The organism is Rhodococcus sp. IEGM 1351, assembly GCF_030056875.1.
GTDB classification, from domain to species: domain Bacteria; phylum Actinomycetota; class Actinomycetes; order Mycobacteriales; family Mycobacteriaceae; genus Rhodococcus_F; species Rhodococcus_F opacus.
This window is the reverse complement of the sequence record NZ_JASHKU010000008.1, coordinates 229,906-335,188: the sequence shown is the minus strand read 5'-3', so window position 1 is coordinate 335,188 and position 105,283 is coordinate 229,906. Positions and strand designations below refer to the sequence as shown.

Here is a 105,283-nt window from a genome sequence, read left to right as displayed (position 1 = left end):
TGTAGGTGCCGTCGTCGGACCAGCGGCGATGCCGTTCCCAGATCGACTGCCACGGACCGAAGTATTCGGGCAGATCGCGCCACGGTGATCCGGTTCGGAACCGCCAGGCGATTCCTTCCAGGGTCAACCGGTGGTCGTTCCACGGACGCCCCCTTCGGCCCGCCAGTGCGGGTAGGACGGGCTCGATCACAGCCCACAGGTCATCGGAAATCTCATCGGCGCGCAACACATACCCAGCATCACGCATCAAGCATCAAACATTAAGCAGACACGCTCTAGCCTTCACCGACCCGATGTGTGAATAGATCATGACAGAGGGGTCCGACAAGTCCCGGGGGCAACACTTACTGAATACGATGGCGAAACCATCACGTGCACCTACTGATCCACCCACAGTGCAACTCTGCGCCTTGGTCAACAGCCTCACAGGCGTGTCCACCCGCCGTCTACGGCAAGCGTTCCCCGGACGCAAATGCGAAAACCTGTGGAGCAACCACTTCTGGTCGCCCGCAAGCACATCGACGGCCGACCCGCTGCGAGCGACGCACACGGCGCCGGCTTCCCGTCACGGTCTTGCTCGTCGTGCTGGCCGTCACGATGCTCTACGTGGCCCGGGGTTACAGGTACGGTCCGGTGTTCCTCTCGCTGTGTGTCCTCACGGGTATCGCGGCCTGGCTGATGCTCCCTCCCCGCCGCCGCGATCATCCGGCAGATGCGCGGGACACTCGACGCCCGCCGGCAACGTGCCGAGGCGGCGGAATGCAGCGCCCTGGACGAGCAGTGTCGATGCGCCAGCCGGGAGCGCCTCGCGATCGCCCGCAAACTTCACGATGTTCTCGCACACAGCCTCTAACTGATCACGTGCAGGCCTCGGTCTCACTCGAGCTGTGGGACAGCAGACCCGAAAGGTCCCAGGAAGAGCTGTCCACGATGAAGTTCGCGAGCCGCGACGCGATCGGCAACGTCCACGCGCTGTTGTCGTCACTGCGGGTTTCGGCGAGGACACCCCGTCGATCGCGCCCACCGCACGGATCGGGGACCTGGACGGTGTGGTCGAGCGCGCCCGTGCCGCGGGTCTCGCGGTGACGAAGCCCTTCGGCCGATCGGCCGATTCGGCTCACCGAGTCGCCGATCGGCTTCGGCGAACACACCGCCCTGGTACTCGCGGTCGAGTATGGGCGTGACCCAGCTCGTCGGGGCGGTAACGTCGGATTTCTGGCGTGGGACGCCCGCCAGGTCGCGCAGGTGCGGCGAGTACGCCGTTCCCGGCGAACTCTCCGATGCGTTCCTCCCTGCCCTGGAACTGATGCGGGCCCGGACCTCACGGTCCGGGCCCGCCCGCATTCCGGCAGGGTCACGTCGACGCCAGGACCGCCTTCGACCGTCCCGGCATGAGGGCGGCGGCGACGACCGCGACCGCCACGAATCCGGCTCCCACGTACAGGGCGGGCGCGAGGGCGTCGATGTATCCCGTCGGCGTCAGACTGCCGCCCGCACCGAGGAACACCGCAGTCAGGAGCGCGATCCCCAGCGCGACGCCGATCTCACGGAGCGTTGCGTTGGTCGAACTGGCCGTGCCGTGGTCGGCCTCGGGCATGTCGGCGAGGACGGCGGTCGCGTTGGGGGCGAACGTCAAACCCATCCCTGCGCCCGCCATCACGAACGCCGGAATCATGCTGCCGTACGTGGCGCCGGGGACGATGAGCGACGCCATCCAGAGCAGCGACAACCCCTGCAGGACCAGTCCGGTGACGAGGAGGGTCCGGACTCCCAGCCGCGGCGCGAGCAGGCCTGCGATCGGCGCCACCAGCATGGGTGCGGCCGTCCACGGCAAGGTCCGCAGGCCGGCCTCGAACGGTGAGTACCCCATGACGATCTGGAGGTACTGCGACAGGAGGAAGACGGCGCCCATCATTCCCAGCGTGAACGTCAGCCCGATCACGTTGGCCAGGGAGAACTGCCGGGACCGGAACAGCCGCAGCGGCATCACGGGGAAGGGGGTGCGCAATTCGCGCACCACGAACGCCGCGAGCAGTACCGCCGATGCGACGAGAGCACCGAGCACCGTGGCGCTGGTCCAGCCGTCGTCGTTGCCGTGCACGATGCCCCAGACTCCGAGGAACACGGCGGCTCCGGCCAGGACGACGCCGAGCGGATCCAGCGGCTGCCGCTTGCCCTTCGACTCGCCGAGCGCATAGAGCGCCAACGGGATCGCGACCGCTGCGACGGGGACGTTGATCCAGAACACGGCTTGCCAGGACACCCCGTCGACGACGGCGCCGCCGACCACGGGGCCGAGGGCAACCCCCAGTCCGGAGACGCCGCCCCAGATCCCGATGGCGAGCGCGCGTTTGGCGACCGGCACGGCACCGGCGAGGAGGGTGAGGGAGAGCGGCATGATCGCTGCCGCGCCGACGCCCTGGACGGCGCGCGCGGCGATCAGCATCTCGGAGGTGGTCGACAGGGCCGACGCGATCGACGCGAGCGCGAAGAGCACTATGCCCCAGAGAAATACACGGCGACGGCCGAGGCGGTCGCCCAGCGCGGACAGCGTCAACATCAACGTCGCGAAGGCGAGTGTGTAGGCGTTCATGAACCACTGCAACTGCCCCACCGACGCGCCGAGGTCGCGCTGGATCACCGGGAGGGCGCTGGTCATCACCAGATTGTCGAGTGTGGCCATGAACATCGGTATCGAGGCGGCGACGATCGCCAGCCATACCGGCACCCGCCGGCCGCGGCCCCACCCGGGGGGAGGCGCCGCCGATTCGTGTTCCAGGCGTTCGGAGAGTGTCGTCATGACGGGTCCTCGCATCCGGGTCGTGAGCACGGGAAGAAGAAGTTGTAAGCATCAGATGATTACCTATTTCGAAGACTAGTAATCGACTGATAACATGTCAACATGGCATCGCCCGTGAAACAGACCCGCATGAGCGCGACCGAACGTCGCGAACTCGTACTGGCCGCGGCCTCCCGCGCATTCGCCAGGGACGGCTATCACGGCACCAGCACCGACGCCGTCGCACGCGAGGCCGGGGTGTCCCAGCCCTACGTGGTGCGCATGTTCGGTTCGAAGTCACGGCTGTTCGCCGACGTCTTCGACCGCGCGATGCGTCGGATCATGGACACCTTCGAGCCGTACTTCGACGATGTCGCCGCGGACCCCGAGAACGACGAGTCGTGGCTCCCGATGGGCATCGCGTACACCGAACTGCTCGAGGACCGCGACCTCCTGCTCGTGATGATGCACGGCTTCACGTCCGGCGCGAACCCGGAGATCGGCGCGCTGGCCCGCGATTGGATGTCCCGGCTCTACACGCAGATCCGAACGCGCACCGGGTGCAGCCCCGAACAGGCCCGCACCTTCATCGCCAACGGAATGCTGCTCAACACCCTGCTCGCCATGCAGGTACCCGAGCACGCCGGGCAGGATCCGGCGCTCGAGGAGCTCGCCGTGTGCGCGTTCGGCAACGCCCTGGACGCCGCGGGCTCCGAGAACGCATCCGAGATCGGCGATTTCCGCTCTTGATCTTGCTCATCGGACACACGGCAGGGCACGATGGAAGCGTGCGGAAGGGGCGTCGCCGTGGACCGAGCCGTTGAGTCTCGACTGAGCTATTCCGACCGGGAGGGTCACCACCACACCGTGGACCTCTCCCCCGCTTCCGCGCGCGTCACGATCGGACGGTCGCCCGGTTCCGATCTGCTCCTCACCGAGGACGACGAGGTCTCGCGGCTCCATGCCGTCCTCGAATGCGTCGGCTCGCACTGGACCATCCTCGACGACGGGCTCTCCCGCAACGGCACGTTCGTCAACGGCGAACGGCTGGCGGGGCGCCGACGGCTCCGCCAGGGCGACAGCATCCGCATCGGCGGGACGAAGATCCGGTACCTGGAATTCGGCGGTTCTCTCGACGAGGCCACCCGGATGGGAACCGACATGCCCGAGGTCCGGTCCCTCACCGACACCCAGCGCGCGGTCCTCACGGCGCTGTGCCGGCCGTACAAGCACGGCGCCGCATTCGCGAATCCCGCGTCGAATCAGCAGATCGCCCAGGAACTGTTCCTCAGTGTCGACGCGATCAAGACTCACCTCCGGGCGTTGTTCGCGAAATTCGGCGTCGGCGATCTCCCGCAGAATCAGAAGCGGGTCAGCCTGGCCGAGCGGGCCATGCGCAGCGGCATCATCAACGAGCGCGATCTCTGATCAGCCGACGGCCATCAGTTCGCGGTCGAAAGCGGCGGTCTCACCGTGCGCGATGCGCTCGACGAGGCCGATGATCGCGAGGGCGACGTCGGCGGCGCGCTCGAGGATTACCGAGTGCCCGGCTCCGTCGACGCTCACGAGTTCCGAAGCGGGGAGCTTCGAGGCCATGGCGACCGAATGCTGGAACGGGGTGAGCATGTCCACCGAGCCGCACAGAATCAGCGACGGAATGTGAGCGAGTGCGGCCAGGGAGTGCCGCTCGTCGAACCCGAGCAGGGATTCGAGGAAACTCGACATGGTGACGACGGACGTCGTGTTGACCATGGCCGAGACCAGAGCGGCAAGCCTCGGATCGACGGCCCGATTGCGGGCGCTCGCCGCGCGGGCAATCGCCGTGCAGACGGTGCGTCCCACTCGCTTCGATCCGTGCACGACCCGGGGTGCCCGGCGCACCGCGGTGCGGAACAGCGACACCGCGGGGCTACGCAGGTGACGACCGAGACCGGCCTCGGCGAGATCGAACGCCGCAGTGGAGATCAGGGCCATGCCGACGATCCGCGAACCGATCGTGTGCGGGTTCTGCCGCGTGTACGACAGCGCGGTCATCCCGCCCATCGAGTGCCCGATGAGGACGACCGGACCGTGCGGTGCGACGGCGTCGAGCACGGAGCCGAGGTCGCGGCCGAGCTGATCGATCGTGTAGGTGGCGGCCGGCGCCTCCCCCGACTCTCCGTGTCCGCGGTGATCGTAGAAGACCATACGAACATCGTTGCGCCAGAAACGAACCAGCTGTTCACGCAGTGCCCACCAGGATTCGGTGCGCAGGCAGTGACCGTGAACGAACACCACGGTGGTGGCTGCGTCGGGCGAACCGAACTCGCGAACCGCCAGCGCGATCCCGTCGTCGGTCCGAACCGTGAGGCGACGGCCCTCGTGCTCGTGTGCAACCGGGGTGTTCGTCATGATGGCCTCCTCGGTTTCTTCGCTCGCGGCTGGTAAAGCGTTACGTTCTTGCTTGTCCTCTACTGTGCCGCGCACGGTCCGACCCGACCAGGACCCCCAGTGGTGGCCAGTGCACCCGGAGGTGTTGTGCTTTCCACCCCTGGGGTGGGTGGACGCGGGCACGCCGAAGCCCCCTCGGCGAGGGGGCTTCCGCACAGCAGATGTTCCCGCCGCAGCGTCAGGTCGTCTCGCTCGCGGGACCCGCCTCGATCGTGCGATGCTCACCGGTTCCGAGGCTGGAGACCTCGATCCGCCGCGGCTTCGCCCGTTCGGCGAGCGGGATTGTCACGCTCAGGACACCGTTCTCGTAGGACGCCGAAATGCGGTCGGGGTCGACGCCGTCGCCGAGCGACAGCTGGCGCCGGAACGTTCCGCTGAACCGCTCGGAGGCGATCCATTGCACGTTCTCCTCGGACGGCGCGCTGCGATGAGCCGTCAAGGTGAGCGTGCCGTTGTCGACACTGACGTCGACGGAACCGGGATCGACGCCCGGCAGGTCGGCGTGCAGGACGTAGTGGTCGTCGACCTTGTACAGATCCATCGGCATGAATCGTGGTACCCGCGCGGTTCCGGATTCCGTGCCGAGGAGACTCTTGGTCATGGATTCGAGGTCATTGAAAGGATCGAAGCGAAGCACAGCAACACACCTCCTGCATCACTCGAGGCGCCCGCCACCCCGACGGGAGCCAGATTCACTGTGCATCGCTAATTTAGCACTCGACACCCGAGAGTGCCAGTTCGGGAGGACCCTGGAATCTTCGCCTTGTGAGGTCCGGTTCCGGGGTCCTCGCCGCGACGTACCGACCGGTCCGGGCCGCTCGCGACTGGAGGGTATTCTCTACTGCCACTTCAGAATGCGGTGCACGGACCGGCGCGACCAGGCACCCTGGGGTGCGAATCCCGTCACCCCCAGGGTTGCCCCTGGCCGCCGCCGAAGTCGTAGCCGCCGACGCTCGCTCCGTCCGGACCGGCGTTGATGCCGTCGATCGCGATCACGGTGCCGACAGCCGCTCCGCCGATCGTCACGGTGCCGCCCTGAGGGTTCTGTCCGGGCGCGAGGTTGCTCACGGACGGGTCGTCGGCGGGGGCGTCGGGTGCCGCCGACGCGATGCCGGCGCCTGCGGCGAGGACGAAGAATGCGGCGGCGACGGTGGCACCCGTGCGCGTCAGAGCAGTGGTGAAGTCGAAGGACATCGACATGAAAGAACCTTTCACAGTGTGTGGTGCCGGGGAGGCGGCGTGGGCAGTACTGACGCCGAGGGGCCGGCACCCGCGGGTGGCGGCCCCTCGAACTTCAGGAAGATCGCGCAGTCACGACGCGGTCAGATGCAGAAGATGAACGAGCAGTTTTCGGTGCTGTCCCCGGCGCCCGCGCCGCCGGCGCCACCCGCACCACCGGTGGCAGGACCACCGTTTCCACCGTTGCCGCCGTTGGCGTTGCCGCCGTTGGCGTTGCCGCCGTTGCCGACGTTCGTGTTGACCGTTGCACCGTCTCCGACCGCTGCGCCACCGATGATGACGCCGCCGGAGTTGTCGACGTTGCCATTTGCGGAGCCGCCGTTGGCGCTACCGCCTGCGCCGCCGGCGCCGCCCTCCGAACTACCCGGAGCCCCGGCACCGCCGGCTCCACCAGCGGGGTCGGCCGAGGCGATTCCTGCTCCGGCAGTGAGGGCGAAGCCCGCGATGGCGAGAGCGGAAAGGGTGCGCTTGAGGGTGTGTGTCATGTGTGGATCTTTCTGTGGGGGTGGGGTTTTGCTTGCCACATAAGAATGCGCCGATCGGACCCACCCGACCAGGTACCCCAGGGGGCGCAACCGGCACCCCGAGGGATGACGCCACCCCACCCCCGTAGAGCCGTGTCTACGGCCGCATTTCGTAGGCGCCGTCGTAGTTCTCCACCTGCGCCCACACCCGCGAGAACCGCTCCGCGTCGACCACCGGGCGGCGTATCGCGCCGAGCGCCCACTTCTGCTGCGCCTCGGTGGCAGACGATTTGCCGTGCAGCGCAACGGCATAACCGGAGAAATCACGGATCTGGAAATCGAAGATCTGGTCGATCAGATCGCGGTCGACGCCGGCGATCGCGGCCTGCTCGAGAATCAGGTGCCCGTAGACCACGAGCGAGAACAAGTGCCCGAGGTCGAGCAGGAAGTCGAGATCCTTCTGCTGGGCCGCGTCGGGCGGGGCGGTGGTGAGCAGTTCCCTCAGCGCGGTCGCCTGCTCGTGGAAGCGAGCCACGTTGGGGACGTCCGAGTGCGCCTCGTAGGTCTTCGTCCAGTCGTGGAACTGAATCTTGCCGGCACCGCGGGTCGGGCCCTGGGCCCAGAAGAACGCATCGTCGGCGGCGTCGAGCCGGGTGCCGATCTCCGGGTACTCCGCCGGGTTGAGCAGGTAGTTCGGCATGAACTTGAGGATCAGGCCGACGTTGACGTGCACGGTGCCCTCGAGCTTCGGCAGAGTGCCGATCAGCTGGGCGGCCTCGCGGAAGTAGGTGTTCTTCTCGTAGCCCTTCGCCGCGATCACGTCGTGCAGCAGCGCGATCACCTTCTCCCCTTCGGAGGTGACCTTCGCCTTCGTCATCGGGTTGAACAGCAGGTACCGGCGATCGTCGAGACTCGCGCTGCGGAAGTAGTCGACCGAGCGTGCGCTGAACAGCTTCATCGCGATCAGCCGGCTGTAGGCGTCGACGAAGTTTCCGCGCACGTGCGCGAAGTCGGTGACGGGGCTGCCGTACAGAATCCTGTTGTGCGCGTGGGTGATCGACTCGTAGAACGCGTGCTCGGAGATCCCGATGGATCCTGTGCACAGGTTGAACTTGCCGACGTTGACCGTGTTGAGCGCCGCCTCGAACGCGGCCACCCCCGTGTGGAGAATGTCCTCTTCCCACACCGGGTAGTCCTCGAGCCGGAACGTGCTGACGTACATCTGGCCGTGCACCACATTGCCCTGCAGGTGGTAGGCCGGGTGGCGGCTGTCCGCGACGAAGAAGACGTACCCGTCGCTGCCCTCCACATCGGTGCGCCTGCCGAACACCGACACCATGCCCGCGACGTTGCCGTTGCCGATGTAGTACTTGTCGCCGCTCGCGGTGAACGCCAGATCCGGGTCGTTGTCCGCGGGGGTCAGCAGCATGTCCGTCGAGTAGACGTCCGCGCCGTGCTCTTTCTCCGACAGACCGAACGCCAGCACCCCGCCGTCGTCGAGGAGCGTCGCTGCCCGTTCCTTCGCGGCGCGGTTCCCGCTCATCCAGATGGGGCCGAGACCCAGGATGGTCACCTGCCACGCGTACCAGTACGCGAGACCGTAGAAACCGAAGATCTCACTGAGGGCGGCGTTGCGTGCGGCATCCCAGCGCTTGTCCGGATCGCCGCCCGCCAGGTCGGCGGGGGTGAGGAACTTCGCGAACAGCTTCTCCCGTTTCACGAACTCCAGGAAGTCGTCGGGCCACACGGCCTCGAGATCGTCCTCGAGCAGCCGCTTCTTGCCCCGCGACTCGAACCACTCGATCAGCGCTCGCAGCAGTCTGCGCGTCTCCGGATCGAAATGCTCGGGATCGTAGGAGGTCGGATCGAACAGCAGGGAATTCGTCACAGCAGGCCTTTCGTCCGGACGTGTCAGGCCAAGCTAACAGTCCGGACGAAAGGCGTGGGGCGGTTTGATCAGCCCCTGACGGTCTCGACGATCTCGCTCAGCGCGGACTCGGCGGCCACCTCGCGGCTCTCGCCGGTGAAGCGGTCGCGGACCTCCACCTTGCCCTCGCCCCAGCCGCGGCCGACGACCACGACGAGCGGGACACCGAGCAGTTCGGAGTCCTTGAACTTCACGCCGGGCGACGCCTTGCGATCGTCGAGGATCACCTCGAGACCGGCCTTGTCGAGTTCGGCGGCGAGTCCCTCGGCGCCTTCCCGGGCGGTCTCGTCCTTGTTGGCGATCACCACGTGCACGTCGGCGGGCGACACCTCGGCCGGCCAGCGGAGGCCCTTCTCGTCGTGGTGCTGTTCCGCGATCACGGCGACGAGGCGGGAGACGCCCACGCCGTAGGACCCCATGGTCGGGCGGACGGGCTTGCCGTTCTCGCCGAGCACGTCCACGGAGAACACGTCGGTGTACTTGCGGCCGAGCTGGAAGACGTGACCGATCTCGATGCCCCGCGCCGCGACGAGCGCACCGGCGCCGTCGGGGGACGGGTCGCCGTCGCGGACCTCGGCGGCCTCGATGGTGCCGTCCGGGGTGAAGTCGCGGCCCGCGACGAGCCCCACCACGTGCTTGCCCTTCTCGTCGGCTCCGGTGATCCAGCTGGTGCCGTCCACGATTCGGGGGTCGACGAGGTAGCGAACTCCGTTGGCCTGCAGCGCCTTCGGTCCGACGTATCCCTTGATCAGGAAGGGGTTGGCCGCGAAGTCGGCCTCGGTGAGCAGTTCGAACTCCGCGGGCTCGAGAGAGGCGCCGAGACGCTTGTCGTCCACCTCACGGTCGCCGGGAACGCCGATGCCGAGCAGTTCCCACTTGCCACCGGGCTGCCGGGTCTTGACGAGGATGTTCTTCAGCGTGTCCGCGGCGGTGACGGTCCTGCCCAGGTCGGCGCCGTTGGCCCAGTCGACGAGCGTCGCGATCGTGGGGGTGTCCGGGGTGTCGTACACCGTCGCGGCGGGAAGTCCGTCGAACGGCACCGGCTCGGGAGCCAGGGTCTTCACGGCCTCGACGTTGGCGGCGTAACCCGACTCGAGGCAGCGGACGTAGGTGTCCTCACCGATCTCGCTCTCCGCGAGGAACTCCTCCGATGCGCTGCCGCCCATCGCACCGGACGTCGCCGACACGATCACGTACTTGACGCCGAGCCGGGTGAAGATCCGCTCGTAGGCGTCGCGATGCGCCCGGTACGACTCGGTGAGTCCCTCGTCGGTGAGGTCGAAGGAGTACGAGTCCTTCATGACGAACTCGCGGCCGCGGAGAATGCCTGCCCGCGGGCGCTCCTCGTCGCGGTACTTGGTCTGCACCTGGTACAGGGTGACCGGGAAATCCTTGTACGAGTTGTACTCCCCCTTGACGGTGAGCGCGAACAGTTCCTCGTGGGTGGGGCCGAGCAGGTAGTCGCCGCCCTTGCGGTCCTTCAGCCGGAACAGTCCGTCGCCGTACTCGGTCCAGCGGTTGGACGCCTCGTACGGTTCGCGCGGCAGGAGCGCGGGCAGGGAGATCTCCTGGGCACCGATGCCGTTCATCTCTTCCCGCACCACCCGCTCGACCTCACGCAGCACGCGCAGACCCAGTGGCAACCACGAGTAGACGCCGGGCGCGATGCGACGCACATAACCGGCGCGGACCAGCAGCTTGTGGCTGGGGACCTCGGCGTCGGCGGGGTCGTCGCGCAGAGTGCGGAGGAACAGGTGGGACAGGCGGGTAATCACGGGATACCAGAATAGTCGGCTGGGACGGGGACGGGCGCGTCGGTAGGGTTTCGTGCGTGCTGGTGCTACTTCCTCCCTCCGAAACCAAGTCCGACGGCGGCGCCGACGCGCCCCTCGACCTGGCCGAGCTATCGATGCCGCAGCTCACCGAAACCCGCGAAGTGCTGGTCCAGGCGCTGGTCGCGCTGGCGGCAGACGGGGAGGCGTCGCAGCTCGCGCTCGGCCTCGGCCCCACCCAGGCCGACGAGATCGAGCGCAACGCCAAACTATGGGTCTCCCCCACCCGGCCCGCACTCGAGCGCTACACCGGTGTGCTGTTCGACGCGCTCGACGCGAAGTCGTTCACCAAGGCGCAGAAGTCCAAGGCGCTGTCGCGGCTGGCAATGGGGTCCGCGCTGTTCGGTGCGGTGCGCGCGGGTGACCTGATCCCCGCCTACCGATTGTCGGGCGGATCGAAGCTCCCGGGGCTGGGCACTCTCCGCGCGTTGTGGAAACCGGAACTGAGCCGGGCGATCGCCGCGGAAGCGGACGGCCTCGTCGTCGACCTGCGGTCGGGGACGTACCAGCAACTCGGACCGATCCCCGAGGCCGTGATCGCCACCGTCCTCACCGAGAAGCCGGACGGCACCCGCACCGTCGTCAGTCATTTCAACAAACACCACAAGGGTCTGCTGGCGCGTGCGCTCACCGTCTCCCGCGCCGAACCCCAGGACGTGCGCGGGGTGGCGCGGGTGGCGTCGAAGGCGGGCCTGCGCGTCGAGGTGGCGTCGGACCGCGAGCTGATCATCCTCACCGACTGACCTGTGAGTACTTATTAACCGCCGGCGGTTAATAAGTACTCACAGGGGCTTCATTCGGGCTTGACTGCCAGGACCGGTTTGCGGCAGGACAGCAGCAGGCGCTGGGCGGTGCTGCCCATCAGGAGCTTCCCGACCGGGGTGCGGTCGCGGATGCCGATCACGAGCAGTTCCGCGCTTGGCGCCGTCATGGCCTCGAGAATCACGTCGACGGTCTCGTCTCCCACGATCTGCCGGACCTCGTGGTCGACCCCGCTCGCGGCCAGCTTGCCTTCGAGTTCCTCCAGGTGGGCGTTGTCGGCGAACGACTGGTCGGCGAGGGAGTCGCCCTTCGACGTGTTGATCACGAGCAGCGACGTACCGCGCAGCTGCGCCTCTGCGACGCCGTGTTCGAGGGCCGCCGCTCCGAACTGGTCGGGGGTGTATCCGACGACGATCATGCGTGTGCCTTCTCTCTGGTGTCGGTGGAGTCGCCACCGGCCGGTCCGTCGGGGAAATCGGGCGCCGCGACGGGGTAGTGCGCGCGGACGACCTTGGCGACGAGGGGTGCGATGAGGAGCACTGCGATCACGATATAGACGATGATCGCGACGGGCTCGGTGAACAGGCTGCCCCAGTCACCGCCACCGAGCTGCAGGCTCTGCCGCAGTTGGCGTTCGATGCGCGGTCCGAGGATGACGCCGATGATGAGCGGCAGCACCGGCAGCCCGAACCTCCGCATCATCAGACCCATCAGTCCGAACGTCAGCAGCAGCGCGAGGTCGAGCCACTGGAGGTTGACGGCGAACGCGCCCAGCGCGGCGAAGAACAGGATGCCCGCGTAGAGGTAGGGGCGCGGCGTGCGGAGCAGCTTCGCCCACAGCGGTGCGAGCGGAAGGTTGAGCACCAGGAGCAGGAAGTTGCCGATGAACAGGCTCGCGATCAGCGTCCAGATCAGCAGCGGTTCCTTCTCGAACAGTGTCGGTCCCGGCTGGATTCCGTACGACACGAATGCCGTCAGCATGACCGCGGCCGTGGCGTTGGTCGGCAGGCCCAGCGACAGCATCGGCACGAGTGTGCCCGCCGCGGACGCGTTGTTGGCGGCCTCGGGACCGGCGACACCTTCGATGGCGCCCTTGCCGAATTCGTCCTTGTGCTTCGACAGCTTCTTCTCGGTGATGTAGGAGAGGAAGGTGGGCAGTTCGGCACCGCCTGCGGGAAGTGCGCCGAACGGGAACCCGTAGGCGGTGCCCCGCAACCACGGCTTCCACGAACGCTTCCAGTCGCTCTTGCCCATCCACGGCCTGCCGACGGGAATGACCTCGGCCGGCTTGCGGCGGAGGTGAGCGGCCACCCAGAGGGCCTCACCGAGTGCGAACACGGCGACCGCGACGACGACGATGTCGATCCCGTCGGACAGCTGCGGGATGCCGAACGTGGCACGCGGCTGGCCGGTGAGGAAGTCGATGCCGACCAACCCGATCGCGAGACCGAGCAGCAGGGAGATGCATCCGCGGAGCTTCGAGGTTCCGAGGACGGCCGTGACGGCCACGAGGGCGAGCAGCATGATCGCGAGGTAGGACGGGGCTCCGAGGGTGACCGCGAAACTCGACACCATGGGCGCGAACAGCACCAGGAGCATCGTGCCGATCGACCCGGCGACGAACGACCCGATCGCGGCGGTCGCCAGGGCCTGCGCGGCCCTGCCGGCTTTCGCCATCTTGTTGCCCTCGATCGCCGTGATCACCGACGACGACTCCCCCGGCGTGTTCAGCAGGATCGACGTCGTCGACCCGCCGTACATGCCGCCGTAGTAGATGCCGGCGAACATGATGAACGCTGCGCTCGGGCTGACGTTGTAGGTGACGGGAAGCAGGAGTGCCACGGTCATGGCCGGTCCGATGCCCGGGAGGACGCCGACCGCCGTGCCGAGAAGGACGCCGATGCACGCGTAGAGCAGATTCATGGGGGTGGCTGCTTGCTCGAACCCCTGCAGCAGCCAGTTCAGATTGTCCATGTCAGAGAATTCCGTCCAGAATGCCTGCGGGCAGCGGTATTCCGAGCCCGACGTAGAACGCGTAGAAGCTGCCGAATCCGAGCACGGCCCCGATGGCGATGTTCCGCACCCAGTGCCGGCTGCCCAGAATGGTTGCGGCCCCGGCGAACAGGATGGTGCCGATGATCGCCCAGCCCAGGAAGTCGACGAGCGCGATGGTCACCACGAACAACCCGACGAGCAGGCCCACCGTCTTCCAGTCGCCCGGGGATTCCGGATCGACGTCTTCGCCGCTGTCGGCTTCCCCGGTGGAGCCCCTCATGATCGCGACGGCGAGCAGCACGGCGAAGACCAGCAGTCCCCCACCGATGACGAGCGGGAACAGTCGCGGACCCACCGGGTCGACCTTCGCGAAGCCGTCGCTGAGCGACAGTGCGTCGACGATGAGGAACACCCCGATCACGGCCATCACCGCGCAGACGATGAACTGTGCGTAGTCCCTCCGCTTCGGCGCCGGCGCCGTGTCCGCGGAAACGGCGGACGGTTCTGCGGGCGCGGTCATGTCAGCCCCAATTCGGCCAGGGTGGACGAGACCCGCTCGTCCTGGTCCCGGAGGAACTGCTCGAACTCCGGTCCCGTCGTGAAGGCGTCACTCCAACCGTTCTTCACCAGGGCCTCCTTCCATTCCGGTGTGTCGTGCAACTTTCCGAGCGCCTCGACCATGTCGGCCTTGGCACCGTCGGACAGTCCGGGCGGCGCCAGGATTCCCCGCCAGTTGGTGAAGGTGAGGTCCACCCCGGCCTCCGTAAGTGTCGGCGCGTCGATACCTTCGACCCGCTCGTTCCCCGACACCGCGAGGACCCGGACCTGGCCTGCCTCGATCTGGTCGACGTACTCGCCGAGTCCCGACGTGCCCGCGGTGATCTTCTGGCCGAGAAGGGCCGTCAGCAGGTCGCCACCGCCGTCGTAGGACACGTAGTTCACCGCGTTCGGGTCCACTCCGACCGCGCGCGCCGTCTCCATCGGGAACAGGTGGTCCGGCCCGCCGGGCGAGGACCCGCCGCCGATGGTGATCGACGCCGGGTCGGCGCGCCATGCGGCCACGAAGTCGTCGATGGTCTGCAACGGTGAATCCGCGGGCACGAGGATGCCCTCCTGCTCCTCGACCACCTTGGCCAGCGCGGTCGCCTCGGACACGCGCGCGGTGGATCCGTTGGTGTAGCCGGCACCGACGACACCCAGGCCCATCATCATCATGAGGTCGTCGTTGCCGGCCTCGTTCATCAGCCTGGCCATCGCGACCGTTCCACCTGCGCCGATCACGTTGAAGACCTCGACGCGGCCGGTGATGCCCTCGTCTTCCATGATCTTCACCGCGGTGCGCGCCGTGAGGTCGTAGCCGCCGCCCGGACTGTTCGGAACCATCATCCGCACCCTGTGCAGGCCCTCGTCCTCGCCGCGGGTGACCCCGCAGCCGGCCACGAGGAGGCCTACGAGCGCGAGCAGGAGCAGCGCGCGTACCCTGCTCCCGCTACCTGTTCTCGACATCGTTCCTCATTTCGCCATGAATGTGATCTTCCGCAATACTGAACCTCAGGGGTGATGCACGTCACCTATGCGAACGAAACGGAACTTAAGTTCATTGTGGTCACCACTTCATCCCCGCGTGCGTAGCCTCGCGGGCCAGGTCCTGCTCCTCCAGCTCGTCGTCGTCGGCGTCGTGCTGCTCGCGGTAGCCGCCGTGTCGGTGCACCAGTCGACCGTGGAGTTCCGTGACCTCCAGGGGCAGCGCATGATCGCGGTCGCCGAGAACGTGGCGTCGACGCCGGTGGTGCGCGACCAGCTGTCGGACCGCTCGGTCGAGCGCGTGCTGGCGCCCGAGGTCGATCGCGCCGTCAACCTGTCGGGCGCCACACTCGCCGAGATCGTCGCGCCGAACGGGGCGGTGACCGTGTCGTCCGATCCGACGCGGCTCGGGGTGCCCGCGGAACTCGGCGCCAGCGATGTGATGACCGGGCGGGCCTGGTCGGGCGACGTCGACGTCGACGGACGCCGCGCCATCGTCGGACACGTCCCGATCCTGTCCGCCACCGGGGACGTCCTCGCGGTCGTCTCGGTCAGCGACGACTACCCGTCGGTCTGGGATCTGCTCAGCAGCGCCGGGGCGCGCCTGCTCCTGTATCTCGGAATCGGTGCCGGTCTCGGGCTTCTCGGCTCGTGGCTGCTGTCCCGCCGGATCAAGACCCACACCCGTGGACTCGAGATCGCCGAGATCGCAAGCCTTGCCGACCATCGCGAGGCCCTGTTGCACAGCATTCGCGAGGGTGTGGTCGCGGTGAACCCCGACGGGGTGATCACCGTGCTCAACGACAGCGCCCAGGAACTTCTCGACCTCACCGACGACGCCGTCGGCCGTCACGTCGACGACGTCGCGCTCGACCCCGCCGTCCGGCAGTACCTCCTCAACGGGGAGGACGGCCGCGACGTGGTGCTGTCGACGTCGTCGCGCATGCTCGCGCTGAGCCGGCGAGCAGCCACCAGCCAGGGGCACAAGATCGGAACCGTCACCACGATGCGCGACAGCACCGAACTGGCGTCCATGCAGAGCCAGCTGTCGTCGCACAAGAGTGTCACCGACACCCTGCGCGCGCAGACGCACGAGTTCGCCAACCAGCTGCACACGATCTCGGGTCTGACGCAGCTCGGCGACTACGACGCCGTCACCGAATTCGTCGGCACCCTCACCCGCCGTCGAGCGGAGATCAGTAACGCTGTCACGCAACGCATCTCGGATCCGGCCGTCGCCGCGCTGCTGATCGCGAAGACGTCGCTCGCCGCCGAGACCGGGGTGTCGCTGACATTGGAACCCGACTCGCACCTGCACGCCCTCGACCCCGAGCTCGCCACCGACGTGATCACCGTCCTCGGCAACCTCATCGACAACGCCGTCGACGTGTCCGAGGGCGGCCGGGACGCGCGGATCTCGATCCGGATCACCGACGACGACGGCATTCTCATCGAGGTCGCCGATTCCGGCCCCGGCGTTCCCGAGACGATGCGGGAGGAGATCTTCTCGCGCGGTGTCACGTCGAAGCCGGGCACACCCGGTGGCCGCGGAATCGGGCTCGCCCTGGTCCGTCTCGTCAGCTCCCAGCACGGCGGCTCCGCGGCCGTCTCGGACGCACCCGGCACCGGTGGTGCCTTGTTCACCGTCCACGTGCCGCGAAGCTAGACTCTCCGATCATGACGGGACGGCGTGGCGATGTATGAGGTCCTGGTCGTCGACGACGACTTCATGGTCGCGGAGATTCACCGCCGATTCGTCGACAAGACACCGGGGTTCACCACCGTCGGGGTGGCGCGTACCGCCGCCGAGGCCCTCGAATCGGTGTGCACCGCACACCCCGACCTCGTGCTCCTCGACGTGTACCTGCCGGACATGTCCGGCCTCGACGTCCTGCAACAACTGCGCGCGGAGGGCAACGCGGTCGGCGTCATCATGATCACCGCCGCCCGGGAGATCGACACCGTCAGCCGCGCGCTACACGGCGGCGCCTCCGATTATCTGGTCAAACCGTTCGACTACACGCAGCTGCAGGAAAAACTCGAGAACTTCCGCCGCCGCGCCCGCGCCCTCGAATCACAGTCCGGCGCAGACCAATCCCTGATCGACTCCCTGTTCGGGGGCAAGGGCAGGAATCCGGAACCGAGCCGGCTCCCCAAGGGGCTCAGCGCCGAAACCGGGCGCCTGGTGCTCGACATCCTGCGGTCGAAGGGCGAGCTGTCGTCGACCGAATGCGCCGAACTCGCCGGACTGTCCCGGGTCAGCGTGCGCCGTTACCTCGAGCACTACCTGTCCGAGGGTCTGCTGGAGGTCCGGCTCGAATACGGGGGCGCGGGCAGGCCCGTCCGCCGGTACCGGCCTGCCCCACGCTGACACGGTCGGTCAGGATCGGGTGCAGGCGCCGGCGAGGGCGAACGGTGTCGAGTCGCCGGCACCGCGACGCTCCGCGCGGTCCAGCAGGGCGATCGTTCCGGAACCGAACGTCGGCGAGTAGGACACCGAGTCGGTGCACCCGCCGTGGTCGAGGCCGCCGACGAGGGCGACGACCCGCGAACCCGTGATCCACGGGCCGCCGCTCGTTCCCTCGCCCAGCCCGTCGCAGACCACCGTGGGGTAGCTGTCCGTCGACGTGGTCGCGGCGGTGCACGACACCGGACCGTCACCGAGGGTCGGATAGCCGGTCACGGCCACGGTTGTCGCGGGTTCGGGCGCGGACGCCAACTCGAATCCCCCACCGACCACCGATTCGACGGACGCCGGCACAGTGGTTCCGCTCGGGGCCACCCGGAGAACGGCGTAGTCGTGCTGCGGGTCCTGCGACTCCAGCCAGGCGGGGTCGACGTAGATCTGAGACACCGTCCACAGTCCGAACGGGGACACGCCACGATCGAATCCGGGTGCGAACGACAGCGCACCGCCGGACCCTGCGATGCAGTGAGCGGCAGTGAGCACGAGGTCGCCGTCCGCGCTGTCCAGAACCGATCCGGTGCAGACGTGGAGCGGTGTGCCGGCCAGGAACAGCGGGCCGACGCGAGGATCCGGTGCGTCGGGCGCAGGCGCGGCGGCGGCCGAACCCCCGGCTACGCAGGAAGCCAGGAGCAGGACCGCCGCGGCTGCCCCCGTGACGGACGAGCGGGAGGGCGTGACCACAGGATCATCATGCTCCGCTCGTCGCGCTCGGGTAGGCCGATTTCTGCTACCGGCCGCCGGTCAGCTGCGTGGCGGAAGCTGCTGCAGCGCCCACTCGTTGCCGTCGGGATCGGCGAAGTACACGAAGCGCCCCCACGCCAGGTCCTGCACCTCGCTGACGGGAACGCCGCGGGTCGACAGCTCGGCGTGGGCGGCATCGGCGTCGTCGATGACGATCTGCAACCCGTGCACCGAGCCGGGCGGGGTGTCGACCAGGCCCTCACCGACGGCGATTGAGCACGCCGACCCGGGCGGTGTGAGCTGGACGAAACGCATGTTCTCGTTCACGCGGTGGTCGTGATCGACGACGAAGCCGACCTGGTCGGCGTAAAACGTCTTGGCCCGGTCCACGTCGGACACCGGCAGGATGATCAGCTCGATTTTGTAATCCATGACCGGATGCTATAGACGGCGTCCGACAACCGGGCCGAAACCGGGCCGGACCGCGTTCACGCCTGTTGCGCGGCCTTCTCGGCGGCCTGCGCCTGCGCGACCTGTTGCGGGGTGAAGCGGATGAACATCGCGGCCAGTCCCGCGATGAGGGCGCAGCCTGCGCTGCCGACGAGGGCGAAGGTGTACCCGTTGCCGAGCGCCTCGAGTTGCGTCGGATTCATGTCGGCGACCTTGCCGGAGATGCCGCCGAGGGACAGCGTGCGTGAGGTGGCCATCGCCCCGATGACGGCCAGGGCGAGGGGTCCGCCGAGGGTTTGCGCCACCTGGGCGATGGCGGCGAGCGGACCGATCTCCGTCTCCGACACTCCGGCGATGGCGCACAGCGGGAGCGGGACGACGGCAAGTCCGACACCGAATCCGATCCCGATGACCGGCACGAACAGGTTGCCGAGGTAGGTGGCGGAACTGTCGAGGGTCGAGCCGTAGAGCAGCCCGACCACCATGATCGCCGCGCCGGCGACCACGAGCCACCGGGGCTGGATCCGCACGGCGAGCTTGGACGCCACCGCGGCCGCGCCGCCGAGGCCGAACGCGAACGGGATGAACGCGAGGCCCGCCTCGAGGGGGCTGTAACCGAGAATGTCCTGGACGAACAACGCGACGAAGGCGGCGACGGTGAACATGACGGCACCGGCGAAGAAGATCGCGACGAGCGTCGCCACCCGATTCTTGTCGCGGAACAGGGAGAACGGCAGCAGCGGGTTGTCGGCGGTCCGTTCGACGTACAGGAACGCGCAGAACAGCAGCAGTCCGGCGACGAGCGCCCCGATCACGTAGGGACTCCCCCAGCCGAGTTCCGGACCCTCGGTCAGCGCGAATACGACGCCCGTCGCCGCGACCGTGGCGAGAACCGCCCCGGGAACGTCGAGGGCCAGGCGCTCGCCCGCGGTCTCCTTCAATGCCACGAACGCGCACCCCACGATGACGACACCGATGGGCACGTTGATGAGGAAGATCAGTCGCCACGACACCTCGGTGAGCGCGCCGCCGATGATCAAGCCCGCGATCGATCCGATGCCCGTCATGGCCGCGAAGATCGCGATGGCCTGGTTACGCGCAGGTCCGGCCGCGAACGTGGTCGCGACCAGGGCCAGCGCCGTCGGGGACGCCACCGCGGCGCCGACACCCTGCAGGAACCGGGCGGCGATCAGCATGAACTCGCCCACCGCGAGACCGCACAGCAGCGAGGCGACGGTGAACAGGGCGACACCGCCGACGAACATCTTCTTCCGGCCGAACGCGTCGCCGAGCCGTCCGCCGAGGAGCATGAGGCCACCGAACGCCAGCGCGTAGGACGTCAGCACCCAGTTGCGGCCGCTGTCGCTGAGACCGAGATCGGCTTGCAGCGGCGCGAGCGCCAGGTTGGCGACGGTGCCGTCGAGGACCACCATCATCTGCAGCCCGCTCAGCACGATGATCGCAAGCCCCATCACACGGGTGGCGGCGGGCGGATTCACCGTGGCTCTCGCCGCAGACTTGTTCGACGCGGATGCGCCTTCGGGCACTCGGGATTCAGACACGAGGGTTCACGTTACCCAGCGTCCACAGAAAACCCGGCCACGGGCCCGATGACCACGATGGCGGGCGGCCGGATCTGTTCTTCCTTCACCCGGGCGGCGACGGTCTGGAGATCGGCGCGCACGGTGCGTTGCGTGCGCAGCGTGCCCTCCTGGATGACCGTGACCGGGGTGTCCACCGGACGTCCGCCCTCCATCAGGACCGTCGCGAACGCCTCGATGCGCTCGACGGCCATCAGCAGCACGATCGTGCCCTTCAACCGGGCCAGCGCCGACCAGTCGACGAGGGAATCCGGGTGGTCGGGGGCGACGTGACCGCTGACGACGACGAACTCGTGGGTGACGCCCCGGTGAGTGACCGGGATGCCGGCGGCCGACGGCACCGAGATGGCACTGGTGATTCCGGGGACGACCGTGACGGGCACGCCCGCCGCGGTGCACGCCTCGAGTTCCTCGTAGCCGCGCCCGAACACGTACGGGTCGCCGCCCTTGAGCCGCACCACGAACTTGCCGGCCTTCGCGCCCTCGATGAGGGCGGCGTTGATCGCCTCCTGCGCCATCGCACGGCCGTAGGGAATCTTCGCGGCGTCGATGACCTCGACGTCGGAGCCCAGTTCGGCGAGCAGTTCCGGCGGGGCGAGGCGGTCGGCGACCACCACGTCGGCCCGGGCCAGCAGTCGGCGGCCGCGCACGGTGATGAGATCGGGGTCGCCCGGACCGCCGCCCACCAGTGCGACACCGGCCGCCGGTGACTCGGCGGTGTCTGCGACCACACCGGATTGCAGGCCCTCGACGAGGGCGGTGCGCACTGCGGCGGACCGCCGGTGGTCGCCGCCGGCCAGCACGCCGATGCTCATCCCGTCGTAGCTCGCGCTCGCCGGAGTGACGGCGGTGCCGAAGCGGGCGTTGTCGGCGCGGACGCAGAACACACGATTCCGCTCCGCCTCGGCGACGATCGCCGCGTTGGTGTCCGGTTCGTCCGTGCACGCAATGGCGTACCAGGCGTCGGCGAGGTCGCCGTTCCGGTATCCGCGAAGTTCCACTGTGATCTGTCCCGCGGTGGCCATCCCCTCGACCGCCGGCGTGACCGCGCGGCTGATCAGGTGCACCCGCGCCCCCGATGCGATCAGGAGCCCGAGCCTGCGCTGTGCCACTGTTCCGCCACCGACCACGACCACACGACGATCGGCCAAATTGAGTCCGACCAGGTAGTTGGTCTCGTCTCCGGTGGCAGCAGTCACGCGCTCTCCCCGTTTCTCCAGAAAATCCTGCACGTCTCGTCTCGAACCTACGAAACTTTACGGGCTGCCGCGACGACGACGCCATTCGCGGACCACTTGGTCATGATCAGGGGCCCGCCGCCCGCGCCGAGCACCGCCGCCGCTTCCGCGACGCTCGGCGATCCCGTCGCCGAGTGCACCCGGTCCGACGGGTTCGCCACCTCGACGGCGGCCAGTTCCCCCACGGCGAATCCGCGGACGGGGACACCCAACGCCGCTGCCGCATCGCGGACAGCCGGATCCGCGGCCTTGCGGTCGAGGGTGCACAGGCAGTCCAGTGTCGCGTCCGGACCCAGGTTCGTGGACGTCAGCACGTGCCGGACGGCGGCCAGGACGTCCGCGCTGCCCGCTGCCGCACGGAACCCGACGCCGACGCTGACGTCACCCATGCGCGGCGAAGGTCCGGGCCGCGGCCACGAAACGGGTGATCGCCTCCGGGTGACCCGCGGGGTGCGTGTGCAGGTACGAGGCGTGCACGCCGCCGCGCACGAAACCCTCGCGCGCAGGGTCGCCGTCCCAGGGTCGCCAGCCCCAGGCCGGTGCGAAGCCGTCCGCCTCGGCCGCGGCGAGCGACGTGCGATGGAACTCGTGGCCGACCACCCGCTCACCTGCCGCGAAGAGTGTGGAGTCCGTGACCGCCACCGCCTCGCGGTACCCGAGCGTGAGACGGGACCCGAACGAGGCGTCGACCCCGACCACGGAGGCCATCGCGTGCCCGTCGAGGCTTCGGGCGAGGTAGAGCAGACCGGCGCACTCCGCATGGATCGGCGCCCCCGCTGTCGCGAGTGCGCGTATCTGTGTCAGGAGCGCGGAGTTCTCCGCGAGGGCGACGGCGTGCTCCTCGGGGAAACCACCGGGCAGCACCACGCCGCTCGTGCCGGACGGCAACGCGTCGTGCAGGGGGTCGAACGTGATCACGTCGGCACCGGCGGCACCCAGGAGTTCGCGGTGTTCGGCGTACCCGAACGTGAACGCCCGGCCCCCGGCGATCGCCACGGTCGGGCGCGGGCCGGACGGAATCGGCCCGACCTCGGCGGCGGGGTCCCACACCGGCCCGTCGACCGCCGAGGCCGCGAGTGCGCGGATGGCGGGCAGGTCGAGGTGGCGGGCGGCCAATCGGGTCATCGCGTCGACGGCGTCGACCGCGTCGGCTCCGTGCTCCGCCGCCGGGATCAGCCCGAGGTGCCGGGACGGGACCTCCAGTTCGGCCATCCGCGGCACGGCGCCGAGCACGGGAAGTCCGACGCGCTCGCATGCCTGCCGCAGTACCTGTTCGTGCCGCGGACTTCCCACCCGGTTGAGGATCACCCCGCCGATGCGGACCCCGGTGTCGTAGGTGGAGAAGCCGTGCAGGACCGCGGCCAGGCTCTGACTGTGCCCGCGGGCGTCGACCACGAGCACGACCGGGGCGCCGAGCAGAGCCGCCACCTGGGCCGTCGATCCCTCGGCCGACGGCTCCTGCGACGCGGCGTCGATCTTGCCGTCGAACAGGCCCATGACGCCCTCGACGACCGCGAGGTCGCATCCCGAACTGCCGTGCCGGTACAGCGGGGCGATCCGCTGCGCGCCCACCATGACCGGGTCGAGATTGCGTCCCGGCCGTCCGGCCGCGAGCCCGTGGTATCCGGGGTCGATGTAGTCGGGGCCGACCTTGAACGGTGCCACCGCGCAGCCCGACTCACGCAGCGCTCCCACCAGACCGGTTGCGACGGTGGTCTTTCCGCTACCCGATGCGGGGGCTGCGATGACCACCGCGGGCGCCGCGGAGAGCGTGGTCACCACTCGATGCCCCGCTGGCCCTTCCGGCCGGCGTCCATCGGATGCTTGATCTTGGTCATCTCCGTCACCAGATCCGCGGCGTCGATCAGTGCCTGCGGGGCGTCGCGGCCCGTGATCACCACGTGCTGGTTGCCGGGGCGGTTCTGCAGGACCTCGACCACCTCGTCGACATCCACCCACCCCCACTTCAGGGGATACGTGAACTCGTCCAGCACGTAGAACCGGTGTTCCTCGGCTCCCAGCCGGCGGGCGATCTCGCGCCATCCCTCGGCGGCCGCGGCGGCGTGGTCTTCCTCGCTGCCGTGCTTGCGCGTCCACGACCAGCCTTCGCCCATCTTGTGCCACTGCACCGCCCCACCGACGCCGGTGTCCTCGTGCAGCTTGCCGAGGGCGCGGAAGGCTGCTTCCTCCCCCACCTTCCACTTGGCGCTCTTCACGAACTGGAACACGCCGACATCGAATCCCTGATTCCAGGCACGCAGCGCCATACCGAACGCGGCCGTCGACTTCCCCTTGCCCGGTCCGGTGTGGACCGCGAGCACGGGAGCGTTGCGTCGTTGACGTGTGGTGAGGCCGTCGTTCGGAACGTTCTCGGGAACACCCTTGGGCATGTGTCTTCTCTCTCCCCTACCGAATCCGCGTCCGGATCACGCTGCGGCGCGGACGACGCCCGCGACCTGCTGCGCGGACAATTCACCGAGGCGGACGTAGCCGCCCCGCAGCCGGCGGGCCAGCTCCGCGGCCAGCCCGAGCCGGACCATGCCTGTCTCGCAGTCGACGACCACCGACGCGACCGAGCTGTCGGCGAGCAGCCCCGCGGCCACCTTGGCCCGGTGCAGTGCGTCCTTGCCGCCCGTCGCCCGCCCGTCCGTCAGTGCGACGACGAGCGCGCGACGCTGCGGATCGCGGAGACGTTCCCGCAACACGACCTCACGCGCACGCAGAAATCCTTCTGCCAGTGGGGATTTGCCGCCAGTCTTCATTCCGCGGAGGCGGCGGACGGCGATGTCCACCGACGACGTGGGCGGCAGGACCAGTTCCGCGGCGCGTCCGCGAACCGTGATCACCGCCACCTTGTCGCGGCGCTGGTAGGCGTCGCGCAGCAGTGAGACGACGGCACCGGTGACAGCCGACAATCGGTCACGGGCCGCCATCGACCCGGAAGCGTCCACGACGAACACCACGAGGTTGCCCTCGCGGCCCTCGCGAATCGCCCCGCGCAGATCGGCGGAGTCGAGGATCATCCGACCAGCGCTCCGGCCGCGGGCCACCTGCCGCTCGGCGGCGGCGAAGAGCGTGCCCACCAGGTGGAGTCCGTGCCCCTGTTCGGCGGTCGAGCGCACCGCGCGACCGCGGGAGGAGCGCGAACGGGAACGCCGGCCCGGCGCGCCCTCGCCGACTCCGGGTACCTCGAGGAGTTTGGTGGTGAACTGGGTGCCGGTCGGCCCGGCCGGGCGTTCGGGGGGTGCCGGAGCCCCGCCTCCGGGCCCGTCGGGATCGTCGGGCCCCTCGGGGTCGGTGTCCCCGCCGTCCGGTCCGGGCGGGGTCCCGGGCGGAGGCCCCGGCTCCTGCTCCGGCGGTTCCTCGGCACCGGACCTGGCGTCGTCGTCGGCCTGACGGAGAGCGTCGTCGAGCTGCTGTTCATCGAGGCCGGGTTCGTCGAACGGATCCCGGCGGCGGCGGTGTGGCAAGGTCAACTCGGCCGCGACCCGCACGTCCTCCGCCGTGACGGCGCCGGCGCCCCGCCATGCTGCGTGCGCGGTCGCGGTCCGGGCGAGGACGAGATCGGCGCGCATGCCGTCCACGTCGAACGACGCACAGAGAGAAGAGATTCGGCGCAACTCGACGTCGTCGAGCTCGACGGAGTCGAGCCGGTCGCGGGCCTCGAGAATGGCGGCGGCCAAGGCGGCGTCCTGCTCGGCGTAGCGCTCGGCGAACCGTGCGGGGTCACGCTCGAAGTCCAGTCGACGCCGGACCACCTCCATGCGCACGTCCACCTCCCGCGACGCAGCGACGTCGACGGCCAGCCCGAACCGGTCGAGGAGCTGCGGCCGGAGCTCGCCCTCCTCAGGATTCATCGTGCCGACCAGCACGAACCGCGCGGCGTGCGAGTGCGAGATGCCGTCACGCTCGATGTGGACGCGGCCCATCGCCGCCGCGTCGAGGAGCACGTCGACCAGATGGTCGTGCAGAAGATTGACCTCGTCGACATAGAGAACACCCTGATGGGCGGCCGACAGCAGTCCGGGTTGGAACGCGCGCTCACCGTCGCGCAGGACCTTCTCGAGGTCGAGGGAACCGACGACGCGGTCTTCCGTGGCTCCGACCGGCAGTTCGATCAGTCGCGCCGGGCGGGTCCCGTGCTCGTCGTGCACCGCCGGCAGCAGCGCGGTGAGAGCGCGGACCACCGTCGATTTGGCCGTCCCCTTCTCACCGCGGACGAGGACGCCGCCGATACCGGGATGGACCGCGCAGAGGATGAGGGCCAGCCGCAACCGGTCCTGACCGACCACCGCGCTGAACGGGAATCCCCACGAAAAGTCGGGTCGAACCTGGTCCACTTCACGATCCGTACGCACGCTGCAATCCCTTCACGTCCCGGTTTCCTCGCCGAGAGCTTTGGCCGGTACGAACGCCGCGGCAATCTGGCTGGGAGACCGGATCGGCAACCAGGGTGGTGGCAGCCGGTCAGAGATCCGTCACAGTGGCGGGACCGCGCCTGATTCGAACAGGACTTCCCCGCGGACATTCACCTGACGACCCTAGTCGGGGCCTACTGCCCGGCGTTCGACGGGGCCGCCTCCGCCACCTCGTACGCGACACCGCCGCCGACACCATGGGCGGCACCGCCGCCGACACCATGGGCGGCACCGCCGCCGCGCCGCATGGGGACGTGCGGGATGCCGTCCTCGACGAACTCCTCGCCGTCCGGCTTGAAACCGTGCTTGGCGTACATGTCCACCAGATACGTCTGCGCGTTGATGCGGCACGGCGCGTCGCCGACCTCGGCGAGCGCGGCGCGCAGCAGACGCGTCGTGTGTCCCTGACCGCGCGCCGGCCGCGACGTGCACAGCCGACCGATGCGGAACGACGTGGTGCCGTCGGCGTGCTCCTCGAGGAGCCGGAGGGTGCAGACCACCTGACCGTCCTGTTCCAGCCAGAAGTGGCGGGTCTCGACCAGCAGATCACGGCCGTCGAGTTCCGGGTACGGGCACGCCTGCTCGACGACGAAGACCTCTACGCGGAGCTTGAGCAACTCGTAGAGCGTCTTGTTGTCGAGATCGAGTGCCCACGAACGCTTGAGTGCTGCAGTTGCCGTCATGACAGGCAACTATCGCACAGCACCGGCAAGTGTGCGCGCCCGTGGACCCGGGCCGGGCGGTGCATCAGACCGCGACCGACGCGTCCTCCACCTTGCTGGTGTCGAGCTGGAGCACCTTCGACGTCCAGTCCCACACCTGCGAGAACAGTGCCGTGTCGTCGGAGAGCTTGATGCCCAGCGACGGAACCATTTCCTGGAGCTTCGGCTTCCACGACTCGTACTGGGTCGGGAAGCAGCGCTGCAGCACGTCGAGCATGGCGGGCACCGCGGTGGACGCACCCGGCGACGCGCCGAGCAGTCCGGCGATGCTGCCGTCGGCGGCGTTGACGACCGCGGTGCCGAACTCGAGGACACCGCCCTTGCCCTTGGCTCGACGGATGACCTGGACGCGCTGGCCCGCGGTGATCAGCTCCCAGTCCTTGCCGAGCGCCTTCGGGACGAACTCCCGCAGGGTCTCGATCCGGCCGGCCTCGGACATCGCGAGCTCACTGATCAGGTACTTGACGAGACCGAGTTCGCTGACGCCGACCCCGAGCATCGACAGCAGGTTGTTCGGCTTGACCGAACTGGGCAGATCGGTGACGCGGCCCTGCTTGAGGAACTTGGGCGACCAGCCGGCGTAGGGGCCGAACAGCAGTCCGGGCTTGTTGCCGATCACGCGAGTGTCGAGGTGCGGAACAGACATCGGCGGCGCGCCGACGGCGGCCTTGCCGTAGACCTTGGCGCGGTGCTGGTCGATGAGCTCCGGGTTGGTGCAGCGCAGGAACGCGCCGCTCACGGGGAACCCGCCGAAGCCCTTGGCCTCCTCGATGCCGGACTTCTGCAGCAGGTGCAGCGCACCGCCACCGGCGCCGACGAACACGAACTTGGCGCGCACGACCTTCTTCACACCGTTGCGGCGGTTGGTGACCTTGACCACCCAGGTGCCGTCGGACTGCTTGGTGAGGTCGGTGACCTCTTGCCCGAAGTGGACGACGCCGCCGGACGCGCCGACGTAACCGAGAAGCTGCTTTGTCAGGGCGCCGAAGTCGACGTCGGTGCCGTCCTGGGTCCAGTTGAGAGCGACGGGATCGCTGAAGTCGCGGCCCTTCGCCATCAACGGCAGGCGACGGGTGAACTCGTCGGGGGCGTCGATGTACTCCATACCCGCGAACAGGGGGTGACCGGCGAGGGCGTCGTAGCGGGCCCGCAGGTACTTCGCGTTGGCTTCGCCGTGCACGAAGCTCACGTGCGGGATGGGGTTGATGAACTCCTTGGGCTGCGTCAGCACACCGCTCTCGACGCCGTGCGCCCAGAACTGCCGCGACACCTGGAACTGCTCGTTCACGTTGACGGCCTTCGTGATGTCCACCGTGCCGTCGGCGTTCTGCGGGGTGTAATTGAGCTCACACAGCGCGGAGTGGCCGGTGCCCGCGTTGTTCCACGGGTCGCTGCTCTCGGCGGCTACTGCGTCGAGCCGCTCGAATGTGGTGATCGACCAATCGGGCTGCACCTGACGCAGGATCGCCCCCAGCGTCGCGCTCATGATGCCCGCGCCCACCAGCACTACATCCGTTTTCGTCTCTACCGCATTCTGATCTGACACTGGAGTATCGACTTCCTTGTCCATAGCCGTACGCGCATACGCCTGCCGTGTTCGCCGGATAGGTTACCCGCGCGTATGAGCGAGAATCACCTGCCCCAATTGTGCGCCTCCCCGCGCCCCCGAATCGCACATTAGATTGTGATCTGTGACTACATGGGCTCCCGACGTTCTCGGCGACGGTTATCAACAGCTGACCATCCCTCTCGGCACCGACCCCGACGGCGAGGGCGAGGTGAAGGCGACGCTGATCCGCTACCAGCCCGCGCAGGAGACGAGGAAGACCGGCCGCGCCGTGCTCTACGTCCACGGATTCACCGACTACTTCTTCCAGAAGCACCTGGCCGAGCACTTCGCCGAACAGGGTTACGCGTTCTTCGCACTCGATCTGCGCAAGTGCGGGCGCTCGCTCGAACCGGGCCAGACGCCGCACTTCGTCTCCGATCTGACACTCTACGACGCCGAACTGAACGAGGCGTTGCGCCAGGTCCGGGAACAGACCGGTGACGGCGAGGTCCTGCTGGTCGCGCATTCGACGGGCGGTCTGGTTCTGCCGCTGTGGCTGCACCGCCTGCAGCGCAAGCCGGGCGGCACCGCCGCACTCGGCATCAGCGGGGTCATCCTCAATAGCCCGTGGTTCGACCTGCAGGGTCCGTCGTACCTGCGGAACGTGGGGACGGTGGCCGTCGATGCGCTCGGGCGCGTCAAACGTAAGTCGATCATCCCGAAGACCGGGCTCGACACATACGGCGTGAGCCTGCACGTGGAGGGCAACGGCATCTGGAACTACAACCTCGACTGGAAGCCGCTGAGCGGTTTCCCGGTCACGTTCGGGTGGCTGCGCGCGGTACGCCGCGGCCATGCCCAACTGCACCGGGGTCTCGACATCGGGGTTCCCGCCCTGGTCCTCCGATCCAAGGCGTCGTATTTCGCGCCGCGGTACGACCCCAGGGTCGACACGGCCGACGCCGTCCTCGACGTCCGGCAGATCGCCCGCTGGGCGGGGTGCCTCGGCGACCGCACCACGATCGTGCCCATCGCGGGCGCCCGGCACGACGTGTTCCTGTCCGCCGACCAGCCCCGGGCGGAGGCGTTCGCCGAAGTGGACCTCTGGCTCGACTGGTTGCACGGCCACAACGCCGCGGAGGCCAACCGATGACACATTTCGATCTGGCGATCATCGGTTCGGGGTCCGGCAACTCGCTGCCCGACGATCGGTTCGCGGACAAGACGGTCGCGATCCTGGAGGAGGGCACGTTCGGCGGGACGTGCCTGAACGTGGGTTGCATCCCGACGAAGATGTTCGTCTACGCCGCGGAGGTGGCCCGCACGGTCGGCAATTCCGCGAAGTACGGCGTCGACGCGGAGCTCGAGGGGGTGCGCTGGCCGGACATCGTCAAACGGGTCTTCGGCCGCATCGACCCGATCTCGGCCGGCGGGGAGCGCTACCGCGCCGAGGACAGCCCGAACACCACGCTGTTCCGCGGGCACGCGACGTTCGTGGGCCCACGAACCCTCGACACCGGAACCGGGGAGGTCGTCACCGCCGATCAGGTGGTGATCGCGGCCGGATCCCGCCCGATCATCCCCGACGTGGTCCGGGAATCCGGCGTGCGGTACTACACGAACGACGACATCATGCGGTTGCCGGAGCTGCCCGAGCGCATGGTGATCATCGGTGCGGGATACATCGCCGCCGAGTTCGCACACGTGTTCTCCGCGCTGGGCACCCGGGTGTCGCTGATCGCGCGTAGCTCTCACCTGCTGCGGCACCTCGACGAGGACGTCTCCCGCCGGTTCACGGATCTCGCCCAGAAGAAATGGGACGTGCACCGCGGCAGCGCCGTCGCAGCCGTGCGCAGCGACGGTGACGGCGTCGCGGTCGAACTCGAGGACGGCACCGTCGTCTCGGGTGACGTTCTCCTGGTGGCGACCGGGCGGCAGTCGAACGGGGACGCCATCGGGGCCGCCGCCGGTGGCATCGACCTCGACGACGAGGGACGCGTCGTGGTCGACGATTACCAACGGACCAGTGCCGAAGGCGTGTTCGCGCTCGGTGACGTCTCCTCGCCGTACCAGCTCAAGCACGTCGCCAATCACGAGGCGCGAGTCGTTCAGCACAATCTCCTGCAGGACGCGTGGAAGGACACGTCGGGTCTGCGCGCCGCGGACCACCGGTTCGTTCCCGCCGCCGTGTTCACCGACCCGCAGATCGCGCACGTCGGGCTGACCGAGGCCGAGGCCAGGGAGGCGGGCCGGGACATCACGGTGAAGGTGCAGGCGTACGGCGACGTCGCCTACGGGTGGGCGATGGAGGACGACGAGGGCCTGTGCAAGGTGATCGCCGAACGCGGCACCGGGCGGCTGCTCGGTGCGCACGTGATCGGCGCCCAGGCGTCCACGGTGATCCAGCCGCTGATCCAGGCAATGAGCTTCGGGCTGACGGCGCAGCAGATGGCGCGGGGGCAGTACTGGATCCACCCGGCGCTGCCCGAGGTCGTCGAGAACGCTCTCCTCGGCCTCGACCTACCGGCCGAGTGACGGTCGCCAAGTCCGTCGCGCTGTTCGCAGTCGCGGCGCTGTTCGAGATCGGCGGCGCCTGGCTGGTGTGGCAGGGCGTCCGCGAGCACCGGGGCCGGATCTGGATCGGCGCCGGTGTCGCGGCGCTCGGGGCATACGGGTTCGTCGCGACGATGCAGCCGGACGCCCACTTCGGCCGCATCCTCGCCGCGTACGGCGGGGTGTTCGTCGCGGGCTCGCTGATCTGGGGCATGGTGGCCGACGGTTTCCGCCCGGACCGCTGGGACGTCTCGGGCGCCCTGATCTGCCTGCTGGGCATGGCCGTCATCATGTACGCCCCACGCTGAGCACGGTCGTGCTCGGCGTGGGGCCGGGATCTACCAGGGGCTGGTGCGGAGAACGATCTCGGTGGCCAGCTCGGCCGCCGCGGCCGCCGGGACGTTGGTGACGTCGTCGAGTTGAACGACGCGGAAGTCGGAGTAGACGAAGCGTCCGCTCGCGTCCGCCTCGGCACGCCGGTCGGGGCTGCCGATCATCACTGTCGTGGGGAGTTCGACGGGCGGGCAGTCGGATCCGCGAACCGCACCGGCGCCGTCGGGTGCGGCCGGATGCCCCCGGTCGGCGACCACGAGGCTGGCGAAGCGTCCGAACTGGCGAGCCGCCAGCGACCACGCCAGTTCGGCTCCTTCCCGGCTGCCGACGAGGTTGACCCACCCGACCTTCAGTTCCTCGAGCAGCGCCATGATCGTCGTCTCGTCGAGACCGGTGATGTCCTCGGGCACGATCGTGCGCAGATCGGAATTGTGCAGGCGCTCGCAGACGCCGTCGTAGACATCCGGTCCGTCGCCGGCCCCCGGTAGCAGGAGAACGGTGTGTTTGCTCTCCGGTCCGTCGATGCGGACCGTGCAGGTTCCATTTCCCACCGCCACGTGCGTCAGTTCCATGGGCTAAAAACTACGCGATCGGCGACGTCTTGCGCTCGGACCTCCCTGGTTCTATGGTTCATTACATGAGTAATGAACCGATCAACCGGCGGGTCGGGCGTCGATGATCGACAACGGCAGACCGCTGTTCCAGCAGATCGCAGAGCTCATCGAGAACTCGATCATCGACGGAACCCTTCCCGAGGAAGGCCAGGTGCCGTCGACCAACGAGCTCGCCGCCTTTCACCGGATCAACCCGGCGACCGCAGCCAAGGGACTGAATCAGCTCGTCGCCGACGGGATCCTCTACAAGAAGAGGGGAATCGGAATGTTCGTCACCTCCGGCGCCCGGAACGCGCTGCGCTTCCGGCGACGCGAGCGGTTCGCGCGCCAGTTCATCGATCCGCTCGTCACCGAGGCGGACAAACTCGGCGTCAGCATCGCCGAACTCAAGACCATGCTCGACCAACGGGAGGGAGCACGATGATCGGCACAGCGTTCGACACGAAGACGGTCGCCTCGGCGCGGGGCCTCGGCAAGAGATTCGGCGACTTCGTCGCACTCGACGGGATCGACTTCTCCCTGCAGGAGAACAAGATCTACGGCCTCCTCGGCCGAAACGGGGCCGGCAAGACCACGCTCATGCAGATCCTCACCGGGCAGGAGTTCCAGACTTCGGGTGTGGTCGAGATCTTCGGTCAGGCCCCGCACGAGAATTCCCGGGTACTCACCGACGTCTGCTTCGTCAAGGAGAGCCAGAAGTACCCGGACGACTTCAGGGTCGGGCACGTCCTCGCGACCGCACGGCACCTACTCCCCCACTGGAACGAGGAACTCGCACAGACACTGCTGGAGGATTTCGATCTTCCGTTGTGCCGCAAGGTGAAGAAGTTGTCGCGGGGCATGACGTCCGCGCTCGGTGTGACGGTCGGTCTGGCCTCCCGCGCACCGCTCACCCTGTTCGACGAGCCGTATCTCGGCCTCGACGCGGTGGCACGGCACCTCTTCTACGACCGGCTTCTCGCCGACTACGCCGAACACCCGCGCACGGTCGTGCTCTCCACACACCTCATCGACGAGGTCAGCGACCTGATCGAACACGTGATCCTGATCGACAAGGGACGGATCGTCCTCGACGAGGACACCGACGCGCTTCGGGAAGGCGCCGTCGTCGTCTCCGGCCTGGCCTCGCTCGTCGCCGACTTCACCTCGAACAAGACTGTCCTGCACCGTGAATCGCTGGGGAATCACGAACGGGCGACCGTGCAGGCCAGCCTGTCGGACTCCGAACGGGACCGGGCGGTGGACGACGGCCTGCATTTCGAGCCGCTCAGCCTTCAACAACTCGTGGTCCGCAGCACCACGGCCACCAAGGAGGAGGCACGATGACAACCCGGGTCCTGACCGTCTCCCGCATCCACACCGTCGCCTGGCCCCTGCTCGTCGCGTGGCCACTGGGCGTGCTGGTCGCGTCGTTCACGATCGCGGCGGCCATCTTCGCGATGGTCGGCGACACCGGCAGCGATACCAACTTCACCGGCGGCGTCTTCTCCCTGTTCGGGATCGCCCTCGCGTTCTACCTGCAGGCCATGACACAGACGTTCCCGTTCGCACTGGGGATGAGCGTCACCCGGCGCGACTATTTCGCGGCCACCCTGATCGTCGCCGCCGTCCAGGTTCTCGTGTTCGGGGTGATGCTCTACGGACTGTCGCTGATCGAGGAGGCCACCGGCGGCTGGGGTGTGGGGATGCGGATGTTCGCGATACCCAACTATTTCACGTCCGACCCGGCGATTCAGCTGGGCGCCGACTTCGCCTTCCTGTCGCTGACCGCGGCGGCGGGGATGTTCCTGGGCGCACTGCATCACCGGTGGCGGGTGGTGGGGCTCTTCACGCTCGGCGTCGGCACTCTCCTCGCCGCGGGCGCCGCCGCGTTCGTGATCACGTGGCAGCAGTGGTGGCCGGACATCGGCCACTGGTTTGCGGACGTGCCCCGGTCGGTGCCGCTGGTGTGGCTTCCGGCACTGGCCGCGGCGGCAGGGATAGTCGCGGCGTGGGCGCTCGTCCGCCGCGCGACGGCCTAGCGCACCAGGGTCGACGCGACGGCCGGGAGACCTTCCGGGGCGCCCGCGCCGAGGAGGTCCGCGAGGGCGCGGAGATCGAGATTCTGCTCCACCAGGTCCGCCAGCAGATCGAGTTGAGCCGCCCGGATCGCGGCGACATCCGTGTCCGGCGCGGTGACGAAACCGGTTCTCCCCGCGTGTTCGGCCACGTCGTCCAGCAGAAGCCGGCGGAAGCGGTCGGTCTCGAGCAGTCCGTGCCAGTGCGTGCCGTAGACGGCGCCGCGGATACTGCCTTCCGCGGCGCCGCTGCCCGCGTGGAGCAGCGGCTGGTCGCCGTTGCGCCGCACCTGGCCGTGATGAATCTCATACCCGGACACCGGAACTCCGTGGGCGTCGCCGCGCACCTGCGCGAGCACCTTGTCCGGGGCGAACTCGACCTCGAGGTCGAGCAGTCCGAGGCCCGGCACCGCGCCCCGGCCGGATTCGACGTCGTCGACGATCACGGAACCGAGCATCTGGTAACCGCCACACACGCCGAGCACCGGACCGCCGCGTTTCGCGTGCACGGCGATCGCATCCGCGATGCCGTTGCGGCGCAACCACTCCAGATCCGACACGGTCGACTTGCTTCCGGGCAGGACGATCAGGTCGGCGTCCTCGAGCCGCGACGGGTCGGTGACCCAGCGCACCGACACCCCGGGTTCGCACGCGAGCGCCTCGACGTCCGTCGAATTGGAGATGCGGGGCAGGCGGATCGCGGCCACCCGCAGCCAGTCGTCGCCGATCGGTGGTGCCGGACGTCCGACCGGGGCATCCCCCACCACACCGAGCGAATCCTCCGCGTCGAGCCACAGGTCCTCGGCGAAGGGAATCACCCCGAGCGTCGGACGTCCCGTCATGGCCGTCAACTGCTCGAGGCCCGGCCCCAGCAACGACACGTCGCCGCGGAACTTGTTGATCACGAATCCCGCGATCAACGCCTGGTCTTCCGGTGCGAGTACGGCCACGGTGCCGAACAGGTGGGCGAGCACTCCACCGCGGTCGATGTCGCCGACGACGACCACCGGCAGGTCGGCGGCCCGGGCTAGCCCCATGTTCGCGAGGTCGGTCGCTCGCAGGTTGATCTCGGCGGGTGAGCCCGCTCCCTCGCAGATCACCACGTCGTACTCGGCGCGCAGCGACGCCAGTTCCTCGGCCACCACCGCGCGCAGGTGCTGCCGGTGCTCGATGTAGTCGCGGGCTCCGACGGACGTCACCGCGCGGCCGCGCACCACCAGTTGCGACGTGCGGTCGCTACCCGGTTTCAGCAGCACGGGGTTGAAGCGGACGCTCGGCTCCAGTCCGCAGGCCGCGGCCTGCAGGGCCTGCGCCCGGCCGATCTCGCCGCCGTCCAGCGTGACGACGGAGTTATTCGACATGTTCTGCGCCTTGAACGGCGCCACTCGGACACCTCGCCGCGCGAGCATCCGGCACAGTCCCGCGACGAGCACACTCTTGCCCGCGTCGGACGTGGTGCCGGCGACGAGCAGGGCGCCCTTCCACCGGCCCTCGCTCAAGGCAGGGTGAGGATCTCGTTGCCGGTCTCGGTGACCACGATGGTGTGCTCGAACTGAGCCGTCCACTTGCGATCCTTGGTGACGACGGTCCAGTCGTCGTCCCAGATCTCCCAGCCGATGTCGCCGAGGTTGATCATCGGTTCGATCGTGAACACCATGCCGGGTTCGATGACCGTGTCCACGGAGGGCTCGTCGTAGTGGAGGATGACGAGTCCGTTGTGGAAGGTGGTGCCGATGCCGTGCCCGGTGAAGTCGCGGACCACGCCGTAGCCGAAGCGGTGCGCGTACGACTCGATGACGCGGCCGATGACGTTGAGCGCGCGGCCCGGCTTGACGGCCTTGATGGCGCGCATCGTCGCCTCGTGGGTCCGCTCCACCAGCAACCGGTTCTCCTCGGCAACGTCCCCGGCGAGGAACGTGGCGTTGGTGTCTCCGTGCACGCCGCCGATGTAGGCGGTGACGTCGATGTTGACGATGTCGCCGTCCTGGATCACCGTCGAGTCGGGGATGCCGTGGCAGATCACCTCGTTCAGCGACGTGCAGCACGACTTGGGGAAACTCTTGTAGCCGAGCGTCGACGGATAGGCGCCGTGATCGATCATGTACTCGTGCGCGATGCGGTCGAGCTCGTCGGTGGTGACACCCGGCGCCACCGCCTTACCGGCCTCCTGCAGGGCCTGGGCGGCGATCTTGCTCGCCACCCGCATGGCCTCGATGGTCTCCGGGGTCTGAACCCACGGCTCGTTGCCTTCCTTCGCCGTGGGCTTCCACGCGTACTCGGGACGCTCGATCCCCGCCGGTACGGCGAGGACGGGAGACACGGTTCCGGGGCTCAGTGCTGTGCGGACAGACATGGGTACCAGGTTAGCCCCGTGCACGGCCCGGGCGCCTCCGGACCCGTCGGGCGCGTCGACGTCACTCCCGCAGTGTGGTGAGGAAGGCGATCCGGTCGCCGCGGTAGAGGGAACGCACCCGTTCGATCGGCACGCCGTCGGTGTCGAGCGAGACGCGATGGAGCCGCAGCATCGGCATCGCGGTGGTCGAGTCGAGCAGCGCGGCCTCCCGCGGGGAGGCCAGCACGGTCTCGATCCGCTCGGTCGCCGACGCGAACACCACGCCGGTCTCGCGGATCGCCGCGTACAGCGAGGTACCCGGATCGAATCGGCGCGCCATCGCCCCGAACCGGTCGGCGGGCAGATGGGTGCTTTCGAGCCCGATCTTCTCGTCGTCCGCGAGCAGGACGCGTTCGAGGTGGATCACCGGCGCTCCGAACGCGAGACCGAGCCCCTCGGCGAGATCCGCGTCGGCGCCGAGTTCCTCGAACGTCACCAGTTCGCGTCCGGGCACCCGGCCCTGGCTGACCGCACCCTCGGTGTAGGACCGCAACGACAGCGGTTGCACGAGCTTCGGGCTGGCGACGACGGTGCCGCGGCCGCGACGCTCGACGCGACCCTCGACCAGCAGTTCGTGGATGGCCTGCCGCACCGTCTCGCGGGACACCGTGAACCGGACGGCCAGTTCCCGCTCCGCAGGGATCGCGTCCCCCACCTCGAGTTCGGCGAGGATCGACTCGAGTTCGGTGCGGACCCGGTAGTACTTGGGGACGTTCGGCGTTTCCGTCATGGCGTGGGCAACACCGCGAGCCGCACCCTGCGCGCGACGGCGATCACGTCGTGGACGCTCGGGGCCTGCGCCCCGGGAATTTTCGCGGCGTCGTCGTAACGCCGGAGCCGGACGGCGTCGGGCCAGTAGGAATGCTTGGTGAACTCGGCGTCGACGGCGGCACCGCCCTGCTTTTCCAGCGTGGCCACCGATTGGTCGGACAGCGTTGCCGCGTAACCAGATTCGGTGGACACCAGATAGCGCTTGGCCGCGACGTGCGCCCCGGCGAGCCACCCGACACGTTCCCCGAATCGCGGCGTGAGCCAGTCACGTGCCTCGCGATCGTGCGCGCAGTCGTCGGGAAACCCGAGCGCGGGACTGCGGGCGATGTCGTGCAGTGCGGCGGCGAGGATCAACTCGTCGTCGGCGCCGTCGTCCATTGCCCGCCCCGCGGACTGGAGGGCGTGGTCGAGTTCGTCGATCGCCTCGCCGTCGTAGACGCCGCGCAGCGACCACAGCGCCCCGACAGTATCGATCAGCACGGACTCTCCGGACGCGCTGCCGTCGTCGTTCATGCGGCCGAGCGTACCCGAAAAATGGTCTATACCAATTGTTCACCTGCCGTTCTCCACGCGGTGGCCCAATGGTCTAGACCAAACGGCAAGCTCCTTTTCACAGTCCCCTCATCGTTAGGAACACCCCATGCGTCTTCGTCCCCGGATCGTCGCGGCCGCGCTGGCCGCGGCCCTCCTCACCCTCGGAACCGCCTGCGGCGGAACCGGCACCGCCGCCGATTCGGGCACCGACACGGTCACCGTGTACAGCGCCGACGGGTTATCCGGTTGGTACCAGTCGCGTTTCGACGCCTTCACCGCACAGACCGGAATCGCGGTGAACCTCGTCGAGGCCGGATCCGGCGAAGTCGTCTCCCGTCTCGAGAAGGAACAGTCGAACCCACAGGCCGACGTCGTCGTCACGCTGCCGCCGTTCATCCAGAAGGCCGACTCCCAGGGACTCCTCGTTCCGAGCGGTGTCGACACCTCCGCGGTTCCCGCGGCGGAGAAGGACGCCGCCGGTCACTACGTTCCCGTCGTCGAGAACTACCTGTCCTTCATCGCCAACCCGGCGGCCTCACCTGCTCCCCGGACCTGGGACGACCTGCTGTCCGACCAGTTCGAGGGCAAGATCCAATACTCCAGCCCCGGCCAGGCCGGTGACGGCACCGCGGTGCTACTGCTCCTCCAGCATCTGAGGGGCAAGGAGGGCGCGCTCGACTATCTCGCGAAGCTGCAGGCCAACAACGTGGGACCGTCGTCCTCGACCGGCAAGCTGCAGCCGAAGGTCAGCAACGGCGAACTGCTCGTGGCCAACGGTGACGTGCAGATGAACCTCACGTCGATCGCCGACGACGGCTCGAAATTCGCGCTCTTCTTCCCCGCTGCCGCCGACGGCACCCGCACCACCGTCGCCCTGCCGTACGTGATGGGTCTGGCGAAGGGGGCGCCCCGCAGCGAGCAAGGCAGGCAGCTGATGGAGTTCCTGCTCTCCGAGGAGTCGCAGAAGACGGTCGCCGACGAGGCGCTCGGCATGCCGGTCCGCGAGGACGTGCGCGCCGCGGCGGGCGAGAGCGCCCCGGCACGGGCACTGCAGGGGGTCCAGGTGTGGTCGCCGAACTGGAACGACGTACTCACCGAACTCGATTCGGACGTCGCCGCGTACCAGAAGGCCACCGGGAGCTGATCGTGTCGGGACTTCCAGCCAGGCGGGCACACCCGTCGCACACCACCGCGGTCCGCGGAGCCACCGACTTCTCCGCGCCGGCCATCACGTTCGACCGCGTCACCGTGGGCTACGGCCGCGGCAAGGGCGTCACCCACGCCCTGATCGACTTCAACCTGCGCGTCGGCCGCGGTGAGACGGTGGCCCTGCTCGGCCCGAGCGGTTCCGGGAAGTCGACCGCGCTCGCGGCGCTCGCGGGATTCGTTCGCCCCACTTCGGGTTCCGTGCGGCTCGGATCCCGCGACGTCACCGACCTACCGCCCGCGAAACGGGGAATCGGCGTCGTCGTGCAGTCCTATGCGCTGTTCCCGCACATGCGGGTGGCCGACAACGTCGCGTTCGGCCTCCGCTGCCAACGGGTGCCACGCGCGGAGATCGGCGCGCGGGTGGCCGAGGCCCTCGACATGGTCGGCATGGCCGCCTACGGCAAACGCCTGCCCCGCGAATTGTCGGGCGGACAGCAGCAGCGGATCGCGATCGCGCGGGCCCTCGCGATCCGGCCCGCAGTCCTGCTGCTCGACGAACCACTCGCCGCGCTGGACGCACAACTACGCGAGAGCATGCTCGGTGAGCTCTCGCGACTGCGTGCGGCCCTGCCCGACACCGCGATGCTCTACGTCACGCACGATCAGAGCGAGGCGCTGGCGCTGGCCGACCGGATCGCCGTCATGCGGAACTCCCGGCTCGCCGACATCGACACCGCCGAGAACCTCTGGAAGCGGCCACCGAGCAGTTTCACCGCGGAATTCCTCGGCGGTGCCAACCTGCTGCCGTGCACCGTCACCCGGGTGATCGGGACGTCGGCGCTCGTGTCGATCGGAGGGGTGCCCGTCACTGCCACCGCCCCTCAACCCGACATCGGGCACGTGGAATGGGAGTCGGACCTGCCCGCGTTCCTGTGTGTCCGCCCGCATGCGGTGACGCTGACGGCGCCCGGCGCGCGGGGTTCGTTCTCGGCACGGATCGTCTCGACGGTGTGGCGGGGATCGACCACGCGGATCACGCTCGCCGTCGACGACTTCGAGGGAGTGCAGGTGGACGCGGACGTGCCCGGGCACGACCAGCGCCCTCCGGGCACCGTCGTCGGCGTGCAGTTCCCGTCCGACGGCAGCGTCCTGGTGCCGGCGACATGACCGCGACACTCGAGCGTCCGCCCGCCGCGGCCCCACCCCGCCCCGAGCCGGTCCGGTGGCGGGGCATCGCGTGGACGCTCCCACCCCTGCTACTCGTGCTCGGATTCGCCGCCTACCCGATGGCCCGGGTACTCACCGAATCCCTCGACTCCGAAACCGGGTCGGGTCTGGACAACTGGTCCGGCGTCCTCGGGTCGGAACTGTTCCGCACCGCGCTGTGGCGGACGGTGCAGATCGCCGCCCTCTCCACCGTCGGCTGCCTGATCCTCGGCACGTTCCTGGCGCTCGTGCTGGCGTTCGTCCCGTTCACGGGATCGAAGGTCGTGGGACGGCTGATCGACGCGGTGCTGTCGCTGCCCTCGTTCCTGATCACGCTGGCGTTCACGTTCCTCTACGGCACGGCCGGGGCAGTGAACGCGCTGATCGCGCGGATCACCGGCGACACCGACGGACCGCTGAACTTCCTCGGCACCCCACTCGGGGTGATCGCCGCGGAGATCACGTTCTTCACGCCGTTCGTCGTCCGCCCCCTGCTCGCCGCGTTCACCCAGATCCCCCGCGAACAACTCGACGTCGCCGCCAGTCTCGGGGCGTCGCCGCTGCGGGTACTCCGGACCGTGGTGATGCCCGAGGCATGGCCCGCACTGCTGGCGGGTGGATCGCTGGTGCTGCTGCTCACCCTCAACGAGTTCGGCATCGTCCTGTTCACGGGCGCCAAGGACGTGGTGACGCTGCCCGTCCTGATCTACACGCGCGGCATCGTCACGTTCGACCTGCCGGGCGCCGCCGTGATCGCCACCATCCAGGTGGCGCTGTCGCTGACCCTGTACTGCACGTACCGATTCGTGTTCGCCAAGCTGACGGGAGGCAGCCGTGCTGCTGTGGACGACAAGATCTAGGGCGCTGACCCTGAGCCTGTTCGCCCTGGTGGTGACCGTCGTGTTCGCGGCACCGATCGTCACCGTGATCGCTGCCGCGCTGGCCGGATCCTGGACGGGCCCACTGCCCTCGAACCTCGGCGGCCGGAACTTCGCGGCGGCGCTGTCCGACGAGAATCTCGCCAGCCTCACCGTCAGCCTACAGACGGCGTTCGTCGCGGGCGCGCTGGCGCTGGCGGTCGGGACGTGGGCGGCACTCGCTGCGCGGGAGGCGCCGACGTGGTTGCGCCGCACCACCGACGCCGTCTTTCACCTGCCGATCGCGATCCCGTCCGTGGCGATCGGTCTGGGCCTGCTGATCACGTTCAACTCGCGACCGCTCCTGCTCGGCGGAACCAAGTGGATCGTGATCCTGGCACACACGATCCTCGTGCTGGCCTTCACGTTCAGTGCCGTGTCGGCGGCACTGGACCGGCTCGACCCGGCCTACCGGCAGGCGGCCGAATCCCTCGGCGCCGGTCCCACCCGCGTCCTGCTGCGGATCACACTGCCACTCCTGCTTCCAGCGCTCGGCGCCGCCGCGGGCCTGTCGATCGCGCTGTCGATGGGCGAACTGGGCGCCACCGTGATGGTGTACCCGGCAACATGGAAGACGTTGCCGGTGAGCATCTTCGGGCTCACCGACCGCGGTCAGGTGTTCCTCGCCGCCGCCGACACCACCCTGCTGCTGGCGGTCACCCTCCTCGCCCTGCTGGTCGTCGGCCGCCTCCGCAGGCGCTGACGCACCCGTGCGCCTTTCTGGTAGCTGGAGCTACCGGAAAGGCGCACAGGCCCGGAGGGCCTACTTCTGGCGGAGCAGGTAGCGCTGCACCTTGCCGCTGGGGGTCTTCGGCAGGTTGGGGACGAAGTGCACGGTGCGCGGGTAGGCGTGCGCCGCGAACTTCTTCTTCACCAGCGTCTGCAGCTCGACCTCCAGTTCGTCGGTCCCGTCGACGCCGTCGCGCAGGACCACGAACGCCTCGAGCACCTCACCCCGCAACTCGTCGGGCATCCCGACGACCGCAGCCTCGACGACCTCGTCGTGCATCACGAGCACACTCTCGACGTCGAAGGGCCCGATCCGGTAGCCGGCCATGATGATCACGTCGTCGTCGCGGGCGGAGAAGAAGTAGAAGCCGTCCTCGTCGGTCTGCCCGGCATCGCCCGTGAGGTACCAGCGACCGTCGGCGGTGAACCGCTGCGCGGTCTTCTCCGGGGCGTCGACGTAGCCGGTGAACCACATCAGCGGGCTGCCCAGGGTGTCGATCGCCACCCGGCCGGGGGTCCGCGGCGGGGCGATCGCGTCGGAGTCGTCCTCGAGCACGGCGCACGCCCACCCCGGCAGCGGTTTGCCCATGGACCCGTCGCGCACCTCTTCCCGCAGTCCGTCGGCCCAGGAGTTGGCGATGAACATGCCGTGCTCGGTCTGGCCGTAGTGGTCGCGCACGAACACGTTCAGGTTGGCCTCGGCCCACGAGATCACATCGGGAGTGAGCGGTTCACCCGCCGACGACGCGCGTCGCAGTGTCACCGTCTCGGGGATCGGCGTGGGGTCGGCCCGCAGGCTGCGGTAGACCGTCGGCGCGGCGGCGAAGTTGGTGACGCCGAAGCGTTCCATCACCTGCCAGGTGAGGGGCGCGGAGAATCCGGCGTGCAGCAGGATGCTGCGGGTGCCCGCGGCGAGGGGTCCGAGCAGGGCGTAGTAGAGGCCGTAGGCCCAGCCGGGGTCGGCGGCGTTCCAGAACACGTCGTCCTTGCGGACGTCGAGGCCGAACTCCAGGTAGGCGTGGAAGGACGCGAGGGCCCGCAGCCGGACGGGCACCCCCTTCGGTGTGCCGGTCGTGCCGCTGGTGAACAACTGGACGAGGGGTCCGTCACCGCCGACCGTGACGGCCGCCCCCTTCGCATCCGCGGCGTCGTGCGACTCCACGAGCGTCGCGAAGTCGAGCGCGTCGGCGCCGGCCCCGCCCACGACGACGACCTGCCAGGACGCGTCCGCGGGGATGTCCTCCCCGGGATTCAGCTTGTCCAGCTGGTTGGCGTCGGAGACCACGACCTTCGCCCCGCTCGCACCCAGCCGGAACGCGATCGCGGGCGGCGCGAACGCGGTGAACAGGGGAACGTGGACGGCACCCCGCCGCCAGATGCCGAGCAGCGCGACGACCAGTTCGGCCGACTTGCCCATCAGCGTCGCGACGTGGTCACCCGGCTCGACGCCGAGGTCCGCGAGTGCGGCGGCGAATCGCGTCGACTGCTCGCGCAGGTAGCCGTAGGTGAGGTCCGTCGACGACAGATCCGATTCGACGACGGTGAATGCCACGTCGTCGGCGGGGTGTCGATCACACAGCAGCTCCGCGGCGGACGCCGTCGGCGTGTCGTACTGGTCCAGCAGCTCACGCACGCGTGCGGTGGGATCGGTGGTCATGCGGTACTCCTTGTGCTCTCATGGCCCGTGACAGATGGTCGGGCCGTCGCCCGAACTCACTACGGTTATGATCTAGCTCACAGACCGCTGTGACTACCCCCGGAAAGGGGTGACCGACTTGGTTGCTCGTGCACCGTCGCTGCTGCGCCCTCGGGACGGGGACGCACTTCGGGGTGAGCTGCGCTCCATCGCAGCTCACGGCGTCGCGCCGGTCCTGTTCGGCGGCGAGGTCCAGGACGGCACACTGCACCTCAGCGAGTTCGTCGGCACTCGCACCAACAACCTCAAGGGCCTCGCGATCCCCTCGCGTTCCGGTCTCGGTGGCCGCGTGGTCGCCCAGCGCACACCGGTGGCGGTCAACGACTACGGCCGCTCCTCGACCATTACCCACCACTACGACCGGCCCGTCCTCAGTGAGGGACTCCGGTCCATCCTCGCGGTGCCGGTCATGGTGCGGGGCAGCTCGCGCGCCGTGCTCTACGCCGCCATCCGCGACTGCGCACCGATCGGCGACCGCACCGCCGACATCGTCGTCGCGGCATCCCGGCGCCTCGGCACCGAGATCGCCATCCGGGACGAGGTGGATCGCCGCCTCGAGATGATGAAGACGCTCGACGTGGGCGGTGCCGGCGGCGCCACCACCGAGGAGCTCCGCGACATCCACGCGGAGCTGCGGAGTGTGGCACAGACCGTCGCCGACACCTCGTTGCAGGCCCGTCTCCGCGGGCTGTCGCAGCGACTGGCGGGCATTCTGCGTCCGGACGCCGACGGCGGCGACGAGGACCCCGGCGTCCACCTCACCCCACGTGAGATCGACGTCCTGTCCCACGTGGCCCTGGGATGCACCAACAGCGAAGCAGCACAGCGCCTCTCGGTGGGACCCGAGACGGTCAAGAGTTACCTGCGCAGTGCCATGAGCAAGCTCGACGCACGGTCGCGGCACGAGGCGGTGGTCACCGCGCGCAGGCTCGGGCTGCTCCCCTAGCGAACACAGTCTTCTCGAACGAGGGACGCAGGCGGTAGCGAAAGGCGGTGGATCATGGGATCGACAGCGGACGCCACGAGTTCGAATGCACCAGATTCGAATTCGCCCGAACAGCCGAGCCTCAAGCGGGTGATGGGCCCAGGGCTGCTCCTGCTGTTCATCGTCGGAGACATCCTCGGCACCGGTATCTACGCGCTCACCGGAAAGGTGGCCAATCAGGTCGGGGGCGCGGTGTGGCTGCCGTTCCTGGTGGCGTTCGTCGTCGCGATCATCACCGCATTCAGCTATCTGGAGCTGGTCACCAAGTTCCCGAAGGCCGCGGGCGCCGCGCTGTACACGCACAAGGCGTTCGGGGTGCACTTCCTCACGTACATGGTGGCGTTCGCGGTGATGTGCTCGGGAATCACGTCCGCATCGACGGCGTCGCGGGCGTTCGCCGCCAATTTCGTGGAGGCATTCGACCTCGACTTCTCCACCGGGATCGGCATCACCCTGCTCGGTCTCGGCTTCATGACGCTGGTGGGTCTCGTCAACTTCCGCGGGGTCAGCGAGAGCGTCAAGACCAACGTCGTACTCACCTGCGTCGAGCTGTCCGGTCTCCTGATCATCATCATGATCGGGCTGTGGGCCCTCGGCGTCGGCGACGGCGACTTCTCCCGGGTGGCAACGTTCGACACCGGCGACCGATCCGCACTCGGCGCGGTCGTCGCGGGAACCGCCCTGGCGTTCTTCGCGATGGTCGGGTTCGAGGACTCGGTCAACATGGCCGAGGAATGCAAGGAACCGAGCCGCATCTTCCCCAAGGTCCTACTGACCGGCCTGATCATCACCGGCTGCATCTACGTGTTCGTGTCGATCACCGCGATCGCCCTCGTACCCGTGAGCGAGCTCGGCGAGGGTGACACTCCGCTGCTGAAGGTCGTTCAGGCCGGAGCGCCCGGGTTCCCGATCGGAATCTTCGCGTTCATCACCATGTTCGCCGTCGCCAACACGGCACTGATCAACATGCTGATGGCGAGCCGGTTGCTGTACGGCATGAGCCGCGAGGGCGTCCTGCCTCCCCCGCTCGGCAAGGTTCACGCCACGCGGCGCACACCGTACGTTGCCATCGTCTTCACCACGATCCTCGCGTTCGGCCTCATCACGTTCGTCGGTGAGGTCCCCGAACTCGGCGGCACCACCGCGCTGCTGCTGCTGGGCGTGTTCACCATCGTCAACATCACCGTGCTCGTCTTGCGCAAACAGCCGGTGGAGCACAAGCATTTCCGGGTGCCGACCATCTTTCCGATCATCGGCGCCCTCACGTGTGGCTTCCTCGTCACTCCTTTCGCCGACCGTCCCGCGGTGCAGTACCAGATCGCGGGCGTTCTCCTCGGAATCGGTGTCGTGCTGTGGGCCGGGACCGTCCTCGTGAACAAGAGGCTCGGCAAGGGCGGGCCCCGGATCGACCCCGAGAAACTCGCCGAGCACGAGTGACCCGCCCGGTCGCCGCTCAGTGCAGTGAGAGGAACAGATCGACCGACCCGTCCGGATGATGCACCTCGAGGTCCTCGGTGAAAGCACGTTCGATCCGGCCGCGCGCCGCCGCGTAGTCGGCGACGCTCCACGTCTCGGCGAGCGCATCCGGTTCCGATTCGTCCTCGCAACAGAATCGGGCGAAATAGCCAGCACGTACGCCGACCAGGACGTCGCCGGGCTCCATCTTGTCGGGCGAATCGCACGGATATCCGACGACCACCGTGAACGTGCGCGGCGGCGGGGACGCCGCGTAGATGACGAAGATCTCGGAGATCCCCCGATCCCTGATCCGTTCCACCGTGTAGTCGACGAGTTCCCGGCCCGGCCCGGGACGCCCGGGTTTGCCTTCGGGAATGGTCAGGCCCACAAACGATTCGGCCTGCCGCTTGACGATCTCGATCATCGCTTCTCACCCATCGCACTCGACGGCGCCCCGGACTCGTCCACGCGGATCGGAATGTACAGGTCCACGGCGTAGGCGTGGGGATACGCTTCGAGGTCACCGGTGTACGTCCGCTCGATGTCGCCGTTCGTCTCCGCCTCGCTGACCTGCGCCCACAGCCGCAGCATCACGTCGGGAAACATTCCCCGCGAGGAGAACTTGGCGTACGTGCCGGGCGGGATCCGCGAAATGACGTGACCCCGCGTGGCGTCGTCCACCGTCGCACACTCGTACCCGACGATCTGGGTGTAATACGACTCGACGTCGGGAGCGAAGTCGATGTAGGTGGAGGCGAGCGGCCCCCCGACCTCGTGGTGGAGCACTCTCGTCCATGCGCGGTCCAGGCGAGGGTCGCTCAGCTTCCCCAACGCGCGCTGGGGGCTTCGCACGGGCAGACCGGCCACCAGGGTCTCGCCGCGCTCGATGATCTCGAAGCCCATGTCAGACCGCATCCTCGAGAACATGTGCGTCGCGAACGCCGACGCAGGGCACCCCTCGAGCCCGCGCCAGCTGCATCGCCATCGCATCGGACGGCGAGCAGAGTCCGTCCAGGACGTCCTCGGTCACGATCGCGCAGACGACGTCACCCTCACAATCGCTGATCGATTCGATTCCGCGGTCGGAAGCCCACTGCCGCAACGCAACCCACCGCGTCAGCTCGGTGCCGGCGCCCGGGCGCCCGACGAACAACACCCTCCGGGTACCGTTCGCTGTCTCCAGGCCGTTCACTTCTGCACTGATGGTCATGGTCCGACTTCCTGTCCACGTTGGCTTTTCGATCCCGACTGTGCGGGTTCTTCCGTCTGCAACCAACTATGGACCGCACCGGCGGCAGCGTCTGTCCACCGATCAGCCCCTGACCAGGATGAATTCCGCGTCCCCCGATCGGTGGACAGCGGCCCGCGTCAGTACCCCTCGGGCAGCGCGGCGAACATGTCGCGGGTGACGGCGACGGCGTTGTCGGAACTGCCGCCGCGCACCACCAGCGTCGCGAACGCGAGATCGCCGCGGTAGCCGACGAACCAGGCGTGCGAACCGCCCTCGACCTCGGCCTCACCCGTCTTGCCGTACACCTCGCCCTGGTCTTCGATCCGCTCCGCGGTACCGCTCGTCACCACGAGACGCATCATTCCGCGCAGCCCGTCGACCATCTCCGGGCTGATCTGCGGATGCTCGCCGTCGATCGTGGTTTCCCGTCCGGCGATCAACCGCGGCACGGGCGTCGAACCGTGTGCGATGGTCGCGGCGGCCAACGCCATCCCGAACGGGCTCACCACCACCTTGCCCTGACCGAATCCGTCCTCGGTTCGCTGCACCAGATCCTCGGCAGGCGGCACCGACCCCGAGTCGGTCGGCAGGCCCACCACTTCGTAGTCGGGGCCGATTCCGTACTGCGACGCAGCGACCGACAGTGCGTCGGGACGCATCTCGCTGGCAAGTTTCGCGAACGACGTATTGCAGGAGCGGGCGAACGCCGTGGCCATCGGCACGGTGCCGAGCGCGAATTCGTTGTAGTTCGGAACGCTGCGCTCACCGATCTCGATGCGTCCCGGACACGGCACCATCGTGTCGGGTGTCGCGATCCCCGACGAGATCGCGGCGCCCGCGGTGATGATCTTGAACGTCGAACCGGGCGGATACAGGCCGGTGAGCGCGACCGGACCGTCCCTGTCCGCGGCCTTGTTCTGCGCGACGGCCAGGACGTCGCCGGTCGACGGCTGGATGACGACCATCATCGTCTGGTCGGTGCGAGCATTGACGGCGTTCTGCGCGGCGATCTGGATGGGACGGTCGAGGCTGATCGAGAACGACGGGGAAGTCTGCGGCGCCGTCTCGGTGAGCACGTCCGTGTCCACACCGTTCTGGTTCACCGTCACCACACTCCAGCCGGCCTTGCCGTCGACCTCGTCGATCACGGTCTTCTTCACCTGACCGACCAGATCGGGTGCGAAGTTCCGGTCGGTGGCCACGAGATCCGCCTCGTCGGACACACTCACACCGGGAATGGCGCCGAGCACGCCGGCGACCTGTTCGTAGTCGTCCGACCGCAGCCTCGTGACGAGGTAGTCGCCCTTGACCGCCGTCGCCGATTCGGCGATCGACTGCGCAGTGAGCGTGTTGTCGAACGTGGCGAGCGCCGACGCGAGGGACTGGGCACTGCCGATCACGTTGCCCGACTGCGCCGCATCGAACTTCACGCGGTACACCACGCCGGGGACGAGGACGTCCGACCCCGAATGCTCGTTGACCCGCGCCCGCGGGGCGGCCGTGGAACGCAGCGACATAGTCTGCCGGTCCCCCAGCCGGGGGTGGACGTTGGTGGAACTCCAGCGCACGGCCCAGTCGCCGCCGCGCCGCCCCATCTGAAGTTCACCCGAATACGTCCACACCCGGTCCTTCGGCAGATGCCACTCGTACGTGTACCCGACGGTGGCCGTGTCACCGCTGACGTGAACGTCCGTCGTCCGGGCGTCGAGAGACTCGGCCTGCAGCGACGTCCACGCGGACTCGAGGGCCTGGCGGGCGACGTCGGGACGATCCGACAGATCGGCGGCCTCCTCCGAATCCTGCTCGGCGAAGGCCGTCAGAAACGCCTGCGCGGCCGGTTCCGGACCGTCCGGTCTCGGCGTGCACGCCGTGAGACCCACCGTCAGCACAGCGGCGCCGCACAGGGCGATCGACTGGACGACGCGTAAGCGAGAATATGGCCGCAGGTTCATCGCCGCCCATGCTATGTCGGCGGACACCGCCGACCCGGTAAGCGGACAGCGAGTCAGTCCAGAAGAATTGTGGCGAACGTCGCGACCTGGCTGAAGCCGACGCGCGCGTACGCGCTGCGGGCCACCGTGTTGAAACTGTTGACGTAGAGGCTGGCGATGCGGCCCTCCGCGATGACGGCCTCCGCGACCGTCGCGGTACCCGCCGCCCCGAACCCGTGCCCGCGATACATCGGATGCACCCACACACCCTGGATCTGCCCCACCCGCGAGGACACCGAGCCGACCTCGGCCTTGAACACCACCTGACCGTCGTCGAATCTGGCCCACGCCCGGCCGGCGGCGATCAGGTTGGCGACGCGGCGCCGGTACCCTCGTCCGCCGTCGTTGGCGCGCGGATCGATGCCGACCTCTTCGATGAACATCGCGACCGCGGCAGGCAGGTACTGCTCGAGTTCGTGCATCCGCACCTGCCGGACCAGGGGGTCCGGGCGGCACTGCGGGGTACTCGCCAGCGCCAGCAGCGGCTGGTCGGGCCGGACCTCGCGGGCAGGCCCCCAATCCATCTCGAGCATCTCCCACAGCGGCAGCGTCAGTTCGGCCCGGCCGACCAGCGACGAACACATGCGCGGGGTGCGACAGGCGCGGTCGGCGAACGCCCGCATGTCGTCGATGCTGCCGCGCAGCGGCACGAAATTCGCGCCCGAGAAGCACAACGACTCAAGCGGCCCGCCCCGACTCCACAACTCTCCGTGGATCATCCGGGGATCGATGCCGCCCTCTTCTACGCGAGCGGCAACCATGCAGGCGGCGACAGGATCGGCGTCGAGAACGCGAAGCACGTGTGCTGCGTCCCGACTGCTCAACTGTTTGGCACCGAGGAGCTTGAGCATCTACCCAACCTTGTCAGCTAGTGGACCTGCCCACCAGATTGCCATGAACTCGCCGGAAACGGGAGACGTTTCGTCGCCCGCTGCCTGCGCCGACTCAGCTGACCGTCACGACGGGTGATCCGGACGTCGCATCACCCTCCATCTCCTCGGCGATCCGCATGGCTTCCTCGATGAGGGTTTCGACGATCTGCGCCTCCGGCACGGTCTTGATGACCTTGCCCTTGACGAAGATCTGCCCCTTGCCGTTGCCGGACGCGACACCCAGGTCGGCCTCGCGGGCCTCACCGGGACCGTTGACGACGCACCCCATGACGGCCACGCGCAGCGGGATCTCCATGCCCTCGAGACCGGCGGTGACCTCGTCGGCGAGCGTGTACACGTCTACCTGGGCGCGCCCGCACGACGGGCAGGACACGATCTCGAGCTTCCGGGGTCGCAGGTTCAGCGACTGCAGGATCTGCGTGCCGACCTTGATCTCCTCGGCGGGCGGGGCGGACAGCGACACCCGGATGGTGTCGCCGATGCCGTCCGCCAGCAGCGCACCGAACGCCACCGCCGACTTGATCGTGCCCTGAAACGCCGGACCGGCCTCGGTCACCCCGAGGTGCAGCGGGTAGTTGCACTGCGCCGCCAGCTGCCGGTAGGCCTCGACCATGATCACCGGGTCGTTGTGCTTCACCGAGATCTTGATGTCGCCGAACCCGTGTTCCTCGAACAGTCCCGCCTCCCACAGCGCGGACTCGACGAGCGCCTCCGGCGTGGCCTTGCCGTACTTCTGCATCAGCCGCGGGTCGAGGGAACCGGCGTTGACGCCGATGCGGATCGGGATGCCTGCGTCGCCCGCGGCCTTCGCGACCTCCTTGACGCGTCCGTCGAACTCCTTGATGTTGCCGGGGTTCACACGGACGGCCGCGCAGCCGGCCTCGATGGCAGCGAAGATGTACCGGGGCTGGAAATGGATGTCGGCGATGACCGGGATCTGACTCTTCTTCGCGATGGTCGCGAGCGCGTCGGCGTCCTCCTGCCGCGGGCAGGCGACACGGACGATGTCGCAGCCCGACGCCGTGAGTTCGGCGATCTGCTGCAGGGTGGCGTTGACGTCGTGGGTCTTGGTGGTGCACATCGACTGCACGGATACCGGGAAGTCGCTGCCGACTCCGACAGTTCCGACCTGGAGCTGGCGAGTCTTGCGGCGGGGTGCGAGAACGGCGGCCGGGCCTTCGGGCATACCCAATCCGACAGGGCTGGTCACGTGGGTGCCTTCTTTCGTAGCTTCAAGTCCGAGTTTAGCGATCACTGGAAGAGCTTGATCGGGTTGACGATGTCGGCGGTCAGGGTGAGGAGCATGTATGCGCCGCCTATGACGATCACCACATAGGTGACGGGCAGAAGTTTCATGTAGTCGACGGGCCCCCCGCTGGGAAGGCCGCGCCTGCTGCGGAACCAGTCCCGGACCCGCTCGTACACGGTGACCGCCATGTGCCCGCCGTCGAGCGGCAGCAGCGGCAGGAGGTTGAACATCCCGAGGAAGAAATTCAGGCTCGCGAGCAGCAGCACGAACGCTTCCCAGATGCCCTGTTCGGCGATCTGACCGCCGATGACGCTGGCGCCGTACACGGAGATCGGAGTCTCCGGGTCGCGTTCGCCGCCCGTCACCGCGTGCCACAGGTCGACGGCCTTGCTCGGCATCTGCACCAGCCGCTCGGCGGTCATCACGAACATGTCGCCGGTGAACTCGAACGAGGCGGGCACCGCCGAAAGGGCCGAGTGCTCGACGACGCTCGGGGTCGCGCCGATGCCGATCGCGCCGACCGTCGCCTCGTGAGGTTCGCTCTCCCCCTCCTCCTGCACCCAGCGCTGCACCTGCTGGACCGGGACGACGATCGTCTGCTCTTCGCCGTCCCGCTCGATGGTGAAGTCCACCGGACCGGACAGCGAACGCGTGGCGGCGGCCACGTCGGCGAACGAGGGCGTGTCCTTGCCGTCGACCGCGGTGATGACGTCGCCGGTCCTGATGCCCGCCTGCTCGGCGGGGCCCGGTCCGGTGCACTCGGACAGGGCGTAGTCGGGGCCGGGACCCTGGGTCGGCGCCGCGCACCCGACCGAGCCGACGACCGCGTCGGTGGACCGGTTGAGGTCGGGCAGCCCCCACCCGACGGCGAGGACGTAGACCAGCACGAGCCCGAGGACGAAGTTCATGCCGATGCCGCCGGACATCACCGCGAGGCGCTTCCAGGTCGGCTTCTTGTACATGGCCCGGTCTTCTTCGTCCGGTTCGAGTTCGTCCAGCGCCGTCATCCCGGCGATGTCGCAGAACCCGCCGAGCGGAAGCGCCTTGAGCCCGTACTCGGTCTCACCGCGGCGGAAGGAGAAGATCTTGGGTCCGAAACCGATGAAATACCGGCGGACCTTCATGCCGGTGGCCTGCGCCACCCACATGTGCCCCGCTTCGTGAAGTGCGATCGACAGCGCGATCCCGAGGGCGAAGAGAACAACGCCCACTGCGAACACCATGCAGTTCTAGCCTTCCTGCTTCACGAGCTGACGTGCTCGCTCACGTGCCCAGCCGTCGGCGGCCAGTACGTCTTCCACGGTAGCCGGTGGCGCCGACCACTCGTCCGCCTCGGACAGCACGGAGGCGACGGTGCGGACGATGCGCGGGAACCGGATGATCCCGTCCAAGAATGCCTGAGCCGCGACCTCGTTCGCAGCGTTGTAGACCGCGGTGAGGCATCCCCCACCCTTGCCCGCCTCGCGGGCGAGGTCGACGGCAGGGAAAACCTGCGAGTCGAGTGGCTCGAATTCCCAGGTGGACGCCGTGCTGAAGTCGCAGGCTGCGGCGGCGCCGGCCACCCGGTGCGGCCAGCCGAGCGCCAGGGCGATCGGGAGTTTCATGTCGGGTGGGCTGGCCTGCGCCAGCGTCGACCCGTCGGTGAACGTGACCATCGAGTGCACGATGGACTGCGGGTGAACGGTGACGTCGATCCGGTCGTAGTCGACGCCGAACAACAGGTGGGTCTCGATCAGTTCGAGGCCCTTGTTGACGAGTGTCGCGGAGTTCAGCGTGTTCATCGGCCCCATCGACCACGTGGGGTGGGCACCGGCCTGCTCGGGTGTGACCGATTCGAGCCGATCGGCCGTCCAGCCGCGGAACGGTCCGCCCGAGGCGGTGAGAACCAGCCGATCCACTTCGTCCGCGCTGCCGCCCCGCAGGCACTGGGCCAGCGCGGAGTGCTCGGAGTCGACCGGCACGATCTGTCCCGGGGCCGCCGCTGCGGTGACGAGGGGGCCGCCGGCGACGAGCGACTCCTTGTTGGCCAGGGCGAGCCGCGCACCGGACTCGAGCGCGGCCAGGGTCGGCTCCAGTCCCAGCGAACCGACGAGCGCGTTGAGCACGACGTCCGCTTCCGTGGTCCGCACGAGTTCGGTGACGGCGTCCGGTCCACTCAGCACGCCGGGCCGATCCAGCGATGCGGCCGCCCGCGGATCCGCGACTGCGACGGAGGACACACCCGTCTCACGAATCTGCCGGTTCAGCAGTTCGACGTTTCCGCCGCCGGCCGCGAGTCCCACCACCGTGAACTTGTCCGGATTGGCGGCCACCACCTCCAACGCCTGGGTACCGATCGAACCTGTGCTGCCGAGCAGCAGGACGCGAGTGGGCCTGTTTTCATCCACCCACCCATTGTTCCTGATGAAATGCGGACGGTCCGCCACGGATGGCCCCGCTACATACGACGGGCAGTCGTATGTCACGATATGTCGAGTAGCGCAACCGAATCTGCAGGAGGATCGATCGTGGCCGGTACCCAGTTGGAGCCCTCGTCCAGCGACCCCATCGTGGCCGCACACATCGACACCGCGGAGGTCCCGTCGGCGGCATGGGGCTGGAGCGGTGAGGCGCCGAAGACGTTCCGGTTCTTCGGATGGTTCTTCGCCGTGTTCCTGCTGCTCATGATCATCGGCAACCACACCGGCTTGGTCGAGGACCTGTGGCTGATCGGCTGCGCGGCCCTGATGGTCCTGATCCTCGTTCGCGACATCGTCCTGCGGCGCAAGCCCCGGTAACACGAACCACGAGCGAACCCCTCGCCCCGATCACTCGGGCGAGGGGTTCGTCGTTTCTGCCTGTTCGGCAGACGCTCAGTTCTCGGCGGCGAGCTGCCCGCAGGCGGCCGCGATCTCCTGGCCGCGGGTGTCCCGCACGGTGCAGGACACACCCTGCGCCAGCACGCGCCGGACGAATTCCTTCTCCACCGGCTTCGGGCTCGCGTCCCACTCACTGCCCGGTGTGGGGTTCAGCGGAATGAGATTCACGTGCACCAACGGTCCGAGCGCCTTGCGCAGCTTCTTGCCCAGCAGGTCGGCGCGCCACGGCTGATCGTTCACGTCCCGGATCAACGCGTACTCGATCGAGACGCGCCGGCCGGACTTGTCCGCGTAGTAGCGGGCGGCGTCGAGGACCTCCGCCACCGACCAGCGGTTGTTCACGGGCACGAGGGTGTCGCGCAGTTCGTCGTCCGGGGTGTGCAGAGACACGGCCAACGTCACGCTGAGGTCCTCGTCGGCGAGCTTGCGGATCGCGGGCGCCAGACCCACCGTCGACACCGTCACGGAGCGTTGCGACAACCCGAGACCGTCGGGGGCGGGTGACGTGATGCGACGGACGGCGGCGACCACTCGCTTGTAGTTGGCGAGCGGCTCCCCCATCCCCATGAAGACGACGTTCGACAACCGGCCCGGACCGCCGTGGACGTCACCGTCGCGGAGTGCGGCCGCGGCCGCACGCACCTGGTCGACGATCTCGGCGGTCGACAGGTTGCGTTGCAGCCCGCCCTGACCGGTCGCGCAGAACGGGCACGCCATTCCGCATCCCGCCTGACTGGAGATGCACAGCGTCGCGCGGTCGGGGTAGCGCATGAGGACGCTTTCGAGCAGCGTCCCGTCGTTCGCCTTCCAGAGCGTCTTGCGGGTGTCTCCGCCGTCGCAGGCCAGGTGCTTGACGGGGGTGAGCAGCGTCGGGAACAGGGCCGCGCCCACCTGCTCACGCACGGCGGCGGGGAGATCGGTCATCTTCTCCGGATCCGCCTCGAGCCGCGCGTAGTACTGCCGGGCCAGCTGGTCGGCCCGGAACCCGGGCAGACCCAGCTCCTTGACGGCCTCCCGCCGCTCGGCGGAGTCGAGGTCCGCGAGATGCTTGGGCGGCATCCCACGCCGGGGCGCGGTGAAAACGAGGGGAAGCGAGACAGCCATAGTTTCTCCATTGTCCCATTGATTCGGGGGTCGTTGTCGTGCGGATGCCTGATCGACGTCGTTTCGCCGCCCGATGCGCATGCGGAACCCGCCGAGGTGGGTGAAGATCAACTTATGTCGACAACACCGGACGACCCCTCGAACTTCCCTCCGGACGTTCCGGCACACCATGGTCCGAGCACCGGTCCGGTGCCCACCGACCCGCCGCACTCCGACACGACACCGGCCGGCGCCGAGCATCCCGACGTCGCACGCCGCAAGGGCATCAAGCACACCCGGGTGGGCGCCACGTGGACCGGTCTGGTGATCGGAATCGTCGTTCTGGTACTGCTTCTCGTGTTCATCCTGCAGAACCTCGACAGCGTGACCCTCGAAATGTTCGCCTGGGAATTCACCCTCCCGCTGGGCGTCACACTGTTGTTCGCGGCGATCGCAGGCGCGGTGATCATGGCCCTCGCGGGCGGGGTCCGCATCATCCAGATCCGTCGGGCAGCGAACCGGCAGCGGCGCCTGAACAGTAATTTCTAACTGAACATTAGTTACGCAAGTGGATTGCGCAGACACTGAGCGAGCAGAATTACTGTCGTGGATATCACCGGAACGGCACGACTGTGAAGGCCGACATGGAGACGACTGTGGCACCGCGTATCGCGGCTGAACAAGCACGATCCTGGCTGCTGGTTCCCGCCGGCAAACCCGAGGGTTTCGAGGCGGCCCATGCCAGCGCCGCCGACGCCGTGATCCTCGACCTCGAGGACGCCGTCACCCCCGACCGCAAACCCCGGGCGCGCGCCGACGTCGTCGCCTGGCTCGGCGAGAACCGCCGCGCGTGGGTGCGGATCAACGACGCCACCACCCCCTACTGGGCGGACGATCTGGCAGCCCTGAACGGTGTTCCCGGGCTCGAGGGCGTCATGCTCGCCAAGACCGAGAGTGGAATGCAGGTCGACGCCACCGCCGAGCGGCTCCCCGAGGGCACGAAGGTGCTCGCCCTCGTCGAATCCGCGATGGGACTCGAGGCGGCACCCGAGATCGCCCGGACGGAGGCCACGTTCCGGCTCGCGTTCGGCAGCGGCGACTTCCGTCGCGACACCGGGATGGACGATTCGCCGCTGGCGATGGCCTATCCCCGCTCCCGGCTGACGGTCGCCAGCCGGGCCGCCCGGATCGCACCGCCGATCGACGGCCCCACCCTCGGCACGGACGTCGACGCCCTGGTCCGCGCGTCGGCGCTGACCCTCTCGATGGGCATGACCGGGAAGCTGTGCATGACCATCGCGCAGACGGCCCCGGTCAACGACGCACTGAGCCCGTCCCCGGCCGAAGCCGAATGGGCGCGCGACGTGATCGCGGACCTCGGCGAGGACGGCTCCCGGGTGCGGGACGGCAGTGACCTACCCAAGCTGGCGAAGGCCAAGAAGATCAACGCACTCGCACAGCTCTTCCACATCGCACCGCGGTAACGACACCGGTCAGAGCATCTCCAGCCCGGCGGGCTTTCGGCGGACGTGCACGCGGTAGCGCACGTCGAGAGCCACGCCGGGTGTCTGCGCGAACGCCTTCGATGCCGTCTTCTTGGTGAACTCGATACCGAGGACTCCGCGCAGCGCTTCCCGGTCCGGGAATCGCCATCGCGTCTCCACGCGCATGAGGCCGAACCCCTGCGCCGCGAAGAAGGCCTCGACGGTCGCCGGGTTGTACTGCGGCAGGTCGGCCCGCATCCACTCGCCGTAGGGATGGGCCGTGGCATCGAGATCGACCACCACGAGCGCGCCGCCCGGACGCAGCACCCGCATCGCCTCGCAGATTCCGCGGCCACAGCCGGGACCGAAGAAATAGGCGGTCCGCGCATGCACGACGTCCACGCTCGCGTCGCCGAGGGGTATGCCCTCGGCCGAGCCGTCGATCACGCGGACGTTCGGCAGGTGCCCCACGCGGGTGCGGGCACGTTCCAGCAGCGGCGAGTGCGGTTCGATTCCGTAGACCCTGGCCGCTGACTCGGCGAAGACCGGGAGGTGGAAGCCGGAGCCGCAGCCCACGTCGGCGACGATGCCGCCCGTCCAGTCCACGGCCCCGCGCAGGTGCCGGAAGATCGCCCCGTCCACGTCCTGGGCGCGATTCTCGACCTCGTACCACTCCGGCCAGTGCCAGATGTTCGGGCTGGGAATGGTCACGGCAGGGCGGTCAGACGAGGACCGTGAGCACCAGCCACGTCACGAACGCCGACGGCAGCAGGGAATCGAGACGGTCCATGATGCCGCCGTGCCCGGGAAGCAGGGTGCCCATGTCCTTGATGCGAAGCTCTCGCTTGACCTGGGATTCGATGAGATCGCCGAGCGTGGCGGTGACCACCAGGACGACACCGAGGAGCACGCCGATCATCGAGTTCTCGTCGAGGATCAGGGTGACCGTGAGCAGGCTGCCGATGACACAGAACAGCAGCGAACCGAAGAACCCTTCCCACGACTTCTTGGGGCTGATCGCCGGCACCATCGGATGCTTGCCGAACAGCACACCCGCCGCGTAGCCGCCCACGTCGGAGCAGACCACGCCGATCATCAGGCACAGCACCCGCCCGGCGCCGTCGGCCTGCAACACCATCAGCACGGCGAACGACGCCAGCAGCGGGATCCAGGAGGCGACGAACACGGTGATCGCGGTGTCCCGGAGGAAATTCTGCGGTGTCGCCTTCAGCCCGTGGTCGAACAGCCGCCAGACCATGCAGACCAGCACGGTCCCCGCAAAGGCGCTGAGCACCCCGACCGGGCCGAACGGCCACCCGAGCCACAGAATCGCCTGACCGCCCGCGAGCAGTGGGATCCGGGGGGCGCTGATCCCGGTCTCCCGCAGGCGCTTGGTGACCTCCCAGGTGGCGACCGCCATCGCGACGGCCACCACGCCGATCCACACCAGCGGCACGTAGACGAGGATCAGGATCAGCGCGACGCCGAGACCGACGCCCACGCCGATCGCGGCGGGGAGGTTACGCCCGGCCTTCGACTTCGCGGCCGGGGCCGCCTCCGGCGCAGGCGCACCCTCGGAGACCGGTTCCGAGGGGTCGCCCTCGGAGATGGGTCCCCCTGGGGTCCCGTGTTCTGCTGGCACGGTCACTGTCCCCGATCCACTCCTCGTCTCGTGACTAAACTTCCAGTAACTCGGCTTCCTTGTGCTTCACCAGTTCGTCGACCTGCGCGACGTACCGGGCGGTCGTCTTGTCGAGTTCCTTCTCGGCCCGACCGACCTCGTCCTCGCCCGCCTCGCCGTCCTTCTGGATCCGGGACAGCTCGTCCATCGCCTTGCGGCGCACGTTCCGCACGGACACCTTCGCGTCCTCGCCCTTGGACTTGGCCTGCTTGACCAGTTCGCGGCGGCGTTCCTCGGTGAGCTGGGGGACGGAGATGCGGATCAGGTTTCCGTCGTTGGACGGGTTCACGCCCAGGTCGGAGTTCCGGATCGCCGTCTCGATGGCGCCGAGCTGCGAGGCCTCGTACGGCTTGACGACGACCAGTCGCGCTTCCGGCACGTTGATGCTGGCGAGCTGCGTGATCGGGGTGAACGCGCCGTAGTAGTCGATTCCGATGCGATTGAACATGCCAGGATTCGCGCGGCCCGTGCGGATCGATCCGAGATCGTCCTTGGCCACCGTGACAGCCTTCTCCATCTTCTCCTCGGCTTCGAAGAGAGCTTCATCAATCACGGCTGTTCCTCCATGTCGTTCTGCATCGATTCGTCACTGCCTCTGTTTCGAGAAAACCCTGTGTCGAGCGTGTCACTCGCGTCATGACTTGACGAGCGTTCCGATCTTCTCACCGGATACTGCCCGAGCGATATTCCCCTCGGTCAGCAGATTGAACACCATGATCGGCATCTCGTTGTCCATACAGAGGCTGAAGGCCGTCGCGTCGGCCACCTTGAGTCCCTGTTCGATGACCTCACGGTGCGTGATCTGCGTGTACATCGTCGCGGTCGGGTCGAGGTTCGGGTCCGCGGTGAACACGCCGTCGACGGCCTTGGCCATCAGGACGACCTCGGCGCCGATCTCGAGTGCGCGCTGCGCCGCGGTCGTGTCGGTCGAGAAGTAGGGCATGCCCATGCCGGCGCCGAAGATCACGACGCGGCCCTTCTCGAGGTGACGCTGAGCGCGCAGCGGAATGTAGGGCTCCGCCACCTGTCCCATGGTGATCGCCGTCTGCACGCGGCTGTCGATGCCCTCTTTCTCCAGGAAGTCCTGCAGAGCAAGGCAATTCATCACGGTGCCGAGCATGCCCATGTAGTCGGAACGCGCGCGGTCCAAACCTCGCTGCTGCAGTTCCGCACCACGGAAGAAGTTGCCGCCGCCGATGACCACCGCCACCTGCACCCCGGACCGCACGACCTCGGCGATCTGTTCCGCGACCTTGGTCACCACGTCGGGGTCGAGGCCGACCTTGCCACCACCGAACATTTCTCCGCCGAGTTTGAGAAGGACTCGATGGAATCCCGTACGTTCGTTGGCTGGTTCGGACATTGCTCTCCTCAGTTCCACAGCACTCGTCGATTTCGACAGCGGCCGAGCGCACCCACGCGCCAACTCGACCCATTCAGACGGCCATCTTCATCCTGCCTCATCAGGACGGTGGCGGTATACGTAGGCCCCGCCGGGCGAGCGCACTCGTCCGACGGGGCCATACGACTCACACGACTAGCTCGAAGCACCGACCTCGAAGCGAACGAAGCGCTTGATGGTGACGCCGGCCTCGTCGAGGATCGCCTTCACGGACTTCTTGGAGTCCTGCACCGAGGACTGCTCGGTCAGCACGACGTCCTTGAAGTAACCGTTGACGCGGCCTTCGATGATCTTCGGCAGAGCCTGCTCCGGCTTGCCCTCGGCGCGAGCGGTTTCCTCGGCGATGTGCCGCTCGTTGGCGACGATGTCCTCGGGGACCTCGTCACGCGTGACGTACTTGGCCTTGAGCGCCGCGACCTGCATGGCGGCACCGCGAGCGGCCTCCGCAGCAGCGTCGCCCTCACCGGTGTACTCGACGAGGACGCCGACGGCGGGCGGCAGGTCGGCGCTGCGCTTGTGCAGGTAGACCGCGACCGGTGCGTCGAACGAGGCGATCTTGCTCAGGACGAGCTTCTCGCCGATCTTCGCGGACTGCTCCTGGATGACGGTGTCGACCGTCTTGCCGTCGAGTTCGAGCGCCTTGAGCGCGTCGACGTCGGCGGGCTTCGCTGCCGCGGCGACCGTGACGATCGACTCGGCGAGCTTCAGGAAGTCCTCATTCTTCGCGACGAAGTCCGTCTCGCAGTCGAGCTCGAGCAGGACGCCGTCCTTGGAAACGACCAGGCCCTCGGCCGTGGTGCGCTCGGCACGCTTGCCCACGTCCTTGGCGCCCTTGATGCGCAGCTGCTCCACAGCCTTGTCGAAGTCACCCTCGGCCTCAGCGAGAGCGTTCTTGCAGGCCATCATTCCGGAGCCGGTGAGCTCGCGGAGCCGCTTGACGTCAGCGGCGGTGTAGTTCGCCATGGTGAGCGAGCCTCCTCATATGTCTGTCGGGACGTAAGTCAGGGTAGTACTCGGACCAGACCGTGAAACGGCCCTGACCAAAAGATCTCTGGTCAGGGCCGTGTGCATCGGATCAGGCCTCGGTGGAGGGTGCCTCTGCTGCGGGGGCCTCGGCAGCCGGAGCCGCCTGTGCCTCAGCTGCGGGAGCGGCCTCTGCGGCGGGCGCAGCCTCAGCGGCGGGCGCTGCCTGCGAGAGCAGTTCCTGCTCCCACTCGGCGAGGGGTTCGCCGGCGCCGGCCTCGGGCTTCGCGTCCTTGTCGGCGCTCAGTCCGGCACGGGCCTGCACGCCCTCGGCCACTGCGGAAGCAACAACCTTGGTCAGCAGGGCGGCGCTGCGGATGGCGTCGTCGTTGCCCGGGATCGGGTAGTCGACGAGGTCGGGGTCGCAGTTGGTGTCCAGGATCGCGATGACCGGGATGTTCAGCTTGCGGGCCTCGGCGACGGCCAGGTGCTCCTTGTTGGTGTCGACGACCCACACCGCGGAGGGGACCTTGGCCATGTCGCGGATACCACCGAGAGTGCGGTCCAGCTTGGTCATCTCACGCGTGAGCATGAGGATTTCCTTCTTGGTGCGACCCTCGAAGCCACCGGTCTGCTCCATGGCCTCGAGCTCCTTGAGGCGGAGAAGACGCTTGTGGACGGTGGTGAAGTTGGTGAGCATGCCGCCGAGCCAACGCTGGTTGACGTAGGGCATCCCGACGCGAGTGGCCTCGGCCGCGATGGACTCCTGGGCCTGCTTCTTGGTGCCGACGAAGAGGACGGTGCCGCCGTGGGCAACGGTCTCCTTGACGAACTCGTACGCCTTGTCGATGTACGTCAGCGTCTGCTGCAAGTCGATGATGTAGATGCCGTTGCGGTCGGTGAAGATGAAACGCTTCATCTTCGGGTTCCAACGACGGGTCTGGTGACCGAAGTGCGTGCCGCTGTCGAGCAGCTGCTTCATTGTTACGACAGCCATGGCTGTGTATCTCTCTTTCATTGCCGGTTGATGCAGAGCGTCTCGAGACGCTCCACCCTGGCGCCCGCAGACCATCGGACTCACACCGAGATGCGAGACCAGCCGATGGCCGATAACCTGCGCGGGCGCGCGAAGTCGGACTGTGGGAGCACAGACCGCTCGATCAGTGTACGGCCTCCACGCCGAACGCCCTAACCGCCCCTGCCACAACGCGGCCGCGCGTGCAAGGGTTTTGCGGGATCTGTGGACAAAGCGCATTCGATCCACATCCTCGTCCACTGCCCGTTCATCGACCCGGACGTGCGGGATCGTTCATCCATGACGAAGTTCGGGGCGATTCTGCGGGCGCTCACGGCGACGGCCACGGCGTCCACGCTGCTGACCGCCGCGGCGCTCGTCGCCCCGCCCGCCGATGCCGCGCCGAGCGGCGACTTCGACTGGCCGCCGCACCCACGACCGCGGGTGGTCCGGGCGTTCGACAACCCCGAGCACGACTGGCTTCCCGGCCATCGCGGCGTGGATCTGGGTGGCGTGCCCGACGAGGCCGTCCTGTCCGCAGATGCGGGTGTGGTGGTATTCGCCGGCACGGTGGCCGGCAAGCCCGTCGTCTCCGTCGACCACCCGGGTGGGCTCCGCACCACGTACGAACCGGTGACCGCCCGGGTCACCCCCGGACAGCGCGTGGGCCGCGGGACCGTCGTCGGCACGCTCGAACCCGGACACCCGGGCTGCATCGCACCCGTCGCCGCGTGCCTGCACTGGGGTCTTCGACGCGACCGCGAATACCTCGACCCGCTCGGACTCGTCCGCGTGACTCCGGTACGGCTCGAACCCGTCGGCGGCTAGCGCCACTCCGCGACGGCGTGCCTGCCTGCCGACTCCGGGAAGTCGTCCGCGACCATCGCCGCGAGTTCGACGAACGCCTTCCGCGTCGCGGGACGCAGCAGATCCAGATCCACCACCGAACCCTCGGCGAGGTGCTCGTCGAACGGCACCACCTTCACGGCCCGGCACCGGAGCAGGAAGTGATTGGTCAGTTCCGTCATGTCGATCGTGCTCGAGCCGGGCCGGGCGGCGCTGATCACGACGACCGTCCGCGAGACCAGGTGCCCGTAACCGTGGTGCTGCAACCAGTCCAGCGTGGCGGCGGCACTGCGGGCGCCGTCTATTGCCGGCAAACTCACCAGCACCAGGGAATTGGCGAGTTGCAGAACACCGTTCATCGCCGAATGCATGATGCCGGTGCCGCAGTCGGTGAGGATGATGTTGTAGTACACCTGCAGGATGTCGATCGCCCACCGGTAGTCGTCCTCACTGAACGCCTCGGAGATCGCCGGGTCCTGTTCGCTCGCGAGCACCTCGAGACGGCTCGGCGCCTGCGACGTGTGGGCCCGCACATCCGAGTACCGCCGGATCGTCGACTCCGCCCCGATGAGATCACCGACGGTCGAATGCGTCTGCAGCGGCACGCGCTGCGCGAGTGTCCCGAAGTCGGGGTTGGCGTCGACGGCGATCACGCAGTCGCCGCGCAGTGACGCGAACATCGATCCCAGCCCGATCGTGGTCGTCGTCTTGCCGGCACCGCCCTTCAAGGACAGGAATGCAATTCGATAGTCCCCCTGGATCGGCTGCCGGATGCGGTCGAGCAGTGCCGCTTCGCGCGCCTCACCTGCCGACTCCCCCGGATTCACCGATCCCCCGGTGAGCCGGTGCAGTCCGCGCCGCCACCCTCGGCTCGGCGCCCTGCGTGCCCGTTCGAGGAGAGCATCCGCCACCAGATCCTGACTGGTCACCTGATGCCGGCTCGGCTCCAGGGCGGGACCGTCCCAGGATTGCCGCCCCCACGGATCTGCCGCAGTGTCGCCCACCGGGGCGCCGCCACCATCGTTCAGCCAGGACGGCTGCGGTCGAGCCAAATCTTCGCGGTCAACTACTTACCCCGGGATAGTGCAGAAACAACTGCAGATTCGTGGCGCGACGCTACCAAACCGGGTCAGGCCCGGGGATGCGCCTGATCGTGCACCGCACGGAGCCTCGCCACGGACACGTGCGTGTACAGCTGGGTGGTCGCGAGGCTCGCGTGCCCGAGGAGTTCCTGCACGACGCGCAGGTCCGCGCCGCCTTCGAGGAGGTGCGTGGCCGCCGTGTGGCGCAGGCCGTGTGGGCTCAGGTTCGGTGCGCCGGGGACCGCGGACAGGACCTCGTGGACGACGCTGCGCGCCTGCCGCTGGTCCAGACGCTTCCCTCGTTTGCCAAGGAGAAGCGCCAGCCCGGAACTGTCCGTCGCGACCGCGCGCCTGCCGACGTGCAACCAGAGGTCCACGGCGTCGGCGGCCGGTTTTCCGTACGGCACCGAGCGCTTCCTTGTCTCCCTTGCCGATTACGCGAAGCAGCCGCCGTTCGCGATCGACCGAACCGAGGTCGAGGCCGCACAGCTCCCCCGCCCGTATTCCCGTTGCATAGAGCAGTTCCACGATGAGACGGTCGCGCAGGGCGATCGGATCGTTCCGCTGAGCGCCCGATTCGGCGGCGTCCGTCACATCGGCCGCCTGCGACTGCCGCAGCACCGGGGGCAGCGTCCGGTGGGCCTTCGCGGCCCCAGCCGGGCGCCGAGATCGGCGGCGATGCGCCGGGTCCGCAGCAGCCAGCCTTAAACTGTTGCCGATATATCCAACACTAATTATTCGGTTCTGACACTGTCTGCCGGTGTGAATTGGCGAGGCCGCGGAATACTTGGATGGCGGTGGTTGGGGTGTGCAGGGCGGCGTGGGAGGGCCGGTGGCCTTTTCGGCGCACCGGTTTCGGGTCACCGAATCTTTGACCGCGCGGACCTCGACTCCTATCCGGGCAGGCCCGGATGGGAGTGTGCGGGAGCGACGCCGGGGAGGGCGGAGGCAGTGTATTGCCCGGTGTCGGGCTCGACAGGACAAAGGGGCGTCGATGGCCGATCGGGATAAGGATGTTGCGGGAGAGCGCTACTGGTGAGGTGAATCGGGGGTGCACAAGGTGGTTCGCGGTTCGGGTCGCGAGGGGGCAGTGGGCGGGGCGCGGCCGGATGCTCGACGACGCGACCGAGGGTCGGTTCGCGGTGGTGCGGGTGGTGTGGGCGAGATCGTTTGGCCCGGTTCGCCGGTGGTGTGGAGGGGCGGTGCTTGAGTTCCTAACGGAGGTCAAGCCACATGGCGGCTCGCAGGCTTGGTCTTGGCGGGCTGGGCTGTTGGAGCGCATCGCGACTCCTGGGACTCCTGGCCCGCCGCCTGCTTGCGGCGCTCACGCATCCGCTGGTATCGGACGTTGTCGCGCTGCCGCGGGTCGATCTTGTAGCGCGCCTTGACGATCGCCCGGCCCTCGGCCTCGGTGATCGGCGTGCCGTCGACGTGCCGCAAGGCGTACGGCTGGCCGGTACGCATGCAGGCGGCGATCCGGGTGACCAGATCGGTGGCCAGATGACAGATCGCGGACTCGTGGTGCCGGTCGCCGACCATCAACCGCTGGTACTTCGCCGCGAACTGGGGATCGACCCTGCGGGCCTGGTCGGCAGCGGTGCACAGCATCTCACGCAACAGCGGATCCCCGGCCTTGGTGATCGAGGACTCGACCTTGCTGACGCAGGACTGGCTGACCTTGGGAACCCGGTGTGCGCGCGGATCGCGGCCAGGAACGTGAACCGTTGCCCCGCCCGGACAGCCACGTCGATCCCTAACGTCAATGCCATCGTCATTGCTCCTGTCGGTCCACATCCCTGTTCACCAGGTGACTGACCATCGCGGCCACGGCCCAGACATTCTCTAAGCAGGAGTCCACGCCTACCGGCCGGCTCCAAGTTCCCGAACAAGGACACCGCTCGACCAGACACCGAGCCCGCAGACGACCACTCAAAAGCCAGGGATCACCAGGTATCCCGGTCGGACGTTCGGCCCGCCTGCGGACTCTCCACAGAGGCTAAATGTCGGAGGTCGGCGTTACAGTACGAGGCCGTACGAGAGGGGGGTGCCACATGTGCTGGTGGGAGGGTTGATGGATGACGTCACGGCGGTGCCGGCATCGTTGTTCGGCCCGTTCTCTGGGCGCTGTGGTCGAAACAGAATCAACGACGGGGTCTCCACGACGCCGCGGCAGTTCGCGTTTACCACCCGCGCCCATGTGGCGGTCGACGACGCGACCGGCGAGCCGATCGGCCTCGACGACGTCGATATCCGGGTGGGGTGGCTGCTCGACCTGATCGCCGCAGCCGGCGGCGAGTTGATGTCGCGACTGTGGCAACCGGCGACGTTCGACGTGCTCGCCGCCGGTCGTGACCGCCAGGACCGCACGCTGCCCGCACAGGGGCATGTTGCCGCGGCCCGTCTCGGCTGGGCTCCCATCTATCCGGCCGGGGTCTATGTGCCGTCGCGGGTGACGCGGGTGGTGACCGCTCAGGCGATGGCGACCCTGCGAACCCTGGCCTACCGTGACGCCGCGATCGCGGCGCTGTCGACCCGATTCGATCCGGCCACCGGGGTTGTGGCGCCCCCGACTGGGTCGGGCGATCACGTGTCGGCGGGTTTCGCTCGGGGCGTACTGCGCCAGCTCGCCGCCCGCGCCCGCCGCGACGGCGGGGCACCGGCCGGCCGGGTGCGGATCACCGACCTGCAGGGACCACCGCAGACGAGCGCGATGGCCCGACTCTCCGCCGCCGACCGGCAGCTCGCGCAGATCACCGTCACTGGTGACGAGCTGGTGTTGACGGTGAAGCTGCCCACCAGCCCGGCCCCGGCGGGGCGGGCGCAGTGGCGCAGTGTCCGACTGACCGCCGCCATCCCCGCGCACCTGCACGACAGAGCTGTCACCGACTGGCATCTGCCGACCCTGATCCTCGACCGCCGGGGTCTGCTGTGGCGGTGTGCCGCGACCGAACTCGTCCCCGCGGACGACCCGGAATCGGCCGCGGTCGCGGTCGGGGTCGACTGGTCCCCTTCCACGCTCGGTGCCGCCGCCATCACCGCCGAGAACCCGGACGGGCTGGTGTCGGATTACCGAGGTTGGACCTACGACGACCGCGGCCTCGGGATCAAACTGGCGCGCCTCCAAGCCGAGGGGCAGCTGCTACACCGGAAGGCGGCCCGGTTGACACAGCTCGCCGCCACCGCCGAACCCGAGGTCCGCGCCCTGCTGGAGGAGAAGATCGCCGTCCTGAACGAGCATCGCGAGGCGGTGGGCATCAAGCGGGGGAAGATCAACCGGGAACTGGCGTTCCACTTCGGCCGTCAGGTCACCGACTACGCCGCCGCCGCCCAGGCGCAGCTGATTGCGGTGGAAGATCTCACCACCCTCGAGACCCGCGGACACGGACGCGTCAACAACAACCGGGCCGCGCAGTCCGCCCGCCGCCAAGCCGTCGCCGCCCTCGCCCACACCGCCGCGGAGGTCGGTATCACGGTGGTCTCAGTACCCGCCCGAGGCTCCTCCGCATGGTGTCCGGGCTGCGACCAAGCCCTCTGCCGTCCTGGTGGGTATCACACCGCGTGGTGCCCTGGCTGCCGGGTCGGCGGCAACCGCGACCACATCGCCGGGGTGAACCTGGCCAAACGCGTACTGCTCGGCAAACGCAACGTCACCCGCCCGCGTGGGCAGCTGCCCGCGATCCGGGTCGCCGAACACGCACCGGTGCGCAAGTGCCGCGACAAGAAGAGTCCCACCCCGAGCACACCACGGCACCGCCGGGTCCGCCGCAGCCTGCCCACCGTGACACCGCGGTTGGGGGTGACTCCGAAACAGCATGTTCCTGCACCACAAGCGTCGGTGTGGGACACGGTCAAACCCGCACCGCCGCACGGTGATGCGGGTAGCCGTGACACACGTCTATCTCAGGCGCCTGCCACACCAGCGGCAGACAGTATGAGATCTACGTAGACGCTGTGAAGTTGCGCACCGCCGGTCGTCCGGGCGATGCTGGCCGCAGACTGACCCGCGAGCCGCGACCGCAGCACCTGGATGTCGAGCTCGCCGAGGTGTGCCTCCGGTGACGTCGACAACCAGTGCCGCAGCAGCGACTGCGCGTCCGCGACGTACGCCTTCACGGTGTGCTGCGATCGGCCGCGTTCGAGCCCGAGATGACGCGCGTACTCCTCGAGTATCAGCGCCAACGGTGCCGGAAAGTCTCTGCTCATTGAGGCAACCGTCGACCCGGGCCGGAGATAAATCAAGCAGCCGCGCCGCTAGAGTTCTTTTGTGCAGCGAACGATCTCCATTCCCATGTTGTGTGTCCTGGCGTTACTGTCCGCGATCGCGCCGCTGGCTACCGACATGTATCTCCCCGGCCTCCCCCTGATGACGGAGAGCCTGAACACGTCGGCGCCGAGCGTGCAGCTGACGTTGACCACGTTCATGGCCGGGCTCGGCATCGGTCAGCTCGTCGTCGGACCGCTGTCGGACGGCCTCGGACGCCGGCGCCTGCTGATCGGCGCCACCGTCGTCACGACCCTCGCCGCGATGGCGTGCGCTCTCGCGCCGACCGTCGAAACGCTCATCGCTGCACGACTTTTCCAGGGGCTGAGCGGTGGCGCGGCGATCGTGGTCGCACGCGCCTGTATTGCCGACCGGGCCCGCGGAGACAACGCCGCCCGACTCTTCAGCATCATGATGATCATCGGCGGGGTCGCGCCGGTCGTCGCGCCGCTGATGGGCGGCGCCCTGCTCGGGCCGGTCGGCTGGCGAGGGATCTTCTGGGTTCTCACCGCCGCCGGTGTGGCGATGTTCGCGGGAGTGCTGATCCTGGTCCCGGAGACGCTTCCCATGGAGAACCGGCACGGCGGCGGGCTCACTGCACTGGTCCGGAATCTGCGCTACGTCGTCGGGAACCGTGTCTATCTGGGTTACGCGTTCACGTTCATGTTCGGGTTCGTCGCGCTCTTCTCGTACATCTCCGCGTCCCCGTTTGTCGTGCAGAACGTCCTCGGGCTCAGCCCGGGGCAGTTCTCCATGGTGTTCGCGGTGAACGCGGCGGGCATGGTGGGCGCCGCGATCGTAAACACGCGGCTCGTGGGCACATTCCATGCGCGGCAGCTGCTGGGTTTCGGGGTCACGCTGCTCCTGGCAGGGGGCGTCGCGCTGTTGCTCGCCGCGACGCTGATCGATTCGCCGCCCTGGTGGGCGATCCTCATTCCGCTGTTCGTCTCGGTGTCGAGCATCGGTTTCGTGATGGGCAATGCGACGGCGCTGGCTCAGGGCGAGGTGACCAAGGCGTCCGGCACCGGGTCCGCGCTCCTCGGTGCCGGCCAGTTCGGCCTCGCCGCGGTGGTCTCGCCGCTCGTCGGCATCGCCGGCCCCGACACCGCGGTTCCGATGGCCGTCGCGATCCCGTCGGCGGGCGCCGTGGCGATGCTGTCTCTGCTGGTGCTGACGCGGCGGACGCCCATCTCGTAGCGCGTCCGCCGCAGTGGGTCAGCGGAAGGCACCCTCGCTCGCGGCGAGCTCGGACTTCCACACCCGGAAGCCCTCCTCGGTGCGACCGCGACGCCAGTAACCGGAGATCGACGCGGCCGACGCGGGGACGCCCCGTTCCTTGCGTACGTAGGAGCGCAGGTTGTGCATGACGGCCTGCGCCTCACCGTGAATGAACACCTGCGCCGTTCCGGGCAGCCACGCGGTGTCGCGCACCGCCGCGACGAGGGGTGCGTTGTCCCCCGACGCGTCTTCGCCGATCCGGTCCGACGTGTCGCCGCGGTGGATCCACGTGACGTCGACGCCCGCGGGCGAGCCGAAGGCGATTTCGTCCTCGGGGCCGGCGACCTCGATGATCACCCGTCCGACCGCCGACGCGTCCAGCTTCTCGACGGACGCCGAGATAGCGGGGATTGCGGTCTCGTCGCCCGCGAGCAGGTACCAGTCGGCTGCCGGGTCCGGCGCGAACGCGCCTCCGGGGCCACGTAGCCGGAGCACGTCGCCGGCCGCCGCGGACGCCGCCCACGGTCCGGCGACACCGGCGTCGCCGTGCACCACGAAGTCGATGGCGATCTCTCGCTTCACCGGATCCACCGACCGGATCGTGTACGTGCGCAGGACGGGCTCTTCGGGACTCCCGAATTCGAGTTTCGCGTACGCATCGGTGAAGGCATTGGGAACGAAGCTGTCGAATCCCGGGTCGCCGAGGAATACCCGCACCATGTGCGGGGTCAGCCATTCGGCCCGGAGCACGGTCAGTGTCGCAGTCGGCTTTGCCACAGGCATCTCTCCAATGAACTCAAGTTGGTTAGTGTTACCTAACTACGGTACATGAGTGACTGCCGACGGCGGTCAGAGCGGAATCAAGTGGTGCTTCTCCTCGCCGCGGGCGGAGTGCTTGTCGCGGAGCAACGTCAGCGCCCGCCGGATCTCAAGCCGGGTGGCGGACGGTTCGATCACCGCGTCGATGTAGCCGCGCTCGGCGGCCGAATACGGAGTCGCGACGTTCTCGTTGTAGGCGTCGACGAGTTGCTGCCGCATCGCGTCCTGTTCGTCGCCGGCGGCTTCGAGTTCGCGGTGGTAGAGGAGACTGATCGCGGCCTCGGCGCCCATGACCGCGATGCGTGCGGTCGGCCAGGCGAAGTTCACGTCGGCACCGAGTTGCTTGCACCCCATCACCGCATATCCACCGCCGTAGGACTTGCGGACCACCACAGTCACTTTCGGCACCGTGGCCGCCGCGAACGCCTGCAGGAAGCGGCCGCCGCTGCAGAGCACACCGTTCCGCTCCTGTTCCAGCCCGGGCAGGAAGCCCGGTGTGTCCACGACGAACACGAGGGGAATCTCGTACGCGTCGCAGATCCGCACGAAGCGGGCCGCCTTGTCCGCGCTGACCTGATCCAGTGCCCCACTGAGAAATTGCGGCTGGTTGGCCACGACTCCGACGGATCGCCCGTCCACCCGGGAGAATCCGGTGATCACGTTCGGTGCCGTCTGCGCGGCGAGTTCGTGAAAGTCACCGTCGTCGAAGATGTTCAACAGCAGGTCGTGCATGTCGTAGGCGTCGTTGTCGGCGTCCGGCATGAACTCGTTCAATGCCAGATCGTTGTCGGTGATCTCGGGTTCGAGGCCGGGGTTCACGATCGGCGCCTCTTCGTGCCTGCTGGACGGGAGGAAGCCGAGATACTCACGCACCCAGGCGAACGCCGCCTCTTCGCTCGGCGCGACGTGGTGGACGTTCCCGTTCTCGGCCTGGGCGCGGGCGCCGCCGAGTTCGTCGAGGGTGACGTCCTCGCCGGTGACGGATTTGATGACTCCGGGACCGGTGACGAACATGTACGCCTGCTCGTCCACGGCGACAACGAGATCGGTGTTGATCGGGGCGTACGCCGCACCGCCCGCACATTTGCCGAGGAGGATCGAGACCTGCGGGCACACTCCGGACAGCGGGATCTGGCGGCGGCCCATCTCGGCGTACCAGGCGAGCGACGTGACAGCGTCCCGTACGCGTGCGCCGCCAGAGCCGTTGATGCCCACGCAGGGGCAGCCGATCCGCGCCGCGAACTCCATGATCGACGCGACCTTGCGACCGAACATCTCCCCCCACGCTGCCACCGAACACGGTGTGGTCGTGCGAGAACACCGCCACCGGACGTCCGTCGACAGTTCCGTGGCCGGTGACGACGCCGTCACCGTACGGGTTGTCGGGGGCTCCCGGGTTCCTCGCCATCTGTCCGACCTCGATGAAACTACCGCGGTCGAGCAGCATCCGGATCCGTTCGCGGGGTCCGGGCAGGCTTCTCCTTGCGGCGCGCGATGGCCCTCGGGCTCCCTGGATTCAGCGATTGCTCGAGCCGAACCTCCAGGTCAGCGAGCAGTTCCGCCGTGGTCCTGGTCATGTGAGATTCCTCCTCGAGACGCCCCCTCGAGCGGATTGCACTCGCGGCGCGCCGGTAGTTACCTCATCAGAGACCGTACGTGCACCGACCGGGCGCTGCACCGGTGAACGGACTGGAATCCAGGCAGCCACGACGCGCGTAACTACCCCTCCGACACAACGCTGGGTGGAGTGGTACGTGTCGACCGGAGGCGCCGTGAGGAGGCAAATACCTCCGCTACGAGCCGGAAGCGATCAACAGGCTCAACACCTGCGCGACAAAGTTCCGCCACAAGTCCTCGGCTGATCCCATATCTCACTCCTTCGTGCGGTTGTGAGGTGCGTTATAGGAAAGTTTCTACCCCAACCTGTCGTCGAGCGGTCGCTTCGACTCGCACTTCGGACAACCGAGCACGATGAAGTACGCGCCGAGCGGACTCTCGACCGGCTCGGCCTCAGGTGTCACCTCTGCCGCGACCATCCGGTGTCGTCGGAGCCGACGAAGCCCTCCATCTCCAGCAACGGCAGCACGGCCCGAACCTGCTCCAGCGCGACGCCGGACAGTTCGGACAACTCCCGGACCCCACGCGGCCCGACCGCAGGCAACGCCTCGTACACCCGCAAGGCATCACCGGACAGCGCATCGAGATCGCGGACCACGTCGAGGCCTTCCCGCAGCCCGATCGGCCCGGCCTCCTCCACCACGTCACCGGCATTCGCGACCAACCGCGCCTCCCCTTCCCGAATCATCCGATTGCACCCCGTCGACGACGCCGACGTCACCGGCCCCGGTACCGCCATCACCGGACGCCCCAGTTTGCGGGCCCAACTCGCCGTGTTCCGCGCACCGCTGCGCCACCCCGCCTCCACCACGACCAACCCGTCGGACAGGCTCGCCACCAAACGATTCCTCGTCAGAAACCGATGCTTCGCCGGTGTCGTGCCCGGCGCGTACTCACTGATCACCGCACCGTTCTGCGCGATCTGCCGCAGCATGCGCGCATGCCCCGCCGGGTACGCACGATCCACACCACACGCCAGCACCGCGACCGTCAGCCCCCCGACACCCAACGCCGCACGATGCGCGGCACCATCGACCCCGAACGCCGCACCCGACACGATCGTCCACCCGTCGACGGCGAGATCACCGGAAATCTCGCCAGTCACGTGCTCGCCGTATCCACTCGCCGGCCGCGTCCCCACGATCGAGATCGCCCGATCGGTCAGTTCGGCCACCGGCCGCGAACCGAGCACCCACAACGCCAACGGCGGGCCCTCGTCCCGCGACCGGGACAGATTCCCGAAACCGAGAAGCCGCCACTGCGGCCACTCGTCGTCGTCCGGCGTCACGAGCCGGCCACCCATCCCCGCCACCAGTTCGAGATCGTGTGCGGCGGTATCCACATGCGCCCGGGCAATCGTGCGCTCCCCCAGCATCTCCGACAGGTCCCGCTCCCGCACGGCACGCGCAGCTTCCTCCGGACCCACCTCCTCGACGAGCCGCGACAGCGCCGGGCACGGCCCCTGAACCACCTTCGACAGATACGCCCACGCCAACCGCCGCGGATCCTGAACCCCACTCGGATCGCCTGCACCACTCCGACTTTCCACCGTCACTGAAAGCTCCGATCACGAAATCCCAACGCGGTGACCACCTGCTCCGGGCCCGGCATGTCGAGCCCCGCCAGATCGCCCACCGTCCAGGCCACACGCAACGCCCGATCGGCGCCTCGGGCCGTGATCAGTCCCTTCCGCAGCGCTCGCTCCACCGGCGCCAGCGCGGGCCGCGCCAACCGGAACTTCTGCCGCAGGGCCGGTCCGGGCACCTCCGCGTTGGTGCGCCACCCGTAGTCGCTCCACCGCTCGCCGGCGGCGGCCCGCGCCTCGGCCACCCGCTGCCGGACGTCCTCGGTGCTCTCACCGACCTCGTCGATGAACGCCCCGGTCGCGACGGCCTGCATCCGCACCCGCAGATCCACCCGATCCATCAACGGTCCCGACAGCTTCCCGAGGTAGCGTCGCCGGGCGGTCGGCGCGCACACGCAGTCGGCCTCCCGCGCGGGCGCGCACGGGCAGGGATTGGCCGCGAGGATCAGCTGGAAGCGCGCCGGATAGCGGGCGACCCCGTCCCGGCGCGCGATACGCACCTCCCCGTCCTCGAGCGGGGTCCGCAGGGCTTCGAGGACCTTGGTTCCGATCTCGGCGCACTCGTCGAGAAACAGCACCCCACGGTGGGCGCGACTGACGGCGCCGGGCTTCGCGACACCGCTTCCGCCGCCGACGAGCGCGCTCACGGACGCGGTGTGGTGCGGTGCGATGAACGGCGGCACGTCGATGAGGGGACGCTCGGGCGGCAGGAGCCCGGCCACGGAGTGGATGGCAGTCACCTCGAGCGATTCACTCTCGGTCAGCGGGGGCAGAACGCCGGGAAGTCGTTGCGCCAGCATCGTCTTCCCCACGCCGGGTGGGCCGGTGAGCATCAGGTGGTGCGCTCCCGCCGCCGCCACCTCGATGGCCCAGCGCGCCTCGGCCTGACCCACCACCTCACTCAGATCGGCGCGCACCGGTTGCGCGACCCACTGGGCCGGCTCCGGGTACTCGAGATCGCGCTCCTCCCGCAGCCACGCGATCGCCGCCCTCAGATCGTGCGCGCCGAGCACCTCGACACCACCGACGAGTCCCGCCTCGGGCAGCGACTGCACCGGGACCACCACCGTCGCCCACCCCGCATTCTTCGCCGCGAGCACCGCGGGCAGGATCCCGCGCACCGACCGGAGCCGCCCGTCCAGCGCCAGTTCTCCGAGCAGAACGGTCTCGCGCAGCCGCTGCCGCTTCACCTGCTTGGCCGCGTCCAGCACGGCAGCGACGAGCGCGAGATCGTAGACCGACCCGACCTTCGGCAGCGTCGCCGGCGACAACGCGAGGATCACCTTCGAATCCGGCCACTCCTCGCCCGAATTCGCCACGGCAGCCCTGATCCGGTCCCGAGCCTCCTGCAGCGCAGTGTCCGGCAGCCCGACCAGATGCACCGCGGGTAGCCCGCGGCCGATATCGGCCTCGATCTCGACCAGTTGACCGTCGACCCCGGTCACCGCCACCGAATGTGCTCGCCCCAGTGCCATCAGAACGCATCCCGGACGTGTTCGATCTGGGGCTGCGGACCGTGCCCGATCATGATCGCGACCACGTCGAACCGCACCCGCGACCAGTGCCGGCCCGAGTCCCGCAGCCACTCCACGGCCAACAGGCGGATCCTGCGCTGTTTCGAGAACGTCACCGCTTCGGCCGGGCTGCCGTATCCCAGGCCGCGCCGTGTCTTCACCTCCACGAACACGAGCCAGTCTCCCTCTGCTGCAATGAGATCGACTTCCCCGTATCGGGATCGCCAGTTTCGGTCGACGATCTCCATGCCCGCCTCGGTGAGATACCGGGCGGCCAGATCCTCCCCATGTGCTCCAAGCGCGAGATTGTGCGCCACAGCAGCCTCCACCCCGTCCCCCGGCGGCCCACCGATGCGAACCGCGCCTCTCGCACCACCGTGCCCGACCCGATTCCGGGAAGAGGCACTCGAACTGGGCGAACGAACTGGGCTGTGCATGAAGTGCACGTTGTGGACAACTCGGCACTCCGCGGCCCGCGATCACCCCATAGGCCCAGGCCAGGGCTGTCAAGCCTGAAATCGGACAGTCAGCCGAGCGCAGGCATCCATCGGCGCGCGAGAGCCGCCACCCAGTCGGCGGCCTCACCGGGATCCCCGGGTGGCGACTCGACGAGGACGAGTTCATCGACTCCCGCATCGACCAGCGACTCGACGTCGGAGGGGTCCACCTCCCGGAGGGCGACGGCGAGGCGCAACTCCTCGGCGTCGCGCCCCGCGTCCCGGCACAGTGCGTGGATCGTCCGGATCCGTTCGGTGACGGCGTCGACGCCGTCCAGGTTGAACCCGTACCAGCCGTCGCCCCACGCCGCGACCCGGCGGAGCGCGGCGTCGCTGTTGCCCCCGAGCACGACCGGAATCCGGCGATCGCGCACGGGTTTCGGATTGACCCGCACCGAGTCGACACGGACGAACTCACCCTCGAACGTCGCGACATCGTCACGCCACAGCGAGCGCATCGCCGCGACGTACTCGGCCGCCCGCGCGCCACGGCCTTCGAACGGAATGCCGAGCGCAGCGAATTCTTCCCTGGACCAGCCGATCCCCACGCCGAGCGTCAGCCGGCCACCACTCATCAGATCCAACGTGGCCGCCTGCTTGGCCATGAGGACGGGATTGTGTTCGGGCAGCAGCAGCACACCGGTGGCGACGCCGATCGTGTGGGTGGCAGCGGCGGCGAAGCTCAGCCCGATCATCGGGTCGAGCCAATCCGCGACGGCGGGGACCGCGATCCGGCCGTCGTCCGCGTACGGATACCGCGACTCCGACCGGTCCACCATCACGACGTGCTCGCCGGCCCACAGCGTGGCGAATCCGCTGTTCTCGGCGGCAACCGCGACCGAGTCGATCACCGCGCGACGAGCGCCGGTGCCGATCCCGAGTGCGTGCAACCCGAGGCGCATCGGCTGATCGTCTCACAGTTGCCCGGCCCACGTGACTCGCTTCCGGCACGCTCCTATCCGCGGACGTCGAGGCTGCGGGCGTAGTGCTCCTTGAACACCTCGAGATGCGTCCAGGTCTCCAGGGCCCTCACTCCGTCGATCGTCCGGATGTGCTCGGCGAGAGAGTAGAGGTCACCCGACGAATCGGCGGCGACCGTTCCGATCAGGTCGAATCGGCCGAGTGTGCGCGCCAGGAACTCGATACCCGGCAGAGCCTCGATCTGCGCGCACGCCTCCCGGTCCCGCGATCCGAGGCTGACGCCGATGCCCATGGCGAGTGTTCTGCCGCCGCCGCGGCGCTTCACGACGGCTCCGACGCGCAACGCGGTGCTGTCGATCAGATGGTTCACTCGATTCCGCGCCGCACTGGGCGAGAGCCCGGTGCGTTCGGCCAGTTCCAGAAACGGCATCCGCCCGTTCCTTTCCAGCAACTCGATGAGCGCGACGTCTTTCGCGTCCAGTCGAACATCGGCGCGCAATGCGCTCTTGGGCATGAAGATTCCCTTGATGACATCGGCGTAGAACAGCGTGTTGACGGTGCGGACACCGGGTTCCGCACGGATCGCGGCGATGGCGTCGTAGAGGTCCTGCTGGCTGGGGACGCGCAGCTCGGCGATGATGTTGTACTGCCCGCTCACCGCGGAAATGTAGACGGCCGCCTCCGACGCGCAGAGCGCCTCGGCCACGGGACCCACCGGACCCGACACGGCGACGGACACGTGAGCCATCGCCTTGAGGCCCAGCAACTCGGGATGGGCGACGGCAACGACGCTCACCGTGCCGGTGTCGAGCAGCGTCTGCACGCGCGTGGACACCGCGGCACGGGGTGCGCCCACGGTCGCGGCGAGCTCCCGATAAGTCGCGCGACCATTCGACTGCAACGCCGCGATGAGCTTGGAATCCAGTTCGACACTCATGATGCCCCGAGATTGCTCGATTTCTTTCTGCACTCCCGACAGAGAAGAAGAATCGCACACATTGCCAGATTCTGCGAATCGGTGCGAATCTGCTCGAAAAGCTGAACACACTTGTCGTGTACCGCTTGCTCCGGAATTTTGATGTATTGCGCAGCCGCTGGTCAGGGCGTAATTTTCCCTCCCAGCCGAACGTGACCCACACCACCATCGTGAAGGATCCCCATGCGCACGCTGTTTCACCACGAGGCGTCCCCCCTCGACGCCACCGCCACCGTCTTCACCGGTGGCACGCTCCGCACCGTGGACGCAGACACCGAGGGCGCCGAGGCCTTCCTCGTCTTCGGTAACCGGTTCGCCGCCGTCGGCACCGTTGCGGAATGCCGTGAGGAAGCGCGGAGGATCGGCAACCGGACCACGGACGTCATCGATCTCGCCGGGGCGACCGTCGTGCCCGGGTTCGTCGATCCGCACGCTCACCCCCTGATGTACGGCCAGATGCTCAGCTGGGTGGACTGCGGCCCCGGGAAGGCGCGCACCATCCCCGAGATCGTCGCTCTGCTGCAGGAAGCGGCCCGGAACCAGCCTTCCGGGATCCCGGTGCGCGGGTACGGCTACGAGCACCGCAACCTCGTCGAGGGCCGTCATCCCACGAAGGAAGAACTCGATCAGGTCGGTACCGACCGCGAGGTGTACCTGATGAACGCGAGCGGCCACGGCGGCGTCGTCAACACATTCACCCTCGAATTCCACGGCGTCACCCGCGACACCCCGAATCCGCGCGGCGGCGAGTTCTTCCGCGACGCGGACGGTGAACTGACCGGCGAACTGTCCGACGCCGCCTGCAACATCCTCACCGGTGTGAACGGCGTCAAGGTCGGTCACCACGGCCCGAACTTCCACCTCGAGGACGAACCGGAGGAACATCTGCGGCAGCTCTCCGTGGCGCAGGAGAAGTTCCTCGAGGGCGGCGTCACCACGATCGGCGACTGCCAGGTGACGCGGCGCGAGTTCGACATGTACCTGCGCCTGGCGGAGCAGGGCCGGCTCGAGACCCGGGTAAGCATGTACCTGCTCAGCCACTTGCTCGATCACGCGCTCGACACTGGATTGCACGGCGCGTTCGGCAACTCACGTCTCGCGTTCGGCGGGATCAAGTTCTACGCCGACGGCACTCTCGGCGGCTGGACCGCGTATTTCCCGGACGGGTACGTGGGCGACCCGTGCCGGACCGGACAGCTCTATCACGAGCCCACCGACTATGCGGCGCTGATCGCGAAGGCGCACGCCGTCGGCCTGCAGACTGCGACACACGCGCAGTCGCCGACCGCGATCGACATGGTCCTCGACGCGATCGACGCCGCGCAGAAGGCGCATCCCGACGCCGACGCCCGTCACCGCATCGAGCACTGCGGGTTGCCGACCCCCGAGCAGATCACTCGGATGCACTCACTCGGGGTGTACCCCGTCAACCAGCCGCAGCACTACTACAACTGGGGCGAGGGCGTCACCGCGGCCATCGGCACCCCGGGTGAGCGGTTCAATCCCCTGGGCGAATTCGTCGAAGCCGACGTGCCGGTCACGATCAGTTCCGACGCGCCGGTCGCCGAGCCGAAGCCTCTCGAGGCCATCCAGGCCGCGGTCACCCGCATCACCCGGCAGGGACATCAACTCGGCTCGAACGCGTTGCGACTGACAGCAGCCCAGGCCCTCACCGCGCACACGCTGAACGGGGCCCGCGCGCTCGGGCGCGAATCCGAACTCGGCAGCATCTCCCCCGGCAAGCGCGCCGATTTCGTGGTCCTCGGCGCCGACCCTCTCACCGTCGACCCGAACACCATCGCCGAAATCGAGGTCCGTGAAACCTGGATCGACGGCGAATTGGCGCATTCCACTCGCAGCGACCTATTCTCGACCACCGCAACCACCGAGGATCAGTCATGAGCCACGACACTCAGATCGCGAAGGCCCGCAAGGCGGGTTTCGCGGCCTTCGTCGGCACCACCATCGAGTGGTACGACTTCTACGTGTACGCCACGGCGGCGGCCCTGGTGTTCGGGGAGATCTTCTTCCCGTCCGACACCGACCGCCTGACGGGCATCGCCGCCGCGTTCGCCACCTACGCGGTGGGCTTCTTCGCCCGCCCACTCGGTGGCATCGTCTTCGGACACGTCGGCGACCGGATCGGCAGGCGGACGGCACTCGTCGTGACGCTCACCCTGATGGGCGCGGGCACGTTCCTGATCGGTGCGCTGCCGACGTACGCGCAGATCGGATTCTGGGCGCCGCTGCTGCTGGTCATTCTGCGGTTCGTGCAGGGCTTCGCGGTGGGCGGCGAGTGGGGCGGGGCCGTGCTGATGGCCGTCGAACACGCGCCCGAGGACAAGAAGACCTTCTACGGCGGATTCGCACAGTTGGGTAACCCCGCGGGCGCGCTGCTCGCCACCGGGTTCTTCAGCGTCCTCTCGACCTTCAGCGACGACGCCCTGCGGGACTGGGCGTGGCGCCTGCCGTTCCTGTGCTCGGCGCTGCTGATCGGCGTGGGGCTGCTGGTGCGTCTGAAGGTGGAGGAATCCCCCGTCTTCGAATCCGAGGTGCAGACGGCAACCGTCCCCGAGGCGCTGCCACTGAAGTACGCCATCGTCACGAACTGGCGCCCGATTCTGCTCGGCATGGGCATCCTGCCCGTCGCGGTGGGTGGCTACTACCTGGTGACGACGTTCATCACGGCCTACGCCACCGACCCGGACGTCGGACTGTCCGAGACACTCGTCCTCAACGCGCTCAGCGTCGCCGCCGTGGTGGAGTTGATCGCCACCCTCGCAGTGGCGTGGCTCGGTGACAAGGTCGGCCGGATCCGCGTGGTGATATACGGACTGCTGGCCGTCGCGGTGCTCGCGGCACCGCAGTTCCTGGTCCTGACATCCGGCTCGGTGGTCCTGATCTTCCTGACCTTCGCCGTCATGCGACTCGTCCTGGCCGCGACATACGGTCCGATCGCCGCAGTGTTGTCGCAGATGTTCCGGCCGCAGGCCCGGTACACCAGCATCTCCCTCGCCTACCAGGGGGCGGGTGCACTCTTCGGTGGGCTGTCGCCGTTGGTCTCGACCCTCATGTACCAGGCCACCGGCAGCGTGTGGCCGGTGATCGGGCTCCTGATCGGAATGTGCGCGGTCAGCATCCTCTGCCTGCTCGCGGCACCACAGCACGTCGATCACGTGGACGGCGAGTCCGTGAGCGACCTCGGCGCCGCCCGGACGCCGGCCTCGAACTGAACACCCCGTGACTCGGAGGGGCCGGTGCAGCATGGGCAGCACCGGCCCCTTCTCCTGTCAGGTGGGCTCGCCGTCCGAATCTGCCGGAGAGACGGCGACGGTCGTCGAGGTGAGTCCGGCGTCGTCGAGGGCGCGCTCGGTGAGCGCACGACCCAGTTCGATCATCTCGGCGGCGCGATGGAAATCGAGACTGCGGCAGGCGTTCCGAGGCACGCGAACCTGCACGTCCGGCGGGTACGCGGCGAGCTGGTATCGAGCCAGCGTCGCCTGCATCACGTCGAGCGAGCGGTTCATCACCGCGAACCGGCTGAACTTCGGGACAGCCACCGCATCGTCCTCGACCACCGTCTGACCGTCGATCGCCTGGCCGTCCGGCTCGTCCGACGGATCCGGATCGGTCTGCGCGGCGCCGAACCGTCCGACGACCGACCGCACGATGTCCAGGTCGCGCAGCTGCGCAGCGCTCCGGCGGAAACGTGTCATCCACTCGTCCACGGGCCGCGAGTCCGCGCTGACGTTCTCCGGTGCCAGAGAGCGACCGTCCCGATCCTCGGCGCCCAGGCTGATCCCGACGGTCAGGTCGGCGCTCACCGAGACGAGCGGGGCCATCGGCAGCGGGTCGAGCACCCCGCCGTCGGCGAGGACGCGGCCGTTGAGTACATACGGCGTGATGACGCCGGGAATCGCGATCGACGCACGGATGGCCGCGTCGACGGGTCCTCGCTGGAACCACACCGACCGGCCTGCAGCGAGATCCGTGGCCACCGCCGTATACGGAATGGGAAGGTCTTCGATGCGGATCTCGCCGAGAATCTCCCTGACCCGTTGCAGGATCTTCTCGGCATGGATGGCACCGGGCGCGGACACGGACAGATCGAGAAGCCGCACGACGTCGAGCTGGGTCAGGCTGATCGCCCACCGGGTGAAATCGTCGAGCTTTCCCGCGGCGTGGAGGCCACCCACGAGGGCACCCATCGACGAGCCCGCGACACCGACGATCTCGAATCCGCGCTCCTCGAGTACCTGGATCGCCCCGATGTGGGCGTACCCTCGTGCGCCGCCGCTACCCAGAGCCAGCGCGACGCGCCTCCGTCCGGTCATCGAACGATCCTACGCGGACGAGGACGTCGCCCGTCAGGACAGACCGTTGTCCGGGAGCCGCAGGTCCGGCTTGTCGAGCTCCTCGATGTTCACGTCCTTGAACGTGATGACGCGGACATACTTCACGAAGCGCGCGGGACGGTACATGTCCCACACCCATGCATCGGACATACGCAGTTCGAAGTAGATCTCCCCGTCCGCGTTGTGCGGCAGCAACTCCACCGAGTTGGCCAGATAGAACCGGCGCTCGGTCTCCACGACATAGGAGAACTGACCGACGATGTCCCGATACTCGCGGTAGAGCGACAGCTCCATCTCGGTTTCGTACTTCTCGAGATCCTCGGCACTCATCGGTCTCGGAGTCCTCCTGCTCTGGTGTGAATTGTCATCATCTCGCACTTCCGGAACTGTTATCCACCCGGTGTATCAACGCCGCGACGTTCGACCACGAGCGGCGGTGCTCCGGGCACGGGCCCAGCTCCTCGAGTGCCGCAAGGTGCGCGGGCGTGTTGTAGCCCTTGTGGATCGCGAAACCGTAACCGGGATGTGCCTCGTCCATCGCGACCATCACCCGGTCACGAGACACCTTGGCCAGCACACTCGCCGCCGCGATGCATGCCGCCGCGGCGTCGCCGCCGATCACCGGCAGCGACGGGGCCGGGAGCCCCGGGACGCGGAAGCCGTCTGTGAGAACGTAACCCGGGGTGGTCGAGAGGCCGGCGACGGCACGTCGCATGCCCTCGATGTTGGCCACGTGGACACCCATGCGGTCGACTTCCTCGGCCGGGAAAGACACGACGCTCCACGCCACTGCCAGCCGGGTGATGGCCGGGAACAGCTCTTCACGCGTGCGTTCGGTGAGTTTCTTCGAATCGTCGAGGCGCGCCAGTGCCGGATACGGCTTCGGTGCGAGCACGCAGGCCGCCACGACGAGCGGGCCTGCACACGCACCCCGGCCCGCCTCGTCGACACCGGCCACCGGCCCGAGGCCGCTCCGGACCAGGGCCGACTCCATCGTCCGCAGACCGGACGACCTGCGAATGACGATGCGTGGAGGCCAGGAAGTCACTTGCCCTGGATATCGGGTGAGCTGATCGTGCCCATCCGCGCCGGCGGCAACGCGATGAAGACCGCCTTACCGATCACGTTGTCGAGCGGGATGGTGCCTTGCATGTCGTCGCCCACGTGGTACCGCGAGTCCGCGGAGTTGCTGCGGTTGTCGCCCATCACCCACAGGTGGCCGTCCGGGACGGTGACCGGACCGAAGCAGCGTGCCGACTTCAACGCGGTGTCGCAGGCCTGCGAGCCGGGGACGAACGGGAAGTCCATGACGACGTAGGGCTCGTCGAGCGGTGTGCCGTCGACCAGGATGCGGCCCTGGTCGTCGCAGCATTCGACGGTCTGACCGCCGGTGGCGATCACCCGCTTGACGAGGTCGTTCTCGTCCGGGGGGACGAGTCCGACGAGGGAACCGAGTTCCTGCGCACCGCGGATCACCACGTTGGAGGACCGGGTGGAGACGAAATCCTGCGACCACGAATCGGGGCCTCGGAACACGATGACGTCACCCGGTTGCGGTTCACCGAAGCGGTAACCGATCTTCTCGACCACGATGCGGTCGCCGGTGCAGCCCGCGCACCCGTGCAGCGTCGGTTCCATCGATTCGGACGGAATGAGATACACCCGGGCGACGAACGTCTGCAACAGGAAACTCAGAACGAGCGCGACCAGAATCAGGATCGGCAACTCGCGGAAGAAGGAGCGGGGCTTCTTCTCGGGCTCCGCCGTACCGCCGTTCACGGCGGAGGTGGCGGCCGAATCGCCGGTGGTCTCGGATTCCGACGACAATGCCCGCTCCTTCGAAGAATCTGTCACGAAGTCAGATTAGCCCGGCACTGCGAGTACGCAGTGCCGGGCTCATCGGAAAGGTCAGCGCTTTTCCTTGATCTTGGCGGCCTTGCCACGCAGATCGCGGAGGTAGTACAGCTTGGCGCGCCGGACGTCACCGCGGGTGACGACCTCGATCTGCGCCAGGTTCGGGCTGTGGACCGGGAAGGTGCGCTCGACGCCGACACCGAAGGAGACCTTGCGGACGGTGAAGGTCTCGCGGACGCCGCCGCCCTGACGGCGGATCACGACGCCCTTGAAGACCTGCACGCGCTCCTTCGAGCCTTCGATGACCTTGACGTGCACGTTGAGGGTGTCGCCGGGACGGAACTCGGGAATGTCGTCGCGGAGGGACTTCTTGTCCAGGAAATCGAGAGTGTTCATCGGTGTTCCATCCTTGCGTTTTCGCAGGAGCAGAGGAACCGAGCGGCACCCGGACGTTCGGAGAACACCGGTGCTCGTCTGGTTCGTGCCCAGATCAAGTATTGCTGCCTGGTCCAGGCAACCCGTCCATTGTGCCAGACGCCACCGGGTGAAGAGAAATCGGCGGTGGCGCCGCATGCACCACATGGTCGAGTTCCACCTCCGCCGCCACCCTGGCATGCTCCGCGGCTTCCTTCACGTGCTCCGCGCTGGGCGTCCCCGCGATGAAGTCCTGCACGAAGATCTTGGCCCGGATGACCGGCCGACGCCATTTTCGCTCCCGTTCGAGTGCGCGGAGCATCCGCTTCGGCTTGGAGGTGTACCGCCACCGCGCCCACGGCGCGCTCGGCCGGCTCAATCGGAGCGCCCCGATCAGCAGGATCGGGAAGATGAACAGGCCGAGCAGACCGGTCCAGATCTTCCCCTTCAGCAGCACCACCGCCGCGATGAGCAGGTTGATGACGGACGACACCCCGATCGCGACCCGCACCCACGGATCGGGCGAATCCCGGAAGTCGGTGACGTTGATCAGTTCGAGCGGCCGGAGTCCGAGGAGCAGCAGACCCGTCACCGCGATCGCCACGAACACGGCATCGACCGACGTCCGGCCCTCATCCGCCCAGTACACGTCCTGCAGGTAGAAGATCAGCGCGAATTCGTCCAGCACCAGCGCGGCGCCGATCCCGAAGAACGTGGCGAGGACGGCGCCGGTGGTCTGGGTGCCGTCCTCGTACACGGCGATGAGGGAAACTCCCGACACGAGCATCGTGACGACGCCGAACACCACGTGGTGGACGTGGTGCCCGCCGGGTTTCACATTGCCCGGCCACCACGACACCTCGGCGCGGATCATCCGCACGCTCAACCGGATGAACAGGAAAGCCGCGAGAAACCCGAGCAGGAAAAAGAGCAGAGGCAGCCGCCCGTGCCCGACGATTTCCCGATCCAGCCATTCGTACATCGGCATCCACTATCCCAGTAAAGAACTGGTCACTCCATCGAAAAGTGGTGGCTCGTGTCGGGATGGTGACCTGTTTACTTTCCGAATCCCGCCTTCCGCAGCGCGTCGGCCATCGAACCGCCGGGCGCCGTGCGGGAGTCACGCCCGCGATCGCGTCCACCCTGCTGCTGCGGCTTGCCGCCGCGCCGATCCTGCGGCTGCCCGCCACCGCGTCGGTCCGGCCGCTGCCCGCCGCCGCGGGGACCGTCGTTCTTGCGGCCGGCCCCGACCTCGTCGTCGAGCCGCAGCGTCAGCCCGATGCGCTGACGGGCCTCGTCCACCTCGAGGACCTTCACCTTCACGACGTCGCCCGACTTCACCACGTCCCGCGGGTCCTTGACGAAGTTGTGGGACATCGCGGACACGTGAACGAGGCCGTCCTGGTGGACGCCGACGTCGACGAACGCGCCGAACGCCGCCACGTTGGTGACGACACCCTCCAACGTCATCCCCGGCTTCAGGTGTGACACCTTCTCGATGCCGGCCGCGAACGTGGCCGTCTTGAACTCCGGGCGGGGGTCGCGGCCGGGCTTCTCGAGCTCACCGATGATGTCGGTGACCGTGGGCAGGCCGAACCGGTCGTCGACGAAGTCTGCCGGGTTCAGGCTGCGGAGCGCGGACGTGTTGCCGATGATCTCGCGCACGTCGGTGCCGCTGGCGCCGACGATCTTGCGCACCACCGGGTAGGCCTCGGGGTGAACGCTGGACGCGTCGAGCGGGTCGTCCCCGTTGGGGATGCGCAGGAAGCCGGCGCACTGCTCGAACGCCTTCGGACCGAGTCTCGCGACATCCTTGAGCCCCTTGCGGCTGCGGAACGGGCCGTTCTGGTCCCGGTGCGCGACGATGCTCTCGGCCAGCGAACCTGCGATACCGGACACGCGGGACAGCAGCGGCACCGACGCGGTGTTCACGTCGACGCCGACCGCGTTCACCGCGTCCTCGACGACCGCGCCGAGCGACCGTGCGAGCAGCGTCTCCGACACGTCGTGCTGGTACTGCCCGACGCCGATCGACTTCGGGTCGATCTTCACCAGTTCGGCGAGAGGATCCTGCAGTCGGCGCGCGATGGAGACCGCTCCACGGATCGACACGTCGAGGTCGGGCAACTCCGCCGAGGCGTACGCGGACGCCGAGTACACGGACGCGCCGGCCTCGGACACCACGATCTTCGTCAGGTTGGTGGTGCCCGACTTGGCGATCAGCTCGGTCGCGAGTGCATCCGTCTCGCGGGAGGCGGTGCCGTTCCCGATGGCGATGAGCTCCACGCCGTGCTTGGCGACGAGACCGGCGAGGGTGGCCAGGGAGGCGTCCCATTTGTTCTGCGGCTGATGCGGGTAGATCGTGTCGTGGGCCACCACCTTGCCGGTGGCGTCCACGACCGCGACCTTCGTACCGGTCCGGAAACCGGGGTCGAGGCCCATCGTGGCGCGGGTACCGGCAGGCGCTGCCAGCAACAGGTCGCGCAGGTTGTTGGCGAACACGTCGACGGCGTCCTTCTCCGCCGACTGCCGCAGGCGCATCCGGGTGTCGATGCCCAGCGTGACGATCATCTTGGTGCGCCACGCCCACCGCACGGTGTCGAGCAGCCACCGGTCGGCGGGCCTGCCGCGGTCGGCGATGCCGAACCGGCCGGCGATCCGGCCCTCGTAGACGGTGGGCTCGCCGGGGACGGGCTCCTCCGTGTCGGGTGCCAGGGTGAGCGTGAGCACCTCTTCCTTCTCGCCGCGCAGCACCGCCAGGATGCGGTGGGACGGGAGCTTGCCGAACGGCTCGGAGAACTCGAAGTAGTCGGCGAACTTCGCGCCCTCGGTCTCCTTGCCCTTGCGGACCGCGGACACCAGCTGCCCACGGGTCCACATCAGCTCGCGGAGCTCACCCACCAGGTCCGCGTCTTCGGCGAAACGCTCGACGAGGATCGCGCGCGCACCCTCGAGCTGTTCGGCCGTGTAGGACGCCGGATCGGTGGAGGGATCGGTGATCAGCGCGTCGGCGACGGGCTCGTGCCCGGCTTCGCGGGCGATCTGCGCCTTCGTGCGGCGCTTCGGCTTGAACGGCAGGTAGATGTCCTCGAGGCGCGCCTTCGTGTCGGCGGTCATGATCTGCCCACGCAACTGGTCGTCGAGCTTGCCCTGCGAGTCGATCGACTCGAGCACGGCAACCCGGCGCTCGTCCAGTTCCCGCAGGTAACGCAGGCGTTCCTCGAGCTGGCGGAGCTGAGCGTCGTCGAGCGTTCCGGTGACTTCCTTGCGGTACCGGGCGATGAAGGGCACGGTGGCTCCACCGTCGAGGAGGTCCACGGCGGCCGCGACCTGTCCCTCCCGGACGTCGAGCTCCTCGGCAATGCGCTGGTTCACGGTCTTGAGAGTCACGGAAATGGACCCTACCGCTACCCTGAGACAATATCGTCGGCGGTGAGGCCGTCACGGAAATCTCGGGAGAATTTCATGTCCAGGCTGATCCGTTGCCTGACGGTCCTGGTCTTCCTGCTGGCTGCGCCGCCGGCCTGCACCATCCCGACCGAGACGAACTCCGTGGTCGACATCCCGGCGACGTCACCCGCCGTCGCGACCCCCGACCTCCTCCCTGCCGACGAACCGCCGGCGGGTGACGGCGTGACCGTGAGCCCCGAGCCGTTCCCGTCCGCGCGAGTCCCCGTCACCGCACCCCTCGCCGAACGCATCTCGGCGGCGGTCGCGACGGCGGCCACCGAGCGCGGCGCCGACGTGTCTATCGCCGTTCTGGACCGCGCCGCCGGCAGCTATCTGGAGGGCGCCGCCGCCGAACCGGTCGAAACGGCGTCGTTGGCCAAGCTGTTCATCGCCGCCCAGATGTACCACCTCGACGCGCTCGGTGAGCGGACACTGTCCGACTACGACCATGTCCTCCTGAAGCGGATGCTCGAGGCGTCCGACGACGACGCGGCCAACACTCTCTGGGACGATCTGGGCGGCTCGGACGTCGTCGTCGACGTCGCCGGGCGGTACGGACTCGCCGCGACCACACCGCCCTGGGACGGGTTGTGGTGGAACACTGAGACGACCGCCGCCGACCTCGTGACGTTCTATGCCGGGCTTCTCGACGACCGTGACGGCCTGGGCCCGGGTCGCATCGCCGAGTTCGTCGACTACCTGCGCTCGTCGACACCCGAGGGCATCGACGGTTACGACCAGCGCTTCGGCATCCCCGACGGGTTGCCCGGCGAGAACGTCGTCGGGGTGAAACAGGGTTGGATGTGCTGTGTGGGCGATCGGTGGATCCACGTGTCGACGGGCCTGATCGGTGACGACAACCGCTACATCGTGGCCGTCGCGTCCCGCGAGGACATCCGGTACGAGGACGACGAGGAGTCGTACCCGGACACCGCGACCACAGATGTCACCGAGGATTCCAGCGCCCGGCATGCACGGGACACGATGACCGGATTCGTGAAGTCCCTGTTCCCCACCGGTGTCGTCGACGACTGGGCACATCCCCAGGGCTAGCGCCCGGGCAGGACCGGAAATCGGTTCAGGGCAACAGGTCCGGACGGCGTTCGGCCGTGCGTTGCAGCGACTGCTCGTGTCGCCACGCAGCCACCTTCGCGTGATCACCCGACAGCAGGACGGGCGGGACGTCGAGTCCGCGCCACGTCGCCGGCCGCGTGTAGCTGGGTCCTTCGAGGAGGCCGTCGGAAAACGAATCCTCTTGGTGCGACTGCTGATTGCCGAGCACTCCGGGGATCAGGCGCACGAACGCCTCGGTCATCACCAGCACGGCCGCCTCGCCCCCGATGAGGACGTAGTCGCCGATGCTCACCTCTTCGACGCGCACCCGGCGGGCGGCGTCGTCGAACACGCGCTGATCGATGCCTTCGTAACGTCCGCAGGCGAAGACGATGTGCTTCTCCCCCGCCCAGCGCTCGGCGGTGGCCTGCGTGAAAGGAACACCGGCCGGTGTGGGGACGACCAGCAGCGTGTCCGAGTCGCCGTCGCCCGCGGCGAGGACATCGTCCAGCGCGGGCCCCCACACCGTGGGTTTCATCACCATCCCCGGCCCGCCGCCGTACGGAGAATCGTCGACGGCCTTGTGGACGTCGTGCGTCCAGTCCCGCAGATCGTGCACGTCGACGGAGATGAGGCCCTTGTCGATGGCCTTGCCGAGCAACGCCGCTCGAAGCGGTTCGAGGTACTCGGGGAAGATGGTGACCACGTCGAGACGCATGGCTACCGACTCACTTCCCGTCGGCGGATTCACCGAAGTCGGGATCGAGCAACCCTTCCGGCGGATCGATCTCGACGACGCCGTCGGCGACGGACACCGACGTGACGATCGCGGCCACGAACGGGACGAGAAGTTCGCCGGACTGTTCGCCGGCCCGGCGGATCGAGAGCAATTCGCCTGCCGCGGAATGCAATACCTCGATGACGGTTCCCACCTCGGTGCCGTCCGCGAGGCGCACCGACAGTCCCTCGAGTTCGTGATCGTAGAATTCGTCAGGGTCGTCGGACGGCTCGAGTTCGGCGCTGTCGATGACGAACAGCGTGCCCCGCAGGGCATCCGCCGCGGTGCGGTCCGACACCCCTTCGAGGCGCAGCAGAAGCCGCCCGGAATGGTCCCGGGCGGCTTCCACCGTGTATGTGCTCACAGTCTGCTCGCGCGGCTTGTGCCCCCGCAGCACGGCACCGACGGCGAATCGATCCTCGGGTTCGTCGGTGCGAACCTCGACCACGACCTCACCCTTGATGCCGTGCGACTTGGCGACACGGCCGACGACGAGCTCCACTGCTGTAAGGCCTCTACTGATCGGTGTCGACGACGTCGACACGGATCCCGCGGCCACCGATACCGGAGACCAGCGTCCGCAGAGCGGTCGCGGTGCGGCCACCGCGACCGATGACCTTGCCGAGATCGTCAGGGTTGACGTGCACCTCGACAGTGCGCCCCCGACGCCCGGTGATCAGCTCGACACGAACGTCGTCGGGGTTGGCGACGATGCCACGAACGAGGTGCTCCACGGCATCGGCGACGACGGCACTCACTTGTCAGCAGCCTCGGACTCTGCAGCAGCCTCGGCGGGAGCGTCGGCAGCAGCCTCGGCGTCCTCGGCCTTCGCCTTCTTCTTCTTGGGTGTGATGGCCTCGCCGACGGGCTCGTTCTCGGCCTGCGCGAGCGCAGCCTGGAACAGCTCCAGCTTGGAGGGCTTGGCTTCCTTGACGCGGAGGGTGCCCTCGGCGCCCGGCAGGCCCTTGAACTTCTGCCAGTCACCGGTGATCTTGAGGATGGCCTCGACGGGCTCGGTGGGCTGGGCGCCGACGCCGAGCCAGTACTGAGCGCGCTCGGAATCGACCTCGATCAGCGAGGGCTCTTCCTTGGGGTGGTACTTCCCGATGGTCTCGATCGCACGGCCGTTGCGGCGGGTGCGGGAGTCGGCGACGACGATGCGGTACTGCGGGTTCCGGATCTTGCCGAGCCGGGTGAGCTTGATCTTGACAGCCACTGCTGTACTTCTCCTTCAGTGCGCACACGAGTGCCCACGTGTCACGTGCAATTCGGCGACGCGCAGGAATAGCGCGCCCGGTTTTGCCTCCAACCTGTGACCGCCGCGCGGTGCGTGACCGGATGCGACGAACAGCGGTTCATTCTGCCAGACGAACACCGTCAGGGGGAAACCAGGTCATCGGGTCTTGACGACGGTGCCCCGCAGCACCACGACATCGGGCGCGGCGAGGGCGTCGCTGCTCGCGCGCGGGTCGTTCCGGAATACCAGCAGATCCGCGGGCGCACCCGCTTCCACTCCCGGATGTCCGAGCCACGCGCGCGCGTCCCAGCATGCGGCGCCGAGCGCCTCGGACGGGGTCAGTCCGACCGCCTTCAGTTCCTCGACCTCGTCGGCGATGCGTCCGTGGACGATCGATCCGCCGGCGTCGGTGCCGGCGTAGATCGGGATCCCCGCGTCGTGCGCGGCACCGATGGTGTCCTTCACCCGCGAGTGCAGGTCACGCATGTGCGCGGCGTAGATCGGGAACCGCGAGGCGGACTCGGCGATGTCCGGGAACGTCGCGATGTTGATCAACGTCGGGACGAGGGCGGTTCCGTGCGAGACCATCAGCTCGATCGTCTCGTCGGTGAGCCCGGTGCCGTGCTCGATGCAGTCGATTCCGGCGTTGATCAGGCCCGGAAGCGCATCCTCGGCGAAGACGTGCGCGGTGACACGAGCCCCTTCGCGGTGCGCGGCCGCGATCGCCTCGACGAGGATGTCGTCGCTCCACAAGGGCGCCAGGTCGCCCGAGGAGCGGTCGATCCAGTCGCCGACGAGCTTGACCCATCCGTCGCCGGCCCGGGCCTGGCGCACCACCTCGTCCGGCAGTTGCGACTCGTCTTCCAGATCGACCGGGAGTCCGCGGATGTACCGCTTGGGCGCGGCGATGTGCTGCCCGGCGCGGATGATCCTCGGCAGGTCGGGGCGGTTGTCGACGAACCGGGTGTCGACCGGCGAACCCGCGTCACGGATCAGCAGGACCCCACAGTCGCGCTCGGTCTCCGCCTGCGCGATCAACCCTTCGACGCTCTCGCCGCCCCCACCGCCGAACCGGATGCCGACGTGGCAGTGAGCGTCGACGAGACCGGGCACGATCCATCCCGATTCACAGACGGTCTCGGCGCCGGGAACCGGTTCCGTCGAGATCACACCGCCGTCGACCCAGAACTCGACCGGCTGTTCGTCGGGCAGACCGGTCCCCCGGAAGTGCAGTGCAGCCATCGGCTACTTCTTCGGCAGCTTCAGCTGGGACAGGTCGATGCCCTCGAGTCCGGGCGGCAATTCGTCCAGGCCCTTCGGCATGTTCGACAAATCCGGCATCCCCGCGGGAAGACCGCCGGGCGGCATTCCCGGGAACCCACCGGGCAGACCGCCGGGGAATCCCCCGCGCACCTTCGGCGGCGTCGGTCCCTTGCCCCCCTTCTTGCCCTTCTTGCCCTTCTTGCTGCGCTGCTGCTTCCGTGAACCGGGCATGCCCATCCGCCCGGCCATCGCGGCCATCATCTTGCGGGCCTCGAAGAAACGGTCGACGAGCTGGTTGACGTCGGAGACCTTGACGCCCGAACCGTTGGCGATCCGCAGCCTGCGGGAGGCGTTGATGATCTTGGGATCGTCGCGCTCGGCGGGGGTCATGCCGCGGATGATGGCCTGCACCCGGTCGAGCTGCTTCTCGTCGACGTTCGCGAGAGCGTCCTTCATCTGTCCGGCACCCGGGAGCATGCCCAGGAGGTTGCCGATGGGGCCCATCTTGCGGACGGCCATCATCTGCTCGAGGAAGTCCTCCAGTGTGAGCTGGCCCGAGCCGATCTTCTGTGCGGTGGCCTCGGCCTGCTCGGCGTCGAAGTGCTGCTCGGCCGCCTCGATCAGGCTGAGGACGTCACCCATGCCGAGGATGCGGCTGGCCATGCGATCGGGGTGGAAGACGTCGAAGTCCTCGAGCTTCTCACCCGTGGACGCGAACAGGATGGGCTGCCCGGTGACCTCGCGGACGCTGAGCGCCGCACCACCGCGGGCGTCGCCGTCGAGCTTCGTGAGCACGACACCGGTGAATCCGACACCCTCACGGAACGCCTCGGCCGTGCTGACCGCGTCCTGACCGATCATCGCGTCGAGAACGAAGATCGTCTCGTCCGGGTTCACGGCGTCGCGGATACCCGCCGCCTGCGCCATCAGGTCGGCGTCGATACCCAGGCGGCCCGCGGTGTCGACGATGACCACGTCGAACTGCTTGTTGCGGGCTTCCTCGACACCTGCCCGGGCCACCTCGATCGGGTCGGCCGCGGTGATGCCCAGCTCGTTGTCGCCGCCGCCGATGGACGTGCCGGGGTGCGGAGCGAACACCGTGGCGCCCGCCCTCTCGCCGACGATCTGCAGCTGGGTGACGGCGCCGGGACGCTGCAGGTCGCAGGCGACGAGCAGCGGGGTGTGCCCCTGGTCGCGCAGCCACTTCGCGAGCTTGCCTGCGAGCGTCGTCTTACCGGAACCCTGCAGACCGGCGAGCATGATGACCGTCGGCGGCGTCTTGGCGAACACCAGACGGCGGGTCTCGCCACCGAGGATCCCGACAAGTTCCTCGTTGACGATCTTGACGACCTGCTGCGCCGGGTTCAGCGCCGCCGACACCTCGACGCCCTTGGCGCGTTCCTTGATCTTGGCGATGAACGCGCGGACGACGGGCAGCGCGACGTCTGCCTCGAGCAGGGCCAACCGGATCTCACGGCAGGTGGCATCGATGTCGGCTCCGGAAAGGCGACCCTTGCCACGCAGATCCTTGAGGGTTCCGGTCAACCTGTCGGAAAGGGATTCGAACACCGAGTGCGCTCCTGAAGTCATACGAGTGTGCGGTGGATATTCTCGGGCACCAGCCTAGCCGCTCACGTCCTGCCGTTCATTCTCCCCCGCTGCCCTCCTGCTTCTTCGGCTTCGTCAGCGGAACGACGCCGAGGATCGCGCTCTCGACCTGTTCCCGGCTCGCCCGGGTGTCCCCGCCGCCGAGATCGAGGCAGAACGAGTCGATCACCGACGAACCCAGGGTGGTCACCCGCGCCCAGCGGACGTCGGCCCCGCACGTGTCGAACGCGTCGGCCAGCCTGGACAGCAGCCCCAGCCGATCCTCGGCCCTGAGCTCGAGGATGACCTCGCCGGGCGACGCGGTGTCGAACCAGATGACCCGCGGCGGCGCCTGCGCGTACTGCACCGGAACCGCGGCTTCGCCCCGTTCCTCCACGGCGGCCACGCGCTGGCTCTCGCGAGCCTCCTCTTCCTTGGCCGTCAGCATCTCCAGCAGATTCAGCTCTCCCGCCAGCGCGCGGATCAGCTCCTGCCGCAGCAGACCCGCCTGCGGCGGCGCCCCGAATCTCGGAGACACGACGAACGAATTGACAGCCGACCCCTCGGCACTGCCCAGCGACGCGGAGTGGACCCGCAGCGAATGAAGCGCGAGCACACCTGCCGCTTTCGACAGCAGACCACGCTGGTCGGGGGCGATGACCGTCACCACGTACGTGTGGGGACTGTCGGCGGGGACCAGCGCGACGTGCACGCCACCCGACGCCGCAAGCGCGACGTGTTCCGGATCGAGCGGATCGGGTGCGGGAAGAACCTCGCCCGCCATGACCATGCGGCAGCGCCGCACGAGTTCCCCGATCAGCGAGGACTTCCAGTCGCCCCACACACCGGGACCCGTCGCCAGTGAATCCGCCTCCGCCAGCGCGTGCAGCAACTCCAGCAGAACGCCGTCACCGCCGAGTGCCTCCACGACCTTCTCGACCGTCTCGGGATCGTCGAGGTCACGCCGCGTCGCGGTGTGCGGCAGCAGCAGATGGTGGCGCACGATCGCCGTCAGCAGCGCGACGTCCGAAGGCCACAATCCGAGACGCTTACCGATCTGGGTGGCCAGTTCCGCGCCGACCACACTGTGGTCGCCGCCGCGGCCCTTGCCGATGTCGTGCAGCAACGCACCGAGCATCAGCAGGTCCGGGCGCGCGACGCGGGTGGTGAACCCACTGGCGTAGGCGGCGGTCTCGACGAGGTGACGATCCACGGTCCACGTGTGCACCGCGTCCCGCGGCGGCAGATCCCGGACGGCACCCCACTCGGGAAGAAGCCTGCCCCACAGCCCGGTCCGATCGAGAGCCTCGATCGCCGCGACGGCACGGCTACCCGAGCCGAGCATCACCAGCAGATCGTTCAGCGCCTCCTTCGGCCACGGCTCGCGCAGCTCGGGGGCGTTGTCGGCCAAGCGATTCAGAGTGGACGCCGACATCGGCATCCCCGTCGTCGCCGACGCCGACGCGACCCGCAGCACGAGGCCGGGGTCCTTCGCCGGCCGGGCATCGCGCGCCAGCACCACTTCCCCGGCGTGCTCGACGACACCCTCGTCGAGGGGCCGTCGCACCGGTGGTCGGCGCAACCGCGCCAGACCGCGCCGCGGCAGGGCGTGTCCGGCCGTCCGCACACCGACCTCGACGGAATAGCTGATGGTGCGCGCGGCGTCGCTGAGCATGCGCGCGAGGTCGAATCGATCGCCGATCCGCAATGCGGCGCCGATCTCGTCGGCGTCCTGCGCTCGCAACTGATCCCGGGAGCGGCCTGCGACCCGGTGCAGTTCGGTGCGGACGTCGAGGAGCCGGCGATGTGCGAGTGCCAGTCCCCCGCCGGGCGACTCGGGACCGAGCCCGGGCATGCCGTCGGTGAGCTGCGCGATGGACAGCGCGTTGAGCAACTGTACGTCCCGCAGTCCACCGCGACCGCTCTTCAGGTCGGGCTCTGCGCGGTGGGCGATCTCGCCGCTGCGTTCCCAGCGCGACCGGGTCTGCTCGATGAGGCCGTCGAAACGGTTGCGGATGTCGGTGCGCCACTGCCGGCGCACCCCGCTGATGAGCAGATTGGTCAGCTCGACGTCGCCGACGATGTGACGGGCCTCGAGCATTCCCAGCGCCGCGGTGATGTCCGTGTCCGCCACCTGCAGGGCCTGAGGGATGGTGCGGACGCTGTGGTCGAGCTTGATGTGCGCGTCCCACAACGGATACCAGAGCTGGTCGGCCACCTGCGAGACGACCGTCGGATCCATGTCGTCGTGAAGCAGAAGGAGGTCGAGATCCGAATACGGCAGGAGTTCCCGGCGACCGAGCCCACCGACCGCGACGAGCGCGAAGCCGCTGTCGGGTTTGATGCCCAGCTCGGCACCCTTTGTGGTCAACCAGAACTCGTGCAGGTCGACGAGCGCGTGACGGAGCGCGGCAGCGTCGAGTCGACGCCCGTGACCTGCGGAATTCCTTGCGCCGGGGCTGGTCTCGGAGCCACCGGTGAGCAGTTGCCTGCGTGCGCGGGCCAGGTCCGCTGCTTGGTCCGATCCGCCTGACGCAACCGGCCCTGGTTCCGTCGCCTTGGCGACGGGACCAGGGCCGGTCTTACCGGACCCGTTGGGGTCAGAGCGCATCCGCGCCGCGTTCCCCGGTACGCACCCGGATCACCGACTCGACCGGTGAGACCCAGACCTTGCCGTCACCGATCTTGCCGGTGCGTGCCGCCTCGACGATCACCTCGACGACCTTGTCCACAGCAGCGTCGTCCACGACGACCTCGACCCGGACCTTCGGAACGAAATCGACCGAGTACTCGGCACCTCGGTAGACCTCGGTGTGGCCCTTCTGCCGGCCGTACCCCTGAACCTCGCTGACGGTCATCCCGAGGACGCCCGCCTGCTCGAGGCCCGTCTTCACGTCCTCCAGAGTGAACGGCTTGACAATTGCTGTGATCAGCTTCATTTCCTCATCCCTCCTTGCCGGATACACGAGCAGTTGCCGAGTTTCCGCCGAGAGCGGCGAAATCGTAGCCAGTTTCTGCGTGTTCCGACTCGTCCACTCCAAGTGATTCACCCTCGTCGCTGAGCCGCAGACCGATCGTGAACTTCACGATCAACGCGACGACGGCTGTACCGACGAGCGAGTAAAGCAGTACTGCTCCGGCGCCCACTGCCTGACGCCAGAGTTGGTCGAGGCCTCCACCATAGAACAGTCCGACAACACCCGCGGGCGCCTCAGCCGTTGCGACCAGGCCCACCATCAGCGTTCCGACGATGCCGCCGACGAGGTGGACACCGACGACATCGAGCGAGTCGTCGAATCCGAAGCGGAACTTGAGTCCGACCGCGAGCGCGCAGAGTGCGCCTGCCACGACGCCGATGGCGAGTGCGCCGAGGACGTTCACCGAGGAGCAGGAAGGCGTGATGGCAACCAGGCCGGCCACGATTCCGGACGCCGCGCCGAGTGTGGTGGCGTGGCCGTCGCGAATCCGCTCGACCAGGAGCCAGGCGAGCATGGCCGCGCACGTTCCGATGACGGTGGTGATGAAGGTTGCTCCGGCGATGCCGTTGGACCCGACGGCCGAACCGGCGTTGAAACCGAACCAGCCGAACCAGAGGAGGCCGGCGCCGAGCATCACGAAGGGCAGGTTGTGCGGGCGGAACGGGGTTCCCGGCCATCCCTTGCGCTTGCCGAGAATGATCGCGAGGACGAGGCCGGCGGCGCCGGCGTTGATGTGGACGGCGGTACCACCCGCGAAGTCGACCGCGGCGAGCTTGTTGGCGATCCAGCCACCGGTCTCGGCGGTGACACCGTCGAAGGCGAACACCCAGTGCGCCACGGGGAAGTACACGACCGTCGCCCAGAGGCCGGCGAACAGCAGCCAGGGCCCGAAGCGCAGGCGATCCGCCACGGCACCCGAAATGAGGGCGACGGTGATGATCGCGAACATGGCCTGGAACGCGACGAACACCGTCGCGGGGATGGTGCCGACGAGCGGGATCGCGGAATCGGCGATGACCGAACCTGCGTCGTCGGTCTCGGCGAGGTAGGACCCGCCGAACAGTCCCTTGAGTCCGAAGTACTGGAACGGATCACCGACAAGGTTTCCCTTGTCCTCACCGAAGGCCATGGAGTAGCCGTAGAGAACCCACAGGATGCCGACGACACCCATCGCGCTGATGCTCATCATGAGCATGTTCAGCACGCTCTTGGCCCGCACCATGCCGCCGTAGAAGAACGCAAGACCCGGAGTCATGAGCAACACGAGCGCGGCGCTGGTCAGCATCCACGCTGTGTCCCCGGTGTCCGGTGCACCGATAGTGGGGAAATCCACCTTGAGCCTCCTCCTTCTCTGCCCAGCCGGTAGCGGCTGACGACCTGAGAAGAAGGGTGCTCAGTTGGTGTTTCGGCTATGCCACTGCACTGTTTCGCGCTCGTGAACGCATCGGCCTATTTTGTTGCGTCCAGGTTTCGCCAGGCGATTTGCGGTCGGTTTCATCGCCCCGGAGCGGTCCGGGACCCCGCGACGACCCCGAATCGCTGCGTCAGCCGAGCAACGCGTCGACGAAGGCGCCCGGCTCGAACGGCGCCAGATCGTCGGCGCCCTCACCGAGCCCGACGAGCTTCACGGGAACCCCCAGTTCGTGCTGAACCTGGAACACGATGCCGCCCTTGGCGGTGCCGTCGAGCTTGGTGAGGACCACACCGGTGATGTCGACGACCTCGGCGAACACCCGCGCCTGCGCGAGGCCGTTCTGGCCGATGGTCGCGTCGAGGACGAGGAGCACGTCGTCGACCGAGGCCTTCTTCTCGATGACCCGCTTCACCTTGCCGAGCTCGTCCATCAGTCCCGTCTTCGTGTGGAGCCGGCCGGCGGTATCGATCAGCACGACGTCGACGCCGGTATCGATTCCCTTGGACACGGCGTCGAACGCGACGGCCGCCGGATCTGCGGCTTCCTTCCCGCGCACCACCTCGGCGCCCACTCGCTCGGCCCACGTCTGCAATTGGTCCGCGGCGGCGGCACGGAACGTGTCGGCGGCACCGAGCAGGACGCGCCTGCCGTCGGCCACGAGCACCCGTGCGAGCTTGCCGGTCGTGGTGGTCTTGCCGGTGCCGTTCACACCGACGACCAGCAGGACCGCCGGGTGGTCGTCGTGCGGCAGGGCACGGATCGAGCGATCGAGTTCCGGCCGGAGTTCGGCGACCAGGACTTCACGCAGCAGCGCGCGGGCATCGGCCTCGGTGCGGACGCTGCGCGATGCCATCTGCTCACGCAGCGACGTGACGATCTTCGTGGTGGTCGCCGAGCCGAGGTCGGCGATGAGGAGCGTGTCCTCCACCTCTTCCCAGGAGTCCTCGTCGAGATCACCACCACCGAGCAGTCCGAGCAGGCTCTTGCCCACCGCGGACTGGGAACGGGACAGCCGCCCCCGCAGGCGGTCGAGCCGTCCTTCGGTGGGGGCGATGACGTCGAGCACCGGCACGGCGGCAGCCGGTTCGGGTTCGGGTGCGGGCGCGACCTCGGGTTCCGCTTCGACCTCCGGCGCGACGACCGGCTCGTAGGTGACCGGCTCCGCCGGGGCCGTCGGCTTCTCCGGGGCCTTCTCCGGGGCCTTCTCAGGGGCCTTCTCCGGCGCCGGGGGCGCGACGACCTCGGGTTCGGGCGCGGCCACCTCGGGTTCGGGCGCCGGTTTCGGCAGAACCGGCTCGGGCGCAGGCGGACGCGGCGGTGCCGTCGCCGTCGACCCCTGGCTGAAGTTGAACCCGCCGTCCGCCCGGTAACTGCCCGAACGGTCCTTCTCCGCCGTGGTGACCTGCGGGGTGTCCGGCGCCTTCAGGGAAATCCGGCGACGCCGATACAGCAGGGACCCGACGACGAGAACGACGAGAAGTACGGCCAGTGCGGCCGCGATGGCAATCCAAGCTCCGGTAGTCACGCCGCCCATTGTTTCAGGCTCCGGATTTCGTCGCGCACTGCCTTCCCGCCCGCGCCGTCCCGGAGCGGGTCGAAATCAGGCGTCCGCGGCCGCCATGTCCTGGCCACGGAGCCGCTGGGAGATGACGGTGGTGATGCCGTCGCCGCGCATGCTGACGCCGTAGAGCGCGTCGGCCACCTCCATCGTCGGCTTCTGGTGGGTGATGACGATCAGCTGCGACTTCTCCCGCAACTGCTCGAACAACCCGATGAGACGACGCAGGTTCGTGTCGTCCAGCGCGGCCTCCACCTCGTCCATCACATAGAAAGGGGACGGCCTGGCCCGGAAGATCGCCACGAGCATCGCCACCGCCGTCAAAGACTTCTCGCCACCGGACAGCAGCGACAGCCGCTTGACCTTCTTGCCGGGCGGGCGGGCCTCCACCTCGATTCCGGTGGTCAGCATGTTCGACGGGTCGGTGAGCACCAGCCTGCCCTCACCACCGGGGAACAGCTTCGCGAACACTTGCACGAATTCGCGTTCGACGTCCGAATAGGCCTCGGTGAACACCTGCAGGATGCGGGCATCGACGTCGGCCACCACACCGAGGAGATCCTTGCGGGCGGTCTTCACGTCCTCGAGTTGAGTCGAGAGGAAGTTGTAGCGCTCCTCGAGTGCGGCGAACTCCTCGAGTGCCAGGGGGTTGACCTTGCCGAGCGTCGCCAGGTCCTTCTCGGCACGTTTCGCGCGACGTTCCTGCGTGGCGCGGTCGTACGGAATCGGTGCGGGCATCGTGACCTGCTCGCCGCGCTCTTTCGCCTGCTCGTACTCCTCCATCTCGAGTGCGGACGGCGGCAGCGCGACATCGGGGCCGTATTCGGCGATCAGATCGTCCAGGCCGATCCCGTGCTGTTCGAGGATCGCCTCCTCGAGCTGCTCGATGCGCAGCGCGGCCTGGGCGCGAGCCACCTCGTCGCGGTGCACGGCATCGGTGAGCGACGCCAGCTGTCCGGTCAGCTGACGCACCCTTTCCTTCACCTGTTCGAGTTGGGTCGTCCGCTCGGTGCGCGCCCGGGCGAGTTCGTCACGGTGCGCCATCGCGGCGTCGACGACGTCACCGAGGTGCTCGGCGACCCGCTGTCCCGACTCGGCGACCGCCGCCGCGACGGCGGCCGCGTTCTGGCGGGCCTTCATCACGCGTTCGGCGCGGGCGCGCGCGTCGCGTTCCACCTGTGCGGCGCGGCGCAGGGAGTCGGCCTTGCCGCGCACCGACTCGGCGCGCTCCTCGGCCGTGCGCACGGACAGCCGGGCTTCCACTTCCACGGCCCGCACTTCGGCCAGTGCGGCGGCCGCCATTTCACGATCGATGCTCGTCGTGTCGGAACCGCCCGTGTCGGCGCCGGCGGGCGACCCGTCCTGTTCCGCCAGGCGCAGCCGTTCCTCGAGTTCGGCGAGCGCGGTCAGTGTGTCCTCGCGGCCGCTCTCGGCCTTGTCGCGCTGCGCCATGAGCCGATCGGATTCTGCGTGCGCGGCCCGCGCGGCCTGGCCGAGGCGGCCGAGGCGCTCGTAGATGGCGGACATCGCGGCGTCGGACTCGTTCAGCGCGGCCAGTGCCTGCTCGGCGTTCTCCTGGCGGTCGGCCTGTTCCGCGACCGCGCCGGACAGTGCCGCGGACAGTTCCTCGGCGCGACGTTCGGCGCGGGCGAGATCCTGCACCGAGTTGTCGATGGCGGCCTGGACCTCGAGGGTGCTCGGCTGACGGTCCGATCCGCCGCTCATCCAGCCCGCTCCGAGGAGATCTCCGTCGCGGGTGACGGCGCGCACGTCGGGCCTGCGCCGGACGGTTTCGACGGCGTCGTCGAGGGAATCGACCACGACCACTCCAGCCAGGAGCGCCGCGAGTCCGGTCCGCAGTTCGGCAGGGCAGTCGATGACGTCGACGGCCCACCGGGCGCCGGAGTCCAGGTGTCCGCCGTTCGGCGCCGCCAGATCGGTTCCGATGACCAGGGACGCCCGACCGCTGTCCGTCTCCTTCAGCGCACCGACTGCGCTACGGGCGGCGTCGAGGGATTCGGCGACGACGGCGTCGGCGGCGGGGCCCATGGCGGCCGCGACGGCGCCCTCGTACCCCTTCTCGACGGTGATGAGGCCACCGATCGGTCCGCGGATGCCGTGTTCGCCGCGATTCTCGACGAGCCAGCCGGCGCCGTCCGTGCGTTCGAGGCCCATCGACAGTGCGTCGATCCGGGCACGCAGGGATGCCACTTCCTGCCCGGCTGCGCGCTCCTCGGCCTGGAGTTCGGTGACGCGTTCGGTGATCAGGCGCAGTGCCTCGACGGCACGCTCGTGGTGGGAATCCAGTCCGAGCTCGCCGGCGTCGAGGTCACCGATCTCGTCCTGGACGACCTCGAACTCTGACTGTGCCGCGTCGCCGCGCTGGCGGGCCTCCTCGATCGCGACGGTCAGCCGGGACACTTCGGCGTCGACGGAGTCGGCGCGGGTGCGCAGCGTGTCGACCTGGCCGGACAGCCGGGCCAGGCCTTCACGGCGGTCGGCGATCGCCCGGACCGCTGCCATGTGGGCTCGTTCCGCCTCGGCGGCGGTCTCCTCCCCCAGTGCCAGCTGCTCCTTGGCCGCGTCCAGCGCCGCGCGCGCCATCTCGACGGCTTCGACGAGCTCCATTTCCTCCGCGGCGATCCGGTCGGCGCGGGCCTCCATCTCGTCGGGATCCTGACCGCGGTTCGCGGAGGGCTCGGCGTCGAGGTGACGCGCCCGCTCGCGGGCGATGCGGATGGTCGCGTTGACGCGCTCGGCGAGTGCCGACAGCTGGAACCAGGTCTGCGCGGCCGCTTCCGCACCCGGTGTGAGCCTCGACAATTCCTGTTCGTGCCGTCCCAGCTCGAGATTGGCTTCGTCGAGTGCCTCGGTGACCTGGTCGTGCTGCTCTCGCGCGATCTTCTCGTCCTGAGCCTGGCTGGCCAGGTCCTCGCGTCGCGTGACCAGGTCGTCCGCGGCGAGCCGCAGCTTCGCGTCGCGGAGGTCGGCCTGCACGGTCTGGGCGCGGCGTGCCACCTCGGCCTGCCGTCCGAGTGGTTTGAGCTGGCGCCGCAGTTCCGCCGTGAGGTCGTTCAGGCGCGCCAGGTTGGCCTGCATCGCGTCGAGTTTGCGGACCGCCTTTTCCTTGCGTTTGCGGTGCTTGAGGACACCGGCTGCTTCCTCGATGAACGCGCGCCGGTCCTCCGGACGGGATTCGAGGATGGCGGCGAGGCGACCCTGACCGACGATCACGTGCATCTCCCGGCCGATGCCGGAGTCGCTGAGCAGTTCCTGCACGTCCATCAGCCGGCACGAGCTGCCGTTGATCTCGTATTCGCCGGCTCCGTCGCGGAACATGCGCCGGGTGATCGACACCTCGGAGTAGTCGATCGGCAGGGCGCCGTCGGAGTTGTCGATGGTCAGCGTGACCTCGGCGCGTCCGAGGGGCGCCCGCCCGGCGGTGCCGGCGAAGATGACGTCTTCCATCTTGCCGCCGCGCAGCGCCTTCGCCCCCTGCTCGCCCATCACCCAGGTGAGCGCGTCGACGACGTTGGACTTACCCGACCCGTTGGGCCCCACGACACAGGTGATTCCCGGCTCGAATCGCAGAGTCGTTGCGGACGCAAAGGATTTGAATCCCTTCAGCGTCAGACTCTTCAGATGCATGACGGAGAACTTTACCTGCGGTTCACCGTTCCACGAACCCGGTGAGGTCGCCGCGGGCGGAATCCCATTGCTCCACGACGAGATCCACCGCGCCCGGCGTGTCTCCCGACCGCAGCAGCGTCAGGAGGGTCTCCAGCTTGTCGCGAGGCCCCTCGGCGATGACGAGCACGCGGCCGTCCTTCTGGTTGGCCGCGTATCCGACGAGGCCGAGTTCCAGCGCGCGGGCGCGGGTCCACCACCGGAATCCCACACCCTGCACGAATCCGTGCACCCACGCGGTCATTCTCTCCATGTCCGTCACGACCGTTCGAGTTTGTAGATCTTCCCGGTGAAGCTGGTGGCGTAGAGCGCGTCCGGATCCCAGCCCGGCCCGGCGCCGAACCGCACCGACGACACCAGCGGCAGCCCGGACGCGAGGGCGCAGCTCTCCCCCGTCGTGGGATCGACCCGCACCACTTTGCCGCCGCCGTTGTAGGCGACGTAGACGATGCCGTCCGGTCCGACGGTGAGATCGTCGGCCGCGTTGAGGGGCCCGGAGCCGGGCAGTTCGACCGACACGACGGGACCGCTCAGGTCGTCTTCGCGGAGGATGCGCAGCGTGGTGGTCGTGTCGAACGTCGTCACCGTGTAGACGTTGCCGTCGTGCGCGGCGAGACCGTCGACCGTTCCCAGATCGGTGCGCACGACCTCCGGTGTATGGGGATCCGCGGCGGGGACGCGGGTCAGCCCCGCCCCGGAGCCCAGATTCCGGGCGGTGAGAATGTCTCCGTTACTCAGCCGGACCAGCCCGTTCGGCATGACCAGCCCCTCGGCCACGGTTCGTCTGTCACTCGTGGCGAGGTTCACGACGTCGACCGTGCCGTTCGCCGAGCCCGTGACCCCGGCGGCGAAGGAGTTCCCCGTGGCGAAGTACGCGTCGGCACCGTCCACGGCGATTCCGCCGGGCGACTCGACCTCGGGCACGATCGGGGTGACGGTGCCGTCGGGGGCGACCCCGTCGAGGGCTCCGCCGCCGACCAGGCCTGTTCGCGACACCAGCATGGTGCCCGCCCCGTCGAAGGCCAGGTTCTCGAGAACCCCCGCCCCGGACGCCACCTCCGACACCGACCACGGGGTGCACGCGCCGCCGGGCGGCGAGAACGCGGGCCCAGCGGCCGCGGGCGCGACCACGAGCAGACCCGCGCAGAGCGCCGCCCCGCCCGCGAGCGCGGCCAGCTCACGCCGCATCATGCTTCTCTCTCGACGGTCAGCGTCACTTTCGTCCCGGCCTTCAGCGTCCGCCCGACCGTGCAGACCTTGTCCACCGACCGTTCCACGAGCGCCACCAGACGCTCCTGCGCATCGGCGTCGAGTTCGCTGAGGTCCAGCTCCATGACCTCGTCCAGCTGCGGGTACACCTCGTTCTCCCGGTCCGCGGCACCGGACACCCGGATGGTGGCGTCGTAGTTGTCGCCCAGCCGCCGCGACAGCGGGAAGTCCGAGCTCATTCCGCTGCACGCGGCGAGTGCGATCTTCAGGAGTTCCCCGGGGGTGAACACGCCCTCCACGCCCTCGGAGCCGATCAGGACCTCGGCGCCGCGCGAGCTGCGGCCGGTGTACCGCCGGGTGCCCGTTCGCTCGACCCACAGTGAGGTGGGCGCCGTCGTGTCGGAAGTCTGTTCTGCCATGCGCTCAATCCTGCCACCGATCCACGCACCACCAGGTAGGTGGGTGGGCGGCAGTGGTTTCCGCGCAATTGTGAACGAGGATTCTCAGCAGAGGGAACCGGTGGGCCGTAGGGTGAACCGACCAATGACGCCGAGACGTAGCGGGGAATGCAGATGGGCCAGATCGGTAGTGCGGGAGAGCGCCAACTTCAGTCCGAGTACGGGACCGAGGATCGTGCCGCCAAGTTCTACGCGGATCAGATGCTGGACCATCTCAATCCGACGATGATCGAGTTCATCGGACGCCAGGAGATCGCCTTCATCGCCACCGCCGACGCGTCCGGCGAATGCGACAACAGTCTGCGCGCCGGGACACCGGGATTCATGCACGTCATCGACTCGAAGACCCTCGCGTACCCGGAGTACCGCGGCAACGGCGTGATGGCGAGCCTCGGCAACATCCGGGAAAACCCGCACGTCGGAATCATTCTCGTGGACTTCGTGCAGGACCTCATCGGACTGCACGTGAACGGTTCGGCCCGGATCGTCGAAGACCCGGTCCTCCGCTCCGACATCGCGGATCTGCCTGCGGACCACACGAACGGCCGGATCCCGGAACGCTGGGTGGTGGTGGAGGTGGAGGAGGCATACATCCACTGCCGAAAGCACATTCCGAGAATGGCACCGGACCCCCGCCACCGCGAATGGGGCACCGACGACGTGAAACGCAAGGGCGGCGACTACTTCGACGCCAAGGCGACACCGCGCCACGACACCGACGGACAGTTCGCCGACGAGCCCGTGACCGCCGAACTCACACAGACGATTTCGCCGGGCTTCTCCGTGGGGCCGGCTGGCACTTCGGGCAACTGAACGACGAGCGGTTCATGAATTTCTCCCGCCGGATCGCGGTGCCGCACCGCGGGCACGGGCGATCCTCCTGACCGTAGGCGGACAGCGAACGGTCGAAATAGCCCGACTCGCCGTTGACGTTCACGTAGAGCGCGTCGAAGGACGTGCCGCCCTGCGTGAGTGCCTCACGCATGACCTCCCGGGCGGCCGTGAGCAGTTCACGGACCTTGGGACCACTCACCCTGTCAGTGAGCCGATTTCCGTGGATCTGTGCGCGCCACAGCGCCTCGTCCGCGTAGATGTTGCCGATGCCGGAGACGACGGTCTGGTCGAGAAGCGCACGCTTGATCTCGGTGTGCTTGCCGCGCACGACCTTCACGGTCGCCGCGAGGTCGAACCGCGGATCCAGTGGGTCACGGGCGATGTGCGCCACCGAGTCCGGCACGAGCGAGCCGTCGACGTCGACGAGCGGTGCCAGCGCCCAGCCCCCGAACGTCCGCTGGTCAACGAACCGGAGGTCGAGACCGGAATCGAGCCG

The 105,283-nt window shown here is 68.2% G+C and carries 103 protein-coding genes and 2 pseudogenes (1 of these 105 cut by a window edge); 28 read left to right on the top strand and 77 right to left on the bottom strand.

The features are described from left to right. Nucleotides 1-229: transposase (locus tag QM806_RS17090; RefSeq protein WP_502943865.1), on the bottom strand; the 229-nt coding region annotated here is incomplete at its 3' end. A gap of 79 nt (nucleotides 230-308) precedes the next feature. Between QM806_RS17090 and QM806_RS41700 the strand changes: the two genes are divergently transcribed. Continuing rightward, nucleotides 309-857, top strand: a complete 549-nt coding sequence (locus tag QM806_RS41700; protein ID WP_502943864.1) for a transposase — start codon at nucleotides 309-311, stop codon at nucleotides 855-857. On the opposite strand, the gene QM806_RS17085 is transcribed toward QM806_RS41700, so the two are convergent. Next, the gene (locus QM806_RS17085; RefSeq protein ID WP_169695595.1) at nucleotides 858-1,151 is read right to left on the bottom strand and encodes a hypothetical protein; all 294 of its coding nucleotides are present in this window, start codon (nucleotides 1,149-1,151) and stop codon (nucleotides 858-860) included. Between the two features lie 203 nt (nucleotides 1,152-1,354). Then, nucleotides 1,355-2,800: a DHA2 family efflux MFS transporter permease subunit gene (locus QM806_RS17080; protein WP_005565347.1), complete on the bottom strand. Its 1,446-nt coding sequence runs from the start codon at nucleotides 2,798-2,800 to the stop codon at nucleotides 1,355-1,357. A 102-nt stretch (nucleotides 2,801-2,902) separates the two neighbouring features. Here QM806_RS17080 and QM806_RS17075 point away from each other — a divergent pair, with 102 nt between their 5' ends. Then, nucleotides 2,903-3,529: a TetR/AcrR family transcriptional regulator gene (locus QM806_RS17075; protein WP_005565346.1), complete on the top strand. Its 627-nt coding sequence runs from the start codon at nucleotides 2,903-2,905 to the stop codon at nucleotides 3,527-3,529. 30 nt (nucleotides 3,530-3,559) lie between these two features. After that, the gene (locus QM806_RS17070; RefSeq protein WP_043943784.1) at nucleotides 3,560-4,207 is read left to right on the top strand and encodes an FHA domain-containing protein; all 648 of its coding nucleotides are present in this window, start codon (nucleotides 3,560-3,562) and stop codon (nucleotides 4,205-4,207) included. On the opposite strand, the gene QM806_RS17065 is transcribed toward QM806_RS17070, so the two are convergent. The 6 genes from QM806_RS17065 to QM806_RS17040 form a co-directional block, all read right to left on the bottom strand. Beyond that, nucleotides 4,208-5,170 (bottom strand): alpha/beta fold hydrolase, encoded by a 963-nt coding sequence (locus QM806_RS17065; RefSeq protein WP_005261400.1) that lies wholly within the window; start codon nucleotides 5,168-5,170, stop codon nucleotides 4,208-4,210. A gap of 217 nt (nucleotides 5,171-5,387) precedes the next feature. Beyond that, the gene (locus QM806_RS17060; RefSeq protein WP_005261399.1) at nucleotides 5,388-5,846 is read right to left on the bottom strand and encodes an Hsp20/alpha crystallin family protein; all 459 of its coding nucleotides are present in this window, start codon (nucleotides 5,844-5,846) and stop codon (nucleotides 5,388-5,390) included. 266 nt (nucleotides 5,847-6,112) lie between these two features. After that, the gene (locus QM806_RS17055) at nucleotides 6,113-6,409 is read right to left on the bottom strand and encodes a hypothetical protein (protein WP_005261398.1); all 297 of its coding nucleotides are present in this window, start codon (nucleotides 6,407-6,409) and stop codon (nucleotides 6,113-6,115) included. A gap of 122 nt (nucleotides 6,410-6,531) precedes the next feature. Beyond that, the gene (locus tag QM806_RS17050) at nucleotides 6,532-6,933 is read right to left on the bottom strand and encodes a hypothetical protein (RefSeq protein ID WP_005565344.1); all 402 of its coding nucleotides are present in this window, start codon (nucleotides 6,931-6,933) and stop codon (nucleotides 6,532-6,534) included. A gap of 136 nt (nucleotides 6,934-7,069) precedes the next feature. Then, nucleotides 7,070-8,800, bottom strand: a complete 1,731-nt coding sequence (locus tag QM806_RS17045) for an acyl-CoA dehydrogenase family protein (RefSeq protein ID WP_054248027.1) — start codon at nucleotides 8,798-8,800, stop codon at nucleotides 7,070-7,072. 68 nt (nucleotides 8,801-8,868) lie between these two features. Continuing rightward, entirely contained in the window at nucleotides 8,869-10,614 is a 1,746-nt protein-coding gene (locus QM806_RS17040; RefSeq protein WP_065490557.1) for a proline--tRNA ligase, read from the bottom strand. A 56-nt stretch (nucleotides 10,615-10,670) separates the two neighbouring features. Here QM806_RS17040 and yaaA point away from each other — a divergent pair, with 56 nt between their 5' ends. After that, entirely contained in the window at nucleotides 10,671-11,414 is a 744-nt protein-coding gene (gene yaaA / locus QM806_RS17035) for a peroxide stress protein YaaA (protein ID WP_005565339.1), read from the top strand. A gap of 50 nt (nucleotides 11,415-11,464) precedes the next feature. On the opposite strand, the gene QM806_RS17030 is transcribed toward yaaA, so the two are convergent. The 4 genes from QM806_RS17030 to QM806_RS17015 are packed head-to-tail and all read right to left on the bottom strand — an operon-like array spanning nucleotide 11,465 to nucleotide 14,934. Next, entirely contained in the window at nucleotides 11,465-11,851 is a 387-nt protein-coding gene (locus QM806_RS17030) for a universal stress protein (protein WP_005259244.1), read from the bottom strand. After that, nucleotides 11,848-13,407 (bottom strand): tripartite tricarboxylate transporter permease, encoded by a 1,560-nt coding sequence (locus QM806_RS17025; protein ID WP_005240632.1) that lies wholly within the window; start codon nucleotides 13,405-13,407, stop codon nucleotides 11,848-11,850. The genes QM806_RS17030 and QM806_RS17025 overlap by 4 nt, the downstream gene beginning before the upstream one ends. A 1-nt stretch (nucleotide 13,408) precedes the next feature. Then, nucleotides 13,409-13,948 (bottom strand): tripartite tricarboxylate transporter TctB family protein, encoded by a 540-nt coding sequence (locus QM806_RS17020; RefSeq protein WP_054248025.1) that lies wholly within the window; start codon nucleotides 13,946-13,948, stop codon nucleotides 13,409-13,411. After that, a complete protein-coding gene (locus QM806_RS17015; RefSeq protein ID WP_169695596.1) occupies nucleotides 13,945-14,934 on the bottom strand; it encodes a Bug family tripartite tricarboxylate transporter substrate binding protein in 990 nt (329 codons plus the stop codon). Before QM806_RS17015 ends, QM806_RS17020 begins: the two co-directional genes overlap by 4 nt. 67 nt (nucleotides 14,935-15,001) lie before the next feature. Between QM806_RS17015 and QM806_RS17010 the strand changes: the two genes are divergently transcribed. Continuing rightward, a complete protein-coding gene (locus tag QM806_RS17010; RefSeq protein WP_169695597.1) occupies nucleotides 15,002-16,618 on the top strand; it encodes a sensor histidine kinase in 1,617 nt (538 codons plus the stop codon). 30 nt (nucleotides 16,619-16,648) lie between these two features. Beyond that, the gene (locus QM806_RS17005; protein WP_169695598.1) at nucleotides 16,649-17,323 is read left to right on the top strand and encodes a response regulator; all 675 of its coding nucleotides are present in this window, start codon (nucleotides 16,649-16,651) and stop codon (nucleotides 17,321-17,323) included. A gap of 9 nt (nucleotides 17,324-17,332) precedes the next feature. Here the strand turns inward: QM806_RS17005 and QM806_RS17000 are convergent, their stop codons facing one another. The 10 genes from QM806_RS17000 to mqo all read right to left on the bottom strand — a co-directional run bounded on the left by QM806_RS17000 (nucleotide 17,333) and on the right by mqo (nucleotide 28,099). Beyond that, a complete protein-coding gene (locus tag QM806_RS17000) occupies nucleotides 17,333-18,100 on the bottom strand; it encodes a trypsin-like serine peptidase (protein ID WP_169695599.1) in 768 nt (255 codons plus the stop codon). Between the two features lie 60 nt (nucleotides 18,101-18,160). Continuing rightward, complete coding sequence (locus tag QM806_RS16995; RefSeq protein ID WP_169695600.1) at nucleotides 18,161-18,532, bottom strand: glyoxalase superfamily protein; 372 nt, start codon at nucleotides 18,530-18,532, stop codon at nucleotides 18,161-18,163. A gap of 56 nt (nucleotides 18,533-18,588) precedes the next feature. Next, nucleotides 18,589-20,022, bottom strand: coding sequence for an MFS transporter (locus tag QM806_RS16990; RefSeq protein WP_051055328.1), 1,434 nt, complete (start codon nucleotides 20,020-20,022; stop codon nucleotides 18,589-18,591). Between the two features lie 101 nt (nucleotides 20,023-20,123). Then, entirely contained in the window at nucleotides 20,124-21,350 is a 1,227-nt protein-coding gene (cobA, locus tag QM806_RS16985) for a uroporphyrinogen-III C-methyltransferase (RefSeq protein WP_169695601.1), read from the bottom strand. 47 nt (nucleotides 21,351-21,397) lie between these two features. Then, nucleotides 21,398-21,778 (bottom strand): cobalamin biosynthesis protein, encoded by a 381-nt coding sequence (locus QM806_RS16980; protein WP_005259267.1) that lies wholly within the window; start codon nucleotides 21,776-21,778, stop codon nucleotides 21,398-21,400. Further along, the gene (locus QM806_RS16975; protein ID WP_120659254.1) at nucleotides 21,771-23,171 is read right to left on the bottom strand and encodes a cobyrinic acid a,c-diamide synthase CobB; all 1,401 of its coding nucleotides are present in this window, start codon (nucleotides 23,169-23,171) and stop codon (nucleotides 21,771-21,773) included. The genes QM806_RS16980 and QM806_RS16975 overlap by 8 nt, the downstream gene beginning before the upstream one ends. Then, entirely contained in the window at nucleotides 23,165-23,779 is a 615-nt protein-coding gene (cobO, locus tag QM806_RS16970; RefSeq protein ID WP_120659255.1) for a cob(I)yrinic acid a,c-diamide adenosyltransferase, read from the bottom strand. The genes QM806_RS16975 and cobO overlap by 7 nt, the downstream gene beginning before the upstream one ends. A 36-nt stretch (nucleotides 23,780-23,815) precedes the next feature. Then, complete coding sequence (locus QM806_RS16965; protein ID WP_120659256.1) at nucleotides 23,816-25,729, bottom strand: VWA domain-containing protein; 1,914 nt, start codon at nucleotides 25,727-25,729, stop codon at nucleotides 23,816-23,818. A gap of 212 nt (nucleotides 25,730-25,941) precedes the next feature. Further along, complete coding sequence (locus tag QM806_RS16960; RefSeq protein WP_005565587.1) at nucleotides 25,942-26,490, bottom strand: GNAT family N-acetyltransferase; 549 nt, start codon at nucleotides 26,488-26,490, stop codon at nucleotides 25,942-25,944. A gap of 64 nt (nucleotides 26,491-26,554) precedes the next feature. Continuing rightward, nucleotides 26,555-28,099: a malate dehydrogenase (quinone) gene (gene mqo, locus QM806_RS16955; RefSeq protein ID WP_169695101.1), complete on the bottom strand. Its 1,545-nt coding sequence runs from the start codon at nucleotides 28,097-28,099 to the stop codon at nucleotides 26,555-26,557. Between the two features lie 121 nt (nucleotides 28,100-28,220). Here mqo and QM806_RS16950 point away from each other — a divergent pair, with 121 nt between their 5' ends. From QM806_RS16950 to QM806_RS16940, 3 genes are read left to right on the top strand one after another with little or no spacing between them, the layout of a single operon-like run. Continuing rightward, nucleotides 28,221-29,231 (top strand): alpha/beta hydrolase, encoded by a 1,011-nt coding sequence (locus tag QM806_RS16950; RefSeq protein WP_054247404.1) that lies wholly within the window; start codon nucleotides 28,221-28,223, stop codon nucleotides 29,229-29,231. Beyond that, nucleotides 29,228-30,613 (top strand): mycothione reductase, encoded by a 1,386-nt coding sequence (gene mtr / locus QM806_RS16945; RefSeq protein WP_005565589.1) that lies wholly within the window; start codon nucleotides 29,228-29,230, stop codon nucleotides 30,611-30,613. Before QM806_RS16950 ends, mtr begins: the two co-directional genes overlap by 4 nt. Continuing rightward, nucleotides 30,610-30,939 carry a YnfA family protein gene (locus tag QM806_RS16940; protein WP_005565591.1) on the top strand — a complete coding sequence of 110 codons (330 nt, stop codon included), beginning with the start codon at nucleotides 30,610-30,612 and terminating at the stop codon, nucleotides 30,937-30,939. Before mtr ends, QM806_RS16940 begins: the two co-directional genes overlap by 4 nt. Nucleotides 30,940-30,969: 30 nt before the next feature. On the opposite strand, the gene QM806_RS16935 is transcribed toward QM806_RS16940, so the two are convergent. After that, entirely contained in the window at nucleotides 30,970-31,536 is a 567-nt protein-coding gene (locus QM806_RS16935) for an alpha/beta fold hydrolase (RefSeq protein WP_283292079.1), read from the bottom strand. A 103-nt stretch (nucleotides 31,537-31,639) separates the two neighbouring features. Here QM806_RS16935 and QM806_RS16930 point away from each other — a divergent pair, with 103 nt between their 5' ends. From QM806_RS16930 to QM806_RS16920, 3 genes are read left to right on the top strand one after another with little or no spacing between them, the layout of a single operon-like run. Further along, the gene (locus QM806_RS16930; protein ID WP_005259287.1) at nucleotides 31,640-32,002 is read left to right on the top strand and encodes a GntR family transcriptional regulator; all 363 of its coding nucleotides are present in this window, start codon (nucleotides 31,640-31,642) and stop codon (nucleotides 32,000-32,002) included. Further along, nucleotides 31,999-32,904, top strand: coding sequence for an ABC transporter ATP-binding protein (locus QM806_RS16925; RefSeq protein WP_005565593.1), 906 nt, complete (start codon nucleotides 31,999-32,001; stop codon nucleotides 32,902-32,904). The genes QM806_RS16930 and QM806_RS16925 overlap by 4 nt, the downstream gene beginning before the upstream one ends. Next, nucleotides 32,901-33,599, top strand: a complete 699-nt coding sequence (locus tag QM806_RS16920) for a hypothetical protein (protein ID WP_005565594.1) — start codon at nucleotides 32,901-32,903, stop codon at nucleotides 33,597-33,599. The genes QM806_RS16925 and QM806_RS16920 overlap by 4 nt, the downstream gene beginning before the upstream one ends. Here QM806_RS16920 and QM806_RS16915 read toward each other — a convergent pair. From QM806_RS16915 to QM806_RS16900, 4 genes are all read right to left on the bottom strand, one after another. Continuing rightward, entirely contained in the window at nucleotides 33,596-35,134 is a 1,539-nt protein-coding gene (locus QM806_RS16915) for a cobyric acid synthase (RefSeq protein ID WP_169695103.1), read from the bottom strand. The two genes, QM806_RS16920 and QM806_RS16915, sit on opposite strands and share 4 nt — an antisense overlap. Further along, complete coding sequence (gene map, locus QM806_RS16910) at nucleotides 35,131-35,988, bottom strand: type I methionyl aminopeptidase (RefSeq protein ID WP_005259297.1); 858 nt, start codon at nucleotides 35,986-35,988, stop codon at nucleotides 35,131-35,133. The genes QM806_RS16915 and map overlap by 4 nt, the downstream gene beginning before the upstream one ends. Before the next feature lie 61 nt (nucleotides 35,989-36,049). Next, complete coding sequence (locus QM806_RS16905) at nucleotides 36,050-36,757, bottom strand: GntR family transcriptional regulator (protein WP_005571388.1); 708 nt, start codon at nucleotides 36,755-36,757, stop codon at nucleotides 36,050-36,052. Beyond that, a complete protein-coding gene (locus QM806_RS16900) occupies nucleotides 36,754-37,311 on the bottom strand; it encodes an HD domain-containing protein (protein ID WP_005571386.1) in 558 nt (185 codons plus the stop codon). Before QM806_RS16900 ends, QM806_RS16905 begins: the two co-directional genes overlap by 4 nt. A 127-nt stretch (nucleotides 37,312-37,438) precedes the next feature. On the opposite strand from QM806_RS16900, the gene QM806_RS16895 reads away from it, so the two are divergent. Genes QM806_RS16895 through QM806_RS16880 form a run of 4 tightly spaced genes read left to right on the top strand, consistent with a single transcriptional unit; the run spans nucleotide 37,439 to nucleotide 41,307 of the window. Then, nucleotides 37,439-38,476, top strand: coding sequence for a 2-aminoethylphosphonate ABC transporter substrate-binding protein (locus QM806_RS16895; RefSeq protein WP_005571383.1), 1,038 nt, complete (start codon nucleotides 37,439-37,441; stop codon nucleotides 38,474-38,476). Between the two features lie 2 nt (nucleotides 38,477-38,478). Continuing rightward, the gene (locus tag QM806_RS16890; protein ID WP_054247401.1) at nucleotides 38,479-39,648 is read left to right on the top strand and encodes an ABC transporter ATP-binding protein; all 1,170 of its coding nucleotides are present in this window, start codon (nucleotides 38,479-38,481) and stop codon (nucleotides 39,646-39,648) included. Beyond that, nucleotides 39,645-40,547 (top strand): 2-aminoethylphosphonate ABC transporter permease subunit, encoded by a 903-nt coding sequence (locus tag QM806_RS16885; protein ID WP_133986551.1) that lies wholly within the window; start codon nucleotides 39,645-39,647, stop codon nucleotides 40,545-40,547. The genes QM806_RS16890 and QM806_RS16885 overlap by 4 nt, the downstream gene beginning before the upstream one ends. Next, nucleotides 40,522-41,307: an ABC transporter permease gene (locus QM806_RS16880; protein ID WP_037204600.1), complete on the top strand. Its 786-nt coding sequence runs from the start codon at nucleotides 40,522-40,524 to the stop codon at nucleotides 41,305-41,307. The genes QM806_RS16885 and QM806_RS16880 overlap by 26 nt, the downstream gene beginning before the upstream one ends. Nucleotides 41,308-41,367: 60 nt before the next feature. Here the strand turns inward: QM806_RS16880 and QM806_RS16875 are convergent, their stop codons facing one another. Continuing rightward, nucleotides 41,368-42,990, bottom strand: a complete 1,623-nt coding sequence (locus QM806_RS16875; RefSeq protein WP_169695106.1) for an AMP-binding protein — start codon at nucleotides 42,988-42,990, stop codon at nucleotides 41,368-41,370. 109 nt (nucleotides 42,991-43,099) lie between these two features. Here QM806_RS16875 and QM806_RS16870 point away from each other — a divergent pair, with 109 nt between their 5' ends. Both QM806_RS16870 and QM806_RS16865 read left to right on the top strand, forming a co-directional pair. After that, a complete protein-coding gene (locus QM806_RS16870; RefSeq protein ID WP_005259316.1) occupies nucleotides 43,100-43,975 on the top strand; it encodes a helix-turn-helix transcriptional regulator in 876 nt (291 codons plus the stop codon). Nucleotides 43,976-44,029: 54 nt separating this feature from the next. Beyond that, a complete protein-coding gene (locus QM806_RS16865) occupies nucleotides 44,030-45,451 on the top strand; it encodes an APC family permease (protein WP_054247398.1) in 1,422 nt (473 codons plus the stop codon). A gap of 16 nt (nucleotides 45,452-45,467) precedes the next feature. Here the strand turns inward: QM806_RS16865 and QM806_RS16860 are convergent, their stop codons facing one another. The 8 genes from QM806_RS16860 to dxr form a co-directional block, all read right to left on the bottom strand. After that, complete coding sequence (locus QM806_RS16860; RefSeq protein WP_133986550.1) at nucleotides 45,468-45,896, bottom strand: GyrI-like domain-containing protein; 429 nt, start codon at nucleotides 45,894-45,896, stop codon at nucleotides 45,468-45,470. Then, nucleotides 45,893-46,375 (bottom strand): GyrI-like domain-containing protein, encoded by a 483-nt coding sequence (locus QM806_RS16855; protein ID WP_005573725.1) that lies wholly within the window; start codon nucleotides 46,373-46,375, stop codon nucleotides 45,893-45,895. Before QM806_RS16855 ends, QM806_RS16860 begins: the two co-directional genes overlap by 4 nt. A 1-nt stretch (nucleotide 46,376) precedes the next feature. Next, entirely contained in the window at nucleotides 46,377-46,682 is a 306-nt protein-coding gene (locus tag QM806_RS16850) for a hypothetical protein (RefSeq protein ID WP_133986549.1), read from the bottom strand. Nucleotides 46,683-46,840: 158 nt separating this feature from the next. After that, nucleotides 46,841-48,655, bottom strand: a complete 1,815-nt coding sequence (locus tag QM806_RS16845; protein WP_169695109.1) for a penicillin-binding transpeptidase domain-containing protein — start codon at nucleotides 48,653-48,655, stop codon at nucleotides 46,841-46,843. A gap of 53 nt (nucleotides 48,656-48,708) precedes the next feature. Continuing rightward, nucleotides 48,709-49,545 (bottom strand): GNAT family N-acetyltransferase, encoded by an 837-nt coding sequence (locus QM806_RS16840; RefSeq protein WP_005573719.1) that lies wholly within the window; start codon nucleotides 49,543-49,545, stop codon nucleotides 48,709-48,711. 94 nt (nucleotides 49,546-49,639) lie between these two features. After that, on the bottom strand, nucleotides 49,640-50,797 hold the full coding sequence (gene ispG / locus QM806_RS16835; RefSeq protein WP_005259330.1) for a flavodoxin-dependent (E)-4-hydroxy-3-methylbut-2-enyl-diphosphate synthase: 1,158 nt from the start codon (nucleotides 50,795-50,797) through the stop codon (nucleotides 49,640-49,642). A 41-nt stretch (nucleotides 50,798-50,838) separates the two neighbouring features. Next, the gene (locus QM806_RS16830; protein ID WP_005259331.1) at nucleotides 50,839-52,059 is read right to left on the bottom strand and encodes a M50 family metallopeptidase; all 1,221 of its coding nucleotides are present in this window, start codon (nucleotides 52,057-52,059) and stop codon (nucleotides 50,839-50,841) included. 6 nt (nucleotides 52,060-52,065) lie between these two features. After that, the gene (gene dxr, locus QM806_RS16825; protein ID WP_064080775.1) at nucleotides 52,066-53,223 is read right to left on the bottom strand and encodes a 1-deoxy-D-xylulose-5-phosphate reductoisomerase; all 1,158 of its coding nucleotides are present in this window, start codon (nucleotides 53,221-53,223) and stop codon (nucleotides 52,066-52,068) included. A gap of 120 nt (nucleotides 53,224-53,343) precedes the next feature. Between dxr and QM806_RS16820 the strand changes: the two genes are divergently transcribed. After that, the gene (locus tag QM806_RS16820; protein ID WP_005259333.1) at nucleotides 53,344-53,613 is read left to right on the top strand and encodes a DUF2631 domain-containing protein; all 270 of its coding nucleotides are present in this window, start codon (nucleotides 53,344-53,346) and stop codon (nucleotides 53,611-53,613) included. A 75-nt stretch (nucleotides 53,614-53,688) separates the two neighbouring features. Here the strand turns inward: QM806_RS16820 and rlmN are convergent, their stop codons facing one another. Further along, the gene (gene rlmN / locus QM806_RS16815; RefSeq protein WP_005240549.1) at nucleotides 53,689-54,798 is read right to left on the bottom strand and encodes a dual-specificity RNA methyltransferase RlmN; all 1,110 of its coding nucleotides are present in this window, start codon (nucleotides 54,796-54,798) and stop codon (nucleotides 53,689-53,691) included. A gap of 114 nt (nucleotides 54,799-54,912) precedes the next feature. Here rlmN and QM806_RS16810 point away from each other — a divergent pair, with 114 nt between their 5' ends. Both QM806_RS16810 and QM806_RS16805 read left to right on the top strand, forming a co-directional pair. Then, entirely contained in the window at nucleotides 54,913-55,326 is a 414-nt protein-coding gene (locus QM806_RS16810) for a LapA family protein (protein WP_005573712.1), read from the top strand. Between the two features lie 83 nt (nucleotides 55,327-55,409). Further along, complete coding sequence (locus tag QM806_RS16805) at nucleotides 55,410-56,261, top strand: HpcH/HpaI aldolase/citrate lyase family protein (RefSeq protein WP_005259336.1); 852 nt, start codon at nucleotides 55,410-55,412, stop codon at nucleotides 56,259-56,261. A 9-nt stretch (nucleotides 56,262-56,270) separates the two neighbouring features. On the opposite strand, the gene QM806_RS16800 is transcribed toward QM806_RS16805, so the two are convergent. From QM806_RS16800 to rpsB, 6 genes are all read right to left on the bottom strand, one after another. Further along, a complete protein-coding gene (locus QM806_RS16800) occupies nucleotides 56,271-56,972 on the bottom strand; it encodes a class I SAM-dependent methyltransferase (RefSeq protein WP_120659259.1) in 702 nt (233 codons plus the stop codon). Between the two features lie 10 nt (nucleotides 56,973-56,982). Further along, complete coding sequence (locus QM806_RS16795; RefSeq protein ID WP_082359794.1) at nucleotides 56,983-57,909, bottom strand: phosphatidate cytidylyltransferase; 927 nt, start codon at nucleotides 57,907-57,909, stop codon at nucleotides 56,983-56,985. A 28-nt stretch (nucleotides 57,910-57,937) separates the two neighbouring features. Beyond that, on the bottom strand, nucleotides 57,938-58,495 hold the full coding sequence (gene frr, locus QM806_RS16790) for a ribosome recycling factor (RefSeq protein WP_005240537.1): 558 nt from the start codon (nucleotides 58,493-58,495) through the stop codon (nucleotides 57,938-57,940). An 81-nt stretch (nucleotides 58,496-58,576) separates the two neighbouring features. After that, nucleotides 58,577-59,305, bottom strand: a complete 729-nt coding sequence (gene pyrH / locus QM806_RS16785) for a UMP kinase (RefSeq protein ID WP_005240535.1) — start codon at nucleotides 59,303-59,305, stop codon at nucleotides 58,577-58,579. Between the two features lie 174 nt (nucleotides 59,306-59,479). Next, nucleotides 59,480-60,307: a translation elongation factor Ts gene (tsf, locus tag QM806_RS16780; RefSeq protein ID WP_133986548.1), complete on the bottom strand. Its 828-nt coding sequence runs from the start codon at nucleotides 60,305-60,307 to the stop codon at nucleotides 59,480-59,482. A gap of 112 nt (nucleotides 60,308-60,419) precedes the next feature. Further along, nucleotides 60,420-61,304 carry a 30S ribosomal protein S2 gene (rpsB, locus tag QM806_RS16775; RefSeq protein ID WP_005259344.1) on the bottom strand — a complete coding sequence of 295 codons (885 nt, stop codon included), beginning with the start codon at nucleotides 61,302-61,304 and terminating at the stop codon, nucleotides 60,420-60,422. Nucleotides 61,305-61,547: 243 nt separating this feature from the next. Between rpsB and QM806_RS16770 the strand changes: the two genes are divergently transcribed. Then, the gene (locus QM806_RS16770) at nucleotides 61,548-62,150 is read left to right on the top strand and encodes a M23 family metallopeptidase (RefSeq protein ID WP_438363250.1); all 603 of its coding nucleotides are present in this window, start codon (nucleotides 61,548-61,550) and stop codon (nucleotides 62,148-62,150) included. On the opposite strand, the gene QM806_RS16765 is transcribed toward QM806_RS16770, so the two are convergent. The 3 genes and pseudogenes from QM806_RS16765 to QM806_RS16755 form a co-directional block, all read right to left on the bottom strand. Then, complete coding sequence (locus QM806_RS16765) at nucleotides 62,147-63,172, bottom strand: MinD/ParA family ATP-binding protein (protein ID WP_169695112.1); 1,026 nt, start codon at nucleotides 63,170-63,172, stop codon at nucleotides 62,147-62,149. The two genes, QM806_RS16770 and QM806_RS16765, sit on opposite strands and share 4 nt — an antisense overlap. Nucleotides 63,173-63,297: 125 nt before the next feature. Then, a pseudogene (locus tag QM806_RS16760) lies at nucleotides 63,298-63,952 on the bottom strand (tyrosine-type recombinase/integrase); the annotation flags it as partial. Between the two features lie 522 nt (nucleotides 63,953-64,474). Further along, nucleotides 64,475-65,044 carry a transposase gene (locus QM806_RS16755; RefSeq protein WP_283292062.1) on the bottom strand — a complete coding sequence of 190 codons (570 nt, stop codon included), beginning with the start codon at nucleotides 65,042-65,044 and terminating at the stop codon, nucleotides 64,475-64,477. 277 nt (nucleotides 65,045-65,321) lie between these two features. Between QM806_RS16755 and QM806_RS16750 the strand changes: the two genes are divergently transcribed. Next, entirely contained in the window at nucleotides 65,322-67,196 is a 1,875-nt protein-coding gene (locus QM806_RS16750; protein WP_283292060.1) for a zinc ribbon domain-containing protein, read from the top strand. Here the strand turns inward: QM806_RS16750 and QM806_RS16745 are convergent. After that, nucleotides 67,151-67,453 (bottom strand): site-specific integrase, encoded by a 303-nt coding sequence (locus QM806_RS16745; protein WP_240960282.1) that lies wholly within the window; start codon nucleotides 67,451-67,453, stop codon nucleotides 67,151-67,153. The genes QM806_RS16750 and QM806_RS16745 overlap by 46 nt on opposite strands. Before the next feature lie 85 nt (nucleotides 67,454-67,538). Between QM806_RS16745 and QM806_RS16740 the strand changes: the two genes are divergently transcribed. After that, entirely contained in the window at nucleotides 67,539-68,708 is a 1,170-nt protein-coding gene (locus QM806_RS16740; protein WP_133986546.1) for a multidrug effflux MFS transporter, read from the top strand. Nucleotides 68,709-68,726: 18 nt separating this feature from the next. Here the strand turns inward: QM806_RS16740 and QM806_RS16735 are convergent, their stop codons facing one another. From QM806_RS16735 to QM806_RS16705, 7 genes and pseudogenes are all read right to left on the bottom strand, one after another. Then, complete coding sequence (locus tag QM806_RS16735; protein ID WP_133986545.1) at nucleotides 68,727-69,506, bottom strand: siderophore-interacting protein; 780 nt, start codon at nucleotides 69,504-69,506, stop codon at nucleotides 68,727-68,729. A gap of 72 nt (nucleotides 69,507-69,578) precedes the next feature. Continuing rightward, a pseudogene (locus QM806_RS16730) lies at nucleotides 69,579-71,125 on the bottom strand (acyl-CoA carboxylase subunit beta). A gap of 440 nt (nucleotides 71,126-71,565) precedes the next feature. Next, nucleotides 71,566-72,720, bottom strand: coding sequence for a DNA-processing protein DprA (gene dprA / locus QM806_RS16725; RefSeq protein WP_283292058.1), 1,155 nt, complete (start codon nucleotides 72,718-72,720; stop codon nucleotides 71,566-71,568). Further along, nucleotides 72,717-74,225: a YifB family Mg chelatase-like AAA ATPase gene (locus QM806_RS16720; RefSeq protein WP_005259360.1), complete on the bottom strand. Its 1,509-nt coding sequence runs from the start codon at nucleotides 74,223-74,225 to the stop codon at nucleotides 72,717-72,719. Before QM806_RS16720 ends, dprA begins: the two co-directional genes overlap by 4 nt. Further along, on the bottom strand, nucleotides 74,225-74,581 hold the full coding sequence (locus tag QM806_RS16715; RefSeq protein WP_005259362.1) for a YraN family protein: 357 nt from the start codon (nucleotides 74,579-74,581) through the stop codon (nucleotides 74,225-74,227). The genes QM806_RS16720 and QM806_RS16715 overlap by 1 nt, the downstream gene beginning before the upstream one ends. A gap of 209 nt (nucleotides 74,582-74,790) precedes the next feature. Further along, nucleotides 74,791-75,663 (bottom strand): LLM class F420-dependent oxidoreductase, encoded by an 873-nt coding sequence (locus QM806_RS16710; RefSeq protein ID WP_005571189.1) that lies wholly within the window; start codon nucleotides 75,661-75,663, stop codon nucleotides 74,791-74,793. 53 nt (nucleotides 75,664-75,716) lie between these two features. Then, nucleotides 75,717-76,619 (bottom strand): Lrp/AsnC family transcriptional regulator, encoded by a 903-nt coding sequence (locus tag QM806_RS16705; RefSeq protein ID WP_005571191.1) that lies wholly within the window; start codon nucleotides 76,617-76,619, stop codon nucleotides 75,717-75,719. 222 nt (nucleotides 76,620-76,841) lie between these two features. Between QM806_RS16705 and QM806_RS16700 the strand changes: the two genes are divergently transcribed. Together QM806_RS16700 and QM806_RS16695 are read left to right on the top strand one after the other, a co-directional pair. Further along, nucleotides 76,842-78,560 carry an amidohydrolase gene (locus QM806_RS16700; protein ID WP_005571193.1) on the top strand — a complete coding sequence of 573 codons (1,719 nt, stop codon included), beginning with the start codon at nucleotides 76,842-76,844 and terminating at the stop codon, nucleotides 78,558-78,560. Continuing rightward, complete coding sequence (locus QM806_RS16695) at nucleotides 78,557-79,891, top strand: MFS transporter (RefSeq protein WP_005571195.1); 1,335 nt, start codon at nucleotides 78,557-78,559, stop codon at nucleotides 79,889-79,891. Before QM806_RS16700 ends, QM806_RS16695 begins: the two co-directional genes overlap by 4 nt. A 57-nt stretch (nucleotides 79,892-79,948) precedes the next feature. On the opposite strand, the gene QM806_RS16690 is transcribed toward QM806_RS16695, so the two are convergent. The 7 genes from QM806_RS16690 to QM806_RS16660 form a co-directional block, all read right to left on the bottom strand. Next, nucleotides 79,949-80,992, bottom strand: coding sequence for a patatin-like phospholipase family protein (locus QM806_RS16690; RefSeq protein WP_005571198.1), 1,044 nt, complete (start codon nucleotides 80,990-80,992; stop codon nucleotides 79,949-79,951). Nucleotides 80,993-81,025: 33 nt separating this feature from the next. Beyond that, nucleotides 81,026-81,343, bottom strand: a complete 318-nt coding sequence (locus tag QM806_RS16685; RefSeq protein ID WP_005240496.1) for a DUF2469 domain-containing protein — start codon at nucleotides 81,341-81,343, stop codon at nucleotides 81,026-81,028. Nucleotides 81,344-81,380: 37 nt separating this feature from the next. Further along, a complete protein-coding gene (locus QM806_RS16680; protein ID WP_043792350.1) occupies nucleotides 81,381-82,061 on the bottom strand; it encodes a ribonuclease HII in 681 nt (226 codons plus the stop codon). Further along, the gene (gene lepB, locus QM806_RS16675) at nucleotides 82,058-82,840 is read right to left on the bottom strand and encodes a signal peptidase I (RefSeq protein WP_005259374.1); all 783 of its coding nucleotides are present in this window, start codon (nucleotides 82,838-82,840) and stop codon (nucleotides 82,058-82,060) included. Before lepB ends, QM806_RS16680 begins: the two co-directional genes overlap by 4 nt. Nucleotides 82,841-82,921: 81 nt before the next feature. Beyond that, on the bottom strand, nucleotides 82,922-83,263 hold the full coding sequence (gene rplS, locus QM806_RS16670) for a 50S ribosomal protein L19 (protein ID WP_005240490.1): 342 nt from the start codon (nucleotides 83,261-83,263) through the stop codon (nucleotides 82,922-82,924). Nucleotides 83,264-83,357: 94 nt separating this feature from the next. After that, nucleotides 83,358-84,263, bottom strand: a complete 906-nt coding sequence (locus tag QM806_RS16665) for a hypothetical protein (protein WP_005571203.1) — start codon at nucleotides 84,261-84,263, stop codon at nucleotides 83,358-83,360. Between the two features lie 74 nt (nucleotides 84,264-84,337). Next, nucleotides 84,338-86,671, bottom strand: a complete 2,334-nt coding sequence (locus QM806_RS16660; protein WP_169695603.1) for a Tex family protein — start codon at nucleotides 86,669-86,671, stop codon at nucleotides 84,338-84,340. A gap of 75 nt (nucleotides 86,672-86,746) precedes the next feature. On the opposite strand from QM806_RS16660, the gene QM806_RS16655 reads away from it, so the two are divergent. After that, nucleotides 86,747-87,784: a serine hydrolase gene (locus QM806_RS16655; protein ID WP_169695604.1), complete on the top strand. Its 1,038-nt coding sequence runs from the start codon at nucleotides 86,747-86,749 to the stop codon at nucleotides 87,782-87,784. 25 nt (nucleotides 87,785-87,809) lie between these two features. On the opposite strand, the gene trmD is transcribed toward QM806_RS16655, so the two are convergent. From trmD to QM806_RS16585, 14 genes are all read right to left on the bottom strand, one after another. Then, complete coding sequence (gene trmD / locus QM806_RS16650; RefSeq protein WP_005259386.1) at nucleotides 87,810-88,502, bottom strand: tRNA (guanosine(37)-N1)-methyltransferase TrmD; 693 nt, start codon at nucleotides 88,500-88,502, stop codon at nucleotides 87,810-87,812. 10 nt (nucleotides 88,503-88,512) lie between these two features. Next, nucleotides 88,513-89,064, bottom strand: a complete 552-nt coding sequence (rimM, locus tag QM806_RS16645; protein WP_005564862.1) for a ribosome maturation factor RimM — start codon at nucleotides 89,062-89,064, stop codon at nucleotides 88,513-88,515. Nucleotides 89,065-89,077: 13 nt separating this feature from the next. Further along, a complete protein-coding gene (locus QM806_RS16640; RefSeq protein ID WP_005240479.1) occupies nucleotides 89,078-89,320 on the bottom strand; it encodes an RNA-binding protein in 243 nt (80 codons plus the stop codon). After that, on the bottom strand, nucleotides 89,317-89,778 hold the full coding sequence (gene rpsP, locus QM806_RS16635; RefSeq protein WP_005240477.1) for a 30S ribosomal protein S16: 462 nt from the start codon (nucleotides 89,776-89,778) through the stop codon (nucleotides 89,317-89,319). The genes QM806_RS16640 and rpsP overlap by 4 nt, the downstream gene beginning before the upstream one ends. Nucleotides 89,779-89,955: 177 nt before the next feature. Next, entirely contained in the window at nucleotides 89,956-91,041 is a 1,086-nt protein-coding gene (locus QM806_RS16630) for an amidohydrolase family protein (RefSeq protein ID WP_005564861.1), read from the bottom strand. A gap of 3 nt (nucleotides 91,042-91,044) precedes the next feature. After that, on the bottom strand, nucleotides 91,045-92,631 hold the full coding sequence (gene ffh / locus QM806_RS16625) for a signal recognition particle protein (RefSeq protein WP_005564859.1): 1,587 nt from the start codon (nucleotides 92,629-92,631) through the stop codon (nucleotides 91,045-91,047). A gap of 76 nt (nucleotides 92,632-92,707) precedes the next feature. Continuing rightward, complete coding sequence (locus QM806_RS16620; protein WP_005564857.1) at nucleotides 92,708-95,260, bottom strand: [protein-PII] uridylyltransferase; 2,553 nt, start codon at nucleotides 95,258-95,260, stop codon at nucleotides 92,708-92,710. After that, nucleotides 95,250-95,588, bottom strand: coding sequence for a P-II family nitrogen regulator (locus QM806_RS16615; RefSeq protein ID WP_005240467.1), 339 nt, complete (start codon nucleotides 95,586-95,588; stop codon nucleotides 95,250-95,252). Before QM806_RS16615 ends, QM806_RS16620 begins: the two co-directional genes overlap by 11 nt. A 4-nt stretch (nucleotides 95,589-95,592) precedes the next feature. Further along, complete coding sequence (locus tag QM806_RS16610) at nucleotides 95,593-96,912, bottom strand: ammonium transporter (RefSeq protein ID WP_210752954.1); 1,320 nt, start codon at nucleotides 96,910-96,912, stop codon at nucleotides 95,593-95,595. Between the two features lie 259 nt (nucleotides 96,913-97,171). Further along, on the bottom strand, nucleotides 97,172-98,575 hold the full coding sequence (gene ftsY / locus QM806_RS16605; RefSeq protein ID WP_007296879.1) for a signal recognition particle-docking protein FtsY: 1,404 nt from the start codon (nucleotides 98,573-98,575) through the stop codon (nucleotides 97,172-97,174). A 66-nt stretch (nucleotides 98,576-98,641) separates the two neighbouring features. Then, nucleotides 98,642-102,247 carry a chromosome segregation protein SMC gene (smc, locus tag QM806_RS16600; RefSeq protein WP_120659262.1) on the bottom strand — a complete coding sequence of 1,202 codons (3,606 nt, stop codon included), beginning with the start codon at nucleotides 102,245-102,247 and terminating at the stop codon, nucleotides 98,642-98,644. 22 nt (nucleotides 102,248-102,269) lie between these two features. After that, a complete protein-coding gene (locus QM806_RS16595) occupies nucleotides 102,270-102,539 on the bottom strand; it encodes an acylphosphatase (RefSeq protein ID WP_011598391.1) in 270 nt (89 codons plus the stop codon). A 5-nt stretch (nucleotides 102,540-102,544) separates the two neighbouring features. Continuing rightward, nucleotides 102,545-103,474, bottom strand: a complete 930-nt coding sequence (locus QM806_RS16590; RefSeq protein WP_081276545.1) for a hypothetical protein — start codon at nucleotides 103,472-103,474, stop codon at nucleotides 102,545-102,547. Further along, nucleotides 103,474-103,914, bottom strand: coding sequence for an OsmC family protein (locus tag QM806_RS16585; RefSeq protein ID WP_005240454.1), 441 nt, complete (start codon nucleotides 103,912-103,914; stop codon nucleotides 103,474-103,476). The genes QM806_RS16590 and QM806_RS16585 overlap by 1 nt, the downstream gene beginning before the upstream one ends. 147 nt (nucleotides 103,915-104,061) lie before the next feature. On the opposite strand from QM806_RS16585, the gene QM806_RS16580 reads away from it, so the two are divergent. Beyond that, nucleotides 104,062-104,766 (top strand): pyridoxamine 5'-phosphate oxidase family protein, encoded by a 705-nt coding sequence (locus tag QM806_RS16580; RefSeq protein ID WP_005566196.1) that lies wholly within the window; start codon nucleotides 104,062-104,064, stop codon nucleotides 104,764-104,766. Here QM806_RS16580 and mutM read toward each other — a convergent pair. Continuing rightward, nucleotides 104,708-105,283: the 3' portion of a bifunctional DNA-formamidopyrimidine glycosylase/DNA-(apurinic or apyrimidinic site) lyase gene (gene mutM / locus QM806_RS16575; protein ID WP_007296873.1), read on the bottom strand. 303 nt of this gene lie beyond the right edge of the window; 576 of the gene's 879 nt are visible here — the last part of the coding sequence; its start codon lies off the right edge, out of view; the stop codon is at nucleotides 104,708-104,710. The two genes, QM806_RS16580 and mutM, sit on opposite strands and share 59 nt — an antisense overlap.

Bases quoted from the DNA above. Each gene is read 5' to 3' on its own strand.
- QM806_RS17005 (WP_169695598.1), top strand. From the start codon at position 16,649: ATGTATGAGGTCCTGGTCGTCGACGACGACTTCATGGTCGCGGAGATT.
- QM806_RS17075 (WP_005565346.1), top strand. From the start codon at position 2,903: ATGGCATCGCCCGTGAAACAGACCCGCATGAGCGCGACCGAACGTCGC.
- QM806_RS16695 (WP_005571195.1), top strand. From the start codon at position 78,557: ATGAGCCACGACACTCAGATCGCGAAGGCCCGCAAGGCGGGTTTCGCG.
- QM806_RS16665 (WP_005571203.1), bottom strand. From the start codon at position 84,263: ATGTACGAATGGCTGGATCGGGAAATCGTCGGGCACGGGCGGCTGCCT.
- QM806_RS16720 (WP_005259360.1), bottom strand. From the start codon at position 74,225: ATGGCACTGGGGCGAGCACATTCGGTGGCGGTGACCGGGGTCGACGGT.
- QM806_RS41700 (WP_502943864.1), top strand. From the start codon at position 309: ATGACAGAGGGGTCCGACAAGTCCCGGGGGCAACACTTACTGAATACG.
- QM806_RS16905 (WP_005571388.1), bottom strand. From the start codon at position 36,757: ATGACGGAAACGCCGAACGTCCCCAAGTACTACCGGGTCCGCACCGAA.
- rlmN (WP_005240549.1), bottom strand. From the start codon at position 54,798: ATGGCTGTCTCGCTTCCCCTCGTTTTCACCGCGCCCCGGCGTGGGATG.
- QM806_RS16755 (WP_283292062.1), bottom strand. From the start codon at position 65,044: ATGTGGACCGACAGGAGCAATGACGATGGCATTGACGTTAGGGATCGA.
- QM806_RS16705 (WP_005571191.1), bottom strand. From the start codon at position 76,619: ATGAGTGTCGAACTGGATTCCAAGCTCATCGCGGCGTTGCAGTCGAAT.
- QM806_RS16840 (WP_005573719.1), bottom strand. From the start codon at position 49,545: ATGCTCAAGCTCCTCGGTGCCAAACAGTTGAGCAGTCGGGACGCAGCA.
- trmD (WP_005259386.1), bottom strand. From the start codon at position 88,502: ATGCGTCTCGACGTGGTCACCATCTTCCCCGAGTACCTCGAACCGCTT.
- QM806_RS16960 (WP_005565587.1), bottom strand. From the start codon at position 26,490: ATGACGGCAACTGCAGCACTCAAGCGTTCGTGGGCACTCGATCTCGAC.
- QM806_RS16580 (WP_005566196.1), top strand. From the start codon at position 104,062: ATGCAGATGGGCCAGATCGGTAGTGCGGGAGAGCGCCAACTTCAGTCC.
- QM806_RS16875 (WP_169695106.1), bottom strand. From the start codon at position 42,990: ATGACCACCGATCCCACCGCACGCGTGCGTGAGCTGCTGGACCAGTAC.
- QM806_RS16585 (WP_005240454.1), bottom strand. From the start codon at position 103,914: ATGGCAGAACAGACTTCCGACACGACGGCGCCCACCTCACTGTGGGTC.
- QM806_RS16685 (WP_005240496.1), bottom strand. From the start codon at position 81,343: ATGAGTGCCGAGGATCTCGAGAAGTACGAAACCGAGATGGAGCTGTCG.
- ftsY (WP_007296879.1), bottom strand. From the start codon at position 98,575: ATGGGCGGCGTGACTACCGGAGCTTGGATTGCCATCGCGGCCGCACTG.
- QM806_RS17010 (WP_169695597.1), top strand. From the start codon at position 15,002: ATGCGAACGAAACGGAACTTAAGTTCATTGTGGTCACCACTTCATCCC.
- QM806_RS16935 (WP_283292079.1), bottom strand. From the start codon at position 31,536: ATGGAACTGACGCACGTGGCGGTGGGAAATGGAACCTGCACGGTCCGC.
- QM806_RS16700 (WP_005571193.1), top strand. From the start codon at position 76,842: ATGCGCACGCTGTTTCACCACGAGGCGTCCCCCCTCGACGCCACCGCC.
- QM806_RS16855 (WP_005573725.1), bottom strand. From the start codon at position 46,375: ATGGGCTTCGAGATCATCGAGCGCGGCGAGACCCTGGTGGCCGGTCTG.
- cobO (WP_120659255.1), bottom strand. From the start codon at position 23,779: ATGCCCAAGGGTGTTCCCGAGAACGTTCCGAACGACGGCCTCACCACA.
- QM806_RS16630 (WP_005564861.1), bottom strand. From the start codon at position 91,041: ATGGCTGCACTGCACTTCCGGGGGACCGGTCTGCCCGACGAACAGCCG.
- QM806_RS16990 (WP_051055328.1), bottom strand. From the start codon at position 20,022: ATGGGGCTTGCGATCATCGTGCTGAGCGGGCTGCAGATGATGGTGGTC.
- QM806_RS16900 (WP_005571386.1), bottom strand. From the start codon at position 37,311: ATGAACGACGACGGCAGCGCGTCCGGAGAGTCCGTGCTGATCGATACT.
- rpsB (WP_005259344.1), bottom strand. From the start codon at position 61,304: ATGGCTGTCGTAACAATGAAGCAGCTGCTCGACAGCGGCACGCACTTC.
- map (WP_005259297.1), bottom strand. From the start codon at position 35,988: ATGTCTGTCCGCACAGCACTGAGCCCCGGAACCGTGTCTCCCGTCCTC.
- QM806_RS16610 (WP_210752954.1), bottom strand. From the start codon at position 96,912: ATGCTGACCAGCGCCGCGCTCGTGTTGCTCATGACTCCGGGTCTTGCG.
- QM806_RS16750 (WP_283292060.1), top strand. From the start codon at position 65,322: ATGGATGACGTCACGGCGGTGCCGGCATCGTTGTTCGGCCCGTTCTCT.
- QM806_RS16930 (WP_005259287.1), top strand. From the start codon at position 31,640: ATGATCGACAACGGCAGACCGCTGTTCCAGCAGATCGCAGAGCTCATC.
- mqo (WP_169695101.1), bottom strand. From the start codon at position 28,099: ATGGACAAGGAAGTCGATACTCCAGTGTCAGATCAGAATGCGGTAGAG.
- QM806_RS16590 (WP_081276545.1), bottom strand. From the start codon at position 103,474: ATGCGGCGTGAGCTGGCCGCGCTCGCGGGCGGGGCGGCGCTCTGCGCG.
- QM806_RS16710 (WP_005571189.1), bottom strand. From the start codon at position 75,663: ATGCGCCTCGGGTTGCACGCACTCGGGATCGGCACCGGCGCTCGTCGC.
- QM806_RS16595 (WP_011598391.1), bottom strand. From the start codon at position 102,539: ATGGAGAGAATGACCGCGTGGGTGCACGGATTCGTGCAGGGTGTGGGA.
- QM806_RS16920 (WP_005565594.1), top strand. From the start codon at position 32,901: ATGACAACCCGGGTCCTGACCGTCTCCCGCATCCACACCGTCGCCTGG.
- QM806_RS16655 (WP_169695604.1), top strand. From the start codon at position 86,747: ATGTCCAGGCTGATCCGTTGCCTGACGGTCCTGGTCTTCCTGCTGGCT.
- smc (WP_120659262.1), bottom strand. From the start codon at position 102,247: ATGCATCTGAAGAGTCTGACGCTGAAGGGATTCAAATCCTTTGCGTCC.
- QM806_RS16860 (WP_133986550.1), bottom strand. From the start codon at position 45,896: ATGATCGAGATCGTCAAGCGGCAGGCCGAATCGTTTGTGGGCCTGACC.
- QM806_RS17080 (WP_005565347.1), bottom strand. From the start codon at position 2,800: ATGACGACACTCTCCGAACGCCTGGAACACGAATCGGCGGCGCCTCCC.
- QM806_RS16830 (WP_005259331.1), bottom strand. From the start codon at position 52,059: ATGGTGTTCGCAGTGGGCGTTGTTCTCTTCGCCCTCGGGATCGCGCTG.
- QM806_RS16980 (WP_005259267.1), bottom strand. From the start codon at position 21,778: ATGGGTGACGTCAGCGTCGGCGTCGGGTTCCGTGCGGCAGCGGGCAGC.
- QM806_RS17015 (WP_169695596.1), bottom strand. From the start codon at position 14,934: ATGTCGAGAACAGGTAGCGGGAGCAGGGTACGCGCGCTGCTCCTGCTC.
- QM806_RS17030 (WP_005259244.1), bottom strand. From the start codon at position 11,851: ATGATCGTCGTCGGATACACCCCCGACCAGTTCGGAGCGGCGGCCCTC.
- QM806_RS17050 (WP_005565344.1), bottom strand. From the start codon at position 6,933: ATGACACACACCCTCAAGCGCACCCTTTCCGCTCTCGCCATCGCGGGC.
- rplS (WP_005240490.1), bottom strand. From the start codon at position 83,263: ATGAACACTCTCGATTTCCTGGACAAGAAGTCCCTCCGCGACGACATT.
- QM806_RS16690 (WP_005571198.1), bottom strand. From the start codon at position 80,992: ATGACCGGACGGAGGCGCGTCGCGCTGGCTCTGGGTAGCGGCGGCGCA.
- QM806_RS16740 (WP_133986546.1), top strand. From the start codon at position 67,539: ATGTTGTGTGTCCTGGCGTTACTGTCCGCGATCGCGCCGCTGGCTACC.
- QM806_RS16745 (WP_240960282.1), bottom strand. From the start codon at position 67,453: ATGAGCAGAGACTTTCCGGCACCGTTGGCGCTGATACTCGAGGAGTAC.
- tsf (WP_133986548.1), bottom strand. From the start codon at position 60,307: ATGGCGAACTACACCGCCGCTGACGTCAAGCGGCTCCGCGAGCTCACC.
- QM806_RS17020 (WP_054248025.1), bottom strand. From the start codon at position 13,948: ATGACCGCGCCCGCAGAACCGTCCGCCGTTTCCGCGGACACGGCGCCG.
- QM806_RS17070 (WP_043943784.1), top strand. From the start codon at position 3,560: ATGGAAGCGTGCGGAAGGGGCGTCGCCGTGGACCGAGCCGTTGAGTCT.
- QM806_RS16845 (WP_169695109.1), bottom strand. From the start codon at position 48,655: ATGAACCTGCGGCCATATTCTCGCTTACGCGTCGTCCAGTCGATCGCC.
- QM806_RS17025 (WP_005240632.1), bottom strand. From the start codon at position 13,407: ATGGACAATCTGAACTGGCTGCTGCAGGGGTTCGAGCAAGCAGCCACC.
- QM806_RS16895 (WP_005571383.1), top strand. From the start codon at position 37,439: ATGCGTCTTCGTCCCCGGATCGTCGCGGCCGCGCTGGCCGCGGCCCTC.
- QM806_RS17055 (WP_005261398.1), bottom strand. From the start codon at position 6,409: ATGTCGATGTCCTTCGACTTCACCACTGCTCTGACGCGCACGGGTGCC.
- QM806_RS16810 (WP_005573712.1), top strand. From the start codon at position 54,913: ATGTCGACAACACCGGACGACCCCTCGAACTTCCCTCCGGACGTTCCG.
- QM806_RS16865 (WP_054247398.1), top strand. From the start codon at position 44,030: ATGGGATCGACAGCGGACGCCACGAGTTCGAATGCACCAGATTCGAAT.
- pyrH (WP_005240535.1), bottom strand. From the start codon at position 59,305: ATGTCCGAACCAGCCAACGAACGTACGGGATTCCATCGAGTCCTTCTC.
- QM806_RS16995 (WP_169695600.1), bottom strand. From the start codon at position 18,532: ATGGATTACAAAATCGAGCTGATCATCCTGCCGGTGTCCGACGTGGAC.
- QM806_RS17065 (WP_005261400.1), bottom strand. From the start codon at position 5,170: ATGACGAACACCCCGGTTGCACACGAGCACGAGGGCCGTCGCCTCACG.
- QM806_RS16885 (WP_133986551.1), top strand. From the start codon at position 39,645: ATGACCGCGACACTCGAGCGTCCGCCCGCCGCGGCCCCACCCCGCCCC.
- QM806_RS16615 (WP_005240467.1), bottom strand. From the start codon at position 95,588: ATGAAGCTGATCACAGCAATTGTCAAGCCGTTCACTCTGGAGGACGTG.
- QM806_RS16925 (WP_005565593.1), top strand. From the start codon at position 31,999: ATGATCGGCACAGCGTTCGACACGAAGACGGTCGCCTCGGCGCGGGGC.
- mtr (WP_005565589.1), top strand. From the start codon at position 29,228: ATGACACATTTCGATCTGGCGATCATCGGTTCGGGGTCCGGCAACTCG.
- QM806_RS16620 (WP_005564857.1), bottom strand. From the start codon at position 95,260: ATGCGCTCTGACCCCAACGGGTCCGGTAAGACCGGCCCTGGTCCCGTC.
- QM806_RS16850 (WP_133986549.1), bottom strand. From the start codon at position 46,682: ATGACCATCAGTGCAGAAGTGAACGGCCTGGAGACAGCGAACGGTACC.